Raw genomic sequence first — 115,343 nt, 5'->3', positions numbered from 1 at the left:
GGAGGTGGCTCTATGAGAGTAAAAGTTCTATCTTTAATAGAGGAAATTAAGGATGAGTTAATAGATCTAAGTAAATATATTTATGATAATCCTGAATTAGGTTATGAAGAGTTTAAATCGTCTAAAGCCCATGTGGACATTTTAAAGAAATACAACTTCAATGTAGAGGAAAGTTACTTAGGAATGAAAACTGCCTTTAGGGCTGAATACAAAGGAGAAAAAGAAGGGCCTACCATTGCTTATTTAGCAGAGTACGATGCCCTGCCAGATATAGGCCATGGTTGTGGGCACAACTTATTGGGAACTGTCAGCACGGGAGCAGGAATTGTACTAAGTAAGCTTATAGGTGAAATAGGCGGGAAGGTATTGGTCATTGGAACCCCTGCTGAGGAAACCAGCGGTGCAAAGGTAGTAATGGTGGAGAAGGGAGCTTTTGATGGTGTAGATGTGGCCATGATGGTCCATCCAGATGCGGAATACTATCAAAGTGGTACATCTTTAGCTTTAGAAGCCATCCAATTTACCTTTAAGGGCAAATCTTCCCATGCAGCTTCAGCACCGGAAGAAGGAATTAATGCATTAGACGGAGTGATTCAAACTTTCAACGCCATTAATGCATTAAGGGAGCATATTCTTCCTACAGCTAGAATTCATGGAGTCATAATAGAAGGGGGAAAGGCTGCAAATATAGTTCCTGACTTAGCTATAGCACAGTTTTATGTTAGGGCAACTACTAAGAAATACTTAAAGGAGTTAAGTGAGAAGGTTAAAAATTGTGCTAGGGCAGCTAGCTTAGCCACTGGGGCTGATTTGGAAATTACCAATTATGAAATATCCTATGATAATATGGTTACAAATAAAACCTTATCACAAAGATATAATGAAAATTTAAAGAGCCTAGGGATTGAGGATTGTGAAAAGATTAAGCATACTACTGGCTCTTTAGACATGGGAAATGTAAGCCATGTATGTCCTGCTATACATCCCTATTTTGGCATAAAGAGAAACTCTCGAATAGTTCCCCATACACGGGAAATGGCTGAAGCAACTTTAACTCCTGAAGCTCATGAAAGCATGGTTAAAACTATAGCAGCATTAGTGCTTACTAGTGTAGATGTAATAGTTGATAAAGAACTATTGAAGGAGATTAAAGAGGAGTTTAATAGCAACAAGGATATATAGATTTTTATAAAAACATAAATCCTTTGCTAATGTATCTAAATGTAATAAATTATGCTTAGCAAAGGGTTTATGTTAATTATTGTAACTTTATTGTTACTTCTCTTACATTGACTAATTTACAGTAATAATATAAAATTTTAGGGAGAACTTAAATAAGGGGCGAGGATTTATGGAAAATGCTTTAGTACCATTTGTTATATCGGCAGTCATATCCTTTTTTATGACTCCCATAGCAAAAAAGTTAGCAGTAAAGATTGGAGCAGTAGATATTCCCAAGGATGAAAGAAGGGTACATAATAAACCCATGCCATTATTGGGAGGGTTGGCAATTTATATTGCTGTAATTATAACTTCCTTATTATTTTTGCCAAAGGATAGAACATTAATATCCATTATAGTTGGAGGTAGCATAATATTTGTATCTGGTTTTTTTGATGATATAAAAGAATTAAGTCCTAAAGGGAAATTGATATTTCAATTAGTAGCTGCAATCGTTTTGATACTTGGAGATGTAAAGATAGATGCTATAACGAATCCTTTGGACAGACCTGGGGCTGTATTATCTTTAGGAATTTTTGCCGTTCCCATAACTATTTTTTGGGTAGTGGGGATTACTAATACATTGAATTTAATCGATGGATTAGATGGGTTAGCAGCAGGAGTGGCCATGATTGCTAGTCTATCTTTTTCATTGGTGGCCAATAAATTTAATTATATTCCCGTTATCATAATGTCAGCCATAGTAGCTGGAGCCTGTACTGGTTTTTTACCTTATAACTTTAACCCAGCTAAGATATTCATGGGGGATACAGGAGCTTTATTTTTAGGTTTTATAATGGCAGCCCTATCTATAGAAGGAGTTATGAAATCTGTTGCAACTATTGCTGTTGTAGTCCCAATTATAATCCTTGGAGTACCCATTTTCGATACCACCTTTGCTATATTTAGAAGGTTATTAAATGGGAAATCCATTGCAGAAGCCGATAAAGGACATCTACATCATAGACTTTTGAAACTGGGCTTTTCTCAGAGGAAAACCGTATTAATACTATATTCAATTTCCGCCATATTTGGAATTATTGCCATATTTATCTCGGATGCCAATAGCAATAGGGCCTTTTATGTAGCAGTAATTGTATTTTTAATTACTGTAATACTAGCCAGCAAGATGGGGCTTATAACGGGTAGAAAGGGAGACAAAAATGAATAAGATTAGAGTTATGACCGTATTTGGAACAAGGCCTGAAGGAATTAAGATGGCCCCTATTATTAAAGTTATGGAAAATACTTCTGAAATAGAAAATATAATATGTATAACTGCTCAGCATAGGCGGATGCTGGATCAGGTACTTAACCTTTTCCAAATAGAGCCTGATTACGACTTGAACATATTTAAACCGGGGCAAAGTTTGACGGAGATTACTGTTAGAGCCTTAGAAGGCTTGGAGGAGGTAATTATCAAGGTAAAACCCCATGTATTATTAGTACAGGGGGATACCAGTACCGTTTTTGCAGGAGCTTTAGCAGCTTTTTATCAAAAAGTAAAAATAGGCCATGTGGAGGCAGGACTCAGATCTGGGAATTTATATTCTCCTTATCCAGAAGAAGCGAATAGGAAATTGACAGGAATTCTTGCAGATTACCATTTTGCACCGACTAAGACCAATAGGGATAATCTTTTAAAAGAAGGCTATCCAGGGGATAGGATTTTTATTACTGGGAATACGGTAATAGATGCCCTCCAATATGCCATTAAGAAAGATTATGTATTCAACTTACCACTACTAAATCAGTTAGATTACAATAATAAAAAAATAATTCTACTAACTTCCCATAGGAGGGAAAATATAGGTAAACCTATGGAGAATATTTTTTCTGCAATAAATGAAATTGCTTTAAAATACGAAGATGTAGAAATAGTGTTTCCGATTCATTTAAATCCTAAAGTTAGAGAAATAGCCAATAGGATATTCGATGGCAACCCACGAGTTCATCTGATAGAGCCATTAGACTATGAGCCTTTTACCAATTTAATGGCTAAATCCTATTTAGTGGTTACCGATTCAGGAGGACTTCAAGAAGAAGCTCCGAGCCTTGGGAAGCCTGTGTTAGTGGTGAGGAGGGAAACGGAAAGGCCAGAAGGAATTGAAGCAGGTACGGCTAAATTAGTAGGAACAGATTTTGAGAATATATTTAATGAAATGGATATTTTGATAAGGGATAAAAGGGAGTATGAAAAGATGGCAAATGCGGTAAATCCATATGGTGATGGAAAGGCATCTGAAAGAATTGTAGATATTATTTTAAGATACGGCCTTAAATGATTGGGGGGATAAAATGAATTTTCCAATCCCAAATAGGGAATTTACAACTTTTTTGTTGGACTCCCTTCAGGATGGAATACTCATAGTAGGTGAGGATGGGAAGCTATCTTACGGGAATAGGGCTATTTTACGGATGTTAGACCTTGATGAGAAGGATTTGATTATAACTCACTTTCCGGATTTTATCAAGGATGAAAAATTAAAGGCCTTTTTTGTACTTGATGGAGAGGAAAAGGAAGAAGAATATACTTCCAATGGACTACACCTATTGTTAAAATATATTCCCTATATTAATAAGGGAGCTAAGGTAAATCATATATTCATCGTTAGGGACATTACGGAAATTAAGGATTCTCAAAGTCAATTATTAGAGGAAAAAATGAGTCTAGATATGATAGAGGATTTATTAGAACATGTTTACGAAGGCTTTGCATTGGTGGATAATGAAGGGAAAATTGTAAAGTGGAATTATGAAGATTTATTAGGAATAAAAGAGGAAGATGCCATAGGAAAACATGTAACTGAGGTAATTGAAAATACCCGATTGCATATAGTGGTTAAAACGGGAGAAAAAGAAATAAGGGATATCCAAAGGATACAGGGCTACGATATGGTAGCTAATAGGGTTCCAATTATCAGGGGAGGGAAAATAATTGGAGCCGTTGGAGCAGTGTTATTCAAGGATGCTAGTGATATAAGGCAAATGGCCAAAGAGTTAATAGAACTGGAAAACAAGATAAATGAATATAAGGGTGAGATTGAAAGGTTACAGGATAGCAGATATACTTTTAATAGCATTATTACCCGGAATCCAAAGATGGAGTATTTAAAAAAATTGGGAAGGACTGCTGCCCAATCCAATTCCACTGTATTAATATTAGGGGAATCAGGTACAGGAAAGGAGCTGTTTGCCCAAGCAATTCACAAAGCCAGCTATAGAAAGTTTGGCCCCTTTATTCCTATTAATTGTGCTGCTATACCTCGGGAGTTATTGGAATCGGAGCTATTTGGTTATGAAGCTGGAGCTTTCACAGGAGCAAGGCGTGAAGGTAAACCAGGCAAATTTGAATTGGCTAATGGAGGTACCATATTCTTAGATGAAATTGGAGATATGCCCCTTGATATGCAGGTGAAATTGTTAAGGGTACTGGAGGAAAAGGAGTATGAAAGAGTAGGTGGAAATAAGAAGATCACCTTGGATGCTAGGATTATTGCTGCTACTAATGAAAAAATAGAAGAAGCTGTAGAAAAGGGAAAATTTAGGGAGGACCTTTATTATAGATTAAATGTAATTAATATAGATATACCACCTCTCCGAGACAGGAAAGAGGACATTCCGCTATTATGCGAACATCTAATAGAGTATCTATCAAAGGAATTAAATATGGGAAAAAAGGTAATAGAAAAGGAGACTATGGATATATTAATGGAATACCATTGGCCTGGGAATGTAAGAGAACTTAGAAATGTATTGGAAAGAGCTATTACTATATCTACTCAAGAGATTATATTGCCTCATCATTTACCCGATAGATTGCTGAAAAATAAAATAGAAGTTGTAGGAAAGGATAGGATGTATCCCTTAAAAGATGTAGTAGCAAAAGCTGAAAAGGATGCCATTATTTGCGCCATAAGAAAGGCTAAGGGCAATAAAACATTGGCTGCAGAAATTTTAGGAATCCATAGAACAGCTCTATACAGGAAGATGGAGAAGTATGACCTAGGCTTATAACTGTAGCAAATAATCTACAAAATTGAAAGGAGATGTAGACATTAAGCTACAGTTGATTTTTTATAATAAAAATGAATAAAGCTAAAAATAGAGGTTATTGAAAGGGGTTAATAAGGAGTGTAGCTATAAATCTACACTCCTTTATTTTTTTATAAATGAAGGTGAATTGGATTTAAATGAGCAAAAGCTATGAGACTTGAAAATTAGAGATTATTTTGAATCGAAAAATTTTTTTTAAATCTATAATATTGGAATGATATTTGCAATCAATTATATCAATAATTCATATGTGTAAAAAATAGGAGTGCAATTTAAGTGAGGGCAATTGTGAATAATTTTAATATAGCTGTGACAAAAAATGGAGAATATGCCTTGATAATATGTAAGAACTTTGATAAAATAATAACGAGCTTGTTAAAATAATAACGATGTTATTATAAAATCTATTACTAACATAAAAATTAAGGAGGAGTATAAATGAAAGAAGTAGTTATTGTATCTGCAGTTAGAACTGCAATAGGTACTTATGGGGGAAGCTTTAAAGATGTATCAGCGGTATATTTAGGTACAGCAGTGGCAAAAGAAGCAATAAAGAGGGCTAATATTACACCAGATATGGTGGAAGAGGTTATATTTGGGAATGTTTTACAAGCAGGACAAGGTCAAAATGTAGCAAGGCAGGTTTCAATCCATGCAGGAATTCCAGTGGAGGTGCCATCCCACACTGTAAATAAGGTATGTGGTTCCGGATTAAAGGCGGTAGCATTAGCTGCCCAAGCTATTAAAGCAGGAGAAGCAGATATCATATTAGCTGGAGGAACAGAGAATATGTCCCGGGCTCCTTACTTATTAAAAAATGTAAGATGGGGTCAAAGGATGGGAGATGGAGTTTTGGAAGATTACATGGTAAAGGATGGATTAACTGATGTATTTAGCGACTACCACATGGGTATTACAGCAGAGAATATAGCAGAGCAATGGAATATTACCAGAGAAGAGCAGGACCAATTTGCTCTTAATAGCCAATTAAGAGCTGAAAAGGCTATAAAAGAAGGTAGGTTTAAAGATGAAATCGTTCCAGTTGAAGTACCTCAAAGAAAAGGAGATCCATTAATAGTAGACACCGATGAACACCCAAGATTTGGTTCTACCTTGGAAGGATTGGCAAAGTTAAAACCTGCTTTCAAAAAGGATGGTACAGTAACTGCAGGGAATGCATCGGGAATAAATGATGGGGCAGCTGCTTTAATTATTATGTCTAAGGAAAAAGCAGAAGAATTAGGTATAAAACCTTTAGCAGCTATAGTATCTTATGCTTCAGTAGGAGTGGATCCAAAGGTTATGGGAACAGGGCCAATACCTGCTACTAAAAAGGCATTAGAGAAAGCAAATCTAAAGATTGAAGATTTAGACTTGGTAGAAGCAAATGAAGCCTTTGCAGTTCAGTCTTTGGCAGTAGTTAAGGGTTTAGGATTGGATTCAGAGAAAACCAATGTTAATGGAGGAGCAATAGCCCTAGGACATCCAATTGGTGCTTCGGGAGCTAGAATTTTGGTAACTTTATTACATGAAATGGAAAAAAGAGATGCTAAGAATGGTCTGGCCACTTTATGTATAGGTGGTGGACAGGGAATATCTATGATAGTTAGGCGTTCTTAACGCTTAACTATCAAGTTGTGAAAGTAATGGTTAAAATATAGAAGTGTCTAAGGAGATCTTGGAATGATAGTAGTAGTTTACTTAATAATAGTAAATATTGATATTTTTTCAAAAACTTGATAATATTATAACAAGAAGTAGTGGCAGTTGCAATTAATCAATTGTCCAATTTTAAAATGGGGGTGTTTTAATGGCAAAGGTAGTAACCATAGAAGAAGCCATTAGCCATGTTAAAGATGGGATGACAATAATGGTTGGTGGTTTCTTAAGTTGTGGAACTCCTCACAAGCTAGTGGATGCATTAGTGGAAAGGGGAGTTAAAGATTTAACATTAATTTGCAATGATTCAGGTTTTGTAGATTCAGGAGTAGGGAAATTAGTAGTTAATAAGCAGATCAAAAAATTAATTGCTTCCCACGTAGGAACCAATAAGGAAACTGGTAGACAGATGAATGCTGGTGAAATGGAAGTTGTACTAGTACCTCAGGGAACTTTAGCTGAACGGATTAGAGCTGCTGGAGCTGGTCTCGGAGGAATTTTGACTCCAACAGGTGTAGGAACAGTTGTAGAAGAAGGCAAACGTAAAATAGAAATAGATGGGAAGGAGTATTTATTAGAATTACCTCTAAGGGCAGATGTGGCATTACTATTTGGACAAACTGTAGATAAGGCGGGAAATATTGTATATTATGGTGCTACAAGAAACTTCAACACTATCATGGCTACAGCAGCAGATGTGGTAATCGTAGAAGCTGGAAATTTAGTAGAAGTAGGAGAAATTGATCCAAACAATGTAGTTACTCCCGGTTTGTTCATCGATTATATAGCTGTTGGAGGTGATAGGTAATGGATAAGGACAAAATTAAAGAGATAATAGCAAAAAGGGTAGCTAAGGAATTAAAGGACGGAGATATAGTAAATTTAGGTATTGGATTGCCTACTTTAGTAGCCAATTATATTCCAGAGGGAGTAAATATATTATTTCAATCTGAAAATGGATTTGTTGGATTAGGGCCTGCTCCAAAAGCAGGAGAAGAGGATCCCTACATAGTTAATGCTGGAGGCCAACCAGTGACCATATTGCCTGGGGGAGCTTTCTTTGATTCAGCTACATCCTTTGGAATTATTCGAGGAGGCCATGTGGACGTTACAGTACTAGGTGCTTTACAGGTAGACGAAGAAGGGAATTTAGCTAACTGGATGATACCAGGGAAGATGGTTCCAGGCATGGGGGGTGCCATGGACCTAGTGGTAGGAGCAAAGAAAGTAATAATTGCTATGGAACATACTGTAAAAGGGAACCATAAAATTCTTAAAAAATGTACCCTGCCTCTAACTGCTGCAAAACAGGTGGATATGATAGTTACAGAAATGGGGGTAATGGAAATTGCCGATAATGGCATAGTATTAAAGGAGATAAATCCAGAATTTACAGTAGAACAGGTTCAAGAGGCTACAGAAGCAAAGCTTATTATAGCTGACGACTTAAAAGAGATGGAAGTATAAAGGTTTAATTTAAAATAGCATCTGGTCGTTATCCGGGTGCTATTTATCCAAAATAATATTCAGAATATTCATAATAATCTGGACACTATATGTTATTTAGCAAACATTCTTTCAGTATAAATGCGTTTAGAGGGGGCATTAATATGTTTAAAAAATTCACGAATGCGCTTGTAGTTTTGGTCCAAAAATATTTGCCCGATGCTTTTCTATTTGCAATTTTCATTACATTTATAACTCTAATTCTGAGTGTAGTTGTAACTGGGCAAGGACCGATAACGATGATTAACCATTGGGGAAATGGTGTTTGGGGATTACTGTCTTTTTCCATGCAAATGGCTTTAGTACTGGTAACAGGACATACTTTGGCAAGTTCTCCTCCAATTAAAAAGGCTTTAAAAGCTCTTGCTAAACTAGCTAAGACTCCAACACAGGCAATTATGGCTGTTTCTTTTATTTCTGCTATAGGGTCCTGGCTCAATTGGGGCTTTGGACTAGTAATTGGTGCTTTATATGCAAGGGAATTGGCTAAACAAGTGGAAGATGTAGATTATAGGTTATTGATAGCCAGTGCATATAGCGGTTTCCTAGTATGGCATGGTGGTCTATCTGCATCTATTCCATTGACATTAGCAACACCTACTAATGATTTATCAGTTATGACAGCAGGGGCAGTTACAGAAATTATACCAACATCCCAAACTATTTTTTCATCGTTAAACCTAATCATTTCAGGAGTATTAATATTAACATTACCTTTAATCAACAGGGCTATGCATCCTTCTAAGGAACATACCGTTACTATAGATAGGAAGCTTTTAGAAGAAGAGGAAGCGGTAACTGATGCAGATTACAATTCTACACCTGCAGATAAGATTGAAAACAGCAGGATTATTACTTACATTATTGTAGTAATATCTTTAATATATATAGTGAATTATTTTAGAACTAAAGGTTTTGCATTAAACTTGGATATTGTTAACTTAATTTTTCTAACTTTTGGCATGTTATTTCATCAAACGCCAAGGAGATTTATTAGTGCTATTTCTGAAGCTACAAAAGGTACTTCGGGAGTTATACTACAGTTCCCATTTTATGCCGGGATTATGGGTATGATGACTGGACATACAGGAGATGGCGCTAGTTTGGCTGAGTATATTTCTAATTGGTTCGTAAATATTTCCACAGCTAAAACGTACCCATTGTTTACTTTCTGGGCCGCTGGTGTAGTAAACTTCTTTGTACCTTCTGGTGGAGGCCAATGGGCTGTGCAAGCTCCTATAATGATGCCTGCTAGTATAGAACTTGGAGTGCCTGTAGCGAAAACTGCTCTGGCAATTGCTTGGGGTGATGCATGGACTAATATGATTCAACCTTTTTGGGCTTTACCTGCTTTAGGAATTGCAGGTTTGGGAGCAAGAGATATTATGGGATTCTGCTTAATGATATTATTGTATTCTGGCGTATTGATATCGTTGGCACTTTTATTGCTTTAAAAGTCGTATACTAAAAAGAACCTCTTAATTAAGAGGTTCTTTTTAGTGTATATTGATATAGTAAGCATTAAATTATACATTGGATAAGGAGTTGTATAGATGCCTAAAGTTCTTGAGTCCTTCAAAGTAATAGCCCATTATATAAAAGATTTAAAGGTAGATGATGGAGCTGTTACTATTACAGATATAAAAAATATATTGAATTTGTTAGGGGTGAAAAGATAGTACAGATGGTTGAAGCTGGACAAAACATTTCTGAAAGCACTGTTGTAGTGGAATGCTTACAAACCGGTAAAAGAGTTATTAGAAAGGTGGGTGCTGAAATTTTAGGTTTTTCTTACAAAAATTGTAGTCCAATATTAATTTATTAGTTGAATATTATAGGTGCTAAAGTGATGAATGATATTAGTTTTAATAAGGAAGAAAATTGAGATATTTTGTGAGATATTGTATAACACAGATTATAATTTAATGTATTTTTTGCCTAATAATGTTTGCAATTTTTTTAAATTTAAAGTATATTTATATTATATGAATTTTCCAAGTTAAGGTATATATATTCAATAATTAAGTTTGGAGTGTTTTGCTTGAATAGAAAGAGTGACAAGAACGTGATTCAATACTTGAGCTTAATAACCCAAATAGGTTTATCTGTCATAACTCCTATAATTTTAGGAGTATATTTAGGTGGATTTGTAGACAGGATATTTCATACAGAGATGGTATTTACTTTAGTATTTATCATATTGGGAGCAGGAACAGGCTTTTTAAATTTATTCAAATTAACAGGTAAGCATAAAAATAATGGGAAGTGAAAGGATGTTTAATGACGAAAAATTGGTATTACATATAATTAGCAAAACACTTGTATATAGCTTGATTATTATAGGAATAATGTTTATAGGGATAAGAGATGCGAAACCTTATGTTCTAGGATTTATTTTTGGAACAATTATAGGTATTTTAGGTTTTAAACTAATTGAAAAAACTGTTACGAGAGCAGTGACTATGGAATCGTCAAAGGCTTATTTTTATTCAATATTCCATTACTTCATTAGGTATTCAATATATGCAACAGTATTGATTATAGCAGCTATTGCTGATTATTTAAATTTTTTAACAACAGTACTTGGTCTACTTATGATAAAAATAGTAATTTTTAGCTCTACAGTTATCAATACAGATTATAAAGATTATAAAAAAAATAAAGATTAATCACATTAAAGGAATTTGTTATACTATTATATATGAAAGGTAGAGAGGAGGTTAGAGATATTTGAAAATAGAATTTACATTAAACGTATTTGGTAAATCAATCTTTATACCTGATACTGTAGTTAATGTTTATTTGGTAGTGATAATATTACTTATTTTAGCTGCAATAGTAAATAAAAAGGTAAAACAAGCAAGTCCAGATGAGAAACCTTCAAATTTCCTTAATGTGATTGAACTTGCTGTTGAGGCAGTAGAAAATTTAGTTAAACAGACTATGGGAGCTAAACATGTAAGATTTGCCTCTTACATATTTACTCTTATGGCATTCTTATTGTTTGCTAATCTATTTGGATTATTGGGGTTTACCCCACCTACATCAAATTACAGTGTAACCTTAACATTAGCATTGATAACTTTTATTTTAACCCAATATTATGGACTTAAAACCAATGGTTTATTAGGTTACTTAAAAGGGTTTACTGAGCCAATGGCTTTTTTAACTCCTTTAAATATAATTGGAGAGCTGGCTAACCCTATATCTTTATCTTTCCGTTTATTTGGGAATATTTTGAGTGGGGTTATTATAATGGGATTGTTGTACCAGGCTTTGGGTTATATAGCACCAATAATAACTCCGCCATTGCATGCTTATTTTGACCTGTTTTCAGGGATATTACAGACTTTTATCTTTTCTATGCTAACCATGATATTTATAGGTGGCAATTTAGATTAATATTTTTCTAAAATTTGGAAGGAGGAAATTAATATGTTACAAGGAATAACTAGTGAAGCTTTTATATTAGGATGTTCAGCAATAGGTGCAGGTTTAGCAATGATAGCAGGTATAGGACCTGGTATTGGTCAAGGTCATGCTGCAGGAAAGGCTGCAGAAGCTGTTGGAAGACAACCAGAAGCTCAAGCAGATATTATTAGAACAATGCTTTTAGGTCAAGCAGTAGCTGAAACAACTGGTATTTGTGGATTAGTTATTGCTATAATCCTATTATTCGTTAGACCATTATTGACAGCTTATTTAAATCTAGGATTATAAGGAGAGGGGTTCCAATTATGTAGGAGCCCGATCTCTAATACCCCTTATAAAAAGGAGGCTTAGTTATGTTTGATATAAGGGTAATACCAGAACTCCCATCGATGATCTTAACACTAATAGCAGTTTTGATACTATTTTGGGGGCTTTCAAAATTATTATATAAACCAGTTTCTAAGATACTTAATGAAAGAAAAGAAAAGATTCAAAATGATATAGATAGTGCAAAAATATTAAAAGAAGAGGCAGATAAGTTAAGAGCAGAATATGAAGCCAAGCTATTAGAAGCAAGAAAAGAAAGCCAAGGAATAATTGAAGCTGGAAGAAGAAGAGGAGAAGAAATAAAAGAGAATTTAATAGCTGAAGCTAAGAAGGAAGCAGAAAGTATTATAGAGAGAGCTAAGAGGGAAATTCAAGCTGAAAGGGAAAAGGCCCTTTTAGAAGTAAGGATCCAAGCTGGCGAGATGGCAGTTTTAATTGCATCTAAGATAATTGAAAAGAATGTGGATATGGTTTCCCAACAGGAATTAATAGAAAAATTTTTAGATGAGGTAGGTACGAGAGAATGGCAAAATTAGTAAGTAAAAGATATGCTGAAGCTCTATTTGAAGCAGGTTTAGAGTTAAATGTCTTGGAAAAATTTAAAGAAGATATTGCTTACATTATGGAAATAATTAAAAAAGAAGAAATGCTTCAAAAAGTACTTAAACACCCAAAGATTTCAAAGGATGAAAAGAAGGAACTATTGACTTCCATATTCAAAGAGAAGGTATCCAATGAGTTCCTAAATTTTTTATATATAGTGGTAGATAAAAGAAGGGAAGGATTCTTATTAGAAATATCTAAAGAATTTATTAAACTATACAATGAACATAACAATATTTTAGAGGTAACTGCGGTAACTGCTGTTGAAATGGACAATAAAATTAAAGATAAATTGATTACAATCCTTAGCAATAGGACCAGTAAAACTATAATACTTAATAACGTGATAGATAAGGACATAATAGGAGGAGTTCTTTTAAAGATAGAAAACAAAATCATTGATGGAACTATAAAAGCACAATTAGAAAATTTGGAAAAAGCTATAAAAGGCGCAACAATATAGGAAAGCTGGGGTGAAAAAATGGAGTTAAGACCGGAAGAAATTAGTTCTGTTATAAAGGAACAGATTAAGAGATATGAAAAAAGACTTGATATGGTAGATGTGGGTACCGTCATTCAGGTAGGAGATGGTATTGCTAGAATTCACGGCCTTGAGGCATGTATGGCAGGAGAGCTGATAGAGTTCCCAGGAGAGGTTTATGGAATGGCTCTTAACTTAGAGGAAGACAATGTTGGTTGTGTACTTTTAGGTTCCGATAAGGATATCAAAGAAGGCGACATAGTAAAGAAGACGGGGAGAATAGTAGAAGTTCCCGTTGGAGATGTAATGATTGGTAGAGTTGTTAATGCATTGGGTCAACCCATAGATGGGAAAGGACCAATAAATGCCACCAAGTTTAGACCTATAGAGAGGGTTGCTCCAGGGGTTATTACCAGAAAATCTGTAAATCAGCCTTTACAAACCGGGATTAAGGCTATAGATTCCATGTTCCCGATAGGTAGAGGTCAGAGAGAGCTAATTATTGGGGATAGGCAGACTGGTAAAACTGCCTTAGCAGTAGACGCTATTATTAACCAAAAAGATCAGGATGTTATCTGCATTTATGTAGCCATAGGGCAAAAGAGGTCAACAGTTGCTCAGATTGTTGACGTACTTGAAAAACATGGTGCAATGGACTATACCATTGTAGTGTCTGCAACAGCTAGCGAGTTGGCACCATTACAATATATAGCACCCTATGCAGGAGTAGCCATGGGTGAAGAATTCATGGACAATGGTGAAGATGTGCTTATAGTTTATGATGACCTATCCAAGCATGCTATAGCCTATAGGGCTATGTCCTTGCTTTTAAGACGTCCACCAGGAAGGGAAGCCTATCCAGGAGACGTATTCTACCTACATTCTAGATTATTAGAAAGGTCAGCAAAATTGAGCGACGAATATGGCGGAGGTTCTATTACAGCCTTGCCTATTATAGAAACCTTAGCAGGAGATATTTCTGCCTATATTCCAACCAACGTTATCTCCATAACTGATGGGCAAATATTCCTAGAAACGGACCTTTTCTTTGCAGGACAGAGACCTGCTATAAATACTGGACTGTCCGTATCCAGGGTTGGAGGAGCAGCTCAAATTAAGGCTATGAAGAAGGTGGCTGGGAGCTTAAAGCTTGAACTAGCTCAATATAGGGATTTAGCTGCCTTTGCTCAATTTGGCTCAGATCTAGACAAGGATACTCAACGCAGGCTGGAACAAGGAGAACGAATGATGGAAATATTGAAGCAGCCTCAATATAGTCCAATGAAAGTGGAAGATCAAGTTGTGATCATATATGTGGTTATTAATGGATACTTGTCAGATATTCCACTTGAAAGGGTATCCCAATTCGAAAAGGAATTCCTAAATTATATAAACAACAATTACCCTGAAATAATAAATTCCATAAAGGAAACCAAGGATTTAACTGAAGAAACTGAAAAGAGAATTAAAGAAGCTGTAGAAGAGTTCAAAAAGAGTTTTTAGTATTCCCTTAATAATTGGGGGTGTAATAATTGGCTGAATCAACACGGGATATTAAAAGAAGAATACGAGGGATAAACAATATAAAACAGATTACTAAAGCAATGGAATTGGTCGCTTCTGCTAGATTGATAAGAGCAAGGGAAAGATTAGAAAAATCTAGGCCCTTTTATAACACGGTTTATAGAAATATCCAGCAGGTATTATCAAATATGAATAATATGAACCATCCCTATGTAAAAGCAAGGGATGGGGATAGGGCTATTTATGTGGTAATATCTGCTGACAGAGGCTTAGCAGGAGGATTTAATTCAAATATCAATAGGTTGGTAGAAGAGGAAATCAAGGATAAAAAGGATAAGGTTTTATTGATAACGGTGGGTTTAAAAGCCAGAGATTATTTTAAAAGGAGAGGTTATAATATAATAGGAGAATACCTTAGTATTAGCGAAAATCCCTCCTTTTCTGATGCCAGAAATATTGGCAACCAAGTTCTGGATGTGTTTGATAGGGGGGAAGTAGATAGAATATACTTGGCCTATACTGAGTTTATCAATACCCTTACCCAGAAGGCTAAGATTATAAGTTTACTTCCTGCAGCAGAATTAGAGGAAGTTCCGGCTGAAAAGACTGCCGTTATAGAATTTGAACCTTCGCCAGAGGAGGTTTTAGATTATCTAATACCCAAATATTTGCAATCGGTAATCTATGGAGCTCTAATAGAATCTTCCTGTAGCCAACAGGGAGCAAGGAGGACTGCCATGGAGTCAGCCACAGAAAATGCGGAGGAAATGATTGACGAGTTAAAATTAAGCTATAACAGAGCACGACAAGCTGCTATTACTTCAGAAATTTCAGAGATTGTTTCAGGTGCTGAAGCTCTTAAGTAATAGAGAAAGGAGTGGAGAAATGGAAAAGAACATAGGAAAAATCGTTCAGGTAATAGGTCCCGTTGTGGATATTCGATTTGATGAAGAAAAGTTGCCCAGATTACTGGATGCCATAGAGATATATAAGGGAGAAGAGAGGCTAGTAGTAGAAGTGGCTCAGCATATTGGGGATGACTTGGTAAGATGTATAGCAATGGGTTCAACCGATGGGCTTGTGAGAGGAATGGAAGCTATAGATACCGGTGATCCCATATCTGTTCCGGTAGGAAGAGAAACCTTAGGAAGGCTATTTAATGTTCTAGGAGAACCGATTGATGGTAAAGATTTGAATGAAGACGTGAGGAGAATGCCTATACATAGGCCAGCACCTTCCTTTGAAGAACAGGATACAGCCAGGGAAATGTTTGAAACTGGAATAAAGGTAGTAGACCTTATAGCTCCTTATGCTAAAGGTGGTAAGATTGGTCTGTTTGGCGGAGCAGGTGTAGGTAAGACTGTATTAATTCAGGAGCTTATTAATAATATAGCAACCCAACATGGAGGTCTTTCCGTATTTGCTGGAGTAGGAGAAAGAACAAGAGAAGGTAACGACCTTTATTATGAGATGATAGAATCGGGAGTTATAGATAAGACTGCCTTAGTGTTTGGACAGATGAATGAGCCGCCAGGAGCTAGGATGAGGGTGGCCCTTTCAGGGCTAACTATGGCAGAATATTTCAGAGATGTAGAAGGCCAAGACGTATTGCTATTTATAGACAATATATTTAGGTTTACCCAAGCTGGTTCGGAAGTATCTGCCCTATTGGGAAGAATGCCTTCTGCAGTAGGATATCAACCTACTTTGGCAACAGAGATGGGGCAACTTCAGGAGAGGATTACCTCTACTAAGAAGGGTTCTATTACCTCGGTGCAAGCTGTATACGTTCCTGCTGATGACTTAACAGACCCTGCACCAGCAACAACCTTTGCTCACCTGGATGCAACAACTGTATTATCAAGGCAAATTGCAGAACTTGGTATATATCCTGCAGTGGATCCTTTAGATTCAACGTCTAGAATACTAGATCCTGCAGTAGTAGGTCAGGAGCATTATGAAGTGGCAAGAGGAGTACAGGAAATATTGCAGCGCTATAAGGAGTTACAGGACATAATAGCCATACTTGGTATAGATGAGCTTTCTGATGAAGATAAACTGATAGTAGCAAGAGCTAGAAAGATTCAAAGGTTTTTATCTCAACCATTTACTGTTGCAGAGCAATTTACAGGAATGAAAGGGACCTATGTTCCAGTACATGAGACGGTAAGAGGTTTTAAGGAGATACTGGAAGGCAAACATGACCATATTCCAGAACAAGCCTTCTTTATGGTTGGAACCATTGATGATGCTTTAGAGAAAGCCAAAAAGTTGGGGGTATAATTATGGGTTTTATGCTTGAGATAGTCACTCCAGAAAGAGCTTTCTTTTCCGATGAAGTGGATATGGTCATCGTTAGGGCAGTTGAAGGGGATTTAGCCGTTTTAAAAAATAGGGCTCCAATAATTACTCCCCTTTCTATTGGTAAGGTAAGAATCAAAAAGGATGGAAAAGAGCGAGTAGCTGCAATTACAAGCGGTTATATATCAGTTCAAAAGGATAAGACCATTATAGTAACCGATTCGGCAGAATGGCCTGAAGAGATAGATGTAGGAAGGGCTGAAGAAGCAAAATTAAGAGCAGAAGAGCGTTTAAAGAACAAGCCTGAAGGATTGGATATAATTAGGGCTGAAAATGCCCTTAGACGAGCATTGAATAGGTTAGAAGTAGCAGAACTAAAAAAATTTAGCGATGAAAATATAGAATGATAAGTATAAAAAGTACCCTTTCTTGGCAATACTTTAATCAAAGGAAAGGGTATTTTTTATGATAAAAATGTTTGTCCCCCTTTACATTTTTACTAAAATACCCTTTCCTTAAAAACAATTGGAGGTAAGGGTATGAAAAATTATGGTAAGTTTATAATTATAGGAATTATCCTTATTTTATTAATCCCCATATTTGGATTTGGTGAGGATGAATATGAGGAAAGAGAGCTGTTGATGGGAATTTTAGAAACTACTGGAGCTAATTTTGAAGAAGGGGATATATGCTTAGGTGGTACTATATTGGATAGGTTCATTGGCACTTTAGAAATTAAAGATATTGGCTATTCTATTAGAGATATGTTGAATATAGGAACAGATGGTTCCCATAAGAATTATTATTGGGAAGACCTGATAGAGGATGATGGATTTATTCAATTTACGGTTCAGGGTTTGGACGGTTATAATAATTTTGTTACTATTACATTATCCTCCTATAAAGACGTAGAATATGGTTCAGGCGAAACCACCCTGTTTATAAATTTTATAAATAGGGAGAAATTTGATAAAATAAATGATATAATATTAGAGGTAGAAAAGTTTTTTGATGAATACAATAAGCCTGTAAATATTACTACTTGCATAATCGGATCTTTTGATGATAAAGTAGATGCAAAGAGGAATGAGGAAAAGATATTAGAAGTTACAGAATTAATAGAAGGATATGTAGTAGAAGAATATAAGGAAGATGATATATTAAGCTTTTCTATATTTACTCCTTATATTGAGGAGTATGTATTTACAGGGAATAAGAAAATGAATTTGAATATTGCAGTTCGCTTTAGTGAATATGATAATAAGACCTATATTTGGATAGGCACACCCATAATAACCATAGGCTACTAGAAATAGGAGGGATTTCGTTGGAAAAATTGATTGTAGAAAAGAGCAAACCATTAAAAGGAAATGTAAGAATAGGAGGAGCTAAGAATTCAGCTTTACCCATTTTGGCCGCATCTTTATTGGGAACTGAGGATATTATACTTGAAGATGTGCCTAAACTTAAGGATGTAGAAGTGATATGTGAGGTATTATCTTCATTAGGAGCAAAAATAGAATTTTTGGATAAAGGAATTATAAAGATTAATTCAAAAGATATTAACAACTACGAGACGCCCTATGAATTGATGAGCAAGATGAGAGCTTCTTTTTTAGTTATGGGGCCTCTGTTAACTAGAATAGGAAAGACTAAAACTTCTTTACCTGGTGGCTGTGCTATAGGAACCAGACCAATCGATTTACATTTAAAAGGTTTTAGAGCTTTAGGAGCTCAAATCGATGTTGACCATGGTAATATTGGTGCCTATGCAGGCAAATTGGTGGGGGATAGGATTTACTTAGACTTTCCAAGCGTTGGAGCCACAGAGAATATAATGATGGCTGCAGTAATGGCAGAAGGTGAAACCATCATCGATAACGCTGCCATGGAACCAGAAATAGTAGATTTGGCTAATTTCCTTAATAAATTGGGAGCGGATATAAAAGGTGCAGGAACCAGTAGCATTAGAATAAAAGGGGTAAAGGAGTTAGGAGGATGCACCCATTCTATCATTCCTGATAGAATTGAAGCAGGCACATATATGGTTGCTGCTGCCATTACTAAAGGAGATGTGGTAGTAGAAAATGTTATAACTAGTCATATTAAGCCTATTATTGCAAAGCTAAGAGAATCAGGATGCACTATTATTGAAAATAATGACAAGGTAAGGGTAATAGGAACTGATGAATTAAAAGCAGTAGATATTAAAACTTTGCCTTATCCTGGTTTTCCGACAGATATGCAAGCACAATTTATGTCCTTGATGAGCGTTGCAAAAGGGACAAGTGTTATAATAGAAACAGTTTTTGAAAATAGATTTATGCATGTGGATGAACTGAAGCGAATGGGAGCAGATATTAAAATAGATGGTAGATCAGCTATAATTCAAGGGATTGACAACTTAATGTCGGCTCCAGTTAAAGCTACAGATTTAAGGGCAGGAGCTGCTTTGATTTTGGCTGGTTTAGTAGCCGATGGGGTTACAGAAATTAGGGATATATATCATGTAGATAGAGGCTATGAAGACATAGAAGGAAAACTTATTAGATTAGGAGCTAATGTAAAAAGGGCCTAAACCAATTGACAAGGACTAAATGCACAGTTCACAATGTTTAATTGTCCGGGTTAGTTTTCATGTCGTTTTATTAAGTTCATTTTCTGAAGAACTTTTCTTGGACCAGTTTTTGGGGTCATAGCTTCCCAAATACATACCTTTCAAATGTAAATATTCATAAATTTTTGGGACGATGGGTCGTCCCTTTTTTAGTTATAAATTTATTTTTCTTTGCATATTATATGGTATTAGACCGTTAAATAATTTAAAAGAAGATGAAGGCCGTTCATATACCAAAGGTAAGAGGGGGAAGAGATGAAAAAAATAGGCATCTATACAATTGGAATATTATTAATAGTCATCATCATTCCATCTATAATAGTAATGACCTTTAATTTTACACCTAAGGAAAATAGAGAAAGGAATAAATTTTTTACTTCTCGAGAGGAAGATGACAATGAAGTTGAAGAGGGGAAGGAATTATTTGATGGCTATATAAAGGTATATGATACTAGGAATCAGCAGGTCATTCATATGGAATTAGAAGAATATGTTAAGGGAGTAGTAGCTGCTGAAATGCCAGGGGAATTTCATATTGAAGCATTAAAGGCACAGGCGGTGGCGAGCAGAACCTATGCCATAAGTAGGACTTTAAATTATAAGGAGGGGCATCCTGATCACATAGAAGCTCCTCTTTGTACAGGTATCCATTGCCAAGCTTATCTGACATTAGATGAACTAAAAACTATCCATGCCAAGGATTGGGAAGAAAAATATTGGCCTAAAATTGAAGAAGCGGTAAATAGCACGAAAGGCCAGGCTCTATATTATGATGGAGAGATAATAGAGCCTTTGTACCATTCCACCAGTGGAGGAATGACGGAGGATGCCTTAGATGTATTTGCAATAGATAGACCCTATTTAAAATCAGTAGAAAGTCCTTATGAAGAGGATGCTCCTAAGTTTAGGAGCGTAGTAACTATGACGGGAGATGAGTTTATAAATAAGATACTCAGAAAATATCCAAGTGCTAATATAACTAAGGATAATTTAGGGGAAAAAATAAAGTTGGTGGAAAAGACTAAAAGTGGCAGGATAAAAAAAATAGCCATTGATGGTACTGTGGTAAATGGAAGGGAGATAAGGGAATTATTTGATTTAAATTCTACCAATTTTAAAATAACCTATAATCCAAAAAGCAATATAGTAGATATAGAAACTATCGGCTATGGACATGGTGTAGGTATGAGCCAGTGGGGGGCAAATGGGATGGCTAAAAATGGTAAGGATTATGAGGAGATATTGAAACATTATTATACAGGAGTACAAGTCAAGCAATTAACAATGGATAATTAACAAGGTACAATTCTTATAAAAGCACAGCTTATAATGCCAATTGAGGCTGGGATACAAGGGCACACTGACCTTTTGTTCCAGCCTTTTCTTTATGGCAAAGGATGGCAATGGGTCAGACCCCTTGCCAGATTTCCTGCTGCCTAGATTTATAATTTATAATTAAAAAGTTCTAGGACGGCAAATCCGTTCCTTAAAATTTCCTAGGGAATTTTTTTATAGCATGTATTAAATAAACAAAAGTGGTAATAATACCTATTGGAGGTGAGGGGATGAGAAGATGGCTGGAAAGATTAACGAAAAAGGACGGTTTTTATATTATTTTATTCATCTTTGTTTGTATAGTAGCAATTACAACGGTATTAACTTCTAAAAGGGATTTACAAAAGCGGAAAGGAGAAAATTTGTCTCATGAAGAGGATTACATCATTATTGAGGATGAACTGGACTTAGAATCTTCTTTAAACATAGAAGAACAACTAAATGAAAACTTAGATGAATTTGAAGAAGAATATCTGGAATACGATGAAATATCCGAGGAGCCTTCAGAAGATATTAAGGAAGCTATGGCTGAAGAAGAAATAGAAGGAATTGAGGAGGAAATTGAAGAGGATTTAGAATCGGTAGAAATGGGAGTTTCTACAAATATAGCTCAGGACATGATTCTTCCTGTAGAGGGGAAAATAGCAATAGGTTATACCAAAGACAGTTTAGTATATTCAGAAACCTTAGAAGAATGGACAGCTCATAAGGGTATAGACATTTTGGCTTTAGAAGGAACTCCGGTGGTAGCAGCTCTATCGGGAGTAGTACAAGAGGTATATAAAGATGAATTATGGGGAATGGTAATGATAATAGACCATGGTAGTGGACTATTGACTAAATATGCCAACATGGCAGAGGAAAGCTTTATAGAAGAAGGTTCTAAAGTGAATAAGGGGGAGGTAATAGGTAAAGTTGGCAGAACTGCTTTAATTGAAGTGATGATGGAGCCCCATATCCATTTTGAAGTTATTAAAGATGGATTAAGTGTAGATCCAAAAGATTATATGTCAGCTTTAGATTATTGAAACTGCTACATTATTGTTCTAATAGGTATTTAAAATGCATATGTATTTACAAAGATTAAAAACCCAAATCAAAGTTCAAAGGGGGTAGACCTATTTGAAAGATTATATAGAAGAAAGAGCATTAGAAATCGCAAAGTACATAATAAGCGAAAAAGCCACTGTAAGACAGGCAGCAGGCGTTTTTGGAGTGAGTAAAAGTACTGTCCATAAAGACGTTACAGAACGCCTTCCTAAGATAAACCCTCTTATAGCGACTATGGTAAAACAGGTTCTGGAACAGAATAAAGCGGAAAGGCATATTAGAGGGGGTAAAGCAACTAAATTAAAATACAAAGCTATTAACGATTAAATTGGCCATAAGGACAGACAAAAGTCTATCCTTATGGCCTTTAGATTTTTTTGGATAATATCGGAAATTAAAGAGGATTTTTTTTAAATATGTAGAATAATATGATAAAATAGTTGTGTATAGAGATGAAAAAGGGGGCAAATTTACATGGCTGCATTTAGGACCGATTTAGGAATCGATTTGGGTACAGCTAGCATACTCGTTTACGTAAAGGGGAAGGGAGTAGTATTAAATGAACCTTCTGTAGTGGCTATTGACCAATATACCAATAAGTTTCTTGCCGTTGGCGAAGAAGCAAAGAAGATGTTAGGTAGAACTCCGGGAAACATCATAGCGTTACGCCCTATGAGAGATGGAGTAATTTCAAATTATCAGATTACTGAGCGCATGTTAAAATATTTCTTTACTAAGGCCATAGGAAAGACTATCTTTAAGCCTAGGGTCATAGTCTGTGTACCTAGTGGCATAACTGAAGTTGAAAAGAGAGCAGTACTTGAGGCAAGCAACCATGCTGGTGCTAGGAGGACATTTTTGATAGAAGAACCTATTGCTGCTGCTATAGGCGCAGGCATTGACATAACGGAACCTAATGGAAATATGATAGTTGACATAGGCGGAGGTACGACAGATGTAGCAGTCATATCCTTAGGAGGCATAGTAATAAGCAGATCTGTAAAGATTGCAGGAGATGAATGTAACGAAGCCATAGCAAGATATATAAGGAAAAAACATAATTTGATGATAGGAGAAAGAAGTGCGGAAGAAATAAAAATCCAGGTAGGATCTGCATATCCAAGAGAGAAGGATGTTTCCATTGAGGTAAGAGGAAGAAATTTGCTAACTGGTTTACCAAAAAATATTAAGATATACTCAAGTGAAGCGTTAGAAGCTTTAGCTGAGCCAGTTTCTCATATAATAGAAACCATCCATTATGTATTAGAAAGAACACCCCCTGAGTTAGCAGCAGATATAGCGGATAAGGGAATAATAATGACTGGAGGTGGAGCGTTGCTCTATGGTTTAGACAAGTTGATTACTGAGAAAACTGGGATTAAAGCAAGGTTAGTAGATGATCCCATTAGCTCAGTAGCAATAGGTACAGGAAGAGCCTTGGATTGGGTAAAATTTTTGGATTCAGATAAAACAGGTTCAGATTCAATAAGAATTAATTATTAAAGTATATGAAAATAATGCCGATATTATTCTATGATACTTACTTGGTTTAAAGAAAGGGGATATAAATGAACCGAGGCTTATATATAAGTGCGACTTCTTTGGCAACCAATCAGAAGAAATTAGAAGTACTATCCAATAATTTGGCTAATGTAAATACTACGGGATTTAAGAAGGATAGGTCATTGACCGAAACTTTTGCAGAAAAGCTACTGGTAAAGATTAATTCAAGGCAGGTTAGGCCTAGTTTAAGAGGAGAAAACGAGATAACCTATGAAACGGATGGACAGGTTCATAGGGCTAGCACAACCCAGGGTTATTTTGTAGTTGAAACACCAATGGGTGAAAGTTATGTAAAGGAAATACGCTTCGTCATAGATGATGAAGGCTATTTAAGGACCTTTTATCAGGATGGTAGAGAAGGTTTTAATACGGATTATGAAAACTTTATAACTGATGGTCGTGGAAATAGGTTACAAGGTGTAGGTGACATAGAAGGAATGCTACAAGGAATTGTCTATTATCCCCCTTCTCGTGTAATAGGAACTATGAATGCAGGGTTAAAGTTTCAAAAGATCGTTACTGATTTTACCCAAGGAAATATGATTGAAACGGGTTCTACTTTAGATTTGGCATTGAATGGTTCTGGTTTCTTTAAAATAACGGATGCAGAAGGGAATACTTATTATACAAGAGATGGGTCTTTTGTACTAAATGAAGAAGGAATTCTTTCTACATTAAGCGGAGAAGTAGTTCAAGGATTGAATGGAGATATAGTTATACAAGGAAATGACATAACCGTAGGTAAAAGGGGAGAGGTTATAGTAGATGGTAATGTAGTAGGCATGTTAGATATAGTAGATTTAGAAAATAGGGAGTTTTTAAGGAAGATTGGGGACAACCTATATGCGATGGCAGAAGGGGTAGAGCCAGAAGAAATTCCTTTTGAGGGGGAAGTGTTTCAAGGGTATTTGGAAAGTTCTAATGTAAATGCTATTGAAGAGATGGTTGAAATGATTAGCCTTCTTAGGGAATACGAAGCAGGTCAAAAGGCTATAAGGGTGCAAGATGAGATGCTTGAGAAGGCTTCAAATGAAATAGGAAGAGTATAGGAGGTTAGAATATGAGAGCATTGTGGACAGCTGCTACGGGTATGAAATCCCAACAATTTAATATAGACACTATAGCTAACAATCTTTCCAATGTAAATACTACATCTTATAAAACCCAAAGGGCAGAGTTTAAAGATTTATTCTACACTACTTTAAAGCGAACTAATATAGTAGATGAAGAAGGAAGACCTGTAAATTTACAGGTAGGCCATGGGGTTATGCCTACAGCTACTAAGAAGGATTTTAGAACTGGAAGCTTCATAGAAACCGATGGCACCTTTGATTTGGCCATTGATGGAGAAGGATTCTTTGCAGTATTATTGCCAAATGGTGAAACAAGGTATACTAGGGATGGCAGCTTTAAATTGAGCGTAGATGAAGATGAGGGCATATTAGTTACTTCTGAAGGCTATTATGTATTAAGTGAAGATGAAGATTATATATACATAGAATCTGGGCTTACTGACATTACCATAGACAATCTAGGATATGTAACTGGTTTAGACGAAGATGGTGAGATTGTGGAGCTGGGTAGGATTGGGATATTCCAATTTACCAATCCAGAAGGTCTACTAGCGGAAGGGCAAAACCTTTACAACCAAACTGTAGCATCTGGGGAGCCTGTGTTAATTGAAGCTGAAGAAATGAGGGGTAGAATCATTCAAGGATATTTAGAGGCTTCAAATGTTCAGATCGTAGATGAAATGGTAAAGATGATTACTGCTCAAAGAGCATATGAGATTAATTCTAAGACCATTCAAGCAGCAGATGAAATGCTTCAATTAGTCAATAATCTGAAGAGATAACGGGGTGGTTTAGTTGGAAATAAATGTTGATTTATATAGCGACCCAACCATTTTGCAGAAAAGAATGGAATCTTTAAACGGTAATAAGGAGGACGAAGCTTTAAAAGAGGTTTGCAAGGAATTTGAGTCCATATTTCTAGCAATGATGTTTAAGGAGATGAAAAAGACTGTACCAGAAAATGGCTTGATAGAAAAAAGCACAGCTCAAAAGATATTTGAAGAAATGTATATTGATGAACTATCCAAGGAAATATCCAAAGAAAATGGGGTGGGTATTGCTGAAATGCTATATCAACAGTTTAAAAATGGATATGTAACTTGGTAGGAGGTAAAAAATGGGGAAGAGAGTATTGGCTATTCTTGTGGCTTTAATGCTTGTATTTGGAATAGCCGAAAATAGCTTTTCTCAACAGAAGAATCCCAGCAGGGAGGAAGTGGAAAAGCTCATAGAGGAAGTAGCTACTAAAAGGGGTATTCCCAGTGTAATACTTAAATGTATCGCTAAATTAGAAAGTGGCTTCCGACAATTCGATAGTAACGGAAACCCTTTTGTAAGTAAGGGTGGATATATTGGAATAATGCAGATAAGCGAAAAGGAGACTGAGTATAATTTAGAAAAGTTAAAGTACGATCCCGTCTACAACATAGAAGCAGGGGCAAATCACCTTTTGAAAAAATGGGCGTGGGTCAATAATGAAATGACTCAAGTAGGTAATATGGATCCAAATATATTAGAGCATTGGTATTTTACTCTGTGGGCTTATAACGGGTTATTAGAGAGAAACAACCCAAATGTTAATTCAAGTACTTATCAAGCACGTATTTATGAAACAGCTTTGAAGGAGTATAATCAGGAAATAACTCCAATAAGCAAGAAAAGTATGCCTAGCCGAGGAGGAAGGCTACATAGGAATATAAATATTCCAACCCCTGAAGTATACCATGAAGGAGATATAATAAAATACACCCCTAATGATATAGTAATACCAGATACTATGGAAAAAGCCGATGGAAAAGACCCATTAGTATTATACGATGGGCCAAAAGGTAATGCCATTGGCACGGTAAAGGAAGACCAAACCATGACCATATTAGAAGGACCAGCATTAAAAAGGGGTTTTTACTTCTATAAAGTAAAGGTAAATGAGGATAAAAGAATAGGCTGGGTTTATGGTAACTGGATAGTTAAACTAATGGACAATTTTTAGGTAGTTTTTTGGAGGTTTTTGCTGAGCTTATACTTTGATGTTTTGACAAAAAAGCTGGACAGTTGCAATAACTGTCCAGCTTTTTTAATTTATTTCATAACCTGATAGGTAATGTCTTTTCCATTTACCACAAATTCAATAAAGCTTAGGTTTTCAATGTCCTTATTATTGAATTCTATATATCTTATACCGTCTTTTAATTCCACTTTAGTACTGTTTCCATTATAGATTACCCAAACGGTTTTGCCTTTTTCGAAGGTTTCTACTAAAGTGTTATGAAGCAATTCTGCTTCTAGCTTGTCAGTAAACCCGCCAGAGCCAAATATAGGAGTGTCTAAAAATAGGAATATATGGTCTTCTTTTGCATTGGATAGTCCATTTTGTAACCAGATCCACTGTTTGTAATTAGTGGCTCTAATTCCACCTTTAGCACTGCTGGCATCGATTATCATTAAATTCTTATATCTATTAGTCTTATAAGGAGTGGCTATATTTATAATGTTCTTAGATTTTAAGGTTTTATTAAATTCCTGGTTTGCCTTTCCTATGAATACATTTAATTCATGAGCATTAGCCTTATTTGTTATTTTGTCCTTAAGGCCTTCTTGTCCCTTTTCGAAGCTTGGCAATTTACTTATTAGGAAGGAGAATCCATTGCTCACTACTTCCTTCTTAACGTTCTTAACATCAGTAAAGTTTGTAGGAGTTGGAACTTCTACATTGTTATAAGAAGGAGGATAATGAGCTCTTAATCCATCTATTAAAATCTCTCCTGTGTATTTTTTAGCACTATTTGTTTCTACTACATAGATTTTTTCCAATGCGATAGGATAAGCTACATCGGAAGGGATTTGAGCTGATACTTGCTTCCAATCACTAAAATCTATGGACTTTGCAAAATCTATAGTATAGTCCTTGCCATTTTTATCTATTATGGTGCCTCGAAGCCAACTTTTATTATTATCTCCTTTTACCCAAAGAGATAGTTTGTTAGGCATTCCATCTAAAGTTAATCCTTTTTGCTCTCCAGTTCTAAATATTATATAGGCAGCTCTGTTGTCCTCTCCTTCAGTAAAATCATACCTTAGTTTTAGGCCTTTATTGCCTTCCTTTGATTCATTTACCAACTCTATACTTCCTTTAACATACTCTGGATAGACAGTTGAGCTAAATTTATTAATGTCTTCAAATCCATCAATTAATTTTGCTTCCCCGCTACCAACGGATACTAAGATATTATTTAATGCTTTTCCAATACGACCTGTTATGGCACCAGTACCTATATTGCCATTGCTATAAAACACTCCATTTTCGACATATCCAATATTTCCCGTTGTGGTCCAATCAATGTCTTCGGCATATATCTTGGCTTTAAATCCATTCTTATCCATTCCATAGGCGGCACCAATGGTTTTATTTTCGTTAGCATGAAGGCTTAATTTATCTGTTGGGAATATGATGGATTTAATCTCATCTAGTACTTTTAACTCTATAGTAGAGGTTATCCCTTCGTAATTTGCCTTAATAATAGCCTTGCCAGGGGATTTGGCTTTAAATACATTTCCTACTATTTCACCTTCTACTCCTTCAAAAGCATATTCTACTTTGTTTTGGTCTATTTCTATAGGATTGTGGTATTGGTCATATCCTTTGATGGTGAATTTTCTGGATGTATTGGCAAACATATTAGTATCGTCAGTAGTTATTTTAATATAAGATAATTCTCCTTTAGGAGCATTGGAAAATACTCCTACACCATTTACTACCCTCCGTTCTCCTCCATCAGAAGGCTTGTTTATTACCTTTGCTACTTGTTCATCAACTGGTTTTATAACCATGGTAGTGGATCCGCCACCATCTAAGTTAATTGCATCGTAAGCTCCTAAATCCTTTAATATAGCTCCAAAAATTTCTTGACTAACACCTACAAAGGAAGAATCTCTACCGTCTATGGTAGCAATAATCAATTCTTTTCTATCCTTAGTAATTCCTATTCCTGTTCTTGGATGTTTACCGGCAATATTTATGTTGGTGTTGGTTATATTGCCATCTTTAAGTATTATACTTCCCCCACTGATTGCAAACTTAATATTTTCAAGATTAGGGCTAGTCCCAAGTGTAAGTTTAACTTCATCTCCAACGTTGAATTTAGTCAATAATTCCTTTGCCTTTTCTCCTCTTGTAGCAATTATAAAGCCATTTTCAGGGATGGTTACTGCATCTTGTCCAATTCTAATTTCTGAAACTATATTATCTATTACTACCATTTCTACCATTTCATTATTATAGCTATTTAATAAATTCCCATTATTACCATTTCCGTTAGTTTCCTCATTTACATCTCCGTTAGAATTGCCATTTGCTTCATTATCGAGTTTTATGGGTTCGCCATTGTATTTCTTGCCAAAGGAGCTTGTACCCCAATGCTTATTCAATAATGTGACGTATTCCATGTAAGAAGCTTTATTGATAAAGTTTATCCTAAGGGATTGACCAGAGTTTAATGAGGTAATTTGCATGCTTCTATCAAAGAAGGTAATATCTGGTACATTATCGATATCTAAATAAAAAGTGGGTGGCGCATAGGCTTTTTCTGGGGGAGAAGATATGATTTCTCCATTTTCAATCATTGTTCCTATGGGATGGGGAATTGGATTGTAGTTGAAAAAGTCTCCGTTTATTCCTGCCACAGCTTGTTTTTCCTTAACCAGATTACTTACAGTATCCCTATTAGATAATCCTTTGTTGCTAAACAATCCTCCTATTTCTGCATATTCATCTGTTAAATCCACCCTTATTACATTTATATTCCACCAGCCATCAGATGTAAATCGTCTGATATTCTCATATAGAATACCAGAGCCCAGGTACTCTGAAGAGCTAGTCCTATATATTTCATAAGGCATATTAACTGCTTCAACAGCTAAATATGAATTGGATGAAGCAATTATAATGCCTATAATAAGTAAAAATAAAAATACCTTTCTAATATTCCTGTTCAAAATATCACTCTCCTTCAATACCATAAGTCATAAAGCTCGAATGTCCAAAGATTATGTATTTTCCCTAAAATACCCCCTTTCTCAAAAATCCCCATGCCCAAATTATACTAACATTATATAATGGAAATATATCAATTAGGTTACAAATGTATTACAAAGAACTAACAAGTTGATTTTTACATAAAAAAAGAAGGATTGAAATTTCAATCCTTCTTTTTAGTAATGGTCGGGGTGAGAGGATTCGAACCCCCGGCCCCATGGTCCCAAACCACGTGCGCTACCAAACTGCGCCACACCCCGTTAACCACTATTATAGTATAAGGTATATAATATTAAATTGCAAGACATGAAAAAGAAGCAAAAATGAGGAATATGGCGCATTAGGCAAAAATAATTAAATATATCTACTAAATACACAATAATATGAGGTTTTTCATTTGTAGAATCAAGCGTATATCGTCTGTACTTATCACTTATTATTCTCCATCTTCAGCAATATTGAAGGTTTTTTAGATAATTGGGGCATTTTTATTGCTGCTTTGGAAACTGACATAATCTCATTATTGCTTTTTATCATAGATTGATTTATTTTGGTAATACTATGGGCTTGGGTTTCTATACTATTAGCTACCTCATTGGAAGCATTTGCAATTTCTTTAGAAATACCGCCAATGGTTCTTAAATTTACTATTAGATTATGGCTAAACTGTTTTATAGTTATCAATGTTTCACCTGTTTGGCTTAGTAATATATCTATCCTATCCTGATCCTTAGCCATTTCCATATTCTTTTCTTCTAATGCAGTATTTATTTTTTTACCAGTGGTAGTTTGAATTGATAATACCGATGTAATTAAAACCAAATTTTAATAGTACCTAAGTATCCAACTATAACATAAAAAGGCTTTGACTTAGTTTAGTTAATATGCTAAAATATGTCTTAAAAGTGGATAAAAATCTTGATGCCTTATCAAGAGTGATGGAGGGAATGGGCCCGATGAAATCCGGCAACCTGGGTATTATACCAAAGGTGCTAAATCCCACAGAACTTAGATTCTGAAAGATGAGGTGAATTTTTATTGCCTTTTCCTTTTGGAAGAGGTTTTTTTGATTTGGAACGATTATTATTTAAATAAATCGAGGAGGTTTCTCAAATGAAAAAATGGTTATTCACATCTGAGTCAGTAACAGAAGGTCATCCAGACAAGGTATGCGATGCCATCTCAGATGCCATATTAGATGAAATACTTTCAAAGGACCCAGATGCTAGAGTAGCATGTGAAACTACAGTTACAACGGGGCTAGTGCTGGTAACGGGGGAAATTACCACCTCCTGCTATGTGGATATTCCACAAATAGTGAGGAGAACTGTTGAGGAAATAGGCTATACTAGGGCTAAATATGGATTTGATGCTGATACCTGTGCTGTCCTTACATCTATAAACGAACAGTCTCCCGATATCGCCCTTGGAGTTAATAAGGCCTTAGAACACAGGTTTAATGGAGAAGATGAGTTTGACCAAATAGGAGCAGGTGATCAGGGGATTATGTTTGGATTTGCTTGCAATGAAACGGAGGAATTGATGCCCCTTCCCATTTCATTGGCCCATGAATTGGCAAGAAGGTTAGCGGATGTAAGAAAGAACGGTACCTTGGAATACTTAAGACCTGATGGGAAAACTCAGGTTACGGTTGAATACCATGAAGGTAAACCAGTAAGATTGGAGAATATAGTGGTTTCAACCCAACACAGTCCAGATATTGATTTAAAAACCATAGAGAGAGATGTAATGGAACACATAATAATGAAGGTAGTTCCTCATAATATGTTGGATAATAATACCAAATACTATGTAAATCCAACAGGAAGGTTTGTAATAGGAGGCCCTATGGGAGATGCAGGTCTTACTGGAAGGAAGATAATAGTTGATACTTATGGAGGCTATAGCCGACATGGGGGAGGAGCCTTTTCAGGAAAGGATCCAACAAAAGTAGACCGATCAGCTAGCTATGCTGCCAGATACGTGGCTAAGAACATCGTGGCAGCAGGATTGGCAGATAAATGTGAAATAGGTATTGCTTATGCCATAGGAGTTGCCAGACCTCTTTCCGTATTTGTGGAGACATTTGGAACCGGTAAAATATCCGATGAAAGGATAGAAGAATTGATACAAAAGCATTTTGACCTAAGGCCAGCAGCTATTATTAAGAACTTAGACTTAAAACGCCCTATCTATAGGCCTTTAGCAGCCTATGGTCATTTTGGCAGGAAGGATTTAGACCTACCTTGGGAAAGAACGGATAAGGCTGAAATTCTTAGGCAAGAAGCTTTTGAATATTAGGATTTTATGTTTTTCCAATAGGAATTTAATAAAATCTTCAAAGCATTAAAAGGAGTTAAGGATTATTTCCTTAGCTCTTTTTTTATTTTATTGTCAATAGTTAATTTAATATAAGCCTTCTTTTTCCTTGGATTTTATGTAATTCTTCAACTGAGCTTTGTCATTTCAGCTTTTAATCTTTTTCTACTTTCCAGTTAATATTGTCTTACCTAGGAATATTGGGAAGGTGCCTTCTTTTTTGGAGGAAGTGAAATGTATCAGGAAATAGAAGAACTTTTATTCCTTAGTAAAAGGGGAGATGTTAGGGCCAAAGAAAAGTTGTTATTAAAACTTAATCCCTTAATAATCAGCTCAATTAGGAAATACTACAATAGATTAGACCAGTATGACGACCTAATTCAAGAAGGATATAAAACAATCCTATTAGCCTTTGAAGAATACGACCCAACAAAAGGGGTTAAGTTCTTAGGCTATGTAAAAACAATGCTTAAATACAATTATTTGGAGAAATATAAGGAAAGGCAGCATCTTTCATTAAACTCCCAAATGGGAGATGGAGAATTCATTGACTTTCTAGAGGGATTTGAGAAAGATCCAATGGATGTGGCTTTAAAGAAGGAAGAATCTGAAATTCTATTAAAGGGATTGAAAGAATTAACTAAAAAGCAAAGGCAGGTAGTAGTAGATTATTATATAAATGGATTATCCATACAGGAAATAGCTCATAAATTGAATATATCCTATAGGACGGTAGTCAATATAAAGACTCAGGGATTAAGCAAATTGAAAAAAATAATAGTAAAATAATCTCCTTTTTTCCATATAAGAAGTGAAGGAGGTGAGATGATGGCTGTTGTGGATATTAAGGAAAATGTAAGGCTGAAATTAGAGTTAGATGGAGGTATGGAGGGAAACAAACAGATAATCAAATCTAAGACCTTTTCCAAAGTAAAGCCTGAAGTAGACAATGAGAATCTATATGAAGTTGCCACATCTTTGGCAGGGCTTCAAAATTTGCCACTGTTTAGAGTTAAGAAGCTAGAAGAAATCCAATTAAAGAACGAATAATCCATTAATAAAAAATTTACAGGAGGTGATTAGATGGAAAGAGCTAAATTAGAAATGGATTTTCTAGACGAGATGGGAAAAAAATTTACCCTGTCCATAGACGATCCTAGACTAGATTTAACCGATATGGAGGTTAAGGCTGTAATGGAGGGAATAGTGAATAGCAATGTGTTTTTCACAGCTAATGGAGATATAGTAGAGCCAGATAGTGCTAGAATTATTACCACAATTATTGATGAACTGGAAATTTAATCTTATAGTTTTAAGCGGCCTTTGGCCGCTTAAAACATATGGAAAGGAGTAATATTATGGAAGAGATTTATACCCACATAGCAAATTTAGGATTCCCCATAGTCATTTCCATTTACCTATTGGTTAGAATAGAGGGGAAACTGAATATGCTTACGGAAAGTATAAATGAACTTTCCAAAGTAATAGCAGGGCTTAAATAAAAAAACCCCTCCTTGACATAAAACATATGTTCTGATAAAATGAGTCAAGGAGGGGATATTGATGGATATGGAGAAAATTTTTTCTGAGGGAATAAGGGCTTTTATACCAGTTTACCTAGATATGAAGGGAAATTGTACATTATTGCTAACGGGATTGGGAAAGGAATATGAAATGGAAAGAACGGTTAAGACCATATTAAATCTAATTAGTCAATTCTATTTAGTGGATTTAAAGGCAACAAAGAAATACTATGGGAATCTATTAAATGTAAAAAATCTAATCCCTATACCCTTCAATGTAGATGATGTTTTTATTCCTGTAAAGGTAAGAAAGCCTGTGTGCAAAAATGATGGTTCCTTTGGATATGTGAATATAAACTATATCGATAGGGTTTATAGAAAGGAGAATAAGACGCTAATCCAATTAACGGACGGGTATATCATAGAATCTCTATCTTCTATAGATACGGTGAATAAACATGTTAAGAATGGCCATATTGTTAAGAGATTGGTTAAGGAAAGGGAAAACATTACAGTTATAAGGGAAAGTTCTCTATTGAATGAATATGAAAAACCTGCTACCAAGCAGGATATAGCTCTACTCATCAATGAGATATTAAAAATCCAAGCAAATTTAAAATGATCTGCCCTATCCCCTTTTTAATGAAGTTTTGGTTATGATATAATATTATTTAACTATAAGGGTAGAGGAGAATAACGTTGTTGACTTTAGAAGGAACGGTAGAAGATATCATATTTAGAAATGAATTGAATACCTATACGGTGGCCAGCATTAACACTTCCGATGGAAAGGCTACCATTGTAGGCTATATACCCTTTATCAATATAGGTGAGACTGTAAAGGTAGAGGGGGAATGGGTATATCACCCAAATTATGGAGAACAGCTTGAAATATCCAATATATCCATAGTAGTTCCCTCTACCATAAATGGCATTGAAAAATACCTATCTTCCGGCCTAATTCCTCATATAGGGCCTAAAACTGCTAAAAAGATCGTAGATAGATTTGGGTTGGATACTTTAGACATCATACAATACAATCCGGAAAGGCTGAAGGAAATAGAGGGAATTGGGGATAAAAAATTGAAGGGCATAGTTGAAGCTTTTCAGGAGCAGGGAGAGTTAAGGGATATAATGGTTTTCCTTCAGCAATATGGCATAACTGCTAATTATGGCATCCGAATTTATAAGAAATATGGTAAGGATACCATCAACATAATTTCTAAAAATCCCTACAAGCTTTCAGAGGACATATTTGGAATAGGATTTAAAACAGCAGACAGAATTGCTCAAAATATGGGAATTGATAAGAATTCTCCATACAGGGTTCAAGGGGGAATTAGATATGTAATAAATCAATATGCTTCCAATGGTCACACCTATGTACCCAAAGAGGAGTTAGTTTCAAGTGCAAAGGAACTGCTTCAGGTAGAGGAAAATTTAATTGAAGAGTCCATAAGGGATTTGGCTATAAAAGGAATAGTCCATATATTAAATGCCGATCATGAGGTGAAGGTCTACTATACTCCCTACCATGTGGCGGAGAACAATGTGAGTAAGAAAATAGTAGAACTTTCTCAGGTAGATCTAAAAGATTTAGAAGTGGATATTGATAAGATGATAAAAATTATTGAAGGGGAAGAAGGAATAACTTTTGCAGATAAACAGGTTCAGGCTATTAAGGAGTCCATTAGAAGTGGGATCATAGTAATCACAGGAGGGCCGGGAACGGGTAAGACTACAATAATCAAGGCCATAATAAGAATATTTGAAGAACAGGGCTTGACTGTAACGCTAGCTGCTCCAACTGGAAGGGCTGCTAAAAGGATGACGGAAACCACAGGAATAGAGGCTAAGACCATCCATAGGCTACTAGAATATTCCTATATGGAAGAGGAAATGGTCTTCGGCAAGGATGAGGACAGTCCTCTTGATACGGACTTAATAATAGTTGATGAAGCTTCCATGATTGACCTGCTCCTTATGAACAGCTTGTTGAAAGCGATAGTTCCTGGGACTAGGCTCATATTGGTAGGAGATGCGGATCAACTGCCATCTGTAGGAGCTGGCAATGTATTAAGGGATATAATTGATAGCCAAATTGTAAAGGTGGTAAAGCTAGATGAGATATTTCGCCAAGCTGAAGAAAGTTTTATAGTAGTTAATGCCCATAGGATTAATAAGGGGGAAAGACCCATATTAAATGAAAAGGATAGCGATTTTTACTTTATTAAGGAAAGCAATCCTTTAAATATTGTAAAAATAATCCTTTCCCTATGTAAGGAAAGGCTTCCTAACCATTATGGAGTAGATCCCTTAAAGGATATCCAAGTGTTAACACCTATGAAAAAGGGAGATGTAGGAATAAATGCTTTAAATAAATATCTGCAAGATACATTAAACCCTAAATCTCCCCTAAAGAAAGAAAAGGTAGTAGGGGATAATATATTTAGAGTTGGGGATAAGGTAATGCAAATTAAAAACAATTACTCTTTGGAATGGCAAATGGTAAAGGATGGAATAGCTGAAAAGGGGGAAGGAGTTTTTAATGGAGACCTAGGAATAATTTTAGACATAGATGAAGAGGAAAGAATTGTAAAGGTATTATTTGATGATGATAAGGAGGCGGATTACAGTTTTAACCAGTTGGATGAACTTAAGCTATCTTATGCCACAACAGTTCATAAGAGTCAGGGGAGTGAATTTCCCGTGGTAATAATGCCCATATATTGGGGGCCTCCTATGTTATTGACTAGGAATTTGTTATATACAGCAGTAACGAGGGCAAAGAAATTGGTGGTATTGGTGGGAGAAGAAAGGTATCTATATAATATGATTGCTAACAATAAAGTTGCAAAGAGGTATTCAAGCCTAGATTACAAGATGAGGGGTATGCTAACCTCCTTTTTAGGAGGTAGCTTATGGGAATAATTAAGGAATTGGAAAGACTCTTATTCATTAGAGATGATTACTGCTATTTTTGTAAGGAGAATAAAGCTAAAGATTATATATGTGTCTATTGTAATGAGTTAATAGAGTATGTCCATGGGAATATAAAACTAGATATATCCTATATGGAAGGGATATATTATTCCGTCCTATATAATAGATTCATTCGAGAAAAGCTCCATTCATATAAATTTGAGGGTAAAAACTATCTATATAAGCCCTTTGGAGAGATGATTTTGACCACCATAAGGCTTAATGGGTTGGATAAAAAGATAGACGGAATTGTCTATGTCCCCCTCCATAGGAAGAAGGAGGCCATAAGGGGATATAATCAATCGGGGCTATTGGCAGAATATGTAGCGGATATGCTAAACATATCCCTTTTAAAAAATAATCTAATGAAAATTAGATGGACTAAAGATCAAAACAAGCTTGATAGATTAACCAGGCAAACCAATTTAAAATCAGCCTTCAAGGTAAAGAACATAAAGGATATCAAGGGTAAAGAAATACTTCTAATTGACGATATAATTACTACAGGAGCAACTTTAATTGAATGCAGCAAAACTTTAATGGAAGCTGGAGCTAAAAGGATATATGGGTTAGTTCTAACTTCTAGTATGAAACGGTGAGGTGTTAATATGGATGTTAGGAACTGTAGCCGATGTGGCATGGTTTATGTTTATGATGGATTTAAAATCTGCCTTAGATGCAGAAAATCAGATGAAGAGGATTTTAAGAAGGTAAAGGGATATCTGGATGAGAATCCTGGTGCTAATATTTCAGAGGTGTCTGAGGAAACAGGAGTGAGCACCAAAAAGATCATAGAGTTTTTAAGACAAGGAAGGCTGGAAGTAGCAGATGAACATAATATAATTTTAACCTGTGAAAGGTGCGGTACCTCCATTAAGACGGGACGTTTTTGTGATAAGTGTACTTTAGAAATGCAAAGGGAATTTAAAAAATCCATTGGTGGAGGGAAGGAACCAGACAGCATAAGAAGCGGAAAAATAAAGGAAAGGATTAGAATTACGGAGAGACGTAAGGAAAAATAGCTTGATAAAATTGAATTAAAGTATCACCCCATTTAACCGATAATAATATTGAATAAGGGAAATGGGGTGTTTTTTATGAAAATAAATAAGACCAATAAGGTGTTTCAAGTGTATGAGGATATAAAAGCTAAAAGGGTTAATGCAGATAGAAAACAGTACAGGAAGGATCAATTCAAGGCCTCTGAAAGGGCTGTCGATTATCAATTTGCCATCAACAAATTAAGGGAAGTTCCAGATATAAGGAAGGATAAGGTGGAAAGAATAAAAGCTCAAGTCCAATCGGGGAGTTATAATGTGGAAGGAAAGGAAATAGCTGAGAAAATTTTGGAAGGCCTTTACATCGATAGGAAAGTATAATGAGGTGGGAAGATGACTTTTAAAGATGAACTAATAAATATACTGAAAGAAGAATTAGATGCACTAATTTCTTTAAAGGAACTTACCTATGATAAGACAGATGTAATAGTAAATAATCAGGTAGAAGAACTACAGGAAATAATAAAAAAGGAAGAAGAACTTATCAATAGGATGGCATTAGCTGAAGAGGAAAGAATAAATCTACTATATAGCTGGGGCGTGGAAAAGAACATTCCTTTATCTAGGCTAGTAGAAAAGGTACCAGAGGGGAAAGAGGAATTAACGGATTTGGGAGAGAAATTGTTCAATCTGTTAGAGGATATTAAGATTAGAAATGATTTAAATAGTCAGCTTATTGAAGAAAATTTGCAGTGGTTGGATTTCAATATTAATCTGCTTACCAGTGCAAGCACTTCTGCAACCTATGATAAGGGCAAAAAGGGGCAGGAAGTTAAGAATAAATTGTTTGATAGGAAGGTGTAGCTATGGGTTTTGGAGGATTATATATATCAATATCGGGTATTCATGCAAATAAAAAAGCATTAGATACTGTATCCCATAATATTGCAAATGTTAATAATCCTAATTACGTTAGGCAAAGGGTAATCCATTCAGAGAGCCGTTATTCAACGAATGTGCTCACTGGGTTTCAATTTGGTTATGGAGTAGACATTCAGCAGATTAATCAAATAAGGGATGAATTCTTAGATTATAAACTGCGTAGAGAAATGGCCATTTATGGTTATTACTTTACCAAATCGGAAATACTGGAGGAAATTGAAGTAATATTCAATGAAATAACCAGTAGTGGATTGCAGAAGGTGATGGACGATTTCTGGAATAGTTGGTCAGAGTTATATAAGGAAGCGGATAGTTTAACTGTAAGAGGCCTTCTTCATGAAAGTGCAGTAGCCCTTACCACCACTGTGAACCACATAGCCATCCAATTGGATAATTTGCAATTCAATTTAAATAAGGAGATGTTGAATAAAACTGAGGAAGTTAACTCCTTACTAAAGGAGATTGCAGATTTAAACAAGAAAATCAAACTTGCTGAAGGCTATGGAGCCCACATAACTGCTAACGATTATAGGGATGAGCGAAATAGGGCTTTAGATGAGCTTTCAGAATTGATTCCAATAAGCCATTATGAAAATCAATATGGAGAAGTGGTTGTTACTTTAAATGGTAGAGATTTAATAAACGGAGACTATTTCAATCCTATAAATGTTGAACTAGATGGGGAGAAGGGACTTGGTAGAATATATTGGTCTGATACAGGGGAAGAAATAGACCTTAAAGGCCTAGGCTCTTTGGGAGGCTATATAGATGCTAGAGATAAGGTTGTAGTGGAGTTTAGAAATAGGTTGAATATTTTAGTTGGAGAATTTGCTTCCTGCATAAATGCTCTCCATAAGTTAGGAGTCGATTTAGAAGGGCAGCAAAATCAAATAGGATTCTTTGTAATTGGCAATCCTGAGGACCCAGCCGCAACAATAAAAGTTAATCCAGAACTAGCTGATTTCAATAAAATTGCTATAGGTTTAACAGATGCAAAAAGCGATGGGAGTATAGCAAAAGCTATTTTGGATTTAAGAAACGTAAACATATTTAGAGATTATGAGGATTATATTTCTGGTAATAATAAATATAAATATGAGGATATTAATGGAAATACAATAGAAGAGATATTTGATAAGATTAAAGATAAAAATGGAACCATGAATATTGATGGGTTTTATCGAGATTTAATCCTAAGTTTAAGCATGGCAAGGGAACAGGCAAGGGACATGGTAGAAAACCAAACCATATTAACAAATCAGATAAGGGAAAGAAAACAAGAAATATCTAACGTATCCTTAGATGAGGAAATGGCAAATATGCTAAAATATCAGCACTCTTATATAGCTAATAGTAGGGTTATAAATGCTATTGATGAGATGATTGATACTATAGTTAATAGATTGGGCGTTGTTGGAAGATAGTTTGACAATTGACAGTGGACAACTTGCGGTACTTTACGAATCTTGAATGAAGAGGCGTTCTTCTCAAGTATGTAAGAGACGACCCAGTTTACAGTTCAACATATACAATTTCATGAAAGGAATGAGTAATATGCATTTCGGGTTTAATACTGCAGTACTTTCCTTATTAGCCAGTCAAAGGTCTTTATATATAGTAAACCATAATATTAGTAATATGAACACTGAAGGCTATTCGAGGCAACAAGGGGCTCAAAGAGCTACTTCTCCTTATAATTTACCTGGGATTGGCTTTCTAGGCACTGGAACGGAAATATACGATATTTATCGGGTAAGGGATTCCTATGTGGACTTTAAATATTGGAATGAAAATGCTCCAAAGGGAGAGTGGGTAATTAAGAAGGATATCCTAACCGAATTGGAGAAGTTATTTGGAGAACCTTCTAAAAGCAGTTTTAGACAATATTTAGACGATTTTTATACAGCTTTAGACAATATGAGCAAAAAACCAGCCGATTCTTCCTATAGAGAACCAGTAAGGGAAAATGCTTTAGCCCTTACTAAACATATAAATGAAACAGCATCAAGGTTACATGAATTAAGAGAAGAAACTGTAGTTTCCATAGATACTAAGGTTAGAAAGATAAATAGTATAGCTGTCCAAATTGCTTCCTTAAATAGGCAGATCTATTTTAATGAATTAGACGGTAGAAAAGCCAACGACCTAAGGGATAAAAGGGATTTATTGATAGACGAACTATCCCAAATAGTCAATGTAAGGGTAGACGAATCTAAAGATGGAAAACTTAGAGTAAATATAAGTGGTGTATCCATAGTAGATCATACTGAAATAAACTATATCAGTATGGATATGGATGACGAGGAAAATATATCCATAAGATGGAGTAATGGAAGTCTTGTTAATCTGCGTTCAGGAGAATTGAAAGGGTTATTGGATTTATATAATGGAGATGGAAAAGACAATAGTTACAGAGGAATACCTTATTATCAGAAAAAATTAAATGATTTTGCAAAAGGTTTTGCTGAGGCTTTTAATCGCCAACATGAGAAGGGATATAAGCTTGGAGGAGGTCAGGGTGGGGATTTCTTTGAATTTGATCCTCTTAATCCAGCAGCAACCATCACCCTATCCGATTTAATAATGGAGGATTTAGCAAATATTGCAGCGGCGGGTAGTGAACCTGGTAGCGCAGAGGATAATAGGAATCTATTACAATTAATAGCTTTAAGGGATAGTGGAGAATTCTTCGATGGAATTGTTGATATGGATGGGAATTCTCTACCTAAAGGAACTCCAGACGATTTCCTAAAATCCATAATTTCAAATCTTGCTGTAGATAGCATGCAAGGCAAAAGGATGTATGATACTCAGAACTTAATCCTTAAAAACATAGAGTCCAAAAGGAATTCCATATCAGGAGTTTCTTATGATGAGGAAATGGCAGATATGGTAAGATTTCAACATACCTATGTAGCTTCAGCCAGAATGATAAGTACCTTAGATGCAATTATGGATGTGACTATAAATAGATTGGGTTTAGTTGGCCGTTAGCTCGACAATTGACAATTGATAGCGGACAATGGACAACTTTTTCAATACACAACGTTTAAAATGACAATATCTTATTTCTCTGAGGCATGCAGTATAAGAATTGATCCTTGCAGGGTCTAACTTAATATAGGGCACCTCAAACATACCTATAATTGAAAGGGTTGGTAAAATGAGAGTTACAAATAACATGTTGGTAAATAACTTAGTTTATAATCTTAATCAAAACTTGAAAACCTTGGAAAAACTTCAGTATCAACTTGCCACTGGAAAGAAGTTTAGAGTACCTTCTGATGATCCAATTGGAGCAAGCAAATCTTTAAAATTTAATACAGATAAATCGAAATTAGAACAATATGAGAGAAATGTTGACGATGCTCTATCTTGGATGACGGATACAGAAGCGGCTTTAGGGGAAATAGTAGAGGTATTAAAAAGGGCAAAGGAATTGACTGTAGATGCAGCAAATGGTACAAAGACTACTGAAGATTTGCATAAGATAAAGGAAGAAATAGACCAATTAAAGGAACATTTAGTCCAAATAGCTAATACTAACTATGCAGGAAGACACATATTCAGTGGATATAAGACAGATAAACCTTTGATAACAGTAGATGAAAATACTGGTAATATTGTATATAATATAACGCTTGAATCAACTGAAGTTTTTGAATACAATGTAGGAATTTCGGAAAGGGTTAAAGTAAATACCCTTGGTGGCAAGGTGTTTGGTAGGCAAGATGAGGTTTATACTGGAGAAGTTACTCAAGGGGAGAAACCTTATTTAATTGAAGTATTTGAAGAACTATCTAATGCCTTATCAAACAATATACCTGAGGATATCCAACAAGCGCTAACCAATTTGGACAAAAGCTTAGAACAAGTCCTTGCTGTTCGATCAGAAGTAGGGGCTAAGATGAATAGATTAAAATTAACTGAGAAAAAGTTGGGAGTTCAAATACTCAATGTAAAAGAACTTTTAACTTATAATGAAGGTGTTGATGTAGCTGAAGCTTTTATGAATTTAAATGTTGCACAAAACGTATATGTTTCTAGCTTAATGACAGGAGCTAGGATAATCCAGCCTACCTTAGTGGAATTCTTAAGTTAATGGAACTATTAAAATAAATGAGGCGTAAGCCGTAGGCTTACGCCAATTCTGTATTATGGATGTTAAACGAGAAATGAGAATTGGAGGGGAAGAAATGATGCTACTACATACAAAACATTTTGGGGAAATAGAAATAAATGAGGAAAGGATTATTGATTTTCCAGAAGGGATATTGGGCTTTGAAGATGAAAAACAATTCGTAATAATTAACAATGAAGATGAAGAAAATCCATTCCAATGGCTTCAATCGGTTGCGAATCCGGATTTAGCTTTTGTAATAATAAACCCCTTCTTTGTATATCCTAATTATGAGATTGTTATTCCAGAAACTGCTCAGGAAAAATTGAAATTAAAGGATGAAAAAGATGTAGCTGTATATTCCATTGTGGTGGTACCAGAAGATATTGAAAAGATGACTGCCAATCTTTTAGGTCCCATCATAATCAACACTAAGGAAAAACTAGGGAAGCAGGTTGTATTAGACGATGATAGATATACTACAAAACATTTTGTATTCAGACAGAATAAAGAAAATAGGGGTGAATAATATGCTTATACTTTCGAGAAAAAAAGGAGAATCCATAATAATAGATGGAAACATCGAGATAAAGGTGCTAGAAATCCAAGACGGAAAAGTACAAATAGGCATAGACGCCCCTAAAAACGTTGACATTTTTCGCAAAGAATTATATAAAAGTATACAAGAGGAAAATATTGAAGCAGCAAATATTAAACTGGATATGGATCAGGTAAGCCAAATTTGGAAGAAAAAAAAGTAGAATGGGAGGAATGGACTTGACAAAAGGTGAAGGCAACAGTTCTATAGACAATAATGATCAAGCAAAAAATTCGTGGAAAATACTAGTAGTGGATACGGATAATTTTGTCCATGTGATGATAAAGGAAGTCCTGAAGGATTTTAAATTTGAGGACAAGCCTTTATCTATTTTTAGTGCCTATTCTGGTCCCGAAGCATTAAAAATACTATCTAAAAATAAGGATATTGCTTTGGTCATATTGGATTTATATATAGGAGGAAAAGCTGCTGGTTTAAAGTTTACAAGGTATATAAGAGAAGTTATAGAGAATTCAGCGGTAAGAATAGTGCTTATGACTAGTTTGGAAAATGGCAGATTAGAAAAGGATGCAATTTTAAACTATGATATAAACGGTTATGAAGAAAAAAACGAGTTATTATCTAAAAAATTACATACTGTGGTAATTTCATCCCTTAGAGCCTATAGGGATATTATGTATATAAATAACAATCGAAAGGCTATGGAGCAAATTGCAGCTTCTTCTAGCAGACTATTTGAAACTAATTCCATTACTAACTTTTTGTCAACAAGTTTCTATAATTTAAATGCTATTATCAATTCCTGTCAAGAAACCTCGGATCTTCCTATCAACGGTTTGGCTGCAATTAAGGATTTTAATGGTGATTCCTTTAGGGTTGTGGTTGGCTATGGTAGATATGAAAATTGCGTTGGAAAGCTTTTAACAGACTCTATTTCCAAAATGGATTACTATATGGTAAAAAAGGTATGTATGACTGGGAACCTTATAATAACCAATGACAAGTATGTTTCATGTTATGAAAGTTCTAGTGGAATAAAAGGGATAATCTTCATTGAACCAATGGGTAGTATCGATTATATGGACGTAGAAATATTAGACATATTCCATAAGAACATTACTGCTGCCTTTGAAATCCTATGTATTAATAAGGAGATAGAAGAAACCCAAAAGGAAATCCTATATATCCTGGGAGAAGTAATGGAGGCCCGTTCTGATGAAACTGGTAACCATGCTAAGAGGGTTTCAAAGTATAGCCAAATATTAGCTGAAAAATATGGATTATCCAAAAGGGATGTTATGCTTATTACCTTAGCAGCCCCTATCCATGATGTAGGGAAGGTAGGTATCCCGGACAGCATATTGTTAAAACCAGGAAAACTTACCCCGGAAGAATTCGAAATAGTTAAAACCCATACTACTATTGGATACAACCTCCTTAAAAACTCCAATAGAGATGTGTTAAAATCTGCAGCCATAATAGCTCATGAACACCACGAACGCTACGACGGTAAAGGCTACCCAAGAGGCCTAAAAGGAGAAGAAATCCACATATTTGGCCGTATAGTAGGAGTAGCCGATGTCTTCGATGCCCTAGGCTCACCAAGAGTATACAAAAAAGCCTGGGTAATGAATGATATTTTAAGTTATTTCAAAGAAGAAAGAGGCAAACATTTTGATCCAATTTTGGTAGACATACTTTTTGATAATTTAGACGAATTTATTGAGATAAAAGAAAAATATGATGATGGGGTAGAGCTGGAAATTTCTAATTTTGAATTATAATTTTGATGTCTTTCAAATAAAAAGAAAAAAATTTTATAAAAAATATTAAAGTAATAGTACAAACTGTCGATAATATAACTGAGTGTAAAAACTTTAATTGTGAATCGGAATGATTCACAATTGGACATTCACAATTTAAAATTCCGTCAACTTTGTTGACAACTGGCATGGATGCCAAAAAACAAAAATTCAAGGAGGAATGAGCAATGAGAATTAACAACAATCTTATGGCTATGAATGCCAACAGAGCATTAGGAATCAACAACACAGGGATGTCAAAATCCTTAGAAAAGCTATCATCAGGATTAAGAATCAACAGAGCAGGCGACGATGCAGCAGGACTATCCATCTCAGAAAAGATGAGAGCGCAAATAAGAGGACTAAACATGGCCTCTAAGAACGCTCAAGATGGTATTTCCTTAATCCAAACTGCAGAAGGTGCTTTAGATGAAGCTCATGCAATTTTACAAAGAATGAGAGAGTTAGCAGTACAAGCAGCCAATGATACTAATGAAGAGATTGATAGACAAGCTTTACAAAATGAAGTAGATCAACTACTTGATGAGCTAGATAGAATAGCAAATGACACACAATTTAACAATAAGACATTATTAAGTGGTTCTTTAGCATTAAGTGCCGATGGTAAAACTGGAGGCTTAGTATTCCATATAGGAGCTAATGCTGATCAAAATATAAGAATAGGAATAAATAGTATGAATACTACAAAAATAGGTTTTAGTGGTTCAGATGGTAGCCTTACCGCTATTAGCACACTTAAAGGTTCTGGAATAACAACCCAAGCAAAAGCGAATAATGCTATAACTACTATAAATGGTGCTATAAATATGGTATCAGCAGAAAGGTCAAAATTAGGAGCTATCCAAAACCGTTTAGAGCACACCATAAAGAACCTAGACAATGCTGCAGAAAATCTACAAGCTGCAGAATCAAGAATTAGAGACGTAGACATGGCTAAGGAAATGATGGAGTTTACTAAGCAGACTATACTACAACAGGCTTCAACTGCAATGCTTGCTCAAGCTAACCAAGTACCTCAAACAGTACTACAATTGTTGAGATAATTTATACTTAATATAAATTATCAGGGATGATGTAAAACAATTCATGGACGAATTGTAGATGAAAATTTAATATTTTCGACTCAGGGACGAGTTGATACTACCTTATTTGCTGGAGGCAAATGGGTGTATTAATTCGTCCCTTTTCGTTTGTAGAAGGTATTATAAAAGTATTATAAAAAATTAGGGCTATTGGTCATATTTATAAGTCTTTGGTACCTGTTTATAATGTTATACACATAGCACTGAAGTACTAAATAATAGAAATAATGTTAAACTATGGTTTTTTAACAAAAAATATGTTATTATTTAAACAGGTATTGACATTTGTTGATAATAATCGACAGCGCACTTTATTTATATTTTATTCGAGGAGGAGTGACTATGTTGGTTATAGGCAGGAGGCCAGGACAATATGTAGTAATTAATGATAATATAATAGTAAAGGTTGTTAGGTCAGATGAAGGAGATTTAAGACTAGCCATTGACGCACCAAGAGATATTAAAATAATTCGCGGAGAACTATATGAAAGAGAAAAATTGCAAAAGGCATTATAAATGGATTTAAATGATTTTTTTCAGGGATGAGTTAATCTATTAGTAAATCAGCAGGATGCTGGGAATTACTAATACATTAACTCATTTTATTTTGATAACAGTAGACGACACCAATCCTAGGTAGGTGGAGTCTATTAATATAAATTATGGTGAGAAAGGAAGCTCACTAAAAATTTAAGGAGGGAACTTTAATGAGTAACATGGTTATTAACAACAATTTATTAGCAATTAATGCACACAGAGCTTTAAAATTAACTGGTGGAGTTCAATCAAAAGCAGTTGAAAAATTATCTTCAGGATTAAGAATTAACAGAGCAGCAGATGACGCGGCTGGATTAGCAATTTCAGAAAAGATGAGAGCGCAAATTAGAGGATTAAATCAAGCATCTAGAAACGCTCAAGATGGTATTTCATTAATACAAACAGCTGAAGGAGCTATAAATGAAACTCATGCTATTCTTCAAAGAATGAGAGAGTTAGCAGTACAAGCTGCAAACGGAACTTATCAAGACGAAGATAGAGCATTAATTCAAAAAGAAGTTGCACAATTAATTGAAGAGCTTGATGATATAACAGTTAAAACAGAATTTAATGGAATGAAATTAGTAGACGGTTCTTTATCTGGTGAAATTACATTCCATGTAGGACCAAATGAAGACCATGCTTTCTCAGTAAGTATGGTTAACGCAAAAGCATCAGAATTAGGAGTAGCTGATGTTGATATAAGCACACAGTCAGGAGCTCAAAAAGCTATTACAACTATAAATGATGCTATAATAAAGGTTGCAGAGTTTAGAGCTGAGCTAGGAGCTGTTCAAAATAGATTAGAACATACAATTAAGAACATAGACATTTCAGCAGAAAACTTACAAGCAGCTGAATCAAGAATTAGAGACACAGATATGGCTAAGGAAATGATGAACTTTGTTAAATCTAACATATTACAACAAGCGGCAACATCAATGCTAGCGCAAGCGAACCAAGCACCACAAATGGTATTACAATTATTAAAATAATTAAGTTAAAAAGACAAAATTTAAGCCAAGGAGAGAAAATCCTTGGCTTAAATTTTGTCTTTTTTTCTTATTGTTAATTGCTTGCATCATATCTTATGTAAATAAGGAGTTTTTCGCAAAAAACAATAAATATTCATCAAACCCTGTCGATAATATATATAGACGATTTTTTGGAGGGAATTTAAATGATAATACATATATTAGACAAAACTTTAGAATATGAAAATAGGCAAGATGTTCTTGATGCTATGTTTAAAGAAATAAGCAAGATAGTAAACAGTACAGATCTTGTGTTTAGCCATTTAATTATAGATGGGCTGGAAGTATATGACGATTTTTATGATTATTTCCTAGATAATATTAAAAATATTGAAGTGGTAAAGGTGGTAACCAAAACTGTTAAGGAAACCTATGAAGAAATACTATTATCTACTATAGATTATCTAGAAAGGGCTATTCCAGAAATAGGGATACTATCTAATGAATTTTATAAAACTCCATCTAGGGAGTCCTGGGAGAAGTTAGGGGATTTATTAGAAGGGATAAAGTGGATAATGGATACCTTTATAGTAATAGATTCTAATTCTGTGTTAAAAGATGTCGTCAATAGCTATGAAGATTGGAATATGTACGCCAAGGATATATATGGATTGAATGAACTATTAAAGGAACTTGAAGAAATTCTAGAAAATAGCGATTTTGTTTCCACAGCAGATATACTATCTTATGAAATAATACCTTTATTTGAAAACATGAAGAAAAAATTGGAGAAATTGATTGCAGAAGAGGTGGAAATAGATGATTTTAATTGATAACGTAAATATTCTTAAACTTGCCTATCCCAATTTATGGAATAGGCTAAAATCTTTAGAGGACACCATAACAACTTCCCCTATTCATGTAGAAGAAGCTAGAAAAGGGGATAAAACCATATGGATAGAAAAAGATGATAAGAAACTTTATCTCCACAGCAAATATAATCCTATCAAGGAAGCAGAAGCTATTATAGAAGAATACGAGGAAGTAGAATCAGATACTACAGTCATTTTCTATGGAACTGGTATGGGCTATCACATAGATTTATTTTTGCAAAGACATCCGGATGTAAACTATTATATATATGAACCCATACCAGAGTTACTTTACACCTATTTAAGCCATAAATCATTGAAAAAATTACCTTCATTAAAAATGAAGGATTTGATATTGGCAGATAACGAGGTTGAGGCTAGAAATTTTTTTAATCAATTGATAGATAAAGCAAGTGGTAGATATATACACGTAGTTTTAAGTAGCCATAAAAACATTTTTACAGAGGAATATGAAAAGTTTCTTGAATTATTCAAGAAAACTTTAAAAGATAAAAAATCTAGCATTGGTATTAATTTAGCTTTTCAAAAAAGATGGATATTAAATAGCATGAAAAATTTCAAGGTAGTACTAAGTACCCCAAATATTTTACTGGAAAAGAAGGGAGCTTTTAAAGGGAAACCTGCTATAATTGTAGCAGCAGGACCTTCTTTAAATGAAGAGATTGAGAATATAAGATATATAAAGGAAAAGGGACTAGCTTATATATTTAGCGTTGGTTCAGCTATAAATACATTAATATACCACAATATATATCCAGATGCAGCTACTACATATGACCCTGGTAAATTTAACCATAATGTATTTAAAAAAATTAAGGAAAAAGGAATAAAGGACATTCCAATGATATTTGGTTCAAGTGTTGGATATGAAACTTTAATAGATTATCCTGGGGAAAAATATCACATGATAACAAGCCAGGACCCGGTTTCCAATTATTATTTAAAAAGCAAAGATGGAAATACAATAAACATAGTTCATGATGCTCCATCTATTGCGGTGGTAACGGTGCAGCTATTGTATGAACTAGGTTTTAATCCTATAATATTAGTAGGACAGAATTTAGCCTATAAAGGCAAAAAGCGACACTCAGAAGGAGTGTATTATAGTAAGGATGTTACAGACAAGGAAGTTGAAGAGGGCATATGGGTTAAGGATGTGTATGGTAACGAAGTATTGACCAATGAAGGTTATAATAACATGAGATTGCAGATGGAACATTACATAAAAACCCTACCAAATATAAAAGTAATAAATACTACAAAGGGTGGTGCCCACATAGAAGGAGCAGATTTTAAAGAGTTATCATTAGTAATGGAAGAATATTTAAAAGAAAAGGTTGTGGAGGACGATTGGCTAGAAGGCAATAGAACACAATATGATAAAGAATATTTAAGGCTTCAATCGAAAAAGATGGACAGAGCTTATAAAAGAGCTTTTAAGCTTATGGATGAATATTATGATATATTAAATACTATTGAAAGATTGATTAAGAATCAAAACTTTAATCAAGCAGAAAAGACCTATGTAAAACTTGATAAAGCACTGAGAAAGATAGAGAGAAATGATTATTTTGCAACTTTTGTTTTACCAATGAATAGAGTTCAATATGAGTTGTTAGCTAATAGTATAGACAGTTTAAATGAAGAAAGAAATCCAATAGAAAAGGGTAGGAGAATAGTAGAAAGTTTTAAAAGATTTATGGATTTATGTAAAGAAGGTATAGATAAAATAGATGATGTTTATAGTGAAATCAAAACTGATATAGAAGAATTTTTATATAGAAGCACAGATAGCGAGGGATTATAATGCTAAATGATAAAACAATACTTGTAACAGGCGGTACAGGTTCTTTTGGACATAAGTTTGTAGAAATGGTTTTTAAAAAATATAAACCTAAGAAGATAATAATATATTCAAGAGATGAATTTAAACAGGATATGATGAGAAAGAAATTTAAGGAACATAGTAAAGATCTAAGGTTTTTTATAGGAGATGTAAGGGATAAAGAAAGATTATATAGAGCTTTTGATGGGGTGGACTATGTAATACATGCAGCTGCGATGAAACAAGTTCCCGCTTGTGAGTATAACCCATTTGAGGCTATAAAGACCAATATACATGGTGCTCAAAATGTTATAGATGCAGCGTTAGATAGAGGAGTTAAGAAGGTTATTGCCTTATCAACCGATAAAGCTGTAAATCCTATAAATTTATATGGTGGGACCAAGTTGGTATCGGACAAGCTGTTTATATCAGCCAATGCATATTCTGGTGGAAAGGGTACAAGATTTGCAGTAGTAAGATATGGTAATGTAGCAGGAAGCCGTGGTTCAGTAATACCTTTTTTTAAACAGCTCATAGAATCTGGGGAGAAAAAGCTACCTATAACAGATTTTCGCATGACAAGGTTTTGGATCACATTAGAGGAAGGTGTAGGATTAGTATTTAAGGCATTAGATGAAGCAAAAGGTGGAGAAACCTATATTTCAAAAATACCTTCATTTAAAATTACCGATTTAGCCAAAGCCATGAACCCTAATGCAATTTTAGAAGAAGTAGGCATTAGAGAAGGAGAAAAGCTTCATGAAGTAATGATTGCAAAAGATGACTCTAGAATGACCTATGAGTATGAGAAACATTATATAATATACCCACATTTTGACTGGTGGAGTTCAGAAAGACATTTTACCAATGGTGGAAAATCAATTGAAGAAGGCTTTGAATATAATTCAGGAACTAATACCGAGTGGTTAAATGTTGAAGATTTAAGGAAATTGTTGATAGAGTTAGGTATGATGCCTCAAATAGATGCTTATTCTGAACAGATAGCTGTATCCAAGGAATAACAATCATATTGGAATTTGATTTTGAAATGGTGAGTAAAATGACATATAATGAAGAGATAATGCTAATGGATAAATTGTTTGATGAATTATATCCAATTTGCAGAAGTATAACAGGAGAGGGATTAAGGAAGAGTTTACAGATTATTAGCGAGTATGTGCCCTTGAACATATTGGAATTCAATACTGGAGAAAAAGTCCTTAATTGGGAAATTCCACAAGAATGGGTAATAAGAGATGCTTGGATTAAAGATGAAAAGGGAAATAAAATATTAGATTTTAATGAATGTAATTTGCATATTATTAATTATAGTGCTTCGATAAATAAAGAAATGAGTTTGGAAGAACTTTTACCACATATCTATACAAAACCAAGTTTGCCAAATGCAATCCCATATGTTACGTCATATTATAACAGAAGATGGGGGTTTTGCATGACACATTCCCAATATGAGGGATTAGAACCAGGAGAATACCATGTATTCATAGACAGTGAATTTATTGATGGTAAATTAAGTATTGGGCATACATTGTTAGAAGGTGAAAGTAAAAAGGAAATATTGATATCATCATATTTATGTCATCCATCTCTTGCAAATAATGAATTGAGTGGACCAATTGTTTTAGCGTTTTTATACAACAGGATAAAAAATTGGGAGAAGAGAAACTTTACATATAGATTCGTGCTTAACCCAGAAACCATTGGTAGTATTGCTTACCTATCAAAGTATGGAAAGCATTTAATGGACAATTTATATTTTGGACTGGTATTAACATGCCTAGGAGGAGCTACTAATCTTAGCTATAAAAAATCTAGAAGGGGAGATGCACCTATAGATGAACTAGCAGACCATTTATTTAGTAAAGGAGAGATTGAGGGTCATATTCGAGAGTTTACTCCCTGTAATGGCTCTGATGAAAGGCAATATTGCTCACCAGGTTTTAACTTGCCAGTAGGACAAATGGCAAGACTTGTGTATGGAACATATAAAGAATATCACACCTCTTTAGATAACAAAGAGTTAATGGGGATTGAAAATATTTATAAAAGCCTAAATGAAATTGAATTGATATTAAAAGCTAATGAGTATAACGGATACTATATAAATAGGTTTCCTTATGGGGAAATTAAGTTGGATAAGTATGATTTATATCCAGATATGAATGGACCGACAACTAGTATGTATTCCAATCGTAGAAAAAGAGATGGTAGATTTGAGTTAAATTGTATATTGATGATTTTAAATTATTCTGATGGTCAACATACATTAATAGATATTGCGGACAAATGTAATTGTAGCATATTAGACCTTATACCTATTGTCGAAAAGCTAAAAGATAAAAAAGTGTTATTGGGTCCATATTATTCAAAAAGGAGTTTGAATATATGAAAGTATTATTTTTGACTGGTTCTCATCCAAGGCATATGTATATAGCAAAAAAACTATATGACAATCAATATTTAGATGGTTTGTTAATAGAAAAAAGGGAAAACTTTGTGCCGCAGCCACCAGAGGGATTATGTGATTTAGACAAAAACAACTTTATAAGACATTTTAAGGATCGAGAAGAATCCGAGGCAAAGTTTTTTGGTAAAATTACAGATGTAATTTTCAATGATTCTGTACGAAAAATAAAAGTGAATAAAGAGCAGTTAAATAGCGATAAAGTTAAAAAGTGGATATGTGATTTTAATCCGGACGTAGTATTAAGTTATGGAATTCACAAGTTAAGTAACGAATTTCTTTCTATTCTTCCTGCATATTCTTTTAATATTCACGGGGGCTTATCTCCTTGGTTTCGTGGGAATATCACCCTATTTTGGCCTTTCTATTTTCTAAAACCAAACTGGGCAGGAATGACTGTTCATTACTTAACTGAAAGAATTGACGGTGGAGACATTATCCATCATTCAGTACCTAAACTTTTTAAAGGTGACGGTGTACACGATGTAGCTTGTAGAGCTGTTATACAAGTTGCAGAAGATTTGATAGCCATATTAAAGTTGATTGAGGAAGGAAAGAAATTAAAAGGGGTACCACAGGGTACTTTAGGGAAACTATTCATCAGTTCTGATTGGAAACCTCAACATTTAAGATTGATTTATAATACCTTTAATAATGATATTGTTGATAGATTTTTAGATGGTGAATTAGGATATGATGAACCTAAACTGGTGAGAGCATTTTAAATATATAACAAGGTGATCAAAATGAATACATTAGCAATAAACGGTGGAAAACCTGTAAGGGATACCTACTTACCCTACGCTCAACAATGGGTAGATGAGGAAGATGTTGGGGAAGTAGTAAAGGTACTAAAATCTGATTTTCTCACTACAGGTCCGAAAATAGAAGAATTTGAAAAGCGTTTTGCAGATTATGTAGGAGCCAAATATGCAGTTTCTATATCCAATGGTACAGCTGCATTACATGCAGCTTGTTTTGCAGCAGGTATAAAAGAAGGCGATGAAGTAATAACTAGTCCTATAACTTTTGCTGCCTCTGCTAATTGTGTACTATATCAAGGTGGGAAACCCATATTTGCAGATATAGATCCTAAAACCTACAATATAGATATAGAAGATGTTGAAAGAAAGATCACTAAGAAAACAAAAGCGATTATTCCAGTAGATTTTACTGGACAACCTGTTGATATAGATGGAATAAATGAAATTGCAAAGAAATACGGTTTAGTGGTAATAGAAGATGCAGCCCATTCTTTGGGGGCGGAATACAAGAGCAAGAAAATTGGTTCATTAGTAGATATAACCACTTTTAGCTTTCATCCAGTTAAGCACATTACTACTGGAGAAGGCGGCATGATTACTACTAATGATGAAAAACTTTATAATAAACTGAAGTTGTTCAGGACTCATGGGATAACAAGGGATAAAGAGATGCTGCAAAATAAAGATGAAGGTCCATGGTTTTATGAGCAATTAGAATTAGGTTATAACTATAGAATGACAGATATTCAAGCAGCACTTGGCATTAGTCAGTTAAATAAAATAAATGGGTTTCTGAAAAGAAGAAGGGAAATTGCAAAAAAGTATGATGAGTATTTAAAAAATATAGATGGAATTATACTACCATATCAGGAAAGCTTTTCTAAATCAGCTTGGCATTTATATGTAATTCAGCTGGAATTGGAAAAGTTTAAGGTAGGTAGAAAGGAAATATTTGAAGCTTTACAAGCTGAAAATATAGGTGTTAACGTTCATTATATACCAGTCTACTACCATCCCTATTATAAAAGATTAGGATATGAAAAAGGATTATGTCCTAATGCAGAAAAATTGTATGAAAGAATTATAACTCTGCCTTTATATCCTAAGATGAAAGATAAGGACATAGAGGATGTAGTAAATGTTATGGATAAGGTTTTAAAATATTACAGAAGGTAGTTGAAGTTTATGAAAGTATTATTTACAGCTATAGGTAGAAGAGTCCAACTGATAAAACACTTTAAGGAATACCACAGGATTATAGGAGTAGATATAGAAGAGTTAGTACCAGCAAAATACTTTGTAGATGCCTTTTATAAAGTTCCTAAATGGAATGAGGAGGATTATTTAGATGTTCTTTTAAGTATTTGCGAGAAAGAGAGAGTTGACATGATTATTCCTTTATTTGAAAAGGAATTCATATCATTATGTGAAAATAGAAAAAAGTTTAATGAAATAGGTACAGCACTTATATTGAGCGATAAAAAAATAATTGAAACATTTAATGATAAATGGAAAAGTTATAAGTTCTTTATGAGCAATAACATAGATACTCCTATGACTTATAGCAAACAGGAGTTGAAGGATTGTAATTTCCCGTTAATTATTAAGCCAACAGATGGAGCAGGTAGTAAAAATGTCTTTAAAATAAAGGATGAAAAGGAACTAAACTTCTTTATTGATTACATAGAAAATCCAATTATACAAGAGTTTGTTGAAGGTACTGAATACACAATAGATGTACTGTGTGATTTAGATGGAAATGTAATTTCAATAGTGCCAAGACAAAGAATAGAAGTTAGAGCAGGAGAAGTGTCAAAGGGTAGAACCGTAAAAGACATGGCTATAATAGAAAGAACTCTAGAATTATGTAATAAGCTAAAGATTGATGAAAATATAAAACCAATAGGACCACTAACCATTCAATGTATTGTAGATTTAAAGGGGAATATAAAGTTTATAGAAGTAAACCCAAGGTTTGGCGGCGGCGTGCCATTATCTTTTGAAGCAGGAGTAGCCTATGCCGAATTATTGAGGAAAATGGTTAAAGGCGAGGAGATTCTACCTATTATAGGTGAATTCAAAGAGTTAACCATGTTAAGATATGATGAAGCAGTATATATATAGGGGGAAATATGATAAGGTTAGTAATATTCGATCTAGATGATACTTTATATAATGAAAGGGACTTTGTTTATAGTGGATTTATGGAAGTGGCCACATACTTATCTAATAAATATGGAATAAGTAAAAATATATTGTTTGATGATATGGTAAATATTCTGAATTCTCGAGGAAGGGGAAAAATTTTTGACCAAATATGCGAAAAATATCATTTAAAGGAGAAAATTGAATATTTGGTTGAATTATATAGATATAATAATCCAAATATATCCCTTTATGAGGATGCTTATAAAGTATTAGAAATATTTAAAACCAAATATAAATTAGGACTTATAACTGATGGATACAAGGGAGCGCAATGGAATAAGATTAGAGCTTTAAATATTGAAAAATATATGGATAAGATTATCGTCACAGATGACTATGGGAAAGACTATTGGAAACCCAGTGTAAAACCATTTCAAATTATGCTAGATTATTTTGATGTGAAAGCAAAAGAAACTGTTTACATAGGTGATAATCCAAATAAAGATTTTATTCCTTGTAAAAAATCAGGAATTAATTCTGTTAGAATAATTCGTTCTATAGGAGATTATATGGGTATCGTGGTAGATGAAAAATATGAGGCAGATTATCGTATAAAATCTTTGTTAGAGTTAGAAAAAATACTGGAGGAAATACAATGAAGATATTATGTATAGTCCAAGCAAGAATGGGCTCTGAAAGGTTACCCAAAAAGGTTATTAAGCCCATATTAGGTCAACCAATGATAATTTATACTCTAAATAGGCTTAAAAAATCTAAATATATTGATGAACTGGTATTAGCCACAAGTGTAGAAAAAGCGGATGATCCATTGGTTAATGTAGTGAAAAGTCAAGGATATAAAATATTTAGAGGGGATGAAAAAAACGTTTTAAAACGTTTTGTAGATACATATGAAAAATATGGTGGGGATATTATTGTCAGAATAACGGGAGATTGTCCCTTGATAGATCCTATTATTGTAGATAATGTTATTACCTATTTTTTGTCCAATGACTATGATTATGTTAGATTAGACGTTCCAGATAGCTTTATTAGAGGTTTTGATGTGGAAGTATTTACTTCTGAAACCTTATTAAAAGTTTGGGAAAAAGTTTCTTCCTTAGAAGAATCCAATAGATACAAAGAACATGTAACCTTGTATATATATGAAAATCCAAATGTATTCAAAGTAGGCAGTGTAAAGGGAAGTGAATTTTATAGTAAAAGCTATAGGCTGTCAGTGGATACTATAGAAGACTTTAAAGTAGTGGAAGCCATATTGAATCACTTTCAAGATGAATATGTGGAAGCTAAAGAAATAGTGAAGTTTTTAGATGAGAATTCAAACATAGCAGATATAAACAAAGATGTTAAGCAGAAAGAAGTGTAGGAGAGTAATATGAAAGCGGTAATCTATGCCAATGGTTCTTCTACCATTGGTCTCGGACATATAATGAGAACATTGACTATAGCTAAGGAATTAAAGAAGAAAGGGATATTAGTTGAGTATATTACTGATAGAAGCGACAAAAATGCTGTAAAGTTAGTAAAAGATGGTGGATTTAATATAATTCATGTAGCAAATATCTTGGACTACTTGCTGAGTTTTAAAAGCCTAATATATGATTTAGCAATAATAGATGATTATAATATTGAAGAACATGATATAAACAAATTCTATAATATAGCAGGAAAAATCGTATACATAGATGATTTAGTCAAGTTCAAAGAATATAATATGGATTTGTTAATTAATACAAGTATAGAGGCTTTAAATATTGAATATAAAGGGAAAACAAAAAAATTGTTAGGTCCTAAATATGCTTTATTAAGAGATGAATTTAAACAAATAAAATATAAACTACCAAAACCTAATGTGGAAAGAATAATGATTACATTAGGTGGTGGAGATGAGAACAATTTTACAAAATATATTTTAGATATGCTTTTGGATAATTATGTAGATATAGAATATGATGTTGTGCTAGGTAACTCCTATAAATATAAAGATTTTATGATTAAGAATTATAGGCACGAAAATATTAATTTTTACATAAACACGAATAATATGGCGGGAATAATGTTAAATTGTGATTTAGCCATTTCTGCAGGAGGCAATACATTATACGAACTATGTGCTTGTGGGACGCCAACCATAGCAGCAATCATAGCAGATAATCAAATAAAATTTGTTCAAGGAGTATCTAGAGAAACGGAAATAGATTATTTGGATTTAATTGATAAAGATCTACTAATTGAAAAATATAATTTTATAAATATAGTTGAAAAAAATATTGAGAATTATAGCCATAGAATTAAAACTTCAAAACAGATGTTAAGTTTGGTAGATGGACAAGGAAGCAAGAGAATAGTAGATGAGATTATGAAATTATTTTAGTTGATGGACAGTTATTCTAAGCTAAGTTAGAAGTCTCGTTTTCCTATAAAGATTGGAGGGAGAATATGGACAAGTATATAGAAATAGCTGGAAGAAAAATAGGAGATAGCTATCCAGTATTTATAATAGCAGAAATGTCAGCGAATCATCTTCAAAGTTACGATAGAGCAGTGGAAACTATAAGAAAAGCTAAATGGGCTGGAGCAGATGCTATAAAACTTCAAACCTATACACCAGATACTATAACCATAAACTGTGATAATGAATATTTTCAAATAAAGCAAGGAACTATTTGGGATGGCACTACCTTGTACAAGCTATATGAAGAGGCATATACCCCTTGGGAATGGCAGCCAAAATTAAAAAAGGTAGCGGAAGAAGAAGGGTTAATATTTTTCTCATCGCCTTTTGATAATACTGCTGTAGATTTTTTAGAAGAAATGAATGTACCAGCGTATAAAATAGCATCTTTTGAAATAACGGATATTCCCTTTATTGAGTATATAGCATCAAAGGGTAAGCCAATTATAATATCTACAGGAATAGCTACCTTGTCAGATATAGAAGAAACTTTAGCAGCCTGTAAAAGGATGGGCAATAGTCAAATAGCTCTTTTGAAGTGTACATCGGCCTATCCGTCGCCAATGGAAGACATAAACCTGAAAGTTATACCAAATATGAAGGATACCTTTAACACAATAGTTGGCCTATCAGACCACACCTTAGGCCATACAGTAGCTTTAGGAGCAGTAGCGTTGGGAGCAAAAATCGTAGAAAAACATTTTACCCTAGATAGAGCAGATGGAGGACCTGATGCCAAATTTTCCATGGAACCAGATGAATTTAAGGAGATGGTAGAAAGAATACGAGATTTAGAAAAAGCTTTAGGACAAGTTACTTATGAATTAACAGAAAAACAAAGAAATAGCAGAGAACATTCCAGATCCTTATTTGTGGTAAAGGATATTAAAAAGGGAGAAGTTTTCACCCATGAAAATGTAAAAAGTATTAGACCGGGATTTGGATTGGCAACTAAGTATATAGATGATATATTGGGGAAAAGAGCTAGATGTGATATAAAAAAAGGCACTCCTATGAGTTGGGATTTGGTGGAGTGAGGGGAGGATTATAAATGAAGGTGGTTCTCACGTATGGCACTTATGATTTATTACATATAGGACATATAAACTTGTTAAGAAGAGCTAAAGCACTAGGCGACTATTTAATAGTAGGGTTATCTACAGATGAGTTTAATGCAGTAAAAGGGAAAAAAGCCTATCATAGTTTTGAAGAAAGAAAAATACTTCTAGAAGCTATAAAATATGTAGATTTGATTATAGAAGAAAGAAGTTGGGAAGATAAAAGGAAACATATAAAAGAATATAATGTTGATATTCTCGTAATGGGTTCTGATTGGGAAGGGAAATTTGATGACTTGACAGATTTATGTGAAGTGATATATCTTCCAAGAACTGAAGGGATTTCTACTACTAAGATAAAAGAAGATTTAAAAAATGCTTAAGACAATGGGGGATAGAGATGAAAAAAATACTAATATTTGGAGCTAGTGAGGGTGGCAGAAAAGTCACAAAAATGTTAAGAAAAGATAATGTTGAAATACTAGCATACGTTGACAATGATAGAAAAAAAGTTGGACAAAAGATAGAAGGCAAGGAAGTAATCCCTCCTGAAAGAATTAATGAGTTTAATTTTGATTATATTTTGCTTGCAAGTATGTATTTTAATGAAATATTTTATCAATTGATAAATATGGGAATTCATGAAAGTAAAATTATCAAAATTTATGGATTAAATACGAGTGCTTCTAAGAGCAAAATAAAGAATATGTATAATAGACATTGTTTAAAAAGACAAGAATATAAAAATATAATTATAGATGAAGAGTTACATAATGTTATAGAGAATTATTTTATTTGTGATATGAACAGATTTTATAATGAAAGAAATTATGATTTTTATAACTATCCAGATTATATTCTCCAAGGAATTGATTATGTTCGATTATCTACAGTAGAATTAATTTCTAGAGAAATAAGAGAAAGGAATATAAGTGGTGCTGTTGCAGAATTAGGAGTTTATAAGGGTGATTTTTCAGCTTTTATCAGCAAGTTATTTACTGACCGAGATTTATTTTTATTTGATACATTTGAAGGTTTTCATAAAGATGATGTTGAGTTTGAACATAGACGAGGTTTTTCTAAGTCTAAACCTAGACACCTTGAAGATACGAATATTGACTTAGTTATTAGTAAATTGTCGCATATAGATAACTATTACATTATAAAAGGATATTTTCCAGAAAGTACTGTTAGATTAAAAAATATAAATTTTGCTTTTGTAAGTATTGATGTCGATTTATATAAACCAACTTATGCAGGGTTGAAATTTTTCTACGAAAGACTTTCTAAAGGAGGTTATATCCTAGTTCATGATTATAATTTTCCTACATATAGCGGGGTAAAAGAGGCAGTTAGAAAGTTTTGCGATGAAATGGGAATAAATTATGTTCCCTTAAGCGATTATTTTGGAAGTGCTGTTATAACCAAATAAATATATGTTTAGTACGATATGAAAGGAATGTTATTTATGAAAAGAACAGTTTTATTTGGAGCTTCTAAAAGAGGACAAGTTGCGTATGATAAATTAAAAGACGATATTAATATAGTGGCTTTTGTTGATAATGATAAAAATAAGCAAGGAACAAATTTTTGTGGGTTAAAAGTATATAACCCGGAAATATTAAAAGATAACGATTATAATGTAATTATTAGTAGTATGTATGATATAGAGATTGTAAAGCAATTAATTGAGTATGGTGTAAAGAAATTTTCTATATTTGAAATAGTTAATGACAATTTTGAAGTAAAAAAATTTAATTACTCTAATATAGACGATTTTTCCATTAATCCAAAGCGCATTACTTTAGTAATTGAGAATCATTCTGGCTCTAATACATTTGCATTATTGAAAAAAGCAAGTGAAAATATATTAAGAAAGTATGAAATTATTGCTTTAGATAAAAATGTTAAAAATGAGGATTATTATTATAATATATTAACTAGCAAAATGTTTATTTATACCCACGACTCATCATATGACGGGAATAGAATAAATGTGCAGCTATGGCATGGTTTTCCTTTAAAAGGATTATCTTATATGAGTAATTACTTAGAAGATAAAAAGAAAAAAACAAATCAAAAAGAGTGGGAAAAACTAAACTTAATTGTATCTTATTCCCAGACCTATACTACATTAATGAATGCTTGCTATGGGGTTAATGGAGATAAATATGTTATTACAGGGATGCCAAGGAATGATTTGTTATTAAATTCAAATGGTAAAAAGTTGTTGTCAGAAGTGCTAGATGTAGATTTAATTGGGAAAAAAATTGTGTTTTATATGCCTACTTTCAGAAAAACTATTTATGGACAGGAAAATGGTGTTGCAGATAAGTTTAATATTTTAGACGTAGATGATTTTGATTATAAGGATTTTGACAATTTTCTGAGAAAAAATAACATACTTTTAATATTGAAATATCATCCATTCCATGTTGAACAAGCTAAAGGCTTTCTTGCAAATAAGAAGGTTAACAATTTATATATACTTGAAGATAATCATTTGAGGGATGAAGAAATAGATTTATACGAAGTTTTAAATGCTGCAGATCTATTAATTACTGACTATTCATCTATTTATTTTGACTATTTGCTCTTAGAAAGGCCTATAATATTTACGCCGTTAGATTTAGAAGAGTATGAAAAAAATAGAGGTTTTTTATTAGAACCTTATGATTTCTGGGCTCCGGGACCAAAATGTTATACTTTTGAGCAATTAACTGAAGAGATTCTAAAATGCTTAAATGATAATGGTTATTATCAAAAGGAAAGACAAACGATTTGTAATATAGTCCATCATTATAAAGATGCAAATTCTAGCGAGAGGGTATGGAAGTTGATTGATGAATTAATGGAAAATAGCTGAAAGGATTGATTTCATGAATAAAAAATCTATATCCTGTATTATACCCTGCCATAATTGCCAAGACTATATCTATAAAACAGTAGACAGTCTAATAAACCAAACTATAAAACCACTAGAAATTATATTAGTAAATGATGCTAGTACTGATAATACTTTAGATGTATTAAAACAAATGGAGGTTAAACATCCTAATGTTATTAAAGTTATTGACCTAGAAACAAACAAGGGCCCTTCTTATGCTAGAAACTTTGGAGTAGAAAATTCAAAAGGAGAATATATACTTTTTTTAGACTCAGATGATATTGCAGAACCATTTCTTATAGAGAAGTATTTATTTAAGTTAAACGAATTAAATAAGAAGGAAGATGATTACATACTATGTTTTAGTGGATATATTCAGGTAAATGAAAAGGACGAGGAAATAAGCGATGTTGTAAGAGGAATACAAGTTGAACCAGAAGAGATTTTAGGTTATCAGCTTACAAGAAACTACATCTCAACATCTGGAGTGCTAATAAAAAAAGATTATTTTTTAAAGACTGGTGGCTTTAATGAGGAAATTAGATATTCCGAGGACTGGGATTTGTGGCTTAGGTTGGCTCAGTATGGAGGATTTGCCTATGTGGATGAACCTTTGGTAAAAATCAGGAGACATGGGAGTAATCTATCTTCTAAAATTGGCAAAATGTTGGGAGCAGAAAGGGCTGTATTAAAGCAGTATAGCATAGATTTTATAAAAAATGCCATATTTAAACGTAAGTTAAGCTTTCAAAAAAATGTTGTAGACTTTGTTTCTGTATTATTTAGACTTGATTACTGGGAAGAAGGTTTTACTGAACTAAAGAGCTTGCTTAGCGAAGGTTATGATTTTTATAATTTATATTTCTACATAGGATTATATTATTTAAAACATAAAAATATTGCTAAAGCATTAGACTATTTTATAAAGACCATAAATATAAAAGAAAATCACGGAGCAGCTTTAAATAATATAGGAGCTATATATTTGTATTATGGGAAGAATCAGTTAGCAGAGAAATATTTGAAACTAGCCATAGAATATTTTCCAGCCTATATGGATGCAAGTCATAATTTGGGGTTATTGAACAGAACAAGTTTATCTTTAGAGGATTTAAAATTTACTTGGAGAGAACTAAGAGAAGTTTTAACCAAGTATACAGGATAAAATACAAACAGAGGTGTTATTATGAAAAAAAGAATAAAAAAAGCTGTAATTCCAGCAGCAGGATTAGGGACTAGATTTTTGCCTGCTACAAAGGCTCAGCCTAAAGAGATGCTGCCCATCGTGGATAAGCCAGCAATCCAATATATTGTAGAAGAGGCTGTTCAATCAGGTATTGAAGATATATTAATTATTACAGGAAGAAACAAAAGAGCCATAGAAGACCATTTTGACAAGTCTGTGGAGTTAGAACTAACGCTCGAAGAAAAGGAAGACAGAGAACTATTGGATTTAGTACGAAATATTTCTAGTTTAGCTAACATTCACTATATAAGACAAAAAGAACCGAAAGGTTTAGGACATGCTATATACTGTGCAAAGACTTTCATTAATAATGAACCTTTTGCAGTATTATTAGGCGATGATATTGTAGATTCCAAAACTAAACCATGCTTACAGCAATTGATTGATATATATAATGAATACGGCACCAGCATAATTGGAGTCCAAGAAGTACCTAAAGCCGATGTATCTAAATATGGGATTGTGTCGGGAAAAATGGTAGATGAAAGATTATATAAAGTAAACAATCTTGTTGAAAAACCAAGCATAGAAGATGCACCTTCAAATATTGCCATATTAGGAAGGTACATTATTGAACCAGAGATTTTTGAAATTCTTGAACATACTAAGGCCGGTGCAGGTGGTGAAATTCAATTAACCGATGCATTAAAAGAATTGTCTACAAAACAAGATGTTTATGCTTATATTTTTGAAGGTAGGAGGCATGATATAGGTAACAAATTAGGCTTTTTACAAGCAACAGTGGAATTTGCATTGAAAAGAGAGGATTTAAAGGATGAATTTATATCTTTTTTAGAGAATATAATATCAAAATAAGATTAAGAGGTGCTAAATTTGATACTGCAATTTGATTCGTAATTAACTCGTTTAGAGATGAATAATGCCTTATAAAAATGTAGTATTATACCATTGGTGGACCATAATTAATAAAGTCATTTATCTAATCTTTAATTATAGACCTAGAAAGTTTATCGGAGGATAGTATTATGGCAAAAGAATATGATTTTTCTATGTATGGGCATCCAAGCATATATAAAGATGTGGAAAGAAAATTACATGTTTATTTTACTGAACCAGAGCCAGGAATCAATGAAAATACTGGAATCCTTTTATTAATACCTGGATTTGGTGGTAATTCTCAATCAAACGTATACAAAAAGATGAGAAACGTTTTTGCAGACAAGCATAATCTAGTTGTTGTGCAATGTGATTATTTTGGATGGGAGTTTATGCAAAAGCCTAATAATATTACACTAAATGTCTCAAAAGATAGTTTATTACAAATTTTCACAGCTAAAGAAGTAAATTATATCTTCAAGGACAATAATTATTTTGAAAGATTAATTGAGATATGCGGGAAGTATGGTTTTTCGATTACTTGTGATGAAAAGTTAAATGAAGATTTATCAAATTTTAATGATATGGGACTTATGCAAGCGATCGATAACATCACTGCTGTAATTACAGTTATAGAAATTATAAAAGATAATAATTACAAGTTTGACGAAGGTAAAATAATAGCATATGGCCATTCTCATGGAGCATATTTGGCCTATTTGTGCAATGCATTTACTAAGGATTTATTTACACTTATCATAGACAACTCTGCTTGGCTTTTTCCAGCATATTTAAAAAGTGATAGGTATGTGAATACATATTATAATAATGTTCTAATAACCACAAAGTTTAGTTATTTAGCTAAGAATATTGATTATGATGAGGAAATATTAAATTTACAATTCTTATATAAGAATTTTGATAATAAGTGTAATATAATTTGTTACCACGGTACGGATGATAATTTAATTTCAAATGTGGATAAAAAAAAATTTGGCTTAAATATAAATAATTTTGTTTATGAGGAAATATCTTTAGAGAAAGTAGATGGAGAAATTTTCAAAAATACTAACCATGGCTTAGGTTCAGACCATCTGAAATTATTTGATTATACTATGGAAAATGGTAAATTTAATTTCCACAATGCAAAAAATATAGAGTTGGATACTGTTGAATATAATACAAACAAAAATAGATATCGCATTGATTATATCAATGTAGTACCTAGACTAGAGATTCAAGGTATATAAATACCTACAAAAAAGAAAAATGAAATATAGAAAGGAGCTGGTCCAGTGGATATACCAGCATTATCAATAAGTCTTAATCAGATGAAGGTACAACTTCAGGCTAGTACCTCTGTAATGAAAATGGCAATGACTGCTGCTAGTGAGCAATCTATTGATCTGCTACAAATGTTAGAAGCAAATACTAAAATGATGGAGCAGTCAGTAAATCCTCATATTGGAAGGAATATAGATATTAAATTATAGATAGTATAAGCTTAATCAGGTATGTTATTATATAATTACAAAGATACTTTGAGATGATGGAGGAGCTATATTACATAAGAAACTAGACAAACTCTAGTTTCTTTTTTCTTATCAAAAGCACGAATCCAAAACCATGTATTTTTATATGGATATGAAGTACTTTAGAAGCGCTGAAAATGAAAATATACATGAAAAGTATTTGGACATGAGGTGGGAATGGGAAGAATTGCTTAGTAGGGGTAATTCTGCTATTTTGAGTTTTATGAATAAAACAATGAGTGAGAAATCAAAAAGTAATTTGGAATTTTCAAATTATATGACAATTAGTACAAATATCTGACGAAAAATTCAGAATCTTGTGCTGTTCAAAAGAATGCGTTTCAAATATAATTTAAATTACAGACATTGAGTTAACATAATCGACTTTAAAATACAATTTTAATAGAGGGATATATATGAATAGAAGGTTGTATAATATTTTATTTTATATTTATGAAAATCCCCAGAATCTCTCAATAGAGTTTTTAGCAGAAAAATTAGGTATTTCTGAGAGGACTTTAAATAGTGATATAGATATTTTAAATAAAATTTTATTCGAGAATAAGTTGGGAGTAATTGAAGCTAAAAACGGATATATAAACTATTCTGGAAATAGTGTAGATATAAAGGCATATTTGGAAGCCTTAGATTTTTATGAGTATACTCTAACCAAAGAAGAGAGGATTATCGTTGAAGTATTATTATTGCTATTCGTTCAAGAGAAGATAATATTGTCTGATATGGCAGACATAATGCATGTATCCCGTTCTTCTGTCATTGGAGATCAAAAAGTTTTGGAAAAGAGATTACTTGAAAGTGGATTATCACTGTATAGTAAGTCTAATTATGGAATTAAAATCAAGGGATTAGAATCTAATATTAGGAAGTTATATATTAAGCTACTTATCCAAGAAAGAATGTTGGTACAGATATTTTTAAATCAAGAATTGCCAACAAGCATTATGGGAGAGCAATTTAAGCTATTAAGTAAATATGATAAAACCTTACAAACAATAATAAATGAGGCGGAATCCATCTCCAACTTGACTTTAACAGGATATAGTAATTGGATTTTGAAGGAATATCTAAAGTTTTCAATCTATCGCATGAAAAAGGGCTTCTATGTAGATAACACCTCATTTTTTAATAGCTTCAATTCCTATAACTCTACTTTAATTGACAATTTATATCCAATGGTAGTGGATTATTTTGAACTTGAAGAAAGCTTTTCAGAAAAATGCTTATTAAAATATCTGGCTCAATACTTTAGATATAGCCACGATAGCTTGGAGGTTTCCATTGAAAATATTTTGGAGACCCAGACCATAGTCAGGAAATTCATAGAAAGCGTTTCTATAGACTTGAATTTACCCATTTATAAGGATTATGAATTATTTGAAAAGTTATCATCTCATCTAGATAGAATATTTGGGAGGAAAAGGGAGAAAATTATACTCTATCCGGAGGTAGAAAAGGTAGTAAATGAGAATTTGCATATTAAAGAAGTGATAAGCAATAATATTTCAATTTTAGAAAACCATTTTAACATTACTATGACAGAGGCAGAAATAGCTTATATTGTAATCTATATATGTGCAAGTATAGAAAGATTAAAACAACAGTCTTTTGATGCCAATATAATTATAGTTTGTAATAGTGGCTATGGTACTAGTCAATTACTTAAATATAAATTGGAAGAACATTTTCTCTTTAATATTAAGGAAATCGTTCCAGCACATAAATTGATAAAAAACGAAGGCCTATTGAAGGATGTAGATTTTATAATTTCAACCGTAGATTTAGATATAGATTTCCCCTATGTGAAAATTAATCCTTTATTAACTGAAAGGGATATTATCAATATAAATTCTATGGTATTAAAGCTAGAGTCCTTAAGCTTAGGGGCTAATGGCAGGGATAGGCAGAATCAAAGGATATTATTGAATAAGATTAAAGCCATTTGTCAACCTTATGATGATTTGTATGAAAGGATTAAGCCTATTATAGATGACTATTTTAGTAACCTGACCGATTCAATCTACTTACATTCATTATTGACTGAAGAATTTATCCAAGTAGATGTGGATGCGTATGACTGGAAGGATTCAATAGAGAAAGCATCCAAGATTTTGCTAGAAAAATCCTTTATTACAGAAGATTATATTCATGCTATGATTGAAAATTATAACAAAAATGGCCCTTATTTTGTGATAGCACCTAACTTTGCTTTACCCCATGCTCCTATAGACGCTGGAAGTAAAAATCTTGGCATGAGCCTTATAAGACTAAGTAATCCTGTTAAGTTTTATGTTGATGGTTTAGACCCGATTAAATTCATATGTGTTATTAGTGCAGTTGACAATAAGAAACATTTAAAAGCGGTCTTCAATTTGATAAATCTTTTAAAGATAGATGATTTTCGCAATGAAATAGATGGAGCAAGTAATCCAAAAGAAATGGCAGATATAATTGAAAGATATGAAAAAACATTAATTTAATATATAAATTTTTAAGAAGCAATAAATAATTTAGAAAGTATGGTGACAAAATGGATCAAAAGCTTTTTAAGAAGGATAATATATTCATCCAAGAATCATTCAAAGAACATGAAAGTGCGCTAATCTTTTTATCAGAACAATTAAGGCGTAAAGGAAAAGTATTGGATGGATTTAAGGAAGCCTTATTAGAAAGAGAAGAAAACTATCCAACAGGACTATTAGTTGGCGATATAAATGTAGCTATTCCTCATGTAGACCATAAATATGTAAAGGAATCTGAAATTTTATTATGTACTTTGGAAAATCCTATTCCCTTTAGAAGGATGGACATGCCTGATGAGGAAGTAGAAGTTTCTATTATTATTCTATTAGCAATAGATAGTCCAGATGGTCATCTCGAGATATTAAGAAAAATAGTTAAATTTGTGCAGAATCAAGAAGTCCTTCGCAAGATGTTTAAAGAAAAGGATAAGGATAAAGTAAGTGAAATTTTAGATGATTTTTTTAATAGTAGTATATAACATTTTAAAACTGCGACTATAATAAATAAATTAAGGAGTGAATAAAATATGGCTAATAAAATGAAGGCTGCAGTAATGTATGGGCCCAACGATATAAGATATGAAGATGTAGATATGCCGGAATGCCCTGAAGGAGGATTTATCGTAAAGATAAAGGCAGTAGGACTATGCGGGTCAGATATTAGAAATTTAACAACTGATTCAAGAAAAGGGAATTATCCTCATATATATGGGCACGAGGTAGTCGGCGAAGTTTACGAAGTTGCTCCTGGAGTAGAAAATTATAGAGTTGGTCAAATGATATATGTATATCCAGAAGCTCATTGTTTAAAATGTGAAAATTGTAGAAGTGGTCATCATGAGCAGTGCACTAATATAGAACATTACACGGATAGACCTGGTGGTTTTGCTCAGTATATTGCTTATACTAAAAAACGAGTTGATAGAGGAGCTACTTTTGAAATACCAGATGGACTAGATCCTATTGCTGCAACATTAGCAGAGCCTATGTCTTCTACTTATGCTTGTGTTGAAAACATAAATGTCACATTGGGAGATACGGTTGTAATAATTGGTGCTGGCCCTATTGGAATATTTCTATCCATATTGAGTAGAATGCGTGGTGCTAGAAAGATTATTTTAATTGATATAAACCAATCAAGGTTGGACAAGGCTTCAGAATTTGACATAGATTATTTGATTAATTCTAGCCAGGTAGATCCTGTAGAGGAAGTATTAAGATTAACAAATAATGTCGGTGCAGATAAGGTGATCTCTGCTAATCCATCAACGAAAGCACAACAACAAGCAATCTTAATGGCTAAAAAAGCAGGAATAGTGGTTTTTTTCGGAGGAGTACCAAAAGGAGAATTAACTGAGTTAGATACAAATATCATTCATTATAATGGGCTATGGATATATGGACACTATGGTGCTAATAGTATGCAGGTACAAACAGCTTTTGAATTAGCCATTTCTAAAGATTTCCCAGCAAGAAAAATAATAACACATGTACTGCCTTTAAAAGAAATTAACAAAGGACTTGAATTAACAAAGACTGGTGAAGCGTTAAAAGTAGTCCTACTTCCTAATGAGGATTAGTTAAACTTTTTAGAATACTTGACAAATAATGATTAGGTGAAGCTGGAGGTTCAACCATCTTTATAAAAATATATTCTCCGTTTCATCTAATCATTGGAATATTTTAATTATCATATAAGCTTTTATTTTTTAATCAAATAAACAACGTTTTCCTTTTAACAGCATTAAAAAATATTAAATTTAAACTATTATAGAGGGAGGCGAATGCATGAAAGAGGTCAAAATTTTAATTGCATGTGGAAGTGGAATTGCAACTTCTACTGTAGTTCAAGAAAGGATTAAGGAAATTTTAAGTGAAGCAAAAATTCCTGCAAAAATTATTAAGGGAACAGTAGGACAGGTACCAGATTTACAAGATGATGTTGATGTGATTATGTTAACAACAAGGTATAATAAACCATTATCAAAACCTGTGCTATCAGTATTTGGCTTAATATCTGGTATTAATGAAGACCAAATTAAAAAACAAGTTATTGAAACATGTAAAAAAATTGCTGAGGAGAAATAAACAAAAATAGGGAGGGGAATTAAATGCTAGAAATTATTCAAGGTATAATGGGCCTTGGAGCCGAAGTTATGCTACCAATAGTAATGACTATATTGGGTTTAATATTCCGTATGAAATTGGGTAGAGCATTAAAAGCTGGCTTGATGGTTGGTTTTGGTTTTAAGGGTTTACAACTGGTAATCGGGTTGCTAATGACAACAGTAGATCCTGCAATTGCATATTATCAAGGATTAGATACTTCTGGTTTTACCACCGTGGACGTAGGATGGGCAGCAATGGGTGCAGCTTCTTGGTCAGTTCCTTTTGCAGCTCCTGCAATATTGTTGATAGTTATTATGAATATTTTATTGGTGTTAACTAAAAGAACCAGGGTATTAAACGTAGATATATGGAATTATATTCATTTCCTAATACCAGGAACTTTGGCATATGCTTTAAGTGGTAGTGCTATTATTGGTTTAATTGTGACAGTTGGTTTATCGATAATAACCCTATTTGTAGCAGAGAAAATTGCGCCCAAATGGACTGAGTACTATGGATTAGAAGGAACGACTTGTTCAACATTTTCATTTATTACCTTTGCGTATCCTTTTGGGGTACTGGTTAACAAGATTATTGACAAGATTCCTGGATTAAAGGATGTGGATATATCCTTAGAGAGTGTTGGAGAAAAATTTAGATTCTTTGGAGATACAGCTATAATTGGTGTGATAGTTGGGTTTATATTAGGGATTCTTACGAAACAATCTTGGCAAACTGTGCTGATTATGGGAATAGGTATAGGATCAGTTTTGGTGCTATTGCCTAAAATGGTATCAGTAATGATGGAAGGTTTATCTGCAGTTGGAGCAGGAGCCCAAGAATTTATGAAGGATAAGATAGGTGAAGATTCAGAACTTTATATTGGAATGGATATTGCCTTAGGTTTAGGTGACCCAACAGCTATAACTACCACAGTTATTTTGATACCTTTAGCAATACTATTTGCCTTTATCATACCTAATATGTCATATTTCCCAGTTGGCATATTAACTGTTATCGTTTATATGATTCCATTAATTGCTATGGCAAGTAATGGAAACCTATTGAGAACCTTGATAGGTAGTGCATTATTCTTGCTAGTAGTAGAAGTATGTGCAAATGTATTTGCTCCAGAAGCTACTGCTATGATGCATGCTACAGGAGTTGCCGTTGAAGGTACTGTTACAGATGGATTCTTTGGTTTCAATTTGGCAAACGTTATAATCAGTTTGATTCATTCCATAATAGGATAATAAAAATCTATGGTCATTGATAAATCTAAATGAATAGCAGTTTTAAATGTATTAAGCAAGGAGTGAAAAAATGTTATACCAATCAGAGCGAAGAGAAATGTGTAAAATAGTTAAGTCCATGTATGATAGATGGTTAACTAATGCAGCTGGAGGGAACCTTTCATGGAAAGTTAGTGATAATCATTATATTATGACTGCTTCAGGCTTGTCTTCCAAATATCTATGGGATATTGACCCTGAAAATATTCTAGTTGTAGACGACAACTTGAATATAATTGAGGGCAAGGGTAAGGTAACAAGAGAAATCAATATGCATATGGAAATATACAAAAATGATGATAAGGTAAAAGCTGTAATTCATGCACACCCTAAAGAATTGATGATCTATGCTTGTATGGGTATAGATATGCCTATTGTATCAGAAGCCTTAGAATTTTTAGGAGAAAGGATTCCTTGTTTACCATATAGACCAGCTACAACTAAGGAATTAGCAGAACTAGTGGGTAGTTGGACATCTAGTTTCAGCAAAGAATTTACAGAAAAAGAATTAATAATGGAAGATATTTATGCCTATGCAGCCCTGCTTTGTAGGCATGGAGTAATAGTAGCATCAGATAATTTATTTTCAGCTAATGAGATGCTTGAAAGACTTGAGACAAACGCGTACGTGCATACACATGCAGCTATTTTAGAAAGTAGGGGATATATATATAATAGATAAGAATATAACATTAATAAATAGCCAGTTATTAAAATTATGAGTTTTTGACTATATAAGTAAGTGCATAGGGTTTTACTTTACTTCAAAAGTAATTCCTATGCACTTTTGCTTTTACAAACACCTAGGTTATGAATATAGCTTAAAACATATAAATAGTATACTGATTCCAAAAAATTTTTTATATAAGATATAAATAATGCAAAATTTTTCATAAAACGACATATTAAGACTATAAAATTCAAAAAAAAAGGTATATATATGTTATACATAGTAAATTGTGTGGTATTGATTTACACTATCCATAGCAATATTTATATAATCTAAATTTTTAAGGGAAAAGGAGGGAAGACAGTGAAATTAAAGAGTAAGTTAATATTGTTTACGATTTTAATTAGCATTACCAGCATACTATCCATATCTGTAATCAATTATATGGTATCCTTTGGTACGCTGAAAGAAAACGTAAACGGAAAATTCGCTTTGGAGGTTATGGCTTTGGCACAAGAGGCCAACAGTTGGCTGGAGTTGCAAAAGGATTCATTATATGAAATTGTTGAAAGTTTGGTAATTGTAGATAATTTTGAATATGAGTTCGTCTATGAGTTTTTAAGAGAAGCCCATGAGAGGAATCCGGGGAACGAGTATTATCTAGCTTTTTCTGACAAAAGCTTAGTATCCGGTAGCGGTTGGATACCCGATAGCTCCTATGATCCCACTATCAGGGAATGGTATGTTAAGGCTGTTGAACTAAATGATTTCTACATATCGCCACCCTATGTAGATGCAAGAACGGGAGCAATGGTAATTACTGTATCAAGGCCTTTTCAAACTAAAAATGGCATGGAAGGAGTCATTGGTAGCGATATTACGATCGATTTTCTAGTAGATTTAATAGCTACAACTGAAATAGCTGGGGATTCCCATATATTCTTAGTAGACCAAGAAGATAACTTTATTAGTCATGTTAATGAGGAATATATGCCTAGTGAAGATAAAACTACTAATATAAGGGAAATACTAAATGGCCAGTTAATAGGGATAATGGAAGCATCGGAACCAAAGTTGACAGATAGGCAGATTACCGATTACGATGGGGTCGATAGGCTTTTCTTCTTTGCTGATATACCTGAATCGAATTGGAAGGTAGGAACTGCAGTATCTAAAGACCATGCCATAGGAGTTGTATATGAAGTTATAAAGAATACCTTAATAGCTACAGCCATCATATTGGCTATTTTCATATTAATAACCATATATATGTCCAACTCTATTACTAAGCCAGTAGCTAAAGTAATGCAAACTGCTAAGAAAATAGCGAATTTGGACCTATCCATGTCCTTTGATGATAAGGAGCTTAGTAGAAAAGACGAGTCAGGTCAAATGTATAATTCCTTCAAGAATATAGTAGATAATCTAAAGGTATTCCTAAAGGAGATGGAAAACACTATCAATATTAATAAAGAAATATATGAAGATATTACGAAAGAGATCCAATTTTTAGCTAATCAAGCAGAGGATACATCGGCTACCACAGAAGAGCTATCTGCTGGTATGGAGCAAACATCTTCTACTACTATATCCGTAAATGAATCTGCTAATGAGATTAATAAAGCTGTAATGGATTTTACAGAGAAAATTGAAGAAGGTGCTTTTACTGCTAAAGAGATAAGCGAAAAGGCGGAAGAATTAAGTCAACAGTTTATTGAATCGAAGGATAGAACAATGCAAACATATAGTCAAACTAGAGAAGAGATTCAGGAGGCTATTAAATCTTCCGATGAAGTAGAGAAGATAAATATTTTATCCAATGCCATATTGGAAATATCAGACCAAACTAGCTTATTAGCATTGAACGCAGCTATAGAAGCTGCAAGGGCAGGAGAGTCAGGTAGGGGCTTCGCAGTGGTTGCAGATGAAATAAGGAAACTAGCTGAAAGTTCCAATCAAACGGTGGGGGAAATTCAATCGGTTACTCAAGGGATAACTGAAGCGGTAAACCGATTGGTAAGTAATACTTCTAATTTAATCGGATTTTTGGAAACCAATGTAATAAAGGACTATGAAATGATGGTGGAAGCTGTAAATCAGTATAAGGAAGATGGTTCTGCACTAAACAACATCATTTCGGATTTATCAGCCACATCAGAAGAATTATCTGCCACCATAAATCAGATTACTACATCTATTGATGAAATATCCTCTACGGTAGAAGATTCAGCGTTAGCAACTAATAATATTGCAGAAAAGAATATGAACATAGTGGAAGCCATAACTAAGATTAACAATACTATACAGAAGAACGAACAAGTATCAAAAAGATTACAGGAGTTGGCATCTCGAGTAAAGTTTAATTAAATATTTTAGAGCTGAAGGGAATCCTTCAGCTCTAAATGTTATAAGCTATATTCAGCAGGTATCAATAGGAACTCTTCTTCTCCGATAAAATTTATAATTAAATAAGTTTCATTTTCAAAAAAGTATAGAAGTCCTCCATGCTTTTCTGCAAAATCTCTTAATTCGAAATAAAGGAGCATATCTTCATCCTTAGTTTCGTCTAAAAAATCATTATGAGCTTCTAATAAAGCATGTATTTTTTGATCTATAATATCATTTCTAAACATTACTAACCCTCCCCGCTATAAAAATAAAACAATCTATGTTATATTAAAAATATACCCAAGCTGGATTCAATTTCACTATATTTAATTGTAACAGATTATAAAGGATTTTAACATAAAAATATTACATTAGCAATTGACAACTCTTATCAATATACAATTCAGGGAGCACGATTGTTTGGGTCTAGTTCTAGGTTTTTAGTTTTGAGAGGGGGATAGCCATGTGATGGGAAACAGCATATATGTATTAGTAGAAAAAAATAAAGGAAATAAGGGGTGTAGATGATGATCTTAGTAAATACTGATTACATAACGGGTAAGGAATTAGAAACTCTTTCCTAAGTCAAGGGTAGTACCATTCAAACTAAATATATTGGGAAGGATATAGCTCAAGGACTAAAACATTTAGTTGGAGGAGAATTAAAGGCTTATAACGAGATGATGAATGAGGCGAGGGATTTAGCTACCAAGAGGATGGTTGAAGAAGCAAAAGCATTGGGTGCAGATGCCATAATAAATATTCGTTATTCCTCTGCTGAAATTATGCAAGGGGCTGCAGAAGTATAGTCTATGGAACTGCTGTAAAATTCAAATAAATGGAATAGCTCATCTATTATACTGAGCCAAGGAAATATACTTGGCTCAGTATAAACCTCTTGAAAAAACAAAAGTTGTAACCATTGGATTTTACAATGATTAAAACATATGTAGCTAGTCTAAACGTTTTCTAACCACATTAAATTCAAATTTTTTACTTAAAAAATAGCTGTCTGAATATAAAACAGGATCCCCTTTGGCAGTATAATGGACTTGTTGTAATAGCAGTAGCGTTTCTGGTCCATCGAGGGATAACTCGTTTTGAATATGTTTGCTACTTAATACAGCACGTATAGTAGAATTAGAGAATGCAACTCGTTGTCCAAAATTTTGTAAAAAGTTAAAAAGGGACTCATCTTTACTTTCTTGGTATTTTTCATACATGCCATCTATATAGGGAATATAGTCCTCTATGTAGATTACAGGATCGTCATCAGCAGTACGTACCCTTTCAATATATAGTACGTCATCATTTTCCTCTAAATTGAGGATTTTTGAAATAACGGAAGGGGCCTGTCTTTTTTGACAGTATATGCTCTTGGTGCCAGGTTTATAACCATGGTTAACGATTATATTTGTAATGCTTTCCAATACTGCAATATTTGTTTTAATATTTTTACCGTCGTAGATAATAAAGGTACCGACACCATGTCGAGAAACTAGGTATCCTTCGTTTTCCAATGATTTAATAGCCTCTCTAACCGTATTTCGACTGACGCCTAACATTTCTGCTAATTCCTGTTCGGAAGGCAGTTTGCTCATGAATTCAGTATTCTGTTTGATAATATCTAGTATTGCACTTCTAGCTTGACGATATAGGCTGTCTCTTGTAAGTTTCAAATATATTACCTCCCCTTCTTGTATTTTATTATTAACGTCTCTGTGTTATTTTAAAGCCGTATTGTACCCTTTCCAGCATTATCCTACCAAAAAAACCTTAAATCAGATGTATAATACTACATATAGACGACAGTTTTTTCTATTTTAGGCAATTACATTATAGTAATACGTTAAAAGAAAAGTCAAGCAATTGAAGAATTATTTTAATTGCACATTCCTCATTAATTTTTTGAATCTTGAGATAAAAGAAATCTAATTATAAAGGGAAAGGGCTATTGACAATCAAAATACAATATGCTATGCTAAAGGTAGGACGACTGTCATGCAACATGAACCCTTTATATAATTATTATACGCCAATCTAGGTTATCATTTCAAGATTAATCTAGATTGGCCAACAATATGATAGCGAAGGTGGTTATATATGGAGTTTTATGTTTCTTTTATACCTCAAGATTTAAAACACAACTTTTCTTCCGTATGTATTTTCATAGACGTATTGAGAGCAAGTAGCTCTATCGTTAGCCTTTTTGATAAAGGGTGTAAAGAGGTACTGCTTACCGACAGTGAAGAAAAACTTGTTGAGATTAAAAATAGGAACAATTCAAAGGTACTCATATGTTCAGAAAATTTATTGGGAGAAAGGTTGGACATAGCTGATTTTAGCCCATCATTAATCGAGATAAATGTTTTGGGAGATTTGACTGATACTACTGTAGTTATGAAGACTACTAATGGGACTGCAGGGATACATAAATTAATTGAACAAGGTTTTGAACATATTTTTATAGGCAGCATGATGAATTCGAAGCAAGTTGCAACAGAGGCAGTTTCGCTAGCAGCAGAATTAGGTTTCGGGATAAATGTGGTATGCGCTGGCAGAAACAATGGGAAAACCTATACAATAGATGATATATACTGTGCTGCAAAAATTGTCCAATATGCTAAAGATGCCACCAGAAATAATAATATTGAAGCAAAAACTACAGATTCGGTAATAATTGCTGAAAAATTGCTAGCCTCCTATCTTGATATTGCCACAGCATTTGAAGCTTCAGCTAGTGGAAATACAATGAGGAAGATCAATTGCCACCAGGATATTGCTCTATGCGCCAGGGACAATATTACGAAAACGGTTCCAAAGGTGGCAGGAATAAATGATGAGGGTTTGATTGTGATAAAAGTATTTTCCTAATGGCAATACTTTTATATAATCCTAAAAGCAAAGGAGGAATCAAGAAATTAAATTAGAAAACTGGACTTAAAAGCTAAACATAATTTAATTCAATTAAAAGGGGGAAGAGAAAAACATGAAAACCAAATTTAAGTGTTTTTTAATTTCAATGTTAATACTTGCTCTTTTCTTAACCGGTTGCTCTGGTGGCTCCAGTCCGGCAGAATCGGAAAATTCCAAAGAAGATGAAGTTAAAATTGCTATGGTATTAGGTGAAGGTGGTTTAGGAGATTTAGGTTTTAACGATGAGGCCTTTGAGGGATTAGAGACAGCTGCTGAAGATTTTGGAGTTTCATTTGACTATGTAGAGCCAAAGTCTGTAAACGATTTTGAACCCCAGTTAAGAATGTTTGCTGAGTCAGGAGAATATGATCTTGTAATTGCTGTAGGAGCAACACAAGTAGACGCTGTCAAATTAGTAGCATCTGAATTTACAGATCAAAAATTTTCTATAATTGACGTAGTTGTTGAAGGTTATGACAATATTCACTCATCTAGTGCAAGAAATCCGGAACAACATTTCTTATCAGGTGTCTTATCTGGCTTAGTAACTTTAGACGATAGATTACCCTACATTAACGAAGAAAATATACTTGCATTTGCCATTTCTATCGATGCACCAATTCCACGAGAAGCTGCTGCTGGATTCATGGCTGGTGCAAAATACGTCAATCCCGATGTGGAGATTATATATAATTTCATCGGCTCCTATAGGGACCCAGAGAAAGCTAAGGAGATTGCATTAACTGCCTTCGATAGAGGAGCAGACATAATCACCCATAATGCAGGTGCATCAGGTTTGGGCGTGATAGAGGCTGCTAGGGAAAGAGAAAAATATGTTATTGGTACAAGTAGACAATCTGCTGATGTAGATTATAGTTTGGCAGTTTCGGTTAAAAAGACGGAGCAAATGGTGTATAATGAAGTAAAATCAATCGTTGAAGGAACTTGGGAACCTGGAGCATCTGTATATGGCATAGCTGATAATGTGTGCGATTACGATATTTCTGGGTTAAAAGTGGAGATTCCAGAAGACATAATAGAAATAGTGGAAGATATAAAACAAGAGATAATAGATGGAAAATTAGAGCTACCATATAGGATTGAAGATGTGGATGAATGGGCAGCAAAGAACCAATATAAAAAATAACTACATAGGAAAACAAAAAGGGGCAGTCGATGGAGGCATTTGGAATGGAAATAATTAGAATGACCAATATAAGTAAATATTTTCCCAATGTAGTAGCTTTAGATGGTGTGGATTTTTATCTAAATAAAGGTGAAATACTCTCCCTTTTAGGGGAAAACGGTGCGGGGAAGACTACTTTAATGAAAATACTCTATGGAATGATAAGTCCAGATATCGGAGAAATATATTATAAAGGTCAAAAAATAAGTTTTAATCGGCCTTTAGATGCCATCAATATGGGTATAGGCATGGTTCACCAGCATTTTATGTTGGTGCCAGCCTTTACCGTGTTGGAAAACATTGTGGCAGGAGCTGAGCCTCGCAAAGGTGTTTTTCTGGACATGGAAAAAGCTAGGGAAGAAGTAGGGGAACTAATTAGACGTTTTAATTTCAATATATCCCTTGATGATAAGGTGGAAGGGCTTTCAGTAGGCGAACAGCAGAGGGTAGAAATATTAAAAGCACTATACAGAAAAGCAGAGGTTCTAATTTTAGATGAACCTACAGCAGTATTAACACCTACTGAAGTTGGTGAAATATTTGTTATATTAGATGAACTGAGGAAAGAGGGTTGTAGCATTGTCATTATAACCCACAAATTGAAGGAAACATTTGCTATCGCTGATAGGATATCTGTATTAAGGGATGGGAAAATGATTGCTAATAATGTTGACCCTAAAAGCATAACGGAAAACGAACTATCTAAAATGATGGTTGGTAGGGAAATAAATCTAGGTATTAAAAGGCCTACTAAAAATATAGGGGAAGTAAGATTAAGGGTAAGGAATTTAGTTGTTAAAGATGGCAATAGGAATAAGGTAGATAATGTTTCTTTCGATTTGCGTGATGGGGAGATTTTAGGCATTGCTGGTGTAGAAGGAAATGGGCAGACGGAATTGATTGAAGCATTAACTGGCCTAAGGAAGCCTGAGTCAATGGATTTAGAACTAAACGGTAAGAAGTTAGAAGGGGACGCTAATACCTTTTTAAGGAATAGAATTGGACATGTACCAGAGGATAGATTATCCATGGGTTTAGTCAAAGAGATGTCAGTAAAAAACAATCTAATATTAGGCTATCATAGGGAGAAAGATTTTTGCAAAAATATATTTCTCCATGAAAAAGCGATCGAAAAATATGCAGAAGTTTTAAAGGGAAGATATGGGATTAAAGCATCACATATTGAAGATCCTATAAATGCTCTATCTGGAGGCAATCAGCAAAAGGTGGTTATTGCTAGAACCTTTAGCAGAGATCCAGATGTATTAATAGTAGCTCACCCTACTAGAGGCGTTGACGTAGGTGCTATTGAGTATATCCATGGGCAATTGCTAGAACTTAGAGATAGTGGAAAGGCTATATTACTAATATCTGCAGATCTAGATGAAGTCATGGTTTTAAGCGATAGAATATTGGTATTGTACGAAGGTGCTATTGTATACGAATGTCTACAAGGCGAATTAACCGATGTAGAATTGGGGCTATTGATGACTGGGGGAAATTTAGAGATGGCATTGGAGGGAGATAAAATATGAAATATCTCAAAAGGAAGTTTGGATCTGGTTTAGGCTCTTTCAAACTATCATTTTTTGCATTATTGTTTGCCCTATTAACTGGGGGTATAGTAATTGCATTAAGTGGTTATTCACCAGTCGAAACTTACAAGGCAATTATTGTTGGGTCCTTAGGTTCAAAACAGGGAATTATTTTATCTCTCAGCAGTGCCACCCCCTTAATGTTCACTGGCCTAGCATTTGCTACAGCATATAAGGTGAGGATGATAAACATAGGGGTAGAAGGCCAACTCTATTTAGGAGCAATGGCAGGAGCTGTGGTCGGTGCTTATATAACGGGATTGCCTCGTTTAGTCCACATACCCTTAACCCTTTTATCGGGAGCTATTATAGGCGGTTTAATAGGGGTTCTAGTTGTGTTTTTGAAAGTAAAATTTGGGGCAAGTGAAATAATTACTACCATAATGTTAAATGAGATCATAATGTTATTCACTTCATATCTGAGCAGCGGACCATTAAAGCCTGAAGACAGTGTAATACCTCAAACCAATGTCATACTGGAAAGTGCACAATTAACCAGACTAGTGCCTCGTTCTCAATTGAGTTCCGCCATATTTATCGCTATTGCAGTGGCAATTGTGATACATATTCTTATTAAGAAAACGTCTTTAGGATATGAAATACAAGTTACTGGCCTCAATCTAAGAGCTGCAGAAACTGCTGGTATTTCTATAACTAAAATGTATCTGATAACTTTTTTCCTAAGTGGAGCAATAGCTGGGCTATGCGGTTCAAGTTTAGTTATGGGAGTAAATAGAAGATTTGTAGAGGGATTATCGGCTAATTATGGATATAGTGGAATATCCGTAGCAGCGTTAGGAGCTTATAATCCATTATCAATACTGTTCTCAGCAACCCTATTTGGAATATTAAAGTCAGGTGCCATTACATTAAACAGAACGACTTCAGTACCTATAGAATTTGTAGATGCAATACAAGCTGTTGTTGTTGCATATGTGGCTGCACCTCGTTTAATAGAAGCTGTTTTATCATTGAAAGATAGGCTTTCTCCTAAAAAGAAAAAAATTATAAAAAGACAACAGAACTTGGCTGAAGGCGAGGTGGTCAACGATGAAGGAAATATTTAACATTCTAGAAATTATCATTACTTCTACTTTACGCATGTCTGTTCCACTTATATTGGCTTCCACTGGAGCAACTTTTTCCATGCGTTCCGGAGTCAGTGACCTTGGCTGCGAAGGTATGATGATAGGAGGAGCATTTTTTGGTGTTTTAGGATCCTACATTTTTGACAACCCTTGGATAGGCTTATTATTTGCAGCAGTATTTGGAATGCTATTTGCATTACAGCATGCAGTTTTACATGTGACTTTTAAAGTTAATGCCACTTTAAGTGGAATGAGCGTAAATTTGCTATCTGCAGCAGCAGCTACACTTTTGTTGCAGATTATTTGGGAAAGAAACGGAAATTCGCCTAGAGTTAGTGCGTTTTCAAAAATTCAAGCTGACTGGTTAAAAGAGATGCCCATTATTGGAAACATGTTAGCTGAACAAAATATTTTGTTTTATATGTCCCTTGTGATAGTATTGCTGTCCTGGATATATATGTTTAAAACTGCATCTGGTCTTAGATTGAGAATGGTAGGAGAAAATCCACAAGCAGCCAACACAGTTGGGATAAATGTGGTAGCATACAAATATTTCGGAGTATTAATGTGCGGATTACTATGTGGCCTAGGGGGAGCGTATCTATCCCTAGGACAATTGAATATATTTGTAGATGGCATGACTGGAGGCAGAGGCTATATTGCCATAGTTATCAATGCCTTTGGAGGGTTTAGCCCTATAGGTTCACTGTTGGGAAGCCTGTTTTTTGGTTTCTTTGAATCGCTACAGACTATATTTCAAGGGAAACTTATTCCTAGCAATATTGTTAGAATGATGCCTTACATACTCACCATAATAGTATTGTCTATAGGCATTAGAAGCTCCCGAGCCCCTGCTGGTGTAGGGAAATATCATGATGAGTAAAATAGAAAACTATCAAAGAAGGAGAGGGAAGCTATAATGATAGGAATTATTGGAGGAACAGGTTTTTATAGTGTAGATTTATTTGGTAAAGCAGAAACCATTACTGTAGAGACTGAATATGGCCATGTGCAAATGTTTAAAGGGAAATTAAAGGATAGGGATATTCTATTCTTACCTCGCCACGGTGTAGAACATGGCAGATTGGCATTCGAAATAAACCATCATGCCAATATGATGGCCTTTAAACGGATGGGGGTAAACAGGGTAATAGCTACAGTTGCAGCTGGGGGAATTAATCCCAAATATAAATCTGGTGATTTGGTATTATTAGATCAATTTATCGATTTCCATTCTTATCATACTACTTATGGGAAGTTATCATTGGATATGACTGAACCCTATTGTAGTGAGCTAAGGGATATATTCATAAAGGTTGCTGAAGATTTAGATTACCACATGTATCCAACGGGGACTTATGTATCCTTTGATGGGCCACGTTATGAGACTGCTGCAGAAATAAGAGCATTTAAAATATTAGGGGCAGATATGGTAGGGATGACCAATGCACGAGAAGCAGCTTTAGCAAGGGAACTGGGTATTTGCTATTCAGCAGTGGCCATAATAACTAATATGGCAGCAGGATTATCTGAAGATGAACCAGATTTAGAAACCCATAGAAGCGTTGTAAAAGAGAATAATGAAAAACTGCAAAACTTGCTTTGCAAAGTAGCACTAGAGATTCCTGAAAAACGTTCTTGTCGTTGCCAAGAATTATATGATAGAGCAGTAGCTGCAAGGAGTAAATAAACTTAACAATTATTTTTAGTTGGTTTCAAACCAACTAAATCTTTTTGTAGACTTTTGTGTTTGTAAGCTGTGATGAATCAATATTTTAATGGGAGGCCACCATGGACATAGTTAGCAAACTATTAGAGGACGTCCCTATACCAAGGGTCATAAAAGCTAAGCAGATATTTCCAAGGATTAGAGTGGAAGATATTTCAAAAGAACTTTATAACCAGCTTACGGATAAAGGGCTTTTATCCAATGTCAAACCGGGACAGAGGATAGCCATAACAGCAGGCAGCAGAGGCATAGCCAATTTGCCTTTAATGATGAAAGAACTGGTAACTTATATCAGGGCTCAAAGGGCATATCCTTTCATTATCCCGGCTATGGGTAGCCACGGAGGGGCTACTGCAGATGGACAAGTCAATTTATTGAACAAGATGGGTATCAGTGAAGAATATATTAAAGCGCCAATTAAATCCTCTATGGAAGTAGATTTGATTGGGCATACGGAAGATGGGGTACCTGTCTTCGTTGATAGATATGCCAATGAGGCTGATGGGATAGTAGTCATCAATAGGATTAAACTTCACACCTCTTTTAGAGGAGAATACGAAAGCGGACTAATGAAGATGATGGCAATAGGTTTGGGGAAACAGAAAGGTGCAGAAACCTGTCATAGATTGGGTTTTGGTACTATGGCTAAAAATGTGCCTGCCATTGGGAGGGTGGTTATAGAGAAGAAGAACATTGTATTTGCAATAGGCATAATAGAAAATGCTTACGATGAGACTGCTAAAATAATCGCTTTAAGTAAAGATGAAATAGAAAGCAAAGAGCCATCTTTATTGAAAGAAGCAAAGGCCTTGATGGGCAAAATAAATTTTGATCAGTTAGATGTATTGATAATTGAGGAGATAGGTAAGGATATTAGTGGCACTGGTATGGATACCAATGTAATAGGTAGATACCATACTCCATATGCCTACGGAGGTCCTAAAATAACTAGAATTGCAGTACTCAATTTAACCCATAGAACCCAGGGCAATGCTAATGGGATAGGTATAGTAGATTTTACGACGGAAAAGGTGTTTAAAAGCATGGAATGGGGACAAACTTATCCTAATGCCATAACTTCCACAGTACCTGATAGCGTTAAAATTCCAATGGTTTTAAAAAATGATAGGGAAGCTATCCAAGCTGCCATAAAAACTTCGAATATAGAGAATAAAGAAAATGTAAGGCTTGCCATCATTAAAAACACTAGAGATTTAGATGAAATTTTCATATCTGAAAGTTTAATCGAAGAAGCTAAGTTAAAAGAGGACATTGAATTAATAGGAGAGATCAAAGATATCTCATTTGATTTTAAAGGCAATATTACTCTTTTTTCCAAGGCACAGGAGGTGTAATTCGTGTTAGGAGGATATACTGGTAAAGTTTTAAACATAGATTTAACCACTGGGAATATAGAAATAGAAAAATATCCGGACAGGATGCTTAGGAAGTATTTAGGAGCTAGTGGAATAGCGGCTAAGATATTGTACGATAGAACCGATGAAAATACCGATCCACTAGGGCCAGAAAATCACCTTATATATATGACTGGCCCCTTTACAGGAACTAGAGTACCATCGTCGGGGAGGCATGAGATAACTGCCAAATCTCCTTTAACTGGTATATTTGGTGAAGGTGATGTAGGTGGTACCTGGGGTGTAAATCTGAAGAGAGCGGGTTATGATGGGATAATAATACACGGAAAGGCGGAAAAGCCCGTGTATATATTGGTAGAAGAAGGACAGGTTAGCATATTAGATGGTGAACATCTGTGGGGCCTAGATACTATAGAAGTGGATGAAAAACTTAAGGAAACACATGGTCCCAAGACTGTAACATCTTGTATTGGTCCAGCAGGGGAGAAGCAAGTATTAATAGCTAGCATAATGCACGATGGCAAAGATGCAAGGGCTGTAGGTAGGGCAGGCCTTGGGGCTGTAATGGGTTCAAAGAATTTAAAGGCCATAGCGGTAATTGGTAGCGGGAAAGTGGATGTAGCCGATGAAGAGGGATTAAAGGAATGCCTGAAAAAATCATTACCCAAAATTATTGCCAACACTCAAAGCTTGAAACAATTAGGTACTGCTGGTGGCGCTGTGATGGCTGAAAAATGGGGGGATATACCAGTTAAAAACTGGAGTAGAGGTGATTGGGAATCAATCAAGAATATTTCTGGGGAAAAGATGGCCAAAACCATTCTGAAGAAAAGATACTTTTGTGGCAGTTGCCCCATAGGTTGTGGAAGGGATATTGAAATAAAAGAAGGTCCATACAAGGGAGTAAGTGGTGCAGGACCTGAGTATGAAACCATAGGCCTCCTAGGTTCCAACTGTATGGTGGATGATTTAGAGGCTATAGCCTATGCCAATGAACTGTGCAACAGGCTGGGGATAGATAGCATATCTACAGGTAGTGCTATAGCATTTGCTATGGAACTTTATGAACGTGGAATAATTGATGAAAGGGATACTGATGGAGTGAAACTCGATTGGGGAAATGGAGAAGCTATGATAGAAATGGTCAAAAAGATTGGCAGTAAAGAAGGTATAGGTGAGCTTCTGGGTAAAGGAGTTAAAAGAGCTTCTGAGGAGATAGGCGGAATAGCGCCTGAATTTGCAGTCCATGTAAAGGGACTGGAATTACCTGCTCATGATCCAAGAGCCATGAGCAGCCTTGCAGTAGGGTATGCTACAAGCAACAGAGGAGCGTGCCATTTACATGCTGGTGGATTTTATTTTGAAAAAGGTGTAACTATGCCTGAATTGGGATATACAGAAATGCAGGACAGATTGAGTTCAGAAGGAAAAGGACAGCTTACATTCCATTCTCAAAATATAATGTGTATATTAGACTCTTTAAAACTCTGTAAAATGTTACTATTTGGGAAAGTTACATTAACTGAAATAGTAGAATGGATTAAGTATACCATAGGTTGGGATGACTTCACTGTAGAGGAACTTTTAATGGCAGGAGAAAGGATATTCAATCTTCAAAGGCTATACAATGTAGAATATTGTTCTATTAGCAGGAAGGACGATGTACTGCCTCCAAGAATACTATCTCAACCAAGATTAGATAGGGGAACTGGCGATTACTTGCCTCCTCTAGGGAAAATGCTATACGAATATTATCAAATAAGAGGTTGGACGATGGAGGGCATACCTTCTGAGGAAAAGATAAAGGAACTGGACTTAGATGATAGGCATGTACCGTTGATTTAAGGCAGGTGATGGATTTGGTAGTGGAAGTTAAGGTCCATTCAAGTTTCATCCATAGTCCAATAGCGGGATTTAAAGGGAAAAAGTCCATAGCTTTCGGATGTAAAGGTGAGGATTTGGTTAAGATGCTTGGAATAGATAAGGATTACTGCTTTCTCATGATAAATGGAAGATTGGGACATATGGATTATTTATTAAAAGATGGCGATAAGGTTGAGATATTTCCTGTAATAATTGGGGGTTAAATTGTAATGGAGGAGATTATATGGAAGCGAGAAGGAGTAGCAAACTATTTGATGGAGTTGCTGGAGCATATCCGCGAAGTTTGTACAAATCCATGGGATTTCAGGATAGGGATTTTTCTAAACCTTTAATTGGAATTGTCAACTCTTGGGCAGAGACTAACCCTGGACACTACCATTTGAGGGAACTGAGCAAATATGTTAAAAATGGGATATGGGTTAACGGAGGTATACCAGTAGAATTTAATACTATAGCTCCTTGCGATGGAATAGCCCAAGGAAAAGGGATGCATAGTATATTGCCCAGCAGGGATATAATATGTGCATCTATAGAGCTAATGGTGGAGGCAAATCAGTTTGACGGGTTGGTAATGCTATGTTCATGTGATAAAATAGTGCCTGGTATGTTAATGGCTGCCGCCTCTTTAGACCTGCCCACCATTTTTGTTACAGGAGGGCCTATGGAGCCTTTCAATCACAATGGGACAGACCTAATACTAAGCGATGTCAAAGAAGCTATGGGCCAGTATAAAGCAGGGCTTATATCAGAAGAAGAGTTTCAACTGATAGAGGATAATACATGCCAGACCTGTGGTGCTTGTGGAATGATGGGAACTGCTAATACTATGGGAACGGCTGTGGAAGCAGTAGGTTTATCATTGCCTGGTTGTGGAACTATTAGTGCTGTTGCTTCCTCAAGATTGAGGCTGGCCAGAATGTCTGGCGAAAGGATAGTAGACATGGTGAGGGAGGATCTTAGAATTTCTAAAATACTTACCAAGGAAAATCTAATCAATATGATAAAATATGTTTTAGCTATAGGGGGCTCATCCAATGCGGTGCTTCATATACCTGCTATAGCTAAACAATTGGGTATAGACTTGGCCATGGATGTATTTGATGAATTAAGCTCAACGACCCCCTTATTGGCCAAGTTTAAACCTGCCTCACCATATACATTGAAGGATTTTCATCAAGTGGGAGGAGTACAAGCTTTACTTAAAGTTTTGTCACCTCTTTTGGTTACCGATATAATAACTGTAACAGGTAAAACTATTGCTGAAAATATTAAGGATGTACCTTTGGTGGAAAACGAAATAATCTATTCCATGGATAAACCTTTAGCCAAAGAAGGTGGAATAGCAGTATTAAAAGGGAATTTGGCCCCCTTAGGAGCGGTGGTTAAACAAAGTGGTGTATCGGAAAAGATGATGGTACATCGAGGCCCTGCTAAAGTTGCAAATAGTGAAGAAGAGGTAAGGGATATGTTGATGGAAGGTAGAGTTAAGGAGAGAGACGTATTAGTAATTCGATACGAAGGTCCAAAGGGCGGGCCCGGAATGAGAGAATTGTCCATTCCAGCTGCATTGTTAGTGGGTATGGGTTTGGGTGATTCAGTGGCGTTAATCACCGATGGCAGGTTTTCCGGAGCCACTAGAGGTCCTTGCATAGGATATGTTACACCGGAGGCAGCAGATGGAGGGCCTTTAGCAATAGTAGAGGACGGGGATATAGTATATATAGATATTCCCAATAGGGTTATAAATATTGAAATTTCCGATGAGGAGATTGAAAATAGATTAAAAAATTGGACTTACCAACCTAAAGATAATTTGAAGGGATTTTTGAAAATATACCATAAATATGTAACGTCAGCTAGAGAAGGAGCAACAATATATTAGAGGGTTATATGGGCTAAAAATATTTATTTTACTATAATATTGGGAGTGGTAAAGTGGTAGATTATAGTTTATTGAAAAGACTACCCAAAGTAGATCTGCATTGTCATCTCAGTGGAAGCGTTAGGCCAGCTACCATTATGGAGATAGCTTTGGAAGAAGGGTTAGAAGTGCCATCTAAAGATATGGGAATATTTACAAAGAACATACAAGTATCTGGCAATTGTCAATCTTTAAAAGACTATCTAACAAAATTCGATTTACCATTAAAGGTTATGCAAAAGCAGAAACACCTTTATAGGATTACTTATGAATTGTTGGAAGATTTATGGGAGCAAAACATAAAATATGTGGAAATCCGAATTGCACCATATTTACATATGGAGCAGGGGTTGGATTTTCATCAAATATTGGAAAGCGTATTAAACGCAATGGATAGGGCAAGAAAGAATCTAGGTATATATTCCAATTTAATATTAATATGTATGAGGAATCATAGCCCGGAAATTAGTTTAAATATAGTTAAAGAAGGCCATAAATATGTTGGGAAAGGTGTTGTGGCAATCGATTTGGCTGGCAATGAGATAGACTTTTCCCCAGAGTTACATAAAGAAGCATTCCAATGGGCTGGTAATCTGGGCTTGAGAAAAACAGTACATGCTGGTGAAGTTGGGATTGCTGAAAATATCATAACCGCGGTTAAAGAGCTAGGTGCTGAAAGGATTGGTCATGGTGTATATGCTTTTTTAAAGGAGGATGTTTGTCAATTTATAAAGGATAGGGGTATACCTTTGGAAATGTGTATAACCAGCAATGTGCAAACGGGGGCTGTTGAAGGGTACAAAGCTCATCCCATTAAAAAGTATTTAGACCGAGGTATGAAAGTAACTATTAATACCGATAATCTAACGGTTTCCGATACTACACTGGAACAAGAATATAAGAAAGCAATAGAGTTTTTAGATTTTAATTATGGGGATTTGATACGGGTTATACAAAATGGAATTGAATTTTCTTTTGCAGATGAGGGAGAAAAAGAAAGATTAAAAGAGGTTATTAATAGGGAATTAGAATCATTAAATTTAAAATAGGCCGCATATCAATATATGCGGCCTATTTTAAATTTAGAGTTTACTGAATAAAGCTATTTTTGCTGTATCCTCCAGCATTTCAGCTAAATAGAACGCTTGATAGAAATCCTTGCCCACGGTGATAATACCATGTTCTTTCATGAGGATCCCAACTCGCTGTGGATCTTTAAACTGTTCTATCACCATATAGGCTAGTTCTTCAGAACCGGAGGGAGCAGTGCCAATGGTGGGTACGTGCTTTAGATAAGCTTTAGCATGGTTGGTCACCATTGGCAAGCTGTCATGGTTAGCAGCTATTGCAGTTGCAAAAGGGGGGTGCACATGTATAACTGCATTTACATCTGGTCGGACTTTGTATATGCCTGCGTGGAAACGCCATTCTTTTGATATTTGTTTGCTTCCAGCTACTATATTTCCATCTAAATTGATTAGTACTACATCTGAAGGAGTCATATCGCTGAAGGCAGAACCAGAAGCTTTAATCAAAATTTGATTACTGTTTGGTATTCTACAACTGATATTTCCTCCGGTAGCCGTGATCAGATTCTTATCATAACATCTTCTGCTGATGTTTACCAATTCTTCTTTAAGCAATTGTATATCCATAGTATTACCTCCAAAATATCCTAAATATCTCTAGAAATTTCAAATAGTTTCTTTTCATAGGGGGGAGTAAAAACTCCAGCTTCGGTGATAATAGATGTAATATATCTATTTGGGGTAATATCAAACCCGGGATAGAGAGCTTCAACACCTTCTACGCTTATATTTTTACCATCTATATAGAGGACTTCAGAACCATTTCTAAACTCTATTTCAATTTCTTTACCTGTTCTATTCCTAGGTTCTACATTATATTTAGAAGTTGAAATATGGAAAGGAATATTATTATCATGAGCAGCTAAGGCTAATAAATAGGTGCCAATCTTGTTAGCTGTATCTCCATTTAATGCAATTCTGTCGGATCCAGTTATAATCCTATTGACTAAATTCTTTTGAATAATGGCACCAGCCATATTGTCGGATATCAATTTCACTGGAATGCCAAACTTTTTCAATTCCCATGCAGTAATTCTAGCGCCTTGGAAATATGGTCTAGTTTCGCAGGAGATAACAGATATATCTTTTCCTTGTTCTACAGCAGTTCTAAATATGGAAAGTGTTCTTCCGCCAAATCCAAATCCAGCTACTCCACCAGCGTGGCAGATGGTCATAATGGTTTCACCATCGCTAATCAATTTGGCACCATTCTTTCCAATCTGCCTTTCTACTTCCAATTGTTTTTCCATAATATCCACACTAAGTTTCTGCACCTCAACTAATGCTTCATCTGGCTTTAGTCCTTTTAGACTAGTAATTAAATTGCTCACCGTCTTATGCATATTTACTGCAGTAGGTCTAGTGCTTATTAAAAGATTTCCTATCGCTTCCAATCTGTCTAATTTTCCTTTGGAGTTAAAAACCTCTATTAGTACTCCATAAATACCAGCCAGAGCAATGGCACCTGAACCTCTGATAACCATATCTTTGATAGCTTGTGCTATCTCTTCTGCAGTTCTTAATTCTATGTATTCTTCTTTAGGAAGTTTCAACTGATTAAGCATTACAATTTTTCTGTCATCGTACCAAGCTGGCATAATCAAATTGTAGTCTTGAAGTTTTTCAATATATGATTTAATAATTGCATCCATAGCTTCACATCCTATCTGAAAAATTATAATAAATTGACAAGATAAAGCTAGAACGACAGACGTCCTACCTCTAGTTTATACTTATATACTTAAATTGTCAATACTTAAATCAACTTATCTTTTATATAGTATTCATGGATTTTAAAGCTCAAATTCTATTTAGGTTAAATCTTAAAATATTCCGTTTTGAATCCCCATTTTAGAGTATAAATGATGATAACAGAAGACAAAGAAATTATGGGAGGAAATCATATGAATGGTTGTTAAAATGACGGATAAGGTAAGTTGGGTAGAAAAATAGATTAGGAGTTAAGGCGTTTCCATGGAGATTAATATTCAACTCATAGAGGTTCTTCTTATAATTCTTATCTAATAAGGGACGAAAGTACTGTACTAATCGATACGGTATTGGAACCCTTTGTAGATGAGTTTGTTGAGAATTTAAAAAAGGAAATAGACCATAGTGGAGCTTTACTTTTGTTGATGGAAGAGATTCTGGATAGGCCTATTTACTGCAGTCTTAATGGAGCTAAGAACTTAAAAGCCCATTTCCATAGGGATTGGAATTTTGTAGAAGTTAAAACTGAAGATGAATTGGAGATTGGAAAGATAAAAGTTTATAATAGCATGGGTGTTAAAGGGTATACTACATATAGAGAAAGATTCGAGGTGATTCTATGAAAAAATATAAAAAGCCCTGCAAAGAGGAATTAAAGAAGAGGTTAACTCCTATTCAATGTAAGGTTACCCAAGAGAATGGAACGGAAAGGCCATTTGGTAATGAGTACTGGGATCATGAAGAGGAAGGAATATATGTGGATATAGTAAGTGGAGAGCCTTTATTTTCTTCAAAGGATAAATATGATGCAGGCTGTGGTTGGCCTAGTTTTACTAAGCCAATAGATAAGGAATTTATAAAAGAGAAATTAGATACCAGCCACGGTATGATAAGAACTGAAGTAAGAAGCACATATGCAGATTCCCACCTTGGCCATGTATTTCCCGATGGACCAAGGGATAAAGGTGGATTAAGATATTGTATTAACAGTGCTGCCTTAAGATTTATCAAAAAAGAGGATATGGAAAAGGAAGGCTATGGTGAGTATTTGGAGTTATTTGATGGATAATAATCATACGATATGAACGAACTTTTATGACTCTGCTATTAGTAGGGTCATTTTATGTTTAATTTCATATGATTATAAGAAATAAAATCGGGTAGAATTATAAATAATAACAGATTTGAATATTATTAACAAATGAAAACTAATTATTAGGCTATCATATAGGATTTTCGAAAATCAAGTGGAAAGTTATTTATAGCAATAGTCGTTTTTGGAAGGGGAGATTAAATGTTAGATTTAAGTAAGATGTCCACTGAGCAGATCAATGAAAGGACTCAGGATTTGGACATCCTGCCTATCAGGGAAGCATTGGAGATTATGAACGAGGAAGACCAGAAGGTAGCAATAGCTGTAAAAAAAGAAATTCCTCAGATAGAAAAGGCTGTAAAGGCAGTAATAGAGACCTTTAATAATAGTGGCAGGCTCATATACGTAGGGGCAGGAACCAGTGGCCGTTTAGGGGTTTTAGATGCAGTAGAATGTCCTCCAACCTTTGGGACTCCACCGGAGATGGTACAGGGTTTGATTGCAGGAGGAGAAGAAGCTTTTGTAAAAGCTATTGAGGGAGCAGAAGACAGCATGGAATTGGGAGCAGATGACCTAAAAAATATAGGATTGAATTCAAAGGATATAGTAGTTGGCATTGCAGCCAGTGGCAGAACTCCCTATGTAAAAGGAGCTCTTAACTATGCTAAGGAAATAGGTTGTAAAACTGTAGCTATTGCTTGTAACAAAAACTCTGAAATAGGAGCAATAGCGGATATAGCAATTGAGGTGGTGGTAGGACCGGAAGTTCTGGCTGGTTCCACTAGGCTTAAGGCAGGTACAGCTCAGAAATTGGTGCTTAATATGATTTCCACCATATCCATGGTAGGCCTTGGAAAGGCATATAAAAACCTTATGGTGGATGTACAGCTAAATAATATTAAATTACAAAGTAGAGCAGAAAACATTGTTGTGGTCGCCACAGGTGTGGATAGGAAAATAGCAAGAGAAACCCTTGAAAAGGCTGGTGGCAGTGTAAAATTAGCAATTACAATGATTCTATTAAACTGTGATAGAGAAGAAGCCGAGAAAAAATTGGCTGAAGCCAATGGACATATTAGAAAGATTATAACTTAAAAAGAAAGAGGTGTAAATATGGCTAAAAATAAGGAATTAGCTAAAAAGATACTCGAGTTGGTTGGTGGCGAAGAGAACATAATTACCGTAACCAACTGTATGACAAGGCTCCGTATTAATGTAAAAGATACGGAGAGGGTAAAAATGGAGGATTTAAGGAACACGGAAGGTGTACTAGGGGTTACAGGTACCGATGCACTACAGGTAGTAGTTGGACCAGGTACCGCTAAGAAACTAGCAGATATATTTGCAGATGAATTTGGATTTGAAGTTGACACTCAAGTAGAAGAAGATTGGCAGGAGACCAAAGCAGATATTAAAGCAAAACAGAAGAAAGGACCTATTAAAGCAGGGCTGGAAACTATTGCAGGTATCTTTATTCCTCTTATTCCTGCCATTATACCAGCAGGTATATTCAATGGATTTGCATCCTTAATAAGTACACTACAAAATAACGGGAATTTACCTACTAATACTTTCTGGAATTTCATTCAGTTGATGTTTGCTCTAACAGGAGCAGCTTTCTTAGGCTATTTTGCTATATATACGGGAGTCAATGCCGCTAAAAGATTTGGAGCAACGGAAGCATTAGGTGGAATGATTGGGGCCATGACTATTGGAGCACAGATTAACAACATTTCTCAATTATTTGGATTATATGATGCAGAAGTGCCTTTAAATTCGATCCTTACTACAGGAAAAGGTGGAATCATAGGTGTAATCTTTGGAGTATATCTACTTTCCAAGATTGAGAAGAGAGTAAGAAAAATCGTACCAGACGTATTGGACATAATTCTTACTCCCCTTATAACACTGTTAATTACAGGATTGGCTTTAGTACTGATTATAATGCCTGTATCTGGTTTTATTTCCGATGGACTTGTAAAAGTTCTAAGTATCTTTATAAGTTCTGATAACACAATTGTAAATATTATATCTGGTTATATACTATCAGCAGTATTCTTACCAATGGTTCTGCTGGGATTACACCATGGACTAATTCCAATTTATGCCATCCAATTAGAATCAATGGGAGGAGTATCCTTATTCCCAGTACTTGCTATGGCAGGAGCTGGCCAAGTAGGGGCAGCCATAGCTATATATTTTAAAGCCAAAAGGGTTAATAACCAGAGGTTGCAGTCGGTAATTGCGGGAGCACTGCCAGCAGGAGTTCTGGGAATTGGAGAACCATTAATTTATGGAGTAACTCTTCCATTAGGAAAGCCCTTCATTACAGCAGGCTTAGGAGCAGGCTTTGGAGGAGCATATGTTATGGCATCTAAGGTATTGGCCACTGCCTGGGGGCCATCGGGTCTAGTAGCCATCCCCCTTATGCAACCTGATTCCATGCTAAACTATTTCCTGGGAATACTCATTTCCTATATAGGTGGATTTATCATAACCAATATATTCATAAGAACTTCGGATGTAGACAATGCTTAATAGATTTGGTTTATCAGTCTATTTATCCACCTTCGATATTCAAAAGGAAATGTTAGAACAATATGTAGGAAGTGGATACTTTGTATTCACTTCTTTCCATATGCAGGAGGAGTTTAATAGCATGGAGGATTATTTCCAAAAGGCAGTGAAAATGTGTAAATGGCTTAATGAAAGGAATTTTAAAATAATTGGAGATGTGTCGTCGAAAACTCTGGAATTCTTTAAATATCATTCCATAGTGGAATTTGCTAAGGATATGGGGATTGACATTTTACGTTTAGATTATGGTTTTAGCCAAGAGGAAATTTTAGAAATTGCTAAAGAATATCCAATATCTTTTAATCCTTCAACGGAAGATGAGGTTATGGCTAAGAAGATTTTGGATATTAGCACTATTGTTTATGGGCTACACAACTTTTATCCTAGACCCGAGACGGGACTAGATCCAGAGGATTTTTATATAATAAATGATGGGCTTAAAAAATTGGGGATAAAAACTTTAGCCTTTATTCCAGGGGATGAGATGAAACGAGGTCCTATATATGAAGGACTGCCAACTTTAGAAAAACATAGGAAGATTTCTCCATATGTGGCCTTTTTAGATTTAGTTGTAAATTATGGGGTCGATGCGGTATTTGTTGGGGATGTTAAAATATCTAAATTTGAAGGAAAGCTAATTACCGACTATATTAAGGAAGGAATTATAAACATTCCCGTAAAATTTTTACCTGAGTATGAATATCTGTACGATAAAGTATTTACCATTAGGCCTGACTCACCAAGGAGCTTAATGCGCCTGCAGGAGTCTAGGGAATATGGTACCCCTGGAGAATTAAAGGAGCCCTTTAACTGTATACCTAGAAAAAGAGGTTCTATTACCATGGACAATATAAAATACAAGAGGTACTCTGGGGAAATTCAAATATTAAGACAAAACTTTTCTCGAGACGATAGAGTAAATGTAATAGGAAAGGTCCATGACGATTATTTGGATATCATGGAATGTATAAAGAATAGGGATAAAATTAAATTTATAAAACTATAGGGAACTAAAGGCTTAGTTCCCCTTACCTCTTCAAACCATATCTTTTGTTATTCATCAATATGTTCAACACCAACTGATAGGCTAGGAGTCCATTTTATTTACAGAAGAAAATGTACAAGCAATGGAGCTTATGAAGTCAATTGGCACTAAGCAAATTAACCTGGATAGGAAAAATTGCATAATAGATGATTGTTTTATTTGGAATAAAAGGCATGTTGTTTTATAATATATAGTAACTTGGGGCAAGAAATAGGAGGGAAGTTAATGAAATATAATATAATGTTTATGGTCCGTAAAAAGGATTTTGCTAACAATATGGCACCGATTTTAGATAGTTATGAATGGTGGGTAGATTTAGTCAAAAAAGCTCTTGAAAATGCAGATGAATTTGAAATGAGGCTATGGGAAGATGACTTAGAAGGTATCAAATCTGGAGAAAAGTTTGGGGAAAAAGTACCTAACAATGAAACAAAGGAAATAGTTTATAAGGGGAAAATGGTTTCTGAATTAAAAGAAGAGATTTTAACAAATTTTTTGACTGAAGAAGGATATATAAAATGGTTTACATTAACTTTAATAAGAGAAAATGAAGATATTTTTACTAGTGAACACTATGGAGATGAAACGTATATTTTGGTACATACAATGGAACAAGTACAAGCTGTTCGAAATTGGGCTAAGAATTATCCGACAATATGCAGAGTAGATGTTTTTGAATACGAATAATTCGAAAATTTAAAAGAAGGATTTTATAAATAAAGGTAGAATATGTAATATGGGACTTCCGCTTGCAAGGTAAATCCATATTGGCTTATAGCCTTACTATTTGCAAGCAGTTGAAGCTACAGTATTATATTCGATGAAGAGGAGAGAATCAAAATGAAAGCTCTAGGAATAGTTTTTAGCTCAAGAGCTAATGGTAACTGTTCAAATGCCATAAAATATTGTTTAAATAAAATGAAGAATAAGGGTTATGAAATTGAAACACTGAATATATTTGAATATGAGATTCAGGGCTGCGGAAATTGTAATTATATCTGCTTTAACAGCGGAGAGTGCGTTAAAGAAGATGACATATACAAATTATATAATAGGTGTTTTGAGGCAGACAAGATAATATTTGCTATCCCAACATTTTGCGGCCATTTAACCTCCCAGTATTTTAAATTTTGGGAAAGGTCGCAATCCTTGTTTAAGGATGAAGAAGAATGTGAGAATATTTTTTTGAAGAAAATTAATTTAATCATCATAGGCAATTTATCTTCTGGGGGAGATATGGCTGTTCATGAAGCACTATATGGCTTTATAAATAGAAGATTTTATCCTGAAGTTGTATTGTTATCTTCAGAAGATTATAATACAAGTTCTATAAAAGGGAATTTAGTTGAATTTAGCGGGATAAGGGATAGATTAGATAATTTTGTAGAGAAAATAGTAAGCAAAAGTTAATGCAAGGGAAGGGATAAAAAGAAAAGAAATCTGTTAAGAAAGCAGACTCCACACATAATAGTTATTCATAAGGTCCCCACTTCTAAATGCAAATAGAGGTGGGGAAATTTTATTTACAAGACTGCTAAAATATAATATAATTGAATATAAAAATTTCAAAAAATCGCCAAACCATACACTATAAAACATCAGAGGAGGACAACAATGAAAACGAAACTTACTTTTAAAGAAACCTTACTAGTAGGATCCTTACTATTTGGATTATTTTTTGGTGCTGGGAATTTGATTTTCCCAGTACAATTAGGGCAAATGGCAGGAAGCAATACTTTACAAGCAACAATTGGATTTTTAATTACAGGTGTGGGACTCCCAATGCTAGGAATTATTGCATCAGCAATTTCACAAAGTGATAGTTTATTTTATATGGCTAAACCTGTTAATAAAGGTTATGCTATTTTTTTTACCTGTGCTTTGTATTTGACAATTGGTCCACTGTTTGCTATCCCACGTACTGCTACAGTTGCTTTTGAAGTAGGTCTCCGCCCTTTTATATCGGAAGATTATTTGAGTATAGGACTATTAATTTTTTCGTTTATTTTCTTTGCTATTACCCTTTATTTTTCACTAAAGCCTGGAAGAATTATAGATTGGATAGGGAAATATCTCAATCCTATTTTTTTAATACTTCTATCTGTTTTGTTAATAGCTACATTTGTTAATCCCATGGGACAAATTAATCAGCATAGCCCCCAGGGCAAATATGTTACTGAACCATTATTTACTGGATTGTTGGATGGATACAATACTATGGACGCTTTAGCATCTTTGGCTTTTGCAATTATTATTATTTCTAATGTTAGAAAGCTGGGTATAAAAAACCCAAGTTCAATTGCCATTGAAACCTTTAAATCAGGTTTAATAAGTGTTGTTGGTATGGCTGTTATTTATGCCTCATTAGCCTACATGGGAGCCACAAGTTTAGGCAGTTTAAGCCCTGCTGATAATGGCGGAATCATTCTATCTATGGTAAGCAATTACTATTATGGATTTGTTGGGCAAGTTCTATTAGCAGCAATAGTATCTGCTGCCTGTTTAAAAACTGCTATTGGCCTGATTACTTCCTGTGCAGAAATGTTCGGTGAAATGTTTCCAAAATCAATTGATTATAACAAGTATACTATTGTATTTACGCTAGTTTCATTTGTAATTGCTAACTTTGGATTAAATAATATAGTTCAGCTATCTGTGCCAGTGCTCATGTTTCTTTATCCATTGGCAATTACCTTAATTACATTGTCATTGTTAAATCCATTTATTCATAAGGAAAGAATTATATATAGATGGACAACTGCTTTAACAATTATGGCAGCATTTTTTGATTTATGTAAAGCCTTACCAAAACCTTTGCAGAATAATTTAATTATAAAAAATATTGTTAACTTTGCTCATTCATATCTAACTGGATTTGATTATGGGTTTGGATGGATAATACCAGCATTTTGTGGTTTTATCATTGGGTTAATTATTTGGAAAATTAAAGAAAAACTGAATTTTAGCTCTACTTAAATAGTAGGACCTCGATTACATTGGTTCAGTTATGTAGAGTAGATGTTCTCAAATACAAATAGCTGGGACATAATGTATATTATGGAAGTTGCCTTGTTTATATAGTCTATATAAAAATGGTTCAAATAGTTGATTTTCTTATGATATTATGTTATAATTGTCTACAATCTAAACTTGGAAGTAACAATTTAATATATATTAAGTTTTCTAGGGTTCCGCAGCTTATAGCTGGCTGGTCCGAGAGAAAACGCACAGTATAAATACTGTGTTCACGGAAGGATAAAAGCCTGAGAGATATTTAATAATATTTCTTAAGGCTTTTTTATTTTAAATATGTAATTTGGGAGGAATCTAAATGAAAAAATTTATCATTGAAGATTCTTTTTGGGAAATGTTCCCAAACGCTAAAATTGGAGTTGTTATCTGTCGAAGCATTGATAATAGAGTAAAAGATAGAGAAAAGTATGTAGAAATGATTTCAAAGGCAGAAAAGGAAGCATTAAGATATTTGCAAGATGATGAATTTAGCAATAATCCTGTAGTAAAGGTTTGGAGAGAAGCATTTAAGAAATTTAAGACGAAAAAAGGGGCCAGGTCATCTATAGAGGCATTGTTAAAGAGGGTTTATAAGGGGAACCATATAGGAAATATCAATCCGCTAGTTGACATTTATAACTCTATTTCTTTAAAGTATGCATTACCATGTGGTGGTGAGGACATAGACAAGTTTGTAAGCAATATAAGGTTGACTACAGCTATTGGTAATGAGGAATTTATTCCACTTGGGGCAGATGAGAATTTACCACCATATGAGGGTGAAATAGTTTATAAGGATGATAAAGGGGCAATTTGCAGATGCTGGAACTGGCGTGAAGCAGTAAGGACAATGCTTACAGAAGATACGACTAATGCTTTTTTATGTATTGAACTGATTGATGAAAGTAGATTGAAAGAATTTGAGAGTGCATTAGAGGACTTGTCAAAATTGGTACAGGACAATTTAGGTGGGACTAACAGGATTTCAATTTTAGATATTAACCACAAAGAAATAACCATAGATTAGGTTAGGAGGATGAGTATGAACAACTTCAGTTATAAAGAAATTTATATAGAAGATGGTAAAAGAGTATTAGAAGTGGACATACTTCCTGAAAAGTACTGTAATTTTGATTGTATTTTCTGCCCTATAGGGCGAACACACAATAAGGTAGACGTACAACAAGCATTTAAGGAAATTGATAATTCATTAAAAGAGCTAGACAATATGATAGAAAATAATGAAATAGATTTAGTTTACATTAATTCAAAGGGAGAAGCCCTTTTAAATAGCAGAATCAACGATATAATTGACCTAATAAAAAGTAAGGGAGTATCTGTAAGACTGCTATCTAATGGATATTTATTAGGTAAAGATGAATATATGGAAATTGCTAATAAATGCGATGAGGTTATTGGAGAGATAAAGGTAATAACTGAAGTAGATTTTCAAAAAGTCCAAAGACCAATTGGAGGATATACCTTGGAAGAGTATATTTCAAATATGGCCTTATTTAATAAGCAATATGAAGGGAAATTCATATTTGAAGTTACTATTATTAAGGGCTACAATGATGATGAAGAATCTGTTGAGAAGATAAAGGATATTATTAAGAAGATATCTCCTGATGAGGTAATTATTGCAAGAATGGAAGGTGAACCATTTAAGAAGAAACTTGGTATTAGTGATGAAAGATTTGAGCAAATTTCAAATTTATTATTAAATGTTTAGTAAACTGATATGTGCCGTATTATTCAAAGGGATAAAAATATAGCTGAAACATTTAGGCGCCAAAATTCTAGTGATTGTGAGAGGAAATCAAAGGGAGGCTACAGGATAAAGAGGTTGAATTTGTTGAAGTTTCCTTTTGCACTGGAATCATGATAGTTAAAAAAACAAAATATTAGTTGACACTATATGTAAATTAATATATATTTGTTATGTGGGTATTTAGAAATTAGCTTCAGGCGGTGTAAAGATGATAAAGGAGCAATTGGTTAGTACAATTTTGGATATACTTCCAATGTCATATTTTGGCATAGCATTTACTAATGCTATGTTTGCAGGTGAAGTGTGTCCAAAATTAAATATTATGTTAACCAATGCTTATAAATCTATCTGTCTATCATCTTCATAGATTAAGATTATTTTTATATTTTAAATGTGATTTTATAATGTAGTTATATTGTTTTAAGTAAACTCGGGTAGATTTATATGCTCGAGTTTTTAGTTTTTTGTAGATAACACTAAAAGGTAATTAAAACAATAGATTATTATATGCTAAGTATATTAAGGCTACTACTAACTCGAGCAATTATAAGCTCGAGTTTTTTGTTATGAGAAAGTTGACTTATGAAAATGTAAAAAAATTGAGGGGGATTAGCATGATAGAAATAGGAATAAAGAATTTATGCAAATATTATGGTGCAAATAAGGTACTTGAGAATGTTACGCTTGAAATTAAGACAGGTGAGAGAATAGGCTTAATTGGGCGAAATGGCTCTGGAAAGACAACCTTATTTAAGATAATAGCTGGATTAGAAGAATACAATGGTGGAGAACTGACTTTAAGAAAAGGTGCCACAATAGGATTTTTAGAACAGATACCCTTATATCCAGAGGAATACAGGGTAATTGATGTTTTAAACATGGCCTTTGAAGATGTTTATAAAATTAAAAGGGAAATGGAGAAGCTTGAAAGTAAAATGTCAAATATACAGGGTGAAGAACTAGATAGAATAATGAATAAATATAGTTGTCTTCAGGAGAAGTTTGAGGTAAATGGAGGCTATGATATAGAAGAGAAGATTAATAGAATATCTACAGGGTTACATTTTGATGCAGGTTTTCTTGAAAAAAAGTTCTCATTGCTTAGTGGAGGTGAAAAAACCATTGTAATGTTAGGAAAGATATTACTTGAAAATCCAGATATATTATTATTAGATGAGCCTACTAACCATCTGGATTTTGAAGCTATCGACTGGCTGGAAAATTTCTTAAAGGAATATAATGGAGCTGTAATGATTATTTCTCACGATAGATACTTTTTAGATAAAGTTGTTACTAGAATAATTGAAATAGTGGATGGCAAAAGTGAACTGTACTTGGGAAACTATTCCTATTATGTTGATGAAAAAGAGAGGAGAATTTTAGAAAGATTAGAGGAGTATAAAAGACAAACTAAAAAAATAAAATCTATGGAGGAAGCTATAAGGAGATTTAGAGATTGGGGAGCTAGGTCAGATAATCCTAGATTTTTTAAAAAGGCTGAAAACATGAGGAAAAGAATAGAAAGAATGGATAAGATAGCGAAACCTAATCTAGATAATGGGGAAATTGGTTTGTTCTTTAATGGGAGTGAGAGAAGTGGCAAAGATGTTATAAGTGTATCAAAAGTTAGCAAATCATTTAAGGATAGGATATTAATTAAAGAGGTTGATTTCCATTTGAAATACTTAGATAGAGTAGCATTAATTGGGGAAAATGGCTGCGGTAAATCTACATTTTTAAAGATGATATTAAATAGATATATTTTGGAAAAGGGAAAGAATTCTATATTAGGGTATATAGAGGATTTTTCTAATTACAAGGAAGATGAAGGTACTATTAATATAGGTGCTAACGTTAGGATAGGCTATCTTGACCAGAATGTCGTATTTGAAAATGAAGACTACACTGTACTTGAATGTTTTAGAGAAATAAGGCCAATACCAGAAGGGCAGATTAGAGCTATTTTAGCAAAGTTTATGTTTTATGATGAGGATGTATTTAAAAAGGTAAGCATGCTGTCAGGTGGTGAGAGAAGCAGGCTAAGACTTTGCCAGCTGATGCATCAGGATATAAACCTCCTAATATTAGATGAGCCTACGAATCATCTTGATATAAGTTCTAGAGAAGCCCTTGAGCAAGCGCTTATGGAGTTTGAAGGGACCATATTGTTCATATCTCATGATAGATATTTTATTAATAAAATAGCTGATGAAATAGTTGAACTCAAGGATAAAAAATTAAAAAATTATAAAGGGAATTATGACTATTATGTAGAAAAAGCAAAGGAAGAGAAGTTGAAGCTGGGAAACGAAAAGACTATTTACAAAAAGAAATTAGAAAAAAACAAAAAAAGTAAAAGTAATCCAGTTATTGATAAAGCAAAGGAAGAAAAGAAAAGACTAAAGAGAAAACAGCAAATTGAAGAAGAAATATCTGAACTTGAGGGCAGATTAAAAAAATTAGAGATAAAGCTGGCAGAGTATTCGAGTGATTATAATAAGCTTATGGAGATATATTCTCAAAAGGAAGAATTGCAAAAAGAAATTGATATGCTCTTGGAACAATGGGTTAAGCTAGATTAAGATAACTTATAATAATTCTATTATCTCAATCATTATATAAAACTAAGGTTAAAAATAGTAATAAAGTAGGATTTCAATTAACCTCACCTAACTTATTGTAAAAAAGCAAAAAAGCAGAAAATCTTTTTGAATTTAAGTATTTTCTGCTTTTTTTATTAACTCATTATGCTTTGTCTTTAATCCGAACCTATCTTTAATGTGGGTTTTGCATAGCACGAAATGACAGCCCCAAGGAGATTCTAACTCCTGTTTTCGTTGTGAGGGGGCAACGTCTTAATCGCTTGATTATGGGGTCATGGCTCCGAGATTAGGATTCGAACCTAAACCATGTGATCCAGAGTCACAGGTGCTACCGTTACACCATCTCGGAATAATTTACATTTTTAGTATATACCCATTTTTTATGGTTGTCAAGAGTGTCCAAAAAGGCTCATAAGAAGTTGTACTTCTTATGAGCAATAGAATTACAGATTATTGATAAATTCAATTGCCTTATCCATTCTTCTTAAACATTCTTCTTTGCCTAATATAGATATAATATCAAACAATCCTGGTCCTACAGTTCTACCTGATAGGGCAAGTCTTGTTGGATGAATAATGTCGCCACCTTTAATACCTAGTTCATCAATTAAATCTCTATATACTTTTTCTACCGCTTCTACAGAAAAATCTGAAGCCTTTTCTAAAGCTAATTTGCCTTTAGTCAATAGTTCTACGACATTATCTTTTTTGAATCGCTTTTCTACTCCTTTTGGATCGTATTCGTCAATGTCCTTAAAGAAATATTCACTTGCATCTGCAATTTCTGAAAGAAGTTTTACTTTTTCTTTTACTGCTGAAACTACCCTTTTTATATAATTATATTTATATTCTATTTCATCTTCACTTATAAGCCCTTTCTCAATGAAAAAAGGAATAGTTTCCCTTGTAATATAGTCTATATCAAGGCTTCTTAAATAGTTGCCGTTAATCCATGATAGCTTATTAATGTCATAAATTGCAGCAGTTTTTGAGACCCTATCCAGAGAGAATTTTTTCACAGTATTTTCAATGCTGAAGATTTCTTCATTTCCTCCAGGAGCCCATCCTAGTAATGTTAAATAGTTAACTATAGCTTCCTTTAAGTAGCCCTGTTCTTTAAACTCTTCAACAGAGGTAGCCCCATGTCTCTTACTCAACTTGCTCCTATCAGGAGCTAAAATCATTGAGATATGTGCAAACTTAGGAATTTCATATCCTAAAGCCTTATACATTAAAATTTGTTTTGGTGTATTGGAAAGATGTTCTTCTGCCCTTATTACATGACTTATTTTCATCCAATGGTCATCAACTACACATGCAAAATTATATGTTGGCATATTGTTGGATTTTAATATTATATAGTCGTCCAATTGTGAATTATCAAAACTTACTGTCCCTCGTATTAGGTCTGATACTTCTGTAATTCCTTTCCTTGGGAGCTTTATTCTAATAACATAAGGTTTGCCCATTTTAATATTTGCTTCTATCTCTTCCTTAGATAGTGTTGAACATTTGCCAGAATATCTGTAAGGAACTTTAATAGAATTTTGAATTTTCCTTTCCATTACAGTTTCTTCTTCAGTACAGAAGCAGTAATATGCTTTTCCTTCTTCTACTAATCTTTGGGCTTCCCTTCTATAAAGTTCCAATCTTTCAGACTGAAAATAGGGGCCATACCTACCACCAATTTCAGGGCCTTCATCCCATTCAATACCTAACCATTTTAAACTTGATATTATTTGCTTTACTGAATCTTCCTTAAACCTTTCCCTATCAGTGTCTTCTATACGAAGGATAAATTTTCCACCATATCTTTTAGCAAAAAAGTAATTAAACAGTGCAGTTCTTGCTCCACCAATATGCAAATATCCGGTTGGACTGGGAGCAAAACGGACTCTAATCTCCTCCATAATATTTCTCCTTTCGTTTTAACTATATGTATTATATCACTATTAAGTTTTTATTAAAATAATGGAAGTAAGGCATTATTTAAAGTAATACTTATTTTTTTAGTACACACTATGGACATGAAACATATATTTTTTGCGCAAATAATGGAGCAAGTACATGCTATGCAAAGATTGGCTAAGAATTATCTATTAATATTGAGAGTAGATGTATTTGAGTGTGAATTAAAAAAGATTTGTTAAAACTGGTTCAGCACAATTTACTTGGAATTAATATGATAGGCACCATCAAATGGTGCCATCAATTTTCTATTATGTTAATTCTTATATGGGTCCATAATTACATGGATATATTTACTAATTATGTCCTCTTTTATATATTTTTTTGATTCTTCAAAGGCTCCATTTGAATATTTTTTGAAGGTGACTTCATCTTTTAATATTTCTTCAATTGCCTCTATTACTCCGTCAAGATCACCATAGGGTACTAATTTACCTGCATTGTGGGTTACTATGGATTTGGCAGCAGGGTATGAGTCGTATACTATAACAGGCATTCCTACCGAATAGGCCTCTACTATTACATTACCAAAGCCTTCATAGTTGGAAAGCAGGAGTAATATGCTATTTTCATGAGCTACTTCGCTAATATCCTTAATAACCCCTTTAACATTTACCTTTGAAAACTCTAATAATACCTTACTAATTCCATCTCCATAGGCGTTAATATTGTATTTTGGATAGAGTCTATCTGCTAATTTAATATACTCCTTAATGTTTTTTTGAATTATATCGAATCTACCCATATACATTAGACTATTGGTATATCTACATATTTGATTTCTAGGAGTTTTTGAAGGATTAGGGACAATATAGGATTTGAAATTATATTCAACCTTTGAATTGCCTAATATTTTCAATATCTCTTTTTTGTCTTCTTCCGTGTAAAATAGGAATTTATCAATATATTTAATCTTCTCCGTCAAAATAAAAGGAACTTTGCCTTTTTCAACTGTTCCAAAGGTAATATCTGGTCTATTGGATTGGAATATGATTATTTCATTGTTAATCAAATCCTTTTTAGACAAGAATATCAATTTTTGAACCCCAAAAACTACAATTTTAGAATTGGGGATTATTACTTCCTCCTTAATTTCTTCATTATCTATTTCAAATATGTTTATGTAGCGCTTAATCTTTTCGCTTTTATTTATAGCCATACTATATACTTCCACGTTTGGCAGTTTATCCAATATTAAATCCTTTTTATTATAAACTATGGGTATTTCTACAAATTTCTGCTCAGGGAGAGCCTGTTCTATCAACCTAATGATGGTTTGCACTCCACCTAGGGTTTGTGAACATCTATTGGACAAAAAATAGATTATGTCATCCTTGTTTAAACCCCTACTCATTTTATTATCACCTTTCCTATTGTATATATTATTTCTTTTCATCATCGCCACATTCATTAATTCCTTTATTACTCATAGTAGCAGCATAGGCTCCATTTATTTCGCCCCCAAGAACAATCATGATACTGGCAATATAAAGCCATATTAAAAGTACTATTATACCCCCTAAACTACCATAGGTTTTAGAATATTTGCCAAAATTATTTACATAGTACGAAAATATCATAGAAGCAATAACCCACCCAATGGTAGTAAATATTGCTCCAGGAAGAGTGTGGCGAATTTTTAAATGTATCCCTTCCTCTGGGGTAGGGCTGAATTTATATAATAGAGCAAATATTATTATCATGGACATAAGAGGAATTACAATACGCAACTTTTCCCATAAATGGATGAAAATATTAGTTGCACCTATTAGCCCAAATATTTTATTTCCTATGAGTTCTCCAAAAACTAACATACCAAGTACTATTATAAGGAGTAGGGCTAAGGCTACGGTAAATATGATTGCTATAGCTTTTAATCTCCAGTAAGGCCTTTTCTTTTTAACGTTATAGGCCTTGTTAATGGCCTTTATTATTGCTGTTATCCCTAAGGAACCAGTCCAGAGTGTTAATAGAAAACTTAAGGATAAAAGGGTGTCAGAACTGGAATAGGCTATTTCGTTTATAATTCCTTGAAGCAATTTTTGAGTTTCTTGCGGTAATAGAATATCTAAGCCATTAAACAGGTTTTCCTGTGTAATAGAAGTATAACTTAATATATTAAGAAAGAATATTAGAAAAGGAAATATAGATAGTATTAAATAGTAAGTAAGTTGTGCGCCTACAGCTGTTACTTCATCTTCTTTAATTCCACATATGAGCTGGTTGAGGAAAAAATACCATTTTTTATTTTTTTGCTTTTTTAATCTATCCTTTATATTGAGCGCTTTCAATTCTAAATCCCGCCTTATAAATGATATTTACATCTACAGGTATGATAGCATATTCTGATTTATTGATTGTCAAATAAATTATATTAACAATATTTTAATTCTAAAGGACTATGTTTATGAATGGGTTAAGGAAGAAAAAGAGAGGAGAAACCTCTCTAATTCTTTAAAAATCTATTAAACCAATTGGTAATCTCTTCAAGTCGTCTAATTCTATGCTTAGGTTTGCCAGATCTACTTAATTCGTGGTTTTCTCCTTTAAATATACAGATCCTTGATTCTACTCCATGGTATTTTAATGCAGTGAACATCTGTATTGCCTCCACTAACCAACAGCGATAATCTTCATCTGAGTGGATGAAGAGGGTAGGGGTCATTACCTTATTAGCGTATTTCAAAGGAGAATGGAACCATAATTTGTCTACATCATGCCAAGGAGTAGCTGTTTGCTGATCGGGAACAAAGTAATATCCAATATCCGTAGTGCCAAATTTGGATACCCAATTGGATATACTTCTTTGAGATGCAGCAGCCTTAAACCTGTTGGTATGGCCTATTATCCAGTTAGTCATAAAGCCACCATAAGAACCGCCAGTAACTCCTAATCTATTTTGATCTATATAGGGACAGCTTTCAAGGACCACATCGGTAAACTTCATAATATCTTCGTAATCGATGGTGCCATACTTGCCCCTTATATCTGCAAATTCATCTCCACGACCATCGCTACCCCTTGGATTGCAGAAGAATACTACATAACCTTCATTTGCCCAGTACTGCATTTCATGGAAGAAAACTTCACCATAGACGGTTTTAGGACCTCCGTGTATATCCAAAATACCTGGATATTTTTTATTTTCATCAAAATCTACAGGCTTTAATACCCATCCTTCAATTATTATTCCACTGTCAGTCTTAAAGGTTATTTTTTCTGGATTAGATAGTTTTCTTTCTTCTATAACCCATTGATTGAAATAGGTTAATTGTTCTTCCTTATAATTATCCAACCTGTATAATTCCTGTAATTTTAGCCCTCTAAGCCCTATAAACACTATATTTTCATCAAATACATCAAATCCATCTACAGAGCCTTTTTCCACAGTTAATTTTTCAATTTTTCCTGTTTTATCTATCCTATTTATATAGGAACTATCGTATTCCGTTGTAATAAAGTATAGATACTTCCCTTCTACTTTCATAGTAGTGCTACTACCATAACGCACATCTGCACCTACTGTGTTCCATAGGCTATAATCGAAATTCTTTGGGGTAAGCACCTTAGTATTTCCCTTATCATCCATTAAATAGATATGGTCATTTTCATTAAGCCCATAGTTTTCCATATGACTGCCGGTGAAGATTATGTAGTCTTCCAAAAAATCAGCATAAGAATAGTTAAAGTAATCATCATGGGTTATCTTTTTTAATAGATCTTCCTTAATATGGTAGATATATAAATCTGATTTTATTTGCATCTTGTCCATGAATGAATTGGCAATGAGTATTATTTTAGATTTATCCTTGCTTAATTTGAAATTTTCTACATTGGTAAATTGGTCGGTAATTGAGGTTAAAGCCTTTTCCCTAAGATTGTAGATATACAACCTATTCCTCTTTTTATTGGTAAAGCCTTTTCCATTGAACCAAAAGGGAATTTCATCTAATACTATGTAATCTTCTTCTTCCTTCATCTGCTTTAGAGCTTCTTCCTTTTCCTCTTTAGATAATCCTTCTAAATTAGGCCTATTGTGATCATATTCTGCACTTATTACTAGGTTATCTTCATCTAATATTTCAATTTGGTTTACATTTAGGGGAACTTCGAAGGCTTTTTTTGCTTCTCCGCCTAATAAAGATATTTCATAATAAACGGTGAACTCTTCACCCTTTTCTTTCCTAGCTTGGTCCTTTCTATCCCGTAGAGCTTGAAATAGTATTGTGTCTTTATCCTTAAATATAAAGCTGTTTTCCATGTTTCCAGAGGTGAGTTTAAGAGATTGGTTTGTTTCTATATCGTATACGTGAATGTTGGAAAGGTATGTATTTTCCTCCACATCCATTTCATGAAGGATAAAGGCTAATTTTTTTCCGTAAGGAGAAAACTTAATACCTGATAAAAACTTATACCTAGTTAAATCATCTACTTGCAAGTTTTTCATAGAACCCCTCCTTTTTATATGTTCTATGTTTATTATACATCAAAAATATAATATAAAATAGACTCGTATCAAGTAAAAAAATCGGTAATTGGTACCCATATAATATTGTTAAAGGGTCTCAATTACCGATTACATTCCTTACATATTCCATATAGATGAATATCCCTATCATTGACTATAAATCCATCTAAACTGTCTTCACTAAAAAAATTTGGGGAAATGGGGAAGTCATAGAGCTTCCCGCATTTCTCACATTTGAAATGGGCATGTATGTTGGTGTCAATATCATATCTTAATTCTTTTTCCTGTAGAGACAAAATCTTCACAACACCTTTTTCTAAAAACAAGTCCAGGGTGTTGTAAATGCTGGTTTTAGAGAGGGTAGGAATTTCATCCTTCAAACTTTTATATATGTCATCTACAGTAGGATGGTTTTTATTTTTTAGTAGATAACCTAATGTTTTGATTCTAATTGTAGAAGGTTTTATCTGATGTTTTGTTAGATACTCAATTAAATCATTATTATTATATTCCATTTTACTCCTCCTTTAGGAGTTAGGGGCTTATTTGGCTGTATAATAGCATCTTTTAGGGGATTCAATTAAGTCTTCTTTTTTTAGAGCCTTAATAGCCTTATCTACTTCTTTTTTATCCACATTAGCTTTTTCTGCTATTTCAGCTGCTTTTAGGGGTTCTTCAGATTCCTTTAAAGTTTTAAGTACCAATTCCTTAGTATCCAACCCAATTCCTCCTTTTGAAATCTAATCTAAAACAAATTTGTAATGATTACAATTTTATTATAATTACAATCAGCTTTTTTGTCAAGGTTTTATTTTAAAAAAAGAGATAGTTTATTAACTATCTCCCAAAATGGATTACTTTTCCATTATATTTTTCATATTCATCTTTCTTTGATAGGATTTTAAGTGCTAATTTTCCTAGTGAGGTTAAGGAAATTGAAAATGGATTCTTTTCATTATAATTCAATAATCCCATTAAATTCAAATAATAAGAAATGTTTGTTATGAAATTCCGTGTACTACTATTAGAATAGTGTAGACTATCTATCCTATAAATATTGTCTTTTTCTAAGCTAGTCAATAGATTCATTGCTTCAATCCTAATCCCCTTGATATCTCTATCTATGCCAAAGGCTTTTAGGAAATCTTCACTCCAGAGGAATTGTAACATTAAGCTAAATTTTTCCTCATCGCTAAGCCTCTGATAGCTGTGGCCTAGGTAGGTTAGATTTAATTTATTGTTATCTATTTTAGTCATTCCCTTGCTAATTGAAAGCAAATAGAAGAAGTGAATAAGAGGAAAATCCCTTTGGTTTGAGTTAGCCTTTGCTACCTCTTCTCTATTAATTAAAGCATCGTTTATCCTAATTAAATGTTTTTTCTTAATATATTTCTTTTTTTCAGTTACTTCGAAAGATTCAGCAAAAGTTAATAGCAGAAATTTCTCAAAGTCAGCAATGAAGCTTAAAGCTTCATCGTTTAAACTATAATTTATTCCCTGTGCTAATTCTACATCCACATTGAATGGAGGTTGGATTTCCCTTAATTTTGCCATATAAAAGAACCTATTTTTACTTATCTTAAGCAGGTCCTCATAGGGTCTAATGTAAGCTGGATCTTGGTTTTTAAGAAAGTATAAGTATTTTTTTAAGGTAGACAAATAGGAAGTAAAATCCCTTTTAGTAAATATGAATCCATCCCTTATAGCATCCATTATTAACTTTTCCATATCAAGCTGATCAAAGTCCAGCAGGAATAGATTCTTATTTATAAAATAATACTCGAATAATTCTATTAAATTGGCAATATGTGTTTTAATTGCTTGGGGGGATTCTTTGGTTTCCAGATAAAATTCAAAATCATTCAGTTCATCATAAAGTATATTGTTCATATCTTCGTCGTTGTCCATTACCTCATAGAAACACTCGGTATATATCCTATATACATTTATGCTGAATTTCTTTAAATATTCGCTTATGGACAGGTTAGGATATTTAAATCTAGTCCTATTGTAATCTAATAGTACTTTCTCAACAAACATATCTTTAACGGTAGATGGCAAGAAACTGATATTGCCAATAAATCCTTTGTAATTAATTATTTTGCCAATTCTACCAAATATTAAATCGGTAGGATTTAATAAATTTGAAATATTGGGGTCCCAAATTATATGTTGTTTTCGTGTTAATAAATCTAGGAGATAGATGTTGTTATCCTTTATATTTTCAACTTCAAATAGGGAAATAAAGGATTTATTTCTCTCTATTAATATTTCCTTTTCTAAGCCGGTTAAACGGGAAGACCAATCTTCCAGCATATGTTCAATAAAGGATTTACCTTCATTTGTTCTATAATCTATGCTAATCCATACATTAAAGGCAATTTTTGCTTTTTGTTCATCGTAATCGGGATAATAAAATTCAACGGTATCTAACACTTTCTCCTTTTGTATAAATTCATTTATATATTTAATAAGCTTCTTTGTCGTATTCTCCTGTAAAGCCTGTATATCATCATAATCTAAATTCTTCATATTACCCTCCAAAATTTAATAGTATTCCTCCTAGTTACAATTAATATATATTATATACTAACTTTATTCAATGCACAATTTATTTCAATTGATAATGGATAATTGTTTTGGGCTGGCTGTCAGTTTTTTTATTTTGGAAAATAAATTTGGACAAATTATATTCTATTTATCCATATCATTACATATAATCAATTAAGAAATGTTTCAAGTTAGCGTACATCTAATATTAGTTCTAGGTTTCTCATTTGAGATTTTAAATATGATCTTATTGAGGGGGGATTTCATTGGTAAAAAGGTTACTTGCTTTGTTACCAGTTGTCATCCTTACAATAGGCTTAATAGCTTGTGGTCAAAGTAAGGAGGTGCAAATGGACTTAGGTTTTAAAATTGGTATAGTTACTGGCACTGTTTCTCAAGGGGAGGAGGAATATAGGGCAGCAGAAAACGCAATAGCTAAATATGGAAGTGCCATTAAACACGTAACCTATCCGGATAAGTTTTCACAGGAGCAGGAAACTACCATAGCTCAAATAACTGCATTGGCTTCAGACCCTGAAATAAAGGCGATAATAATATGTCAAGCAGTACCGGGCACATCAGCAGCCATTGACAAGATAAAAGAAGAGAGGGACGATATATTATTCATAGCTGGAGTACCCCATGAAGACCCAGCAACCATAAGTGGACGGGCAGATATTGTTATGGAAACGGACAATCTAACCCGTGGTAGAACCATTATACAGTTAGCGAAGGATATGGGGGCAGAGACCTTTATTCACTACTCATTCCCAAGGCATATGTCCATGGAATTACTAGCTCAACGTAGGGATATAATGAAGCAAACATGTGAAGAATTAGGAATCAATTTTGTTGGAGTAGATGCACCAGATCCAACTGGAGATGCTGGTATACCAGGAGCACAGCAGTTTATGATTGAAGATGTCCCTAGACAAGTTGAAAAATACGGCAAAAATACTGCATTTTTCAATACAAACTGCGGAATGCAGGAACCTCTTATTAAAACGGTTTTAGAAACTGGAGCCATATACCCTGAACAATGTTGTCCTAGTCCATATCATGCTTATCCAGGAGCCCTTGGAATCGAAATACCAGAGGAAAAAGCTGGTGATGTAGCATATATGTTAGAGCAAATTCATGCAAAAATCGATGAAGCAGGAGCTAGTGGAAGATTTGCAACATGGAAGATATCAGCCAATATGGCAATGATAGATGCTGCTGTTCAGTATGCAATAGATTATGGTAATGGGGAAGTAGGAAAATTTGATAAGGACCATATGATTAAAATGCTAAAAGAAGTAACTGGAGATGATAATATCATAGTAAATGAATTAGAAGAAAATCCAAATTTCCTCATGTTTGTAGCTACATCAGAATTATTCTAAATAGAGGTCGTATGTACGACCTCATTCTTCTTAAATTAAGGAGGTAGTCGTATGGATTTACTCCAAATAAAGAATATAAGTAAAAATTATGGTGAAAACAGGGTTTTAAATGATGTTTCCTTATCCATTACAGAAGGAGAAATTCATGGTCTTGTAGGAGAAAACGGAGCAGGCAAATCCACTTTAATGAACATATTATTTGGAATGCCAATTATTCATTCAACAGGCGGTTATGAGGGAGAAATATTAATAGATGGTAATATTTATCGACCAAATTCTCCGGAAGATGCTATGCTAGCAGGGGTTGGCATGGTACATCAGGAATTTATGTTAATACCTGGATTTACTATTACTGAAAATATAAAGCTAAATAGGGAAGGGACAACGCCTACATATCTAAGCAAAATATTTGGAAAAAGGTTAGAGAAATTAGATATAAAAACTATGGTCAAGGATGCAAAGACTGCATTGAAGAAGTTGGATATGACTGTAGATGAATTCCTACCTGTTGGAGGATTACCAGTAGGCTATATGCAATTCATTGAAATTGCAAGGGAGATAGATAAGAGCAAATTAAGGCTTCTAATATTAGATGAACCCACAGCCGTTCTTACTGAATCTGAAGCTTCAAAGTTTTTGAAAGTAATAAGAAGATTATCTAAGATGGGGATAACTATTCTGTTTATTTCCCATAGGCTTGATGAAATATTAGAGGTAACAGATAGAATCACTATATTAAGGGATGGGGAAGTAGCTAAAACCGTTGAAACTAAGGAAATAAGTTTAAGTGAAATAGCACGTTTAATGGTAGGAAGACAAATTGATTTTGGCAAAAGAGAGGAAGACATTCGTCATATAATGGATGATAATATATTAGAAATTAAAGATTTAAAGGTCCATATGCCTGGTGAAATAGTTAAAGGTATTAATCTTACCGTAAGGAGGGGAGAAATACTAGGAATTGGCGGTTTAGCTGGGCAAGGTAAACTTGGGATTGCCAATGGTATTATGGGCTTATATGAAAGCAGTGGAACAATTATTAAAGATGGGAAGGAAATTCCTTTAAACAATCCAAGAGAAGCTTTAAATTCCTCCATTGCCTTTTTATCTGAGGATAGACGAGGGGTAGGACTATTATTAGATGATTCTATAGAATTCAATATAGCTTTCTCAAGTTTGGAGGTACAGGGAAGATTTTTAAAGAAAATAGGTCCTTTTAAGCTAATAGACAATAATAAGATTAGGGAACATGCTATTAAAATGATTAAAGAATTGGATATAAGGTGCACTAGTCCAAAGCAAAGTACGAGATGGTTAAGTGGAGGAAATCAACAAAAGATATGTATAGCTAGGGCCTTAACTTTAGAACCAGATATCCTTCTGGTTTCTGAGCCTACGCGAGGAATCGATGTTGGAGCTAAAAAACTGGTGTTGGATACCTTGGTTAGGCTTAATAAAGAGTATGGTGTTACAATAGTAATAACCTCTAGCGAATTAGGAGAACTACGCCAAATATCCGATAGAATTGCCATAATATATAATGGGAAAGTAGCAGGAATACTCCCTCCTGATGCATCCGATGAGCA

General features: G+C 34.1%; 113 protein-coding genes, 2 tRNA genes and 2 riboswitches (1 of these 117 only partly in view). Of the genes, 100 read left to right on the top strand and 15 right to left on the bottom strand.

Features of this window, described 5'->3' with window-relative positions; all coding sequences use genetic code 11:
* The first annotated feature begins 12 nt into the window (after positions 1–12).
* The 29 genes from BLV68_RS01300 (at position 13) to BLV68_RS01165 (ending at position 26,738) form a co-directional block, all read left to right on the top strand.
* Complete coding sequence (locus BLV68_RS01300; protein WP_093750073.1) at positions 13–1,182, top strand: M20 family metallopeptidase; 1,170 nt, start codon at positions 13–15, stop codon at positions 1,180–1,182.
* Between the two features lie 169 nt (positions 1,183–1,351).
* Positions 1,352–2,392: a glycosyltransferase family 4 protein gene (locus BLV68_RS01295; protein WP_093750071.1), complete on the top strand. Its 1,041-nt coding sequence runs from the start codon at positions 1,352–1,354 to the stop codon at positions 2,390–2,392.
* Between the two features lies 1 nt (position 2,393).
* On the top strand, positions 2,394–3,506 hold the full coding sequence (wecB, locus tag BLV68_RS01290) for a non-hydrolyzing UDP-N-acetylglucosamine 2-epimerase (RefSeq protein WP_093750403.1): 1,113 nt from the start codon (positions 2,394–2,396) through the stop codon (positions 3,504–3,506).
* 13 nt (positions 3,507–3,519) lie between these two features.
* A complete protein-coding gene (locus BLV68_RS01285) occupies positions 3,520–5,238 on the top strand; it encodes a sigma 54-interacting transcriptional regulator (protein WP_093750069.1) in 1,719 nt (572 codons plus the stop codon).
* A gap of 477 nt (positions 5,239–5,715) precedes the next feature.
* On the top strand, positions 5,716–6,897 hold the full coding sequence (locus BLV68_RS01280) for an acetyl-CoA C-acetyltransferase (RefSeq protein ID WP_093750067.1): 1,182 nt from the start codon (positions 5,716–5,718) through the stop codon (positions 6,895–6,897).
* Between the two features lie 190 nt (positions 6,898–7,087).
* Positions 7,088–7,744, top strand: coding sequence for an acetate CoA-transferase subunit alpha (gene atoD / locus BLV68_RS01275; protein ID WP_093750065.1), 657 nt, complete (start codon positions 7,088–7,090; stop codon positions 7,742–7,744).
* On the top strand, positions 7,744–8,403 hold the full coding sequence (locus BLV68_RS01270; RefSeq protein ID WP_093750063.1) for a CoA transferase subunit B: 660 nt from the start codon (positions 7,744–7,746) through the stop codon (positions 8,401–8,403). Before atoD ends, BLV68_RS01270 begins: the two co-directional genes overlap by 1 nt.
* Before the next feature lie 143 nt (positions 8,404–8,546).
* Entirely contained in the window at positions 8,547–9,896 is a 1,350-nt protein-coding gene (locus BLV68_RS01265) for a short-chain fatty acid transporter (protein WP_093750061.1), read from the top strand.
* A 99-nt stretch (positions 9,897–9,995) separates the two neighbouring features.
* Positions 9,996–10,121, top strand: coding sequence for a hypothetical protein (locus BLV68_RS16065; protein WP_268807601.1), 126 nt, complete (start codon positions 9,996–9,998; stop codon positions 10,119–10,121).
* A gap of 362 nt (positions 10,122–10,483) precedes the next feature.
* The gene (locus BLV68_RS01260) at positions 10,484–10,711 is read left to right on the top strand and encodes an AtpZ/AtpI family protein (RefSeq protein ID WP_093750059.1); all 228 of its coding nucleotides are present in this window, start codon (positions 10,484–10,486) and stop codon (positions 10,709–10,711) included.
* A gap of 4 nt (positions 10,712–10,715) precedes the next feature.
* Positions 10,716–11,111, top strand: coding sequence for an ATP synthase subunit I (locus BLV68_RS01255; RefSeq protein WP_159428574.1), 396 nt, complete (start codon positions 10,716–10,718; stop codon positions 11,109–11,111).
* A 61-nt stretch (positions 11,112–11,172) separates the two neighbouring features.
* Entirely contained in the window at positions 11,173–11,844 is a 672-nt protein-coding gene (atpB, locus tag BLV68_RS01250; RefSeq protein ID WP_093750055.1) for a F0F1 ATP synthase subunit A, read from the top strand.
* A gap of 33 nt (positions 11,845–11,877) precedes the next feature.
* Positions 11,878–12,162, top strand: a complete 285-nt coding sequence (gene atpE / locus BLV68_RS01245) for an ATP synthase F0 subunit C (protein WP_093750053.1) — start codon at positions 11,878–11,880, stop codon at positions 12,160–12,162.
* Between the two features lie 65 nt (positions 12,163–12,227).
* Positions 12,228–12,737, top strand: a complete 510-nt coding sequence (gene atpF, locus BLV68_RS01240) for a F0F1 ATP synthase subunit B (protein WP_093750051.1) — start codon at positions 12,228–12,230, stop codon at positions 12,735–12,737.
* Positions 12,725–13,267: a F0F1 ATP synthase subunit delta gene (locus BLV68_RS01235; RefSeq protein WP_093750049.1), complete on the top strand. Its 543-nt coding sequence runs from the start codon at positions 12,725–12,727 to the stop codon at positions 13,265–13,267. Before atpF ends, BLV68_RS01235 begins: the two co-directional genes overlap by 13 nt.
* Before the next feature lie 18 nt (positions 13,268–13,285).
* On the top strand, positions 13,286–14,788 hold the full coding sequence (gene atpA, locus BLV68_RS01230; protein ID WP_093750047.1) for a F0F1 ATP synthase subunit alpha: 1,503 nt from the start codon (positions 13,286–13,288) through the stop codon (positions 14,786–14,788).
* Positions 14,789–14,817: 29 nt separating this feature from the next.
* Complete coding sequence (gene atpG / locus BLV68_RS01225; RefSeq protein WP_093750045.1) at positions 14,818–15,675, top strand: ATP synthase F1 subunit gamma; 858 nt, start codon at positions 14,818–14,820, stop codon at positions 15,673–15,675.
* A gap of 19 nt (positions 15,676–15,694) precedes the next feature.
* Positions 15,695–17,092: a F0F1 ATP synthase subunit beta gene (gene atpD, locus BLV68_RS01220; RefSeq protein WP_093750043.1), complete on the top strand. Its 1,398-nt coding sequence runs from the start codon at positions 15,695–15,697 to the stop codon at positions 17,090–17,092.
* Between the two features lie 2 nt (positions 17,093–17,094).
* Positions 17,095–17,517 (top strand): F0F1 ATP synthase subunit epsilon, encoded by a 423-nt coding sequence (locus BLV68_RS01215; protein WP_093750041.1) that lies wholly within the window; start codon positions 17,095–17,097, stop codon positions 17,515–17,517.
* Between the two features lie 132 nt (positions 17,518–17,649).
* Positions 17,650–18,420 (top strand): YwmB family TATA-box binding protein, encoded by a 771-nt coding sequence (locus BLV68_RS01210; RefSeq protein WP_093750039.1) that lies wholly within the window; start codon positions 17,650–17,652, stop codon positions 18,418–18,420.
* A 17-nt stretch (positions 18,421–18,437) separates the two neighbouring features.
* Complete coding sequence (gene murA, locus BLV68_RS01205) at positions 18,438–19,688, top strand: UDP-N-acetylglucosamine 1-carboxyvinyltransferase (protein WP_093750037.1); 1,251 nt, start codon at positions 18,438–18,440, stop codon at positions 19,686–19,688.
* A 294-nt stretch (positions 19,689–19,982) separates the two neighbouring features.
* Positions 19,983–21,023, top strand: coding sequence for a stage II sporulation protein D (spoIID, locus tag BLV68_RS01200; protein ID WP_093750035.1), 1,041 nt, complete (start codon positions 19,983–19,985; stop codon positions 21,021–21,023).
* 269 nt (positions 21,024–21,292) lie between these two features.
* Entirely contained in the window at positions 21,293–22,090 is a 798-nt protein-coding gene (locus BLV68_RS01195; protein ID WP_093750033.1) for a M23 family metallopeptidase, read from the top strand.
* Positions 22,091–22,184: 94 nt separating this feature from the next.
* Positions 22,185–22,439, top strand: a complete 255-nt coding sequence (gene spoIIID / locus BLV68_RS01190) for a sporulation transcriptional regulator SpoIIID (RefSeq protein ID WP_005584568.1) — start codon at positions 22,185–22,187, stop codon at positions 22,437–22,439.
* 147 nt (positions 22,440–22,586) lie between these two features.
* Entirely contained in the window at positions 22,587–23,615 is a 1,029-nt protein-coding gene (mreB, locus tag BLV68_RS01185; protein WP_093750031.1) for a rod shape-determining protein, read from the top strand.
* Positions 23,616–23,680: 65 nt separating this feature from the next.
* Complete coding sequence (locus BLV68_RS01180; RefSeq protein WP_093750029.1) at positions 23,681–24,724, top strand: flagellar hook-basal body protein; 1,044 nt, start codon at positions 23,681–23,683, stop codon at positions 24,722–24,724.
* 11 nt (positions 24,725–24,735) lie between these two features.
* Complete coding sequence (gene flgG, locus BLV68_RS01175) at positions 24,736–25,530, top strand: flagellar basal-body rod protein FlgG (protein ID WP_093750027.1); 795 nt, start codon at positions 24,736–24,738, stop codon at positions 25,528–25,530.
* Between the two features lie 13 nt (positions 25,531–25,543).
* Positions 25,544–25,855, top strand: a complete 312-nt coding sequence (locus tag BLV68_RS01170; RefSeq protein WP_093750025.1) for a rod-binding protein — start codon at positions 25,544–25,546, stop codon at positions 25,853–25,855.
* Positions 25,856–25,865: 10 nt separating this feature from the next.
* Positions 25,866–26,738, top strand: a complete 873-nt coding sequence (locus tag BLV68_RS01165; RefSeq protein ID WP_093750023.1) for a transglycosylase SLT domain-containing protein — start codon at positions 25,866–25,868, stop codon at positions 26,736–26,738.
* An 89-nt stretch (positions 26,739–26,827) separates the two neighbouring features.
* On the opposite strand, the gene BLV68_RS01160 is transcribed toward BLV68_RS01165, so the two are convergent.
* From BLV68_RS01160 to BLV68_RS01150, 3 genes are all read right to left on the bottom strand, one after another.
* Positions 26,828–29,740, bottom strand: coding sequence for a phosphodiester glycosidase family protein (locus tag BLV68_RS01160; protein ID WP_159428573.1), 2,913 nt, complete (start codon positions 29,738–29,740; stop codon positions 26,828–26,830).
* Positions 29,741–29,963: 223 nt separating this feature from the next.
* A tRNA-Pro gene (locus tag BLV68_RS01155) sits at positions 29,964–30,040 on the bottom strand.
* Between the two features lie 169 nt (positions 30,041–30,209).
* The gene (locus BLV68_RS01150; protein WP_093750019.1) at positions 30,210–30,602 is read right to left on the bottom strand and encodes a hypothetical protein; all 393 of its coding nucleotides are present in this window, start codon (positions 30,600–30,602) and stop codon (positions 30,210–30,212) included.
* Between the two features lie 101 nt (positions 30,603–30,703).
* Positions 30,704–30,809, top strand: a riboswitch (SAM riboswitch).
* A gap of 84 nt (positions 30,810–30,893) precedes the next feature.
* On the opposite strand from BLV68_RS01150, the gene metK reads away from it, so the two are divergent.
* The 45 genes from metK (at position 30,894) to BLV68_RS00925 (ending at position 74,771) form a co-directional block, all read left to right on the top strand.
* Complete coding sequence (gene metK, locus BLV68_RS01145) at positions 30,894–32,081, top strand: methionine adenosyltransferase (protein ID WP_093750017.1); 1,188 nt, start codon at positions 30,894–30,896, stop codon at positions 32,079–32,081.
* 252 nt (positions 32,082–32,333) lie between these two features.
* Entirely contained in the window at positions 32,334–32,888 is a 555-nt protein-coding gene (locus tag BLV68_RS01140; protein ID WP_093750015.1) for an RNA polymerase sigma factor, read from the top strand.
* Between the two features lie 39 nt (positions 32,889–32,927).
* Positions 32,928–33,149, top strand: coding sequence for a DUF1659 domain-containing protein (locus tag BLV68_RS01135; protein WP_093750013.1), 222 nt, complete (start codon positions 32,928–32,930; stop codon positions 33,147–33,149).
* Positions 33,150–33,182: 33 nt separating this feature from the next.
* Positions 33,183–33,401 carry a DUF2922 domain-containing protein gene (locus BLV68_RS01130; protein ID WP_093750011.1) on the top strand — a complete coding sequence of 73 codons (219 nt, stop codon included), beginning with the start codon at positions 33,183–33,185 and terminating at the stop codon, positions 33,399–33,401.
* A 56-nt stretch (positions 33,402–33,457) separates the two neighbouring features.
* Positions 33,458–33,601, top strand: coding sequence for a YvrJ family protein (locus tag BLV68_RS01125; protein ID WP_093750009.1), 144 nt, complete (start codon positions 33,458–33,460; stop codon positions 33,599–33,601).
* Between the two features lie 61 nt (positions 33,602–33,662).
* Positions 33,663–34,244, top strand: a complete 582-nt coding sequence (locus BLV68_RS01120) for a hypothetical protein (protein WP_093750007.1) — start codon at positions 33,663–33,665, stop codon at positions 34,242–34,244.
* Positions 34,245–34,321: 77 nt separating this feature from the next.
* The gene (gene recD2 / locus BLV68_RS01115; RefSeq protein WP_093750005.1) at positions 34,322–36,553 is read left to right on the top strand and encodes an SF1B family DNA helicase RecD2; all 2,232 of its coding nucleotides are present in this window, start codon (positions 34,322–34,324) and stop codon (positions 36,551–36,553) included.
* Positions 36,544–37,203, top strand: a complete 660-nt coding sequence (locus BLV68_RS01110; RefSeq protein WP_093750003.1) for a ComF family protein — start codon at positions 36,544–36,546, stop codon at positions 37,201–37,203. Before recD2 ends, BLV68_RS01110 begins: the two co-directional genes overlap by 10 nt.
* Positions 37,204–37,212: 9 nt before the next feature.
* On the top strand, positions 37,213–37,626 hold the full coding sequence (locus BLV68_RS01105) for a TIGR03826 family flagellar region protein (RefSeq protein WP_093750001.1): 414 nt from the start codon (positions 37,213–37,215) through the stop codon (positions 37,624–37,626).
* A 75-nt stretch (positions 37,627–37,701) separates the two neighbouring features.
* Positions 37,702–37,983 carry a flagellar biosynthesis anti-sigma factor FlgM gene (gene flgM, locus BLV68_RS01100; RefSeq protein ID WP_093749999.1) on the top strand — a complete coding sequence of 94 codons (282 nt, stop codon included), beginning with the start codon at positions 37,702–37,704 and terminating at the stop codon, positions 37,981–37,983.
* Between the two features lie 12 nt (positions 37,984–37,995).
* The gene (locus tag BLV68_RS01095; RefSeq protein ID WP_093749997.1) at positions 37,996–38,466 is read left to right on the top strand and encodes a flagellar protein FlgN; all 471 of its coding nucleotides are present in this window, start codon (positions 37,996–37,998) and stop codon (positions 38,464–38,466) included.
* 2 nt (positions 38,467–38,468) lie between these two features.
* On the top strand, positions 38,469–39,968 hold the full coding sequence (flgK, locus tag BLV68_RS01090) for a flagellar hook-associated protein FlgK (protein ID WP_093749995.1): 1,500 nt from the start codon (positions 38,469–38,471) through the stop codon (positions 39,966–39,968).
* 130 nt (positions 39,969–40,098) lie between these two features.
* Positions 40,099–41,538, top strand: a complete 1,440-nt coding sequence (flgK, locus tag BLV68_RS01085) for a flagellar hook-associated protein FlgK (protein WP_093749993.1) — start codon at positions 40,099–40,101, stop codon at positions 41,536–41,538.
* Between the two features lie 169 nt (positions 41,539–41,707).
* Positions 41,708–42,646, top strand: a complete 939-nt coding sequence (gene flgL / locus BLV68_RS01080; RefSeq protein ID WP_093749991.1) for a flagellar hook-associated protein FlgL — start codon at positions 41,708–41,710, stop codon at positions 42,644–42,646.
* A gap of 94 nt (positions 42,647–42,740) precedes the next feature.
* Positions 42,741–43,193 carry a flagellar assembly protein FliW gene (fliW, locus tag BLV68_RS01075; RefSeq protein ID WP_234949796.1) on the top strand — a complete coding sequence of 151 codons (453 nt, stop codon included), beginning with the start codon at positions 42,741–42,743 and terminating at the stop codon, positions 43,191–43,193.
* A gap of 1 nt (position 43,194) precedes the next feature.
* Positions 43,195–43,425: a carbon storage regulator CsrA gene (gene csrA / locus BLV68_RS01070; protein WP_093749989.1), complete on the top strand. Its 231-nt coding sequence runs from the start codon at positions 43,195–43,197 to the stop codon at positions 43,423–43,425.
* Positions 43,426–43,441: 16 nt separating this feature from the next.
* Positions 43,442–45,007: an HD domain-containing phosphohydrolase gene (locus BLV68_RS01065; protein ID WP_159428572.1), complete on the top strand. Its 1,566-nt coding sequence runs from the start codon at positions 43,442–43,444 to the stop codon at positions 45,005–45,007.
* Between the two features lie 206 nt (positions 45,008–45,213).
* Complete coding sequence (hag, locus tag BLV68_RS01060) at positions 45,214–46,089, top strand: flagellin Hag (RefSeq protein WP_093749985.1); 876 nt, start codon at positions 45,214–45,216, stop codon at positions 46,087–46,089.
* Positions 46,090–46,470: 381 nt separating this feature from the next.
* Positions 46,471–46,644, top strand: coding sequence for a carbon storage regulator (locus tag BLV68_RS01055; protein WP_093749983.1), 174 nt, complete (start codon positions 46,471–46,473; stop codon positions 46,642–46,644).
* Positions 46,645–46,835: 191 nt separating this feature from the next.
* Complete coding sequence (locus BLV68_RS01050) at positions 46,836–47,660, top strand: flagellin N-terminal helical domain-containing protein (protein ID WP_317920615.1); 825 nt, start codon at positions 46,836–46,838, stop codon at positions 47,658–47,660.
* Positions 47,661–47,845: 185 nt separating this feature from the next.
* Entirely contained in the window at positions 47,846–48,472 is a 627-nt protein-coding gene (locus BLV68_RS01045) for a hypothetical protein (protein ID WP_093749981.1), read from the top strand.
* Complete coding sequence (locus tag BLV68_RS01040) at positions 48,459–50,339, top strand: motility associated factor glycosyltransferase family protein (RefSeq protein ID WP_093749979.1); 1,881 nt, start codon at positions 48,459–48,461, stop codon at positions 50,337–50,339. Before BLV68_RS01045 ends, BLV68_RS01040 begins: the two co-directional genes overlap by 14 nt.
* Positions 50,339–51,379, top strand: coding sequence for a UDP-N-acetylglucosamine 4,6-dehydratase (inverting) (pseB, locus tag BLV68_RS01035; RefSeq protein ID WP_093749977.1), 1,041 nt, complete (start codon positions 50,339–50,341; stop codon positions 51,377–51,379). The genes BLV68_RS01040 and pseB overlap by 1 nt, the downstream gene beginning before the upstream one ends.
* A gap of 38 nt (positions 51,380–51,417) precedes the next feature.
* A complete protein-coding gene (locus BLV68_RS01030; RefSeq protein ID WP_200773587.1) occupies positions 51,418–52,767 on the top strand; it encodes a DUF4910 domain-containing protein in 1,350 nt (449 codons plus the stop codon).
* On the top strand, positions 52,764–53,567 hold the full coding sequence (locus tag BLV68_RS01025) for a formyltransferase family protein (RefSeq protein ID WP_093749975.1): 804 nt from the start codon (positions 52,764–52,766) through the stop codon (positions 53,565–53,567). Before BLV68_RS01030 ends, BLV68_RS01025 begins: the two co-directional genes overlap by 4 nt.
* 21 nt (positions 53,568–53,588) lie before the next feature.
* Complete coding sequence (gene pseC, locus BLV68_RS01020; protein ID WP_093749973.1) at positions 53,589–54,782, top strand: UDP-4-amino-4,6-dideoxy-N-acetyl-beta-L-altrosamine transaminase; 1,194 nt, start codon at positions 53,589–53,591, stop codon at positions 54,780–54,782.
* A 9-nt stretch (positions 54,783–54,791) separates the two neighbouring features.
* On the top strand, positions 54,792–55,730 hold the full coding sequence (locus BLV68_RS01015) for an ATP-grasp domain-containing protein (protein WP_093749971.1): 939 nt from the start codon (positions 54,792–54,794) through the stop codon (positions 55,728–55,730).
* 8 nt (positions 55,731–55,738) lie between these two features.
* Positions 55,739–56,413 carry an HAD family hydrolase gene (locus BLV68_RS01010; RefSeq protein WP_093749969.1) on the top strand — a complete coding sequence of 225 codons (675 nt, stop codon included), beginning with the start codon at positions 55,739–55,741 and terminating at the stop codon, positions 56,411–56,413.
* A complete protein-coding gene (locus BLV68_RS01005) occupies positions 56,410–57,144 on the top strand; it encodes a cytidylyltransferase domain-containing protein (RefSeq protein WP_093749967.1) in 735 nt (244 codons plus the stop codon). The genes BLV68_RS01010 and BLV68_RS01005 overlap by 4 nt, the downstream gene beginning before the upstream one ends.
* 9 nt (positions 57,145–57,153) lie before the next feature.
* Positions 57,154–58,152: a UDP-2,4-diacetamido-2,4,6-trideoxy-beta-L-altropyranose hydrolase gene (pseG, locus tag BLV68_RS01000; RefSeq protein ID WP_093749965.1), complete on the top strand. Its 999-nt coding sequence runs from the start codon at positions 57,154–57,156 to the stop codon at positions 58,150–58,152.
* Between the two features lie 65 nt (positions 58,153–58,217).
* The gene (gene pseI / locus BLV68_RS00995; RefSeq protein WP_093749963.1) at positions 58,218–59,270 is read left to right on the top strand and encodes a pseudaminic acid synthase; all 1,053 of its coding nucleotides are present in this window, start codon (positions 58,218–58,220) and stop codon (positions 59,268–59,270) included.
* A 14-nt stretch (positions 59,271–59,284) separates the two neighbouring features.
* A complete protein-coding gene (gene tagD, locus BLV68_RS00990; protein ID WP_093749961.1) occupies positions 59,285–59,674 on the top strand; it encodes a glycerol-3-phosphate cytidylyltransferase in 390 nt (129 codons plus the stop codon).
* Between the two features lie 17 nt (positions 59,675–59,691).
* Positions 59,692–60,723, top strand: coding sequence for a TylF/MycF/NovP-related O-methyltransferase (locus tag BLV68_RS00985; protein WP_093749959.1), 1,032 nt, complete (start codon positions 59,692–59,694; stop codon positions 60,721–60,723).
* A gap of 36 nt (positions 60,724–60,759) precedes the next feature.
* On the top strand, positions 60,760–62,157 hold the full coding sequence (locus tag BLV68_RS00980) for a CDP-glycerol glycerophosphotransferase family protein (RefSeq protein ID WP_159428571.1): 1,398 nt from the start codon (positions 60,760–60,762) through the stop codon (positions 62,155–62,157).
* Between the two features lie 13 nt (positions 62,158–62,170).
* The gene (locus BLV68_RS00975) at positions 62,171–63,343 is read left to right on the top strand and encodes a glycosyltransferase (protein ID WP_093749955.1); all 1,173 of its coding nucleotides are present in this window, start codon (positions 62,171–62,173) and stop codon (positions 63,341–63,343) included.
* 21 nt (positions 63,344–63,364) lie between these two features.
* Entirely contained in the window at positions 63,365–64,240 is an 876-nt protein-coding gene (galU, locus tag BLV68_RS00970; protein ID WP_093749953.1) for a UTP--glucose-1-phosphate uridylyltransferase GalU, read from the top strand.
* 170 nt (positions 64,241–64,410) lie between these two features.
* A complete protein-coding gene (locus tag BLV68_RS00965; RefSeq protein WP_093749951.1) occupies positions 64,411–65,511 on the top strand; it encodes a DUF2920 family protein in 1,101 nt (366 codons plus the stop codon).
* 45 nt (positions 65,512–65,556) lie between these two features.
* On the top strand, positions 65,557–65,754 hold the full coding sequence (locus tag BLV68_RS00960) for a YjfB family protein (RefSeq protein ID WP_093749949.1): 198 nt from the start codon (positions 65,557–65,559) through the stop codon (positions 65,752–65,754).
* 455 nt (positions 65,755–66,209) lie between these two features.
* Positions 66,210–68,291, top strand: coding sequence for a BglG family transcription antiterminator (locus BLV68_RS00955; RefSeq protein ID WP_093749947.1), 2,082 nt, complete (start codon positions 66,210–66,212; stop codon positions 68,289–68,291).
* A gap of 50 nt (positions 68,292–68,341) precedes the next feature.
* Positions 68,342–68,812: a PTS sugar transporter subunit IIA gene (locus BLV68_RS00950; RefSeq protein WP_093749945.1), complete on the top strand. Its 471-nt coding sequence runs from the start codon at positions 68,342–68,344 to the stop codon at positions 68,810–68,812.
* Positions 68,813–68,860: 48 nt separating this feature from the next.
* Complete coding sequence (locus BLV68_RS00945; RefSeq protein WP_200773586.1) at positions 68,861–69,913, top strand: alcohol dehydrogenase catalytic domain-containing protein; 1,053 nt, start codon at positions 68,861–68,863, stop codon at positions 69,911–69,913.
* Between the two features lie 208 nt (positions 69,914–70,121).
* Positions 70,122–70,421 (top strand): PTS sugar transporter subunit IIB, encoded by a 300-nt coding sequence (locus BLV68_RS00940; protein WP_093749943.1) that lies wholly within the window; start codon positions 70,122–70,124, stop codon positions 70,419–70,421.
* Positions 70,422–70,444: 23 nt separating this feature from the next.
* Positions 70,445–71,695, top strand: coding sequence for a PTS transporter subunit IIC (locus BLV68_RS00935; RefSeq protein WP_093749941.1), 1,251 nt, complete (start codon positions 70,445–70,447; stop codon positions 71,693–71,695).
* A gap of 70 nt (positions 71,696–71,765) precedes the next feature.
* Complete coding sequence (locus tag BLV68_RS00930; RefSeq protein ID WP_093749939.1) at positions 71,766–72,416, top strand: class II aldolase/adducin family protein; 651 nt, start codon at positions 71,766–71,768, stop codon at positions 72,414–72,416.
* A 351-nt stretch (positions 72,417–72,767) separates the two neighbouring features.
* On the top strand, positions 72,768–74,771 hold the full coding sequence (locus BLV68_RS00925) for a methyl-accepting chemotaxis protein (protein ID WP_093749937.1): 2,004 nt from the start codon (positions 72,768–72,770) through the stop codon (positions 74,769–74,771).
* Positions 74,772–74,809: 38 nt separating this feature from the next.
* On the opposite strand, the gene BLV68_RS00920 is transcribed toward BLV68_RS00925, so the two are convergent.
* Complete coding sequence (locus BLV68_RS00920) at positions 74,810–75,037, bottom strand: hypothetical protein (RefSeq protein WP_093749935.1); 228 nt, start codon at positions 75,035–75,037, stop codon at positions 74,810–74,812.
* Between the two features lie 354 nt (positions 75,038–75,391).
* Here BLV68_RS00920 and BLV68_RS15905 point away from each other — a divergent pair, with 354 nt between their 5' ends.
* Positions 75,392–75,601: a YbjQ family protein gene (locus BLV68_RS15905; protein ID WP_327192037.1), complete on the top strand. Its 210-nt coding sequence runs from the start codon at positions 75,392–75,394 to the stop codon at positions 75,599–75,601.
* Between the two features lie 144 nt (positions 75,602–75,745).
* Here BLV68_RS15905 and BLV68_RS00910 read toward each other — a convergent pair whose 3' ends face one another.
* Entirely contained in the window at positions 75,746–76,471 is a 726-nt protein-coding gene (locus tag BLV68_RS00910; RefSeq protein WP_093749933.1) for a GntR family transcriptional regulator, read from the bottom strand.
* A 424-nt stretch (positions 76,472–76,895) separates the two neighbouring features.
* On the opposite strand from BLV68_RS00910, the gene BLV68_RS00905 reads away from it, so the two are divergent.
* The 11 genes from BLV68_RS00905 to add all read left to right on the top strand — a co-directional run bounded on the left by BLV68_RS00905 (position 76,896) and on the right by add (position 89,536).
* Positions 76,896–77,666, top strand: coding sequence for a 2-phosphosulfolactate phosphatase (locus BLV68_RS00905; protein WP_093749931.1), 771 nt, complete (start codon positions 76,896–76,898; stop codon positions 77,664–77,666).
* Positions 77,667–77,781: 115 nt separating this feature from the next.
* Positions 77,782–78,855: a BMP family ABC transporter substrate-binding protein gene (locus BLV68_RS00900; RefSeq protein ID WP_093749929.1), complete on the top strand. Its 1,074-nt coding sequence runs from the start codon at positions 77,782–77,784 to the stop codon at positions 78,853–78,855.
* A gap of 44 nt (positions 78,856–78,899) precedes the next feature.
* Positions 78,900–80,429 (top strand): ABC transporter ATP-binding protein, encoded by a 1,530-nt coding sequence (locus BLV68_RS00895; protein ID WP_093750393.1) that lies wholly within the window; start codon positions 78,900–78,902, stop codon positions 80,427–80,429.
* Positions 80,426–81,556 (top strand): ABC transporter permease, encoded by a 1,131-nt coding sequence (locus tag BLV68_RS00890; protein WP_093749927.1) that lies wholly within the window; start codon positions 80,426–80,428, stop codon positions 81,554–81,556. The genes BLV68_RS00895 and BLV68_RS00890 overlap by 4 nt, the downstream gene beginning before the upstream one ends.
* Complete coding sequence (locus tag BLV68_RS00885; protein WP_093749925.1) at positions 81,540–82,460, top strand: ABC transporter permease; 921 nt, start codon at positions 81,540–81,542, stop codon at positions 82,458–82,460. Before BLV68_RS00890 ends, BLV68_RS00885 begins: the two co-directional genes overlap by 17 nt.
* A gap of 36 nt (positions 82,461–82,496) precedes the next feature.
* Positions 82,497–83,267 (top strand): MTAP family purine nucleoside phosphorylase, encoded by a 771-nt coding sequence (locus tag BLV68_RS00880; RefSeq protein WP_093749923.1) that lies wholly within the window; start codon positions 82,497–82,499, stop codon positions 83,265–83,267.
* A 101-nt stretch (positions 83,268–83,368) separates the two neighbouring features.
* On the top strand, positions 83,369–84,661 hold the full coding sequence (locus BLV68_RS00875) for a nickel pincer cofactor-dependent isomerase, group 22 (protein WP_093749921.1): 1,293 nt from the start codon (positions 83,369–83,371) through the stop codon (positions 84,659–84,661).
* A gap of 3 nt (positions 84,662–84,664) precedes the next feature.
* Positions 84,665–86,527: an aldehyde ferredoxin oxidoreductase family protein gene (locus BLV68_RS00870; RefSeq protein WP_200773585.1), complete on the top strand. Its 1,863-nt coding sequence runs from the start codon at positions 84,665–84,667 to the stop codon at positions 86,525–86,527.
* A 20-nt stretch (positions 86,528–86,547) separates the two neighbouring features.
* Positions 86,548–86,769, top strand: coding sequence for a MoaD/ThiS family protein (locus BLV68_RS00865; RefSeq protein WP_234949807.1), 222 nt, complete (start codon positions 86,548–86,550; stop codon positions 86,767–86,769).
* Between the two features lie 20 nt (positions 86,770–86,789).
* Complete coding sequence (gene ilvD, locus BLV68_RS00860; protein ID WP_093749917.1) at positions 86,790–88,448, top strand: dihydroxy-acid dehydratase; 1,659 nt, start codon at positions 86,790–86,792, stop codon at positions 88,446–88,448.
* A gap of 53 nt (positions 88,449–88,501) precedes the next feature.
* The gene (add, locus tag BLV68_RS00855) at positions 88,502–89,536 is read left to right on the top strand and encodes an adenosine deaminase (RefSeq protein ID WP_093749915.1); all 1,035 of its coding nucleotides are present in this window, start codon (positions 88,502–88,504) and stop codon (positions 89,534–89,536) included.
* Between the two features lie 33 nt (positions 89,537–89,569).
* Here add and BLV68_RS00850 read toward each other — a convergent pair whose 3' ends face one another.
* Entirely contained in the window at positions 89,570–90,142 is a 573-nt protein-coding gene (locus BLV68_RS00850; protein ID WP_093749913.1) for a class II aldolase/adducin family protein, read from the bottom strand.
* A gap of 20 nt (positions 90,143–90,162) precedes the next feature.
* Positions 90,163–91,227 (bottom strand): S-methyl-5-thioribose-1-phosphate isomerase, encoded by a 1,065-nt coding sequence (mtnA, locus tag BLV68_RS00845; RefSeq protein ID WP_093749911.1) that lies wholly within the window; start codon positions 91,225–91,227, stop codon positions 90,163–90,165.
* Between the two features lie 408 nt (positions 91,228–91,635).
* Here mtnA and BLV68_RS15615 point away from each other — a divergent pair, with 408 nt between their 5' ends.
* The 12 genes from BLV68_RS15615 (at position 91,636) to BLV68_RS00790 (ending at position 103,365) form a co-directional block, all read left to right on the top strand.
* A complete protein-coding gene (locus BLV68_RS15615) occupies positions 91,636–91,908 on the top strand; it encodes a hypothetical protein (protein ID WP_200773584.1) in 273 nt (90 codons plus the stop codon).
* Positions 91,905–92,354 (top strand): peptide-methionine (R)-S-oxide reductase MsrB, encoded by a 450-nt coding sequence (gene msrB / locus BLV68_RS00835; protein ID WP_093749909.1) that lies wholly within the window; start codon positions 91,905–91,907, stop codon positions 92,352–92,354. The genes BLV68_RS15615 and msrB overlap by 4 nt, the downstream gene beginning before the upstream one ends.
* A 225-nt stretch (positions 92,355–92,579) precedes the next feature.
* Positions 92,580–93,473, top strand: coding sequence for an N-acetylmuramic acid 6-phosphate etherase (murQ, locus tag BLV68_RS00830; protein WP_093749907.1), 894 nt, complete (start codon positions 92,580–92,582; stop codon positions 93,471–93,473).
* A gap of 18 nt (positions 93,474–93,491) precedes the next feature.
* Positions 93,492–94,916, top strand: a complete 1,425-nt coding sequence (locus tag BLV68_RS00825; RefSeq protein ID WP_093749905.1) for a PTS transporter subunit EIIC — start codon at positions 93,492–93,494, stop codon at positions 94,914–94,916.
* Positions 94,909–95,961 carry a MupG family TIM beta-alpha barrel fold protein gene (locus BLV68_RS00820; RefSeq protein WP_093749903.1) on the top strand — a complete coding sequence of 351 codons (1,053 nt, stop codon included), beginning with the start codon at positions 94,909–94,911 and terminating at the stop codon, positions 95,959–95,961. The genes BLV68_RS00825 and BLV68_RS00820 overlap by 8 nt, the downstream gene beginning before the upstream one ends.
* A gap of 264 nt (positions 95,962–96,225) precedes the next feature.
* Positions 96,226–96,687, top strand: coding sequence for a hypothetical protein (locus BLV68_RS00815; RefSeq protein WP_093749901.1), 462 nt, complete (start codon positions 96,226–96,228; stop codon positions 96,685–96,687).
* Between the two features lie 153 nt (positions 96,688–96,840).
* A complete protein-coding gene (locus BLV68_RS00810) occupies positions 96,841–97,410 on the top strand; it encodes a flavodoxin family protein (protein ID WP_093749899.1) in 570 nt (189 codons plus the stop codon).
* A gap of 204 nt (positions 97,411–97,614) precedes the next feature.
* On the top strand, positions 97,615–98,976 hold the full coding sequence (brnQ, locus tag BLV68_RS00805) for a branched-chain amino acid transport system II carrier protein (protein WP_093749897.1): 1,362 nt from the start codon (positions 97,615–97,617) through the stop codon (positions 98,974–98,976).
* A gap of 196 nt (positions 98,977–99,172) precedes the next feature.
* Positions 99,173–99,272, top strand: a riboswitch (guanidine-I (ykkC/yxkD leader).
* A gap of 59 nt (positions 99,273–99,331) precedes the next feature.
* Positions 99,332–100,039, top strand: coding sequence for a B3/B4 domain-containing protein (locus tag BLV68_RS00800; RefSeq protein ID WP_093749895.1), 708 nt, complete (start codon positions 99,332–99,334; stop codon positions 100,037–100,039).
* Positions 100,040–100,054: 15 nt separating this feature from the next.
* Complete coding sequence (locus BLV68_RS00795) at positions 100,055–100,744, top strand: radical SAM protein (RefSeq protein ID WP_093749893.1); 690 nt, start codon at positions 100,055–100,057, stop codon at positions 100,742–100,744.
* Positions 100,745–100,991: 247 nt separating this feature from the next.
* Positions 100,992–101,150, top strand: a complete 159-nt coding sequence (locus tag BLV68_RS15610) for a hypothetical protein (RefSeq protein ID WP_200773583.1) — start codon at positions 100,992–100,994, stop codon at positions 101,148–101,150.
* Between the two features lie 247 nt (positions 101,151–101,397).
* Entirely contained in the window at positions 101,398–103,365 is a 1,968-nt protein-coding gene (locus BLV68_RS00790) for an ABC-F family ATP-binding cassette domain-containing protein (protein ID WP_093749891.1), read from the top strand.
* 296 nt (positions 103,366–103,661) lie between these two features.
* Here BLV68_RS00790 and BLV68_RS00785 read toward each other — a convergent pair.
* From BLV68_RS00785 to BLV68_RS00750, 8 genes are all read right to left on the bottom strand, one after another.
* Positions 103,662–103,735, bottom strand: a tRNA-Gln gene (locus BLV68_RS00785).
* A gap of 94 nt (positions 103,736–103,829) precedes the next feature.
* Positions 103,830–105,296 (bottom strand): glutamate--tRNA ligase, encoded by a 1,467-nt coding sequence (gene gltX, locus BLV68_RS00780; RefSeq protein WP_200773582.1) that lies wholly within the window; start codon positions 105,294–105,296, stop codon positions 103,830–103,832.
* A 314-nt stretch (positions 105,297–105,610) separates the two neighbouring features.
* Positions 105,611–106,708, bottom strand: coding sequence for a glycosyltransferase (locus BLV68_RS00775; RefSeq protein ID WP_159428569.1), 1,098 nt, complete (start codon positions 106,706–106,708; stop codon positions 105,611–105,613).
* A 28-nt stretch (positions 106,709–106,736) separates the two neighbouring features.
* Positions 106,737–107,645, bottom strand: a complete 909-nt coding sequence (locus tag BLV68_RS00770) for a YihY/virulence factor BrkB family protein (RefSeq protein WP_159428568.1) — start codon at positions 107,643–107,645, stop codon at positions 106,737–106,739.
* A 155-nt stretch (positions 107,646–107,800) separates the two neighbouring features.
* Entirely contained in the window at positions 107,801–109,801 is a 2,001-nt protein-coding gene (locus BLV68_RS00765) for a S9 family peptidase (protein ID WP_093749883.1), read from the bottom strand.
* Positions 109,802–109,923: 122 nt separating this feature from the next.
* Positions 109,924–110,337 carry a Fur family transcriptional regulator gene (locus tag BLV68_RS00760; RefSeq protein WP_093749881.1) on the bottom strand — a complete coding sequence of 138 codons (414 nt, stop codon included), beginning with the start codon at positions 110,335–110,337 and terminating at the stop codon, positions 109,924–109,926.
* A 27-nt stretch (positions 110,338–110,364) separates the two neighbouring features.
* Positions 110,365–110,541, bottom strand: coding sequence for an HTH domain-containing protein (locus tag BLV68_RS00755; protein WP_093749879.1), 177 nt, complete (start codon positions 110,539–110,541; stop codon positions 110,365–110,367).
* A gap of 118 nt (positions 110,542–110,659) precedes the next feature.
* A complete protein-coding gene (locus BLV68_RS00750) occupies positions 110,660–112,354 on the bottom strand; it encodes a hypothetical protein (RefSeq protein ID WP_093749877.1) in 1,695 nt (564 codons plus the stop codon).
* 284 nt (positions 112,355–112,638) lie between these two features.
* Here BLV68_RS00750 and BLV68_RS00745 point away from each other — a divergent pair, with 284 nt between their 5' ends.
* Together BLV68_RS00745 and BLV68_RS15605 are read left to right on the top strand one after the other, a co-directional pair.
* A complete protein-coding gene (locus BLV68_RS00745) occupies positions 112,639–113,757 on the top strand; it encodes a DUF3798 domain-containing protein (RefSeq protein ID WP_093749875.1) in 1,119 nt (372 codons plus the stop codon).
* Between the two features lie 51 nt (positions 113,758–113,808).
* Positions 113,809–115,343, top strand: partial view of a sugar ABC transporter ATP-binding protein gene (locus BLV68_RS15605; protein WP_200773581.1) — the 5' portion only. It continues 49 nt past the right edge of the window; only the first 1,535 of its 1,584 coding nucleotides appear in the window; its start codon is at positions 113,809–113,811; the stop codon falls past the right edge of the window.

This window comes from Tepidimicrobium xylanilyticum (assembly GCF_900106765.1).
In the GTDB taxonomy this organism is placed as follows: Bacteria; Bacillota; Clostridia; order Tissierellales; family Tepidimicrobiaceae; genus Tepidimicrobium; species Tepidimicrobium xylanilyticum.
This window is presented reverse-complemented; position numbering and strand designations above follow the sequence as displayed.

Excerpts from the sequence above, each read along its gene's own strand:
- BLV68_RS00945 (WP_200773586.1), top strand. The coding sequence starts at position 68,861 with ATGGCTAATAAAATGAAGGCTGCAGTAATGTATGGGCCCAACGATATA.
- BLV68_RS01140 (WP_093750015.1), top strand. The coding sequence starts at position 32,334 with ATGTATCAGGAAATAGAAGAACTTTTATTCCTTAGTAAAAGGGGAGAT.
- BLV68_RS01280 (WP_093750067.1), top strand. The coding sequence starts at position 5,716 with ATGAAAGAAGTAGTTATTGTATCTGCAGTTAGAACTGCAATAGGTACT.
- spoIID (WP_093750035.1), top strand. The coding sequence starts at position 19,983 with ATGAAAAAAATAGGCATCTATACAATTGGAATATTATTAATAGTCATC.
- BLV68_RS00950 (WP_093749945.1), top strand. The coding sequence starts at position 68,342 with ATGGATCAAAAGCTTTTTAAGAAGGATAATATATTCATCCAAGAATCA.
- flgK (WP_093749995.1), top strand. The coding sequence starts at position 38,469 with ATGGGTTTTGGAGGATTATATATATCAATATCGGGTATTCATGCAAAT.
- BLV68_RS16065 (WP_268807601.1), top strand. The coding sequence starts at position 9,996 with ATGCCTAAAGTTCTTGAGTCCTTCAAAGTAATAGCCCATTATATAAAA.
- BLV68_RS00920 (WP_093749935.1), bottom strand. The coding sequence starts at position 75,037 with ATGTTTAGAAATGATATTATAGATCAAAAAATACATGCTTTATTAGAA.
- hag (WP_093749985.1), top strand. The coding sequence starts at position 45,214 with ATGAGAATTAACAACAATCTTATGGCTATGAATGCCAACAGAGCATTA.
- BLV68_RS00880 (WP_093749923.1), top strand. The coding sequence starts at position 82,497 with ATGATAGGAATTATTGGAGGAACAGGTTTTTATAGTGTAGATTTATTT.
- BLV68_RS00935 (WP_093749941.1), top strand. The coding sequence starts at position 70,445 with ATGCTAGAAATTATTCAAGGTATAATGGGCCTTGGAGCCGAAGTTATG.
- BLV68_RS01045 (WP_093749981.1), top strand. The coding sequence starts at position 47,846 with ATGATAATACATATATTAGACAAAACTTTAGAATATGAAAATAGGCAA.
- flgG (WP_093750027.1), top strand. The coding sequence starts at position 24,736 with ATGAGAGCATTGTGGACAGCTGCTACGGGTATGAAATCCCAACAATTT.
- BLV68_RS01130 (WP_093750011.1), top strand. The coding sequence starts at position 33,183 with ATGGAAAGAGCTAAATTAGAAATGGATTTTCTAGACGAGATGGGAAAA.
- BLV68_RS00820 (WP_093749903.1), top strand. The coding sequence starts at position 94,909 with ATGCTTAATAGATTTGGTTTATCAGTCTATTTATCCACCTTCGATATT.
- csrA (WP_093749989.1), top strand. The coding sequence starts at position 43,195 with ATGCTTATACTTTCGAGAAAAAAAGGAGAATCCATAATAATAGATGGA.
- atoD (WP_093750065.1), top strand. The coding sequence starts at position 7,088 with ATGGCAAAGGTAGTAACCATAGAAGAAGCCATTAGCCATGTTAAAGAT.
- pseI (WP_093749963.1), top strand. The coding sequence starts at position 58,218 with ATGGACAAGTATATAGAAATAGCTGGAAGAAAAATAGGAGATAGCTAT.
- BLV68_RS01050 (WP_317920615.1), top strand. The coding sequence starts at position 46,836 with ATGAGTAACATGGTTATTAACAACAATTTATTAGCAATTAATGCACAC.
- pseG (WP_093749965.1), top strand. The coding sequence starts at position 57,154 with ATGAAAGCGGTAATCTATGCCAATGGTTCTTCTACCATTGGTCTCGGA.
- flgK (WP_093749993.1), top strand. The coding sequence starts at position 40,099 with ATGCATTTCGGGTTTAATACTGCAGTACTTTCCTTATTAGCCAGTCAA.
- BLV68_RS00850 (WP_093749913.1), bottom strand. The coding sequence starts at position 90,142 with ATGGATATACAATTGCTTAAAGAAGAATTGGTAAACATCAGCAGAAGA.
- BLV68_RS00965 (WP_093749951.1), top strand. The coding sequence starts at position 64,411 with ATGGCAAAAGAATATGATTTTTCTATGTATGGGCATCCAAGCATATAT.
- BLV68_RS00800 (WP_093749895.1), top strand. The coding sequence starts at position 99,332 with ATGAAAAAATTTATCATTGAAGATTCTTTTTGGGAAATGTTCCCAAAC.
- BLV68_RS00955 (WP_093749947.1), top strand. The coding sequence starts at position 66,210 with ATGAATAGAAGGTTGTATAATATTTTATTTTATATTTATGAAAATCCC.
- BLV68_RS01265 (WP_093750061.1), top strand. The coding sequence starts at position 8,547 with ATGTTTAAAAAATTCACGAATGCGCTTGTAGTTTTGGTCCAAAAATAT.
- BLV68_RS00815 (WP_093749901.1), top strand. The coding sequence starts at position 96,226 with ATGAAATATAATATAATGTTTATGGTCCGTAAAAAGGATTTTGCTAAC.
- BLV68_RS01235 (WP_093750049.1), top strand. The coding sequence starts at position 12,725 with ATGGCAAAATTAGTAAGTAAAAGATATGCTGAAGCTCTATTTGAAGCA.
- BLV68_RS01105 (WP_093750001.1), top strand. The coding sequence starts at position 37,213 with ATGGATGTTAGGAACTGTAGCCGATGTGGCATGGTTTATGTTTATGAT.
- BLV68_RS00750 (WP_093749877.1), bottom strand. The coding sequence starts at position 112,354 with ATGAAGAATTTAGATTATGATGATATACAGGCTTTACAGGAGAATACG.
- mreB (WP_093750031.1), top strand. The coding sequence starts at position 22,587 with ATGGCTGCATTTAGGACCGATTTAGGAATCGATTTGGGTACAGCTAGC.
- BLV68_RS01295 (WP_093750071.1), top strand. The coding sequence starts at position 1,352 with ATGGAAAATGCTTTAGTACCATTTGTTATATCGGCAGTCATATCCTTT.
- BLV68_RS01135 (WP_093750013.1), top strand. The coding sequence starts at position 32,928 with ATGGCTGTTGTGGATATTAAGGAAAATGTAAGGCTGAAATTAGAGTTA.
- BLV68_RS01005 (WP_093749967.1), top strand. The coding sequence starts at position 56,410 with ATGAAGATATTATGTATAGTCCAAGCAAGAATGGGCTCTGAAAGGTTA.
- atpE (WP_093750053.1), top strand. The coding sequence starts at position 11,878 with ATGTTACAAGGAATAACTAGTGAAGCTTTTATATTAGGATGTTCAGCA.
- BLV68_RS00775 (WP_159428569.1), bottom strand. The coding sequence starts at position 106,708 with ATGAGTAGGGGTTTAAACAAGGATGACATAATCTATTTTTTGTCCAAT.
- BLV68_RS01255 (WP_159428574.1), top strand. The coding sequence starts at position 10,716 with ATGTTTAATGACGAAAAATTGGTATTACATATAATTAGCAAAACACTT.
- msrB (WP_093749909.1), top strand. The coding sequence starts at position 91,905 with ATGAAAAAATATAAAAAGCCCTGCAAAGAGGAATTAAAGAAGAGGTTA.
- galU (WP_093749953.1), top strand. The coding sequence starts at position 63,365 with ATGAAAAAAAGAATAAAAAAAGCTGTAATTCCAGCAGCAGGATTAGGG.
- BLV68_RS01025 (WP_093749975.1), top strand. The coding sequence starts at position 52,764 with ATGAAAGTATTATTTTTGACTGGTTCTCATCCAAGGCATATGTATATA.
- pseC (WP_093749973.1), top strand. The coding sequence starts at position 53,589 with ATGAATACATTAGCAATAAACGGTGGAAAACCTGTAAGGGATACCTAC.
- atpA (WP_093750047.1), top strand. The coding sequence starts at position 13,286 with ATGGAGTTAAGACCGGAAGAAATTAGTTCTGTTATAAAGGAACAGATT.
- BLV68_RS15610 (WP_200773583.1), top strand. The coding sequence starts at position 100,992 with ATGATAAAGGAGCAATTGGTTAGTACAATTTTGGATATACTTCCAATG.
- BLV68_RS00890 (WP_093749927.1), top strand. The coding sequence starts at position 80,426 with ATGAAATATCTCAAAAGGAAGTTTGGATCTGGTTTAGGCTCTTTCAAA.
- BLV68_RS00975 (WP_093749955.1), top strand. The coding sequence starts at position 62,171 with ATGAATAAAAAATCTATATCCTGTATTATACCCTGCCATAATTGCCAA.
- BLV68_RS01195 (WP_093750033.1), top strand. The coding sequence starts at position 21,293 with ATGAGAAGATGGCTGGAAAGATTAACGAAAAAGGACGGTTTTTATATT.
- BLV68_RS00795 (WP_093749893.1), top strand. The coding sequence starts at position 100,055 with ATGAACAACTTCAGTTATAAAGAAATTTATATAGAAGATGGTAAAAGA.
- BLV68_RS01010 (WP_093749969.1), top strand. The coding sequence starts at position 55,739 with ATGATAAGGTTAGTAATATTCGATCTAGATGATACTTTATATAATGAA.
- BLV68_RS01095 (WP_093749997.1), top strand. The coding sequence starts at position 37,996 with ATGACTTTTAAAGATGAACTAATAAATATACTGAAAGAAGAATTAGAT.
- BLV68_RS00905 (WP_093749931.1), top strand. The coding sequence starts at position 76,896 with ATGGAGTTTTATGTTTCTTTTATACCTCAAGATTTAAAACACAACTTT.
- BLV68_RS00900 (WP_093749929.1), top strand. The coding sequence starts at position 77,782 with ATGAAAACCAAATTTAAGTGTTTTTTAATTTCAATGTTAATACTTGCT.
- BLV68_RS01215 (WP_093750041.1), top strand. The coding sequence starts at position 17,095 with ATGGGTTTTATGCTTGAGATAGTCACTCCAGAAAGAGCTTTCTTTTCC.
- atpD (WP_093750043.1), top strand. The coding sequence starts at position 15,695 with ATGGAAAAGAACATAGGAAAAATCGTTCAGGTAATAGGTCCCGTTGTG.
- gltX (WP_200773582.1), bottom strand. The coding sequence starts at position 105,296 with ATGGAGGAGATTAGAGTCCGTTTTGCTCCCAGTCCAACCGGATATTTG.
- BLV68_RS01110 (WP_093750003.1), top strand. The coding sequence starts at position 36,544 with ATGGGAATAATTAAGGAATTGGAAAGACTCTTATTCATTAGAGATGAT.
- BLV68_RS01125 (WP_093750009.1), top strand. The coding sequence starts at position 33,458 with ATGGAAGAGATTTATACCCACATAGCAAATTTAGGATTCCCCATAGTC.
- BLV68_RS01180 (WP_093750029.1), top strand. The coding sequence starts at position 23,681 with ATGAACCGAGGCTTATATATAAGTGCGACTTCTTTGGCAACCAATCAG.
- BLV68_RS00875 (WP_093749921.1), top strand. The coding sequence starts at position 83,369 with ATGGACATAGTTAGCAAACTATTAGAGGACGTCCCTATACCAAGGGTC.
- BLV68_RS00790 (WP_093749891.1), top strand. The coding sequence starts at position 101,398 with ATGATAGAAATAGGAATAAAGAATTTATGCAAATATTATGGTGCAAAT.
- ilvD (WP_093749917.1), top strand. The coding sequence starts at position 86,790 with ATGGAAGCGAGAAGGAGTAGCAAACTATTTGATGGAGTTGCTGGAGCA.
- BLV68_RS01210 (WP_093750039.1), top strand. The coding sequence starts at position 17,650 with ATGAAAAATTATGGTAAGTTTATAATTATAGGAATTATCCTTATTTTA.
- BLV68_RS01030 (WP_200773587.1), top strand. The coding sequence starts at position 51,418 with ATGACATATAATGAAGAGATAATGCTAATGGATAAATTGTTTGATGAA.
- BLV68_RS00760 (WP_093749881.1), bottom strand. The coding sequence starts at position 110,337 with ATGGAATATAATAATAATGATTTAATTGAGTATCTAACAAAACATCAG.
- murQ (WP_093749907.1), top strand. The coding sequence starts at position 92,580 with ATGTTAGATTTAAGTAAGATGTCCACTGAGCAGATCAATGAAAGGACT.
- BLV68_RS01285 (WP_093750069.1), top strand. The coding sequence starts at position 3,520 with ATGAATTTTCCAATCCCAAATAGGGAATTTACAACTTTTTTGTTGGAC.
- BLV68_RS00810 (WP_093749899.1), top strand. The coding sequence starts at position 96,841 with ATGAAAGCTCTAGGAATAGTTTTTAGCTCAAGAGCTAATGGTAACTGT.
- BLV68_RS00885 (WP_093749925.1), top strand. The coding sequence starts at position 81,540 with ATGAAGGAAATATTTAACATTCTAGAAATTATCATTACTTCTACTTTA.
- BLV68_RS01040 (WP_093749979.1), top strand. The coding sequence starts at position 48,459 with ATGATTTTAATTGATAACGTAAATATTCTTAAACTTGCCTATCCCAAT.
- BLV68_RS00940 (WP_093749943.1), top strand. The coding sequence starts at position 70,122 with ATGAAAGAGGTCAAAATTTTAATTGCATGTGGAAGTGGAATTGCAACT.
- tagD (WP_093749961.1), top strand. The coding sequence starts at position 59,285 with ATGAAGGTGGTTCTCACGTATGGCACTTATGATTTATTACATATAGGA.
- BLV68_RS01270 (WP_093750063.1), top strand. The coding sequence starts at position 7,744 with ATGGATAAGGACAAAATTAAAGAGATAATAGCAAAAAGGGTAGCTAAG.
- BLV68_RS01165 (WP_093750023.1), top strand. The coding sequence starts at position 25,866 with ATGGGGAAGAGAGTATTGGCTATTCTTGTGGCTTTAATGCTTGTATTT.
- BLV68_RS00895 (WP_093750393.1), top strand. The coding sequence starts at position 78,900 with ATGGAAATAATTAGAATGACCAATATAAGTAAATATTTTCCCAATGTA.
- brnQ (WP_093749897.1), top strand. The coding sequence starts at position 97,615 with ATGAAAACGAAACTTACTTTTAAAGAAACCTTACTAGTAGGATCCTTA.
- flgL (WP_093749991.1), top strand. The coding sequence starts at position 41,708 with ATGAGAGTTACAAATAACATGTTGGTAAATAACTTAGTTTATAATCTT.
- BLV68_RS01120 (WP_093750007.1), top strand. The coding sequence starts at position 33,663 with ATGGATATGGAGAAAATTTTTTCTGAGGGAATAAGGGCTTTTATACCA.
- BLV68_RS00765 (WP_093749883.1), bottom strand. The coding sequence starts at position 109,801 with ATGAAAAACTTGCAAGTAGATGATTTAACTAGGTATAAGTTTTTATCA.
- metK (WP_093750017.1), top strand. The coding sequence starts at position 30,894 with ATGAAAAAATGGTTATTCACATCTGAGTCAGTAACAGAAGGTCATCCA.
- BLV68_RS00930 (WP_093749939.1), top strand. The coding sequence starts at position 71,766 with ATGTTATACCAATCAGAGCGAAGAGAAATGTGTAAAATAGTTAAGTCC.
- mtnA (WP_093749911.1), bottom strand. The coding sequence starts at position 91,227 with ATGGATGCAATTATTAAATCATATATTGAAAAACTTCAAGACTACAAT.
- flgM (WP_093749999.1), top strand. The coding sequence starts at position 37,702 with ATGAAAATAAATAAGACCAATAAGGTGTTTCAAGTGTATGAGGATATA.
- atpF (WP_093750051.1), top strand. The coding sequence starts at position 12,228 with ATGTTTGATATAAGGGTAATACCAGAACTCCCATCGATGATCTTAACA.
- BLV68_RS01300 (WP_093750073.1), top strand. The coding sequence starts at position 13 with ATGAGAGTAAAAGTTCTATCTTTAATAGAGGAAATTAAGGATGAGTTA.
- BLV68_RS01015 (WP_093749971.1), top strand. The coding sequence starts at position 54,792 with ATGAAAGTATTATTTACAGCTATAGGTAGAAGAGTCCAACTGATAAAA.
- BLV68_RS00980 (WP_159428571.1), top strand. The coding sequence starts at position 60,760 with ATGAAAAGAACAGTTTTATTTGGAGCTTCTAAAAGAGGACAAGTTGCG.
- BLV68_RS01055 (WP_093749983.1), top strand. The coding sequence starts at position 46,471 with ATGTTGGTTATAGGCAGGAGGCCAGGACAATATGTAGTAATTAATGAT.
- BLV68_RS00985 (WP_093749959.1), top strand. The coding sequence starts at position 59,692 with ATGAAAAAAATACTAATATTTGGAGCTAGTGAGGGTGGCAGAAAAGTC.
- pseB (WP_093749977.1), top strand. The coding sequence starts at position 50,339 with ATGCTAAATGATAAAACAATACTTGTAACAGGCGGTACAGGTTCTTTT.
- fliW (WP_234949796.1), top strand. The coding sequence starts at position 42,741 with ATGATGCTACTACATACAAAACATTTTGGGGAAATAGAAATAAATGAG.
- BLV68_RS00825 (WP_093749905.1), top strand. The coding sequence starts at position 93,492 with ATGGCTAAAAATAAGGAATTAGCTAAAAAGATACTCGAGTTGGTTGGT.